At 71.2% G+C, this 115343-nt stretch carries 101 protein-coding genes and 1 pseudogene (2 of these 102 running past the window's edge); 53 read left to right on the plus strand and 49 right to left on the minus strand.

Annotated features, from left to right (window positions below):
- The 4 genes in view from ACIRHA_RS12795 to ACIRHA_RS12810 are tightly spaced (at most 5 nt apart) and all read right to left on the minus strand, a layout consistent with a single transcriptional unit that may run on beyond the window.
- Positions 1-60 carry the 5' end (the start) of a triose-phosphate isomerase gene (locus tag ACIRHA_RS12795; protein ID WP_403843726.1) on the minus strand. Its footprint begins 669 nt before the window's first position, so 60 of the gene's 729 nt are visible here — the first part of the coding sequence; its start codon is at positions 58-60; its stop codon lies beyond the left edge, outside the window.
- Entirely contained in the window at positions 57-527 is a 471-nt protein-coding gene (locus tag ACIRHA_RS12800; protein ID WP_403843729.1) for a ribose-5-phosphate isomerase, read from the minus strand. The genes ACIRHA_RS12795 and ACIRHA_RS12800 overlap by 4 nt, the downstream gene beginning before the upstream one ends.
- Positions 524-2203 carry a dihydroxyacetone kinase family protein gene (locus ACIRHA_RS12805; protein WP_403843731.1) on the minus strand — a complete coding sequence of 560 codons (1680 nt, stop codon included), beginning with the start codon at positions 2201-2203 and terminating at the stop codon, positions 524-526. Before ACIRHA_RS12805 ends, ACIRHA_RS12800 begins: the two co-directional genes overlap by 4 nt.
- Before the next feature lie 5 nt (positions 2204-2208).
- Positions 2209-3165 carry a sugar phosphate isomerase/epimerase family protein gene (locus ACIRHA_RS12810; RefSeq protein ID WP_403843734.1) on the minus strand — a complete coding sequence of 319 codons (957 nt, stop codon included), beginning with the start codon at positions 3163-3165 and terminating at the stop codon, positions 2209-2211.
- Between the two features lie 149 nt (positions 3166-3314).
- Here ACIRHA_RS12810 and ACIRHA_RS12815 point away from each other — a divergent pair, with 149 nt between their 5' ends.
- From ACIRHA_RS12815 to ACIRHA_RS12850, 8 genes are all read left to right on the plus strand, one after another.
- Positions 3315-4037 carry a GntR family transcriptional regulator gene (locus tag ACIRHA_RS12815; RefSeq protein WP_403843736.1) on the plus strand — a complete coding sequence of 241 codons (723 nt, stop codon included), beginning with the start codon at positions 3315-3317 and terminating at the stop codon, positions 4035-4037.
- Positions 4038-4181: 144 nt separating this feature from the next.
- The gene (locus ACIRHA_RS12820; protein WP_403843739.1) at positions 4182-5156 is read left to right on the plus strand and encodes a tripartite tricarboxylate transporter substrate binding protein; all 975 of its coding nucleotides are present in this window, start codon (positions 4182-4184) and stop codon (positions 5154-5156) included.
- Complete coding sequence (locus ACIRHA_RS12825; RefSeq protein ID WP_403843741.1) at positions 5153-5689, plus strand: tripartite tricarboxylate transporter TctB family protein; 537 nt, start codon at positions 5153-5155, stop codon at positions 5687-5689. Before ACIRHA_RS12820 ends, ACIRHA_RS12825 begins: the two co-directional genes overlap by 4 nt.
- A complete protein-coding gene (locus tag ACIRHA_RS12830; RefSeq protein WP_403843743.1) occupies positions 5686-7215 on the plus strand; it encodes a tripartite tricarboxylate transporter permease in 1530 nt (509 codons plus the stop codon). Before ACIRHA_RS12825 ends, ACIRHA_RS12830 begins: the two co-directional genes overlap by 4 nt.
- On the plus strand, positions 7212-8186 hold the full coding sequence (locus tag ACIRHA_RS12835) for a 4-hydroxythreonine-4-phosphate dehydrogenase PdxA (protein ID WP_403843746.1): 975 nt from the start codon (positions 7212-7214) through the stop codon (positions 8184-8186). The genes ACIRHA_RS12830 and ACIRHA_RS12835 overlap by 4 nt, the downstream gene beginning before the upstream one ends.
- A 66-nt stretch (positions 8187-8252) precedes the next feature.
- Positions 8253-8915 (plus strand): DUF1266 domain-containing protein, encoded by a 663-nt coding sequence (locus ACIRHA_RS12840; protein ID WP_403843749.1) that lies wholly within the window; start codon positions 8253-8255, stop codon positions 8913-8915.
- Between the two features lie 40 nt (positions 8916-8955).
- Positions 8956-9453 (plus strand): MarR family winged helix-turn-helix transcriptional regulator, encoded by a 498-nt coding sequence (locus ACIRHA_RS12845; RefSeq protein ID WP_403843752.1) that lies wholly within the window; start codon positions 8956-8958, stop codon positions 9451-9453.
- A gap of 135 nt (positions 9454-9588) precedes the next feature.
- Positions 9589-11679, plus strand: a complete 2091-nt coding sequence (locus ACIRHA_RS12850) for an MMPL family transporter (RefSeq protein ID WP_403843755.1) — start codon at positions 9589-9591, stop codon at positions 11677-11679.
- 25 nt (positions 11680-11704) lie between these two features.
- Here the strand turns inward: ACIRHA_RS12850 and ACIRHA_RS12855 are convergent, their stop codons facing one another.
- Positions 11705-12736: a M4 family metallopeptidase gene (locus ACIRHA_RS12855; RefSeq protein ID WP_403843758.1), complete on the minus strand. Its 1032-nt coding sequence runs from the start codon at positions 12734-12736 to the stop codon at positions 11705-11707.
- A 124-nt stretch (positions 12737-12860) separates the two neighbouring features.
- Here ACIRHA_RS12855 and ACIRHA_RS12860 point away from each other — a divergent pair, with 124 nt between their 5' ends.
- From ACIRHA_RS12860 to ACIRHA_RS12895, 8 genes are all read left to right on the plus strand, one after another.
- Entirely contained in the window at positions 12861-13448 is a 588-nt protein-coding gene (locus tag ACIRHA_RS12860) for a GNAT family N-acetyltransferase (protein WP_403843759.1), read from the plus strand.
- Positions 13449-13779: 331 nt separating this feature from the next.
- Positions 13780-15477, plus strand: coding sequence for a nitrite/sulfite reductase (locus ACIRHA_RS12865; RefSeq protein ID WP_403843762.1), 1698 nt, complete (start codon positions 13780-13782; stop codon positions 15475-15477).
- Between the two features lie 151 nt (positions 15478-15628).
- Positions 15629-15808 carry a hypothetical protein gene (locus ACIRHA_RS12870; RefSeq protein WP_351331691.1) on the plus strand — a complete coding sequence of 60 codons (180 nt, stop codon included), beginning with the start codon at positions 15629-15631 and terminating at the stop codon, positions 15806-15808.
- On the plus strand, positions 15805-16515 hold the full coding sequence (locus ACIRHA_RS12875; protein WP_403843764.1) for a phosphoadenylyl-sulfate reductase: 711 nt from the start codon (positions 15805-15807) through the stop codon (positions 16513-16515). Before ACIRHA_RS12870 ends, ACIRHA_RS12875 begins: the two co-directional genes overlap by 4 nt.
- A 5-nt stretch (positions 16516-16520) precedes the next feature.
- Complete coding sequence (cysC, locus tag ACIRHA_RS12880; RefSeq protein WP_403843767.1) at positions 16521-17087, plus strand: adenylyl-sulfate kinase; 567 nt, start codon at positions 16521-16523, stop codon at positions 17085-17087.
- Positions 17084-18019 carry a sulfate adenylyltransferase subunit CysD gene (cysD, locus tag ACIRHA_RS12885; RefSeq protein WP_403843769.1) on the plus strand — a complete coding sequence of 312 codons (936 nt, stop codon included), beginning with the start codon at positions 17084-17086 and terminating at the stop codon, positions 18017-18019. Before cysC ends, cysD begins: the two co-directional genes overlap by 4 nt.
- A gap of 2 nt (positions 18020-18021) precedes the next feature.
- Positions 18022-19377, plus strand: a complete 1356-nt coding sequence (locus ACIRHA_RS12890; RefSeq protein WP_403843771.1) for a sulfate adenylyltransferase subunit 1 — start codon at positions 18022-18024, stop codon at positions 19375-19377.
- 39 nt (positions 19378-19416) lie between these two features.
- A complete protein-coding gene (locus ACIRHA_RS12895; RefSeq protein ID WP_403843774.1) occupies positions 19417-20157 on the plus strand; it encodes a sirohydrochlorin chelatase in 741 nt (246 codons plus the stop codon).
- 7 nt (positions 20158-20164) lie between these two features.
- On the opposite strand, the gene ACIRHA_RS12900 is transcribed toward ACIRHA_RS12895, so the two are convergent.
- Positions 20165-21151, minus strand: a complete 987-nt coding sequence (locus ACIRHA_RS12900; protein ID WP_403843776.1) for a helix-turn-helix domain-containing protein — start codon at positions 21149-21151, stop codon at positions 20165-20167.
- A gap of 78 nt (positions 21152-21229) precedes the next feature.
- On the opposite strand from ACIRHA_RS12900, the gene ACIRHA_RS12905 reads away from it, so the two are divergent.
- The gene (locus tag ACIRHA_RS12905) at positions 21230-22504 is read left to right on the plus strand and encodes an MFS transporter (protein ID WP_403843778.1); all 1275 of its coding nucleotides are present in this window, start codon (positions 21230-21232) and stop codon (positions 22502-22504) included.
- A 40-nt stretch (positions 22505-22544) separates the two neighbouring features.
- Here ACIRHA_RS12905 and ACIRHA_RS12910 read toward each other — a convergent pair whose 3' ends face one another.
- The 4 genes from ACIRHA_RS12910 to ACIRHA_RS12925 form a co-directional block, all read right to left on the minus strand.
- Entirely contained in the window at positions 22545-23129 is a 585-nt protein-coding gene (locus ACIRHA_RS12910; RefSeq protein ID WP_403843781.1) for a TIGR03086 family metal-binding protein, read from the minus strand.
- A 54-nt stretch (positions 23130-23183) separates the two neighbouring features.
- Positions 23184-24197 carry a ketopantoate reductase family protein gene (locus ACIRHA_RS12915; RefSeq protein WP_403843783.1) on the minus strand — a complete coding sequence of 338 codons (1014 nt, stop codon included), beginning with the start codon at positions 24195-24197 and terminating at the stop codon, positions 23184-23186.
- A gap of 24 nt (positions 24198-24221) precedes the next feature.
- Positions 24222-24782 carry a DUF1697 domain-containing protein gene (locus ACIRHA_RS12920; protein WP_403844479.1) on the minus strand — a complete coding sequence of 187 codons (561 nt, stop codon included), beginning with the start codon at positions 24780-24782 and terminating at the stop codon, positions 24222-24224.
- An 82-nt stretch (positions 24783-24864) separates the two neighbouring features.
- Positions 24865-26070 (minus strand): S8 family serine peptidase, encoded by a 1206-nt coding sequence (locus tag ACIRHA_RS12925; RefSeq protein ID WP_403843785.1) that lies wholly within the window; start codon positions 26068-26070, stop codon positions 24865-24867.
- A gap of 359 nt (positions 26071-26429) precedes the next feature.
- Here ACIRHA_RS12925 and ACIRHA_RS12930 point away from each other — a divergent pair, with 359 nt between their 5' ends.
- Positions 26430-28709, plus strand: a complete 2280-nt coding sequence (locus tag ACIRHA_RS12930; protein WP_403843788.1) for an MMPL family transporter — start codon at positions 26430-26432, stop codon at positions 28707-28709.
- 49 nt (positions 28710-28758) lie between these two features.
- On the opposite strand, the gene ACIRHA_RS12935 is transcribed toward ACIRHA_RS12930, so the two are convergent.
- Positions 28759-29850: a CDP-alcohol phosphatidyltransferase family protein gene (locus ACIRHA_RS12935; RefSeq protein ID WP_403843791.1), complete on the minus strand. Its 1092-nt coding sequence runs from the start codon at positions 29848-29850 to the stop codon at positions 28759-28761.
- A 209-nt stretch (positions 29851-30059) separates the two neighbouring features.
- Positions 30060-31315 (minus strand): annotated as a pseudogene (gene mgt / locus ACIRHA_RS12940) (macrolide-inactivating glycosyltransferase).
- 81 nt (positions 31316-31396) lie between these two features.
- Between mgt and ACIRHA_RS12945 the strand changes: the two are divergent.
- Positions 31397-32413: a phosphotransferase enzyme family protein gene (locus tag ACIRHA_RS12945; RefSeq protein WP_403843793.1), complete on the plus strand. Its 1017-nt coding sequence runs from the start codon at positions 31397-31399 to the stop codon at positions 32411-32413.
- 50 nt (positions 32414-32463) lie between these two features.
- Here ACIRHA_RS12945 and ACIRHA_RS12950 read toward each other — a convergent pair whose 3' ends face one another.
- The 4 genes from ACIRHA_RS12950 to ACIRHA_RS12965 all read right to left on the minus strand — a co-directional run bounded on the left by ACIRHA_RS12950 (position 32464) and on the right by ACIRHA_RS12965 (position 36836).
- Positions 32464-33192 carry a 3'-5' exonuclease gene (locus ACIRHA_RS12950; protein ID WP_403843796.1) on the minus strand — a complete coding sequence of 243 codons (729 nt, stop codon included), beginning with the start codon at positions 33190-33192 and terminating at the stop codon, positions 32464-32466.
- Between the two features lie 99 nt (positions 33193-33291).
- Entirely contained in the window at positions 33292-34560 is a 1269-nt protein-coding gene (locus ACIRHA_RS12955; protein ID WP_403843798.1) for an SAV2148 family HEPN domain-containing protein, read from the minus strand.
- A gap of 130 nt (positions 34561-34690) precedes the next feature.
- Complete coding sequence (locus tag ACIRHA_RS12960; protein WP_403843800.1) at positions 34691-36010, minus strand: copper amine oxidase; 1320 nt, start codon at positions 36008-36010, stop codon at positions 34691-34693.
- A 40-nt stretch (positions 36011-36050) separates the two neighbouring features.
- A complete protein-coding gene (locus tag ACIRHA_RS12965; RefSeq protein WP_403843803.1) occupies positions 36051-36836 on the minus strand; it encodes a Tat pathway signal sequence domain protein in 786 nt (261 codons plus the stop codon).
- Positions 36837-37032: 196 nt separating this feature from the next.
- Between ACIRHA_RS12965 and glgX the strand changes: the two genes are divergently transcribed.
- Positions 37033-39150, plus strand: a complete 2118-nt coding sequence (gene glgX, locus ACIRHA_RS12970; RefSeq protein ID WP_403843805.1) for a glycogen debranching protein GlgX — start codon at positions 37033-37035, stop codon at positions 39148-39150.
- On the opposite strand, the gene ACIRHA_RS12975 is transcribed toward glgX, so the two are convergent.
- Both ACIRHA_RS12975 and ACIRHA_RS12980 read right to left on the minus strand, forming a co-directional pair.
- A complete protein-coding gene (locus tag ACIRHA_RS12975; protein ID WP_403843807.1) occupies positions 39125-40405 on the minus strand; it encodes an MFS transporter in 1281 nt (426 codons plus the stop codon). The two genes, glgX and ACIRHA_RS12975, sit on opposite strands and share 26 nt — an antisense overlap.
- A gap of 133 nt (positions 40406-40538) precedes the next feature.
- Positions 40539-41789 (minus strand): cytochrome P450, encoded by a 1251-nt coding sequence (locus ACIRHA_RS12980; protein ID WP_403843810.1) that lies wholly within the window; start codon positions 41787-41789, stop codon positions 40539-40541.
- A 188-nt stretch (positions 41790-41977) separates the two neighbouring features.
- On the opposite strand from ACIRHA_RS12980, the gene ACIRHA_RS12985 reads away from it, so the two are divergent.
- On the plus strand, positions 41978-43219 hold the full coding sequence (locus ACIRHA_RS12985; RefSeq protein ID WP_403843812.1) for a M14 family zinc carboxypeptidase: 1242 nt from the start codon (positions 41978-41980) through the stop codon (positions 43217-43219).
- 33 nt (positions 43220-43252) lie between these two features.
- Here the strand turns inward: ACIRHA_RS12985 and ACIRHA_RS12990 are convergent, their stop codons facing one another.
- A complete protein-coding gene (locus ACIRHA_RS12990; protein ID WP_403843815.1) occupies positions 43253-43804 on the minus strand; it encodes an FHA domain-containing protein in 552 nt (183 codons plus the stop codon).
- Between the two features lie 221 nt (positions 43805-44025).
- On the opposite strand from ACIRHA_RS12990, the gene treZ reads away from it, so the two are divergent.
- Entirely contained in the window at positions 44026-45792 is a 1767-nt protein-coding gene (gene treZ / locus ACIRHA_RS12995; RefSeq protein ID WP_403843817.1) for a malto-oligosyltrehalose trehalohydrolase, read from the plus strand.
- Positions 45793-45882: 90 nt separating this feature from the next.
- Here the strand turns inward: treZ and ACIRHA_RS13000 are convergent, their stop codons facing one another.
- The 5 genes from ACIRHA_RS13000 to cyc2 form a co-directional block, all read right to left on the minus strand.
- Positions 45883-46788 carry an aminoglycoside phosphotransferase family protein gene (locus tag ACIRHA_RS13000; RefSeq protein ID WP_403843820.1) on the minus strand — a complete coding sequence of 302 codons (906 nt, stop codon included), beginning with the start codon at positions 46786-46788 and terminating at the stop codon, positions 45883-45885.
- A 6-nt stretch (positions 46789-46794) separates the two neighbouring features.
- The gene (locus ACIRHA_RS13005; protein WP_403843822.1) at positions 46795-47922 is read right to left on the minus strand and encodes a M24 family metallopeptidase; all 1128 of its coding nucleotides are present in this window, start codon (positions 47920-47922) and stop codon (positions 46795-46797) included.
- A 146-nt stretch (positions 47923-48068) separates the two neighbouring features.
- Entirely contained in the window at positions 48069-48707 is a 639-nt protein-coding gene (locus ACIRHA_RS13010; RefSeq protein ID WP_403843825.1) for a PDZ domain-containing protein, read from the minus strand.
- Between the two features lie 152 nt (positions 48708-48859).
- Complete coding sequence (gene phsA / locus ACIRHA_RS13015) at positions 48860-50809, minus strand: O-aminophenol oxidase PhsA (RefSeq protein WP_403843828.1); 1950 nt, start codon at positions 50807-50809, stop codon at positions 48860-48862.
- Between the two features lie 86 nt (positions 50810-50895).
- Entirely contained in the window at positions 50896-53136 is a 2241-nt protein-coding gene (gene cyc2, locus ACIRHA_RS13020; RefSeq protein ID WP_403843831.1) for a germacradienol/geosmin synthase Cyc2, read from the minus strand.
- A gap of 135 nt (positions 53137-53271) precedes the next feature.
- Here cyc2 and ACIRHA_RS13025 point away from each other — a divergent pair, with 135 nt between their 5' ends.
- Positions 53272-53913 carry a chorismate mutase gene (locus ACIRHA_RS13025; RefSeq protein ID WP_403844482.1) on the plus strand — a complete coding sequence of 214 codons (642 nt, stop codon included), beginning with the start codon at positions 53272-53274 and terminating at the stop codon, positions 53911-53913.
- A 26-nt stretch (positions 53914-53939) separates the two neighbouring features.
- Here ACIRHA_RS13025 and ACIRHA_RS13030 read toward each other — a convergent pair whose 3' ends face one another.
- Positions 53940-54776: a pentapeptide repeat-containing protein gene (locus ACIRHA_RS13030; protein ID WP_403843833.1), complete on the minus strand. Its 837-nt coding sequence runs from the start codon at positions 54774-54776 to the stop codon at positions 53940-53942.
- Positions 54777-54913: 137 nt separating this feature from the next.
- Here ACIRHA_RS13030 and ACIRHA_RS13035 point away from each other — a divergent pair, with 137 nt between their 5' ends.
- The 9 genes from ACIRHA_RS13035 to ACIRHA_RS13075 all read left to right on the plus strand — a co-directional run bounded on the left by ACIRHA_RS13035 (position 54914) and on the right by ACIRHA_RS13075 (position 64512).
- Entirely contained in the window at positions 54914-55690 is a 777-nt protein-coding gene (locus tag ACIRHA_RS13035) for an alpha/beta fold hydrolase (protein WP_403843836.1), read from the plus strand.
- On the plus strand, positions 55687-56928 hold the full coding sequence (locus ACIRHA_RS13040) for a cytochrome P450 (protein WP_403843839.1): 1242 nt from the start codon (positions 55687-55689) through the stop codon (positions 56926-56928). The genes ACIRHA_RS13035 and ACIRHA_RS13040 overlap by 4 nt, the downstream gene beginning before the upstream one ends.
- A 146-nt stretch (positions 56929-57074) precedes the next feature.
- Entirely contained in the window at positions 57075-57470 is a 396-nt protein-coding gene (locus ACIRHA_RS13045; protein WP_403843841.1) for a hypothetical protein, read from the plus strand.
- Between the two features lie 208 nt (positions 57471-57678).
- Positions 57679-59781, plus strand: coding sequence for a hypothetical protein (locus ACIRHA_RS13050; RefSeq protein WP_403843844.1), 2103 nt, complete (start codon positions 57679-57681; stop codon positions 59779-59781).
- Between the two features lie 37 nt (positions 59782-59818).
- Positions 59819-61060, plus strand: a complete 1242-nt coding sequence (locus ACIRHA_RS13055; protein ID WP_403843846.1) for a hypothetical protein — start codon at positions 59819-59821, stop codon at positions 61058-61060.
- A complete protein-coding gene (locus tag ACIRHA_RS13060) occupies positions 61057-62226 on the plus strand; it encodes a serine/threonine protein phosphatase (protein ID WP_403843849.1) in 1170 nt (389 codons plus the stop codon). The genes ACIRHA_RS13055 and ACIRHA_RS13060 overlap by 4 nt, the downstream gene beginning before the upstream one ends.
- Complete coding sequence (locus ACIRHA_RS13065) at positions 62223-63362, plus strand: protein kinase (protein WP_403843852.1); 1140 nt, start codon at positions 62223-62225, stop codon at positions 63360-63362. The genes ACIRHA_RS13060 and ACIRHA_RS13065 overlap by 4 nt, the downstream gene beginning before the upstream one ends.
- A gap of 14 nt (positions 63363-63376) precedes the next feature.
- Positions 63377-64087, plus strand: coding sequence for a vWA domain-containing protein (locus ACIRHA_RS13070; RefSeq protein WP_403843855.1), 711 nt, complete (start codon positions 63377-63379; stop codon positions 64085-64087).
- Positions 64084-64512: a hypothetical protein gene (locus ACIRHA_RS13075; RefSeq protein ID WP_403843858.1), complete on the plus strand. Its 429-nt coding sequence runs from the start codon at positions 64084-64086 to the stop codon at positions 64510-64512. Before ACIRHA_RS13070 ends, ACIRHA_RS13075 begins: the two co-directional genes overlap by 4 nt.
- A gap of 15 nt (positions 64513-64527) precedes the next feature.
- Here the strand turns inward: ACIRHA_RS13075 and ACIRHA_RS13080 are convergent, their stop codons facing one another.
- The gene (locus tag ACIRHA_RS13080) at positions 64528-65004 is read right to left on the minus strand and encodes a hypothetical protein (protein WP_403843860.1); all 477 of its coding nucleotides are present in this window, start codon (positions 65002-65004) and stop codon (positions 64528-64530) included.
- A gap of 190 nt (positions 65005-65194) precedes the next feature.
- Here ACIRHA_RS13080 and ACIRHA_RS13085 point away from each other — a divergent pair, with 190 nt between their 5' ends.
- Both ACIRHA_RS13085 and ACIRHA_RS13090 read left to right on the plus strand, forming a co-directional pair.
- A complete protein-coding gene (locus tag ACIRHA_RS13085) occupies positions 65195-65611 on the plus strand; it encodes a hypothetical protein (protein WP_403843863.1) in 417 nt (138 codons plus the stop codon).
- An 88-nt stretch (positions 65612-65699) separates the two neighbouring features.
- Complete coding sequence (locus tag ACIRHA_RS13090; protein WP_403843865.1) at positions 65700-66356, plus strand: ADP-ribosyltransferase; 657 nt, start codon at positions 65700-65702, stop codon at positions 66354-66356.
- On the opposite strand, the gene ACIRHA_RS13095 is transcribed toward ACIRHA_RS13090, so the two are convergent.
- The 5 genes from ACIRHA_RS13095 to ACIRHA_RS13115 all read right to left on the minus strand — a co-directional run bounded on the left by ACIRHA_RS13095 (position 66353) and on the right by ACIRHA_RS13115 (position 71349).
- On the minus strand, positions 66353-67801 hold the full coding sequence (locus ACIRHA_RS13095; RefSeq protein WP_403843868.1) for an FAD-dependent oxidoreductase: 1449 nt from the start codon (positions 67799-67801) through the stop codon (positions 66353-66355). The genes ACIRHA_RS13090 and ACIRHA_RS13095 overlap by 4 nt on opposite strands.
- Positions 67802-67942: 141 nt before the next feature.
- Complete coding sequence (gene msrB / locus ACIRHA_RS13100) at positions 67943-68350, minus strand: peptide-methionine (R)-S-oxide reductase MsrB (RefSeq protein WP_403843871.1); 408 nt, start codon at positions 68348-68350, stop codon at positions 67943-67945.
- A 12-nt stretch (positions 68351-68362) separates the two neighbouring features.
- Complete coding sequence (murC, locus tag ACIRHA_RS13105) at positions 68363-69769, minus strand: UDP-N-acetylmuramate--L-alanine ligase (protein WP_403843874.1); 1407 nt, start codon at positions 69767-69769, stop codon at positions 68363-68365.
- A gap of 107 nt (positions 69770-69876) precedes the next feature.
- Positions 69877-70350, minus strand: a complete 474-nt coding sequence (locus ACIRHA_RS13110; protein WP_403843877.1) for an indole-3-glycerol phosphate synthase — start codon at positions 70348-70350, stop codon at positions 69877-69879.
- Between the two features lie 186 nt (positions 70351-70536).
- On the minus strand, positions 70537-71349 hold the full coding sequence (locus ACIRHA_RS13115; protein ID WP_403843880.1) for a pyrimidine reductase family protein: 813 nt from the start codon (positions 71347-71349) through the stop codon (positions 70537-70539).
- An 82-nt stretch (positions 71350-71431) separates the two neighbouring features.
- On the opposite strand from ACIRHA_RS13115, the gene zapE reads away from it, so the two are divergent.
- From zapE to ACIRHA_RS13130, 3 genes are all read left to right on the plus strand, one after another.
- Positions 71432-72511, plus strand: coding sequence for a cell division protein ZapE (gene zapE / locus ACIRHA_RS13120; protein ID WP_403844485.1), 1080 nt, complete (start codon positions 71432-71434; stop codon positions 72509-72511).
- Between the two features lie 138 nt (positions 72512-72649).
- Positions 72650-74032 (plus strand): alkaline phosphatase PhoX, encoded by a 1383-nt coding sequence (locus ACIRHA_RS13125; RefSeq protein WP_403843883.1) that lies wholly within the window; start codon positions 72650-72652, stop codon positions 74030-74032.
- Between the two features lie 138 nt (positions 74033-74170).
- Complete coding sequence (locus ACIRHA_RS13130; protein ID WP_403843885.1) at positions 74171-75058, plus strand: ABC transporter substrate-binding protein; 888 nt, start codon at positions 74171-74173, stop codon at positions 75056-75058.
- Between the two features lie 16 nt (positions 75059-75074).
- Here ACIRHA_RS13130 and ACIRHA_RS13135 read toward each other — a convergent pair whose 3' ends face one another.
- Both ACIRHA_RS13135 and ACIRHA_RS13140 read right to left on the minus strand, forming a co-directional pair.
- Positions 75075-75311 carry a hypothetical protein gene (locus ACIRHA_RS13135; RefSeq protein ID WP_403843888.1) on the minus strand — a complete coding sequence of 79 codons (237 nt, stop codon included), beginning with the start codon at positions 75309-75311 and terminating at the stop codon, positions 75075-75077.
- A gap of 7 nt (positions 75312-75318) precedes the next feature.
- On the minus strand, positions 75319-75642 hold the full coding sequence (locus ACIRHA_RS13140; protein WP_403843891.1) for a plasmid stabilization protein: 324 nt from the start codon (positions 75640-75642) through the stop codon (positions 75319-75321).
- Positions 75643-75869: 227 nt separating this feature from the next.
- Here ACIRHA_RS13140 and ACIRHA_RS13145 point away from each other — a divergent pair, with 227 nt between their 5' ends.
- Positions 75870-76130 carry a WhiB family transcriptional regulator gene (locus tag ACIRHA_RS13145; RefSeq protein WP_403843893.1) on the plus strand — a complete coding sequence of 87 codons (261 nt, stop codon included), beginning with the start codon at positions 75870-75872 and terminating at the stop codon, positions 76128-76130.
- A 22-nt stretch (positions 76131-76152) separates the two neighbouring features.
- Here the strand turns inward: ACIRHA_RS13145 and ACIRHA_RS13150 are convergent, their stop codons facing one another.
- Positions 76153-76512, minus strand: coding sequence for a DUF6479 family protein (locus tag ACIRHA_RS13150; RefSeq protein WP_403843896.1), 360 nt, complete (start codon positions 76510-76512; stop codon positions 76153-76155).
- An 86-nt stretch (positions 76513-76598) separates the two neighbouring features.
- Here ACIRHA_RS13150 and ACIRHA_RS13155 point away from each other — a divergent pair, with 86 nt between their 5' ends.
- On the plus strand, positions 76599-77465 hold the full coding sequence (locus ACIRHA_RS13155; protein WP_403843899.1) for a polysaccharide deacetylase family protein: 867 nt from the start codon (positions 76599-76601) through the stop codon (positions 77463-77465).
- Positions 77466-77514: 49 nt separating this feature from the next.
- On the plus strand, positions 77515-77700 hold the full coding sequence (locus ACIRHA_RS13160; protein WP_403843902.1) for a hypothetical protein: 186 nt from the start codon (positions 77515-77517) through the stop codon (positions 77698-77700).
- 17 nt (positions 77701-77717) lie between these two features.
- Here ACIRHA_RS13160 and ACIRHA_RS13165 read toward each other — a convergent pair whose 3' ends face one another.
- A complete protein-coding gene (locus tag ACIRHA_RS13165) occupies positions 77718-78386 on the minus strand; it encodes an ABC transporter (protein ID WP_403843904.1) in 669 nt (222 codons plus the stop codon).
- The gene (locus tag ACIRHA_RS13170; protein WP_403843906.1) at positions 78383-79246 is read right to left on the minus strand and encodes an ATP-binding cassette domain-containing protein; all 864 of its coding nucleotides are present in this window, start codon (positions 79244-79246) and stop codon (positions 78383-78385) included. The genes ACIRHA_RS13165 and ACIRHA_RS13170 overlap by 4 nt, the downstream gene beginning before the upstream one ends.
- A gap of 277 nt (positions 79247-79523) precedes the next feature.
- Between ACIRHA_RS13170 and ACIRHA_RS13175 the strand changes: the two genes are divergently transcribed.
- From ACIRHA_RS13175 to ACIRHA_RS13195, 5 genes are all read left to right on the plus strand, one after another.
- Positions 79524-80249, plus strand: coding sequence for a peptidyl-tRNA hydrolase (locus ACIRHA_RS13175; RefSeq protein ID WP_403843909.1), 726 nt, complete (start codon positions 79524-79526; stop codon positions 80247-80249).
- 296 nt (positions 80250-80545) lie between these two features.
- Complete coding sequence (locus tag ACIRHA_RS13180; RefSeq protein WP_403843912.1) at positions 80546-81853, plus strand: DUF692 family multinuclear iron-containing protein; 1308 nt, start codon at positions 80546-80548, stop codon at positions 81851-81853.
- A 167-nt stretch (positions 81854-82020) separates the two neighbouring features.
- The gene (locus tag ACIRHA_RS13185) at positions 82021-82869 is read left to right on the plus strand and encodes a DUF4142 domain-containing protein (protein WP_403843914.1); all 849 of its coding nucleotides are present in this window, start codon (positions 82021-82023) and stop codon (positions 82867-82869) included.
- 62 nt (positions 82870-82931) lie between these two features.
- Entirely contained in the window at positions 82932-83705 is a 774-nt protein-coding gene (locus ACIRHA_RS13190; RefSeq protein ID WP_403843915.1) for a TIGR04222 domain-containing membrane protein, read from the plus strand.
- Between the two features lie 186 nt (positions 83706-83891).
- A complete protein-coding gene (locus ACIRHA_RS13195) occupies positions 83892-85502 on the plus strand; it encodes an alpha/beta hydrolase (protein WP_403843918.1) in 1611 nt (536 codons plus the stop codon).
- A 94-nt stretch (positions 85503-85596) separates the two neighbouring features.
- On the opposite strand, the gene hemQ is transcribed toward ACIRHA_RS13195, so the two are convergent.
- Positions 85597-86328 carry a hydrogen peroxide-dependent heme synthase gene (hemQ, locus tag ACIRHA_RS13200; protein ID WP_389274701.1) on the minus strand — a complete coding sequence of 244 codons (732 nt, stop codon included), beginning with the start codon at positions 86326-86328 and terminating at the stop codon, positions 85597-85599.
- A 4-nt stretch (positions 86329-86332) separates the two neighbouring features.
- Positions 86333-87826, minus strand: coding sequence for a protoporphyrinogen oxidase (gene hemG, locus ACIRHA_RS13205; RefSeq protein WP_403843921.1), 1494 nt, complete (start codon positions 87824-87826; stop codon positions 86333-86335).
- 214 nt (positions 87827-88040) lie between these two features.
- Between hemG and ACIRHA_RS13210 the strand changes: the two genes are divergently transcribed.
- Together ACIRHA_RS13210 and ACIRHA_RS13215 are read left to right on the plus strand one after the other, a co-directional pair.
- Positions 88041-88976 carry a DUF4349 domain-containing protein gene (locus ACIRHA_RS13210; RefSeq protein ID WP_403843924.1) on the plus strand — a complete coding sequence of 312 codons (936 nt, stop codon included), beginning with the start codon at positions 88041-88043 and terminating at the stop codon, positions 88974-88976.
- Between the two features lie 110 nt (positions 88977-89086).
- Entirely contained in the window at positions 89087-90472 is a 1386-nt protein-coding gene (locus ACIRHA_RS13215; protein WP_403843926.1) for an FAD-dependent oxidoreductase, read from the plus strand.
- Between the two features lie 46 nt (positions 90473-90518).
- Here ACIRHA_RS13215 and ACIRHA_RS13220 read toward each other — a convergent pair whose 3' ends face one another.
- The 5 genes from ACIRHA_RS13220 to hemE form a co-directional block, all read right to left on the minus strand.
- On the minus strand, positions 90519-91490 hold the full coding sequence (locus ACIRHA_RS13220) for a LysR family transcriptional regulator (RefSeq protein ID WP_403843928.1): 972 nt from the start codon (positions 91488-91490) through the stop codon (positions 90519-90521).
- 18 nt (positions 91491-91508) lie between these two features.
- Positions 91509-92726: an acyl-CoA dehydrogenase family protein gene (locus tag ACIRHA_RS13225; protein ID WP_403843930.1), complete on the minus strand. Its 1218-nt coding sequence runs from the start codon at positions 92724-92726 to the stop codon at positions 91509-91511.
- Between the two features lie 152 nt (positions 92727-92878).
- The gene (locus ACIRHA_RS13230; RefSeq protein ID WP_403843932.1) at positions 92879-94057 is read right to left on the minus strand and encodes a CaiB/BaiF CoA transferase family protein; all 1179 of its coding nucleotides are present in this window, start codon (positions 94055-94057) and stop codon (positions 92879-92881) included.
- Entirely contained in the window at positions 94054-95472 is a 1419-nt protein-coding gene (locus ACIRHA_RS13235) for an MFS transporter (RefSeq protein ID WP_403843934.1), read from the minus strand. Before ACIRHA_RS13235 ends, ACIRHA_RS13230 begins: the two co-directional genes overlap by 4 nt.
- Before the next feature lie 135 nt (positions 95473-95607).
- Positions 95608-96696 carry a uroporphyrinogen decarboxylase gene (gene hemE, locus ACIRHA_RS13240; protein ID WP_403843936.1) on the minus strand — a complete coding sequence of 363 codons (1089 nt, stop codon included), beginning with the start codon at positions 96694-96696 and terminating at the stop codon, positions 95608-95610.
- Between the two features lie 214 nt (positions 96697-96910).
- Here hemE and ACIRHA_RS13245 point away from each other — a divergent pair, with 214 nt between their 5' ends.
- The 5 genes from ACIRHA_RS13245 (at position 96911) to ACIRHA_RS13265 (ending at position 103665) form a co-directional block, all read left to right on the plus strand.
- Entirely contained in the window at positions 96911-97534 is a 624-nt protein-coding gene (locus tag ACIRHA_RS13245) for a DUF3000 domain-containing protein (protein WP_403843938.1), read from the plus strand.
- 321 nt (positions 97535-97855) lie between these two features.
- Complete coding sequence (locus ACIRHA_RS13250; RefSeq protein ID WP_266602921.1) at positions 97856-98518, plus strand: response regulator transcription factor; 663 nt, start codon at positions 97856-97858, stop codon at positions 98516-98518.
- A gap of 122 nt (positions 98519-98640) precedes the next feature.
- A complete protein-coding gene (locus ACIRHA_RS13255; RefSeq protein WP_403843941.1) occupies positions 98641-99948 on the plus strand; it encodes an HRDC domain-containing protein in 1308 nt (435 codons plus the stop codon).
- 361 nt (positions 99949-100309) lie between these two features.
- Entirely contained in the window at positions 100310-101536 is a 1227-nt protein-coding gene (locus ACIRHA_RS13260; protein ID WP_403843943.1) for a thiolase family protein, read from the plus strand.
- Entirely contained in the window at positions 101533-103665 is a 2133-nt protein-coding gene (locus ACIRHA_RS13265; RefSeq protein WP_403843946.1) for a 3-hydroxyacyl-CoA dehydrogenase NAD-binding domain-containing protein, read from the plus strand. Before ACIRHA_RS13260 ends, ACIRHA_RS13265 begins: the two co-directional genes overlap by 4 nt.
- A gap of 120 nt (positions 103666-103785) precedes the next feature.
- Here the strand turns inward: ACIRHA_RS13265 and ACIRHA_RS13270 are convergent, their stop codons facing one another.
- Positions 103786-104829, minus strand: coding sequence for a hypothetical protein (locus tag ACIRHA_RS13270; protein WP_403843948.1), 1044 nt, complete (start codon positions 104827-104829; stop codon positions 103786-103788).
- A gap of 51 nt (positions 104830-104880) precedes the next feature.
- Here ACIRHA_RS13270 and ACIRHA_RS13275 point away from each other — a divergent pair, with 51 nt between their 5' ends.
- Complete coding sequence (locus tag ACIRHA_RS13275) at positions 104881-105231, plus strand: NTP pyrophosphohydrolase (RefSeq protein WP_403843950.1); 351 nt, start codon at positions 104881-104883, stop codon at positions 105229-105231.
- A gap of 21 nt (positions 105232-105252) precedes the next feature.
- On the opposite strand, the gene ACIRHA_RS13280 is transcribed toward ACIRHA_RS13275, so the two are convergent.
- The 5 genes from ACIRHA_RS13280 to ACIRHA_RS13300 form a co-directional block, all read right to left on the minus strand.
- The gene (locus ACIRHA_RS13280) at positions 105253-107994 is read right to left on the minus strand and encodes a CDP-glycerol glycerophosphotransferase family protein (RefSeq protein WP_403843953.1); all 2742 of its coding nucleotides are present in this window, start codon (positions 107992-107994) and stop codon (positions 105253-105255) included.
- A 50-nt stretch (positions 107995-108044) separates the two neighbouring features.
- A complete protein-coding gene (locus tag ACIRHA_RS13285) occupies positions 108045-109520 on the minus strand; it encodes a glycosyltransferase family 2 protein (RefSeq protein ID WP_403843956.1) in 1476 nt (491 codons plus the stop codon).
- Between the two features lie 21 nt (positions 109521-109541).
- Entirely contained in the window at positions 109542-112295 is a 2754-nt protein-coding gene (locus ACIRHA_RS13290; protein WP_403843958.1) for a CDP-glycerol glycerophosphotransferase family protein, read from the minus strand.
- Complete coding sequence (locus ACIRHA_RS13295; RefSeq protein WP_403843960.1) at positions 112292-114010, minus strand: stealth family protein; 1719 nt, start codon at positions 114008-114010, stop codon at positions 112292-112294. The genes ACIRHA_RS13290 and ACIRHA_RS13295 overlap by 4 nt, the downstream gene beginning before the upstream one ends.
- 391 nt (positions 114011-114401) lie before the next feature.
- Positions 114402-115343, minus strand: the 3' portion of a protein-coding gene (locus tag ACIRHA_RS13300; protein WP_403843962.1) for a hypothetical protein. 189 nt of this gene lie beyond the right edge of the window; 942 of the gene's 1131 nt are visible here — the last part of the coding sequence; the start codon falls outside the window, past its right edge; its stop codon occupies positions 114402-114404.

A 115343-nucleotide genomic window follows, 5' to 3' on the forward strand; every position in this document is an offset into this window, starting at 1 on the left:
ACCCGCCGCCTCGGAACGGGTCTTGGTCATCTTGAAGCTGGTCCCGATCCAGCGGCTCACGCGCTGTCCTCCTGCTCGTACGTGCTGATGGCGGCGACCTTCGCGGCCGATGCGGAGTGCGGGTCGAAAGTGTAGGTGAGCCATTCGCGGGCCAGTCGGCGGGCGAGTTCCAGGCCGATGACGCGCTGGCCGAGGCAGAGGACCTGGGCGTCGTTGGAGAGCACCGCGCGTTCCACGGAGAAGGAGTCGTGGGCGGTGACGGCGCGGATGCCGGGGACCTTGTTCGCTGCGATGGCGACGCCGAGTCCGGTGCCGCACACGAGCAGCGCCCGGTCGGCGCGGCCCTCGGCGACGAGCCGCGCCGCGTCGACGGCGACGTGCGGGTAGGCGGTGTCCTCGCCGCCGGGCGTGATGCCCACGTCGATGACCTCGGACACGGCCGCGCTGTCCTTGAGGTCGGCCTTGAGCGCTTCCTTGTAGTCGAGTCCCGCGCTGTCGCAGCCGACGACCACGCGCAAGGTGTTCATGCGTCCTCCTGAGGGGCCAGTGCCGTGACGATGAGGGCGAAGGAGACGGCTCCCGGGTCGGGGGTGCCGAGGGTGCGGTCCCCGTGGGTGCGGGCGCGGCCGAGGCGGGCCGTCATGTGCGCGGTCTCCTCGGCGGCTCGGGTCGCGGCAAGGGCGGCTGCCGCCCAGCCGTCGTGCGGGAGGCGTTCGGCGAAGGGGACGGCGGCGTCGACGAGCGTCTTGTCACCGGGCCGCGCCCCACCGATCCGTACGATCGCGTCGACCGACTCCCGTACGGCGCGCACGAGTTGGGCGTACGTCACCGGGTCCCGGTCACCGGCGACCGCGCCCGCGGCGGTGAGGGCGGCGGCCCACAGCGCACCCGATGTGCCGCCCGCGCCGTCGGACCATGCCTCGCCCGCCCGAACGAGGAGGGTGCCCGCCCCCGCGCCCGCGGCGAGTGCCCGGTCGGCGGCCGCGCAGGCGGCGTCGGCGCCGCGGCGCATGCCGATGCCGTGATCGCCGTCGCCGCCCACCGCGTCCAGGGCGCCGAGCCGTTCCTCGTGCGTGGCGATGGTGGCGCGGAGGGTGCGCAGAGCGTCGGCGACGCGGGCGGCTGAGCGGCGGGATTCGGGGGTGCCCGGCGTCGGCTCCGGCGGGCTCGCGGTCGTGGTGAGGTCGTCGGTTCGGGTGGGGCGCGGCCCGAGGTGGCCACGCCGGAACGCGGGGGCGAGGGCGGGGGCCTGCCACAGCTCCGCGAGTTCGTCGTCCTTTTCGAAGAAGGTCAGGGTGAGGGAGAGGCCCGCCATGTCGAGGCTCGTGACGTGTTCGCCGACCTCGGGGGCGACGGGCTCGATGCCGGCGGCGGCGAGCCGCTCCGCGACCCTGCGGTAGACGACGAACAGCTCCTCGTACTTGGTGGCACCGAGCCCGTTGAGGAGGACCGCGGCGCGCCGCGCGCCGTCGGGCACCTCCTTCAGTACGCCGTCCAGGAGCCGGTCGGCGATCGTGTCGGCGTCCGTCAACTCGGCTTCGTCCAGGCCGGGTTCGCCATGGATACCGAGACCGAGGGCCATCCGCCCCGAGGCGACGGAGAACAGCGGACGGGGCGCGCCGGGGAGCGTGCAGCCGTCGAAGGCGTAGCCGAGGGTGCGGGTGGCGTCGTTGGCGCGGCGGCCGATTTCCTCCACCTCGTCGAGGGTGTCGCCGCGCTCGGCGGCCGCGCACATGACTTTGAAGACCAGCAAGTCACCTGCTATGCCCCGCCGTTCGGCCGGATCGGTGTGCGAGGCGATGTCGTCGGTGACCGTGCGGATGCGGACGTCGATGCCCTCGGCGCGCAGGCGCCCCGCGGCCTCGCCGAAGTGCAGGACGTCGCCCGCGTAGTTGCCGAAGCCGAAGAGGACTCCCCCGCCGTTCTCGGCGGCCCGCGCCACGGACGCGATCTGCCCGGCCGACGGTGACGCGAAGATCTCGCCGCAGGCCGCGCCGTGGGCGAATCCGGGCCCGACCCAGCCGGCGAACGCCGGATAGTGGCCGCTGCCGCCGCCGAGGACGACGGCGACCTGCCCCGGCGGGGTCGCGGAGGCGCGGACGACGCCGCCGTGCACGGGGCGTACGAGGTCGGCGTGCGCGGCGGCGAAACCGCCGAGCGCCTGCCGGGCGAACTGCCGGGCGTCGTTGACCAGCGGTGCCATCCGAGTCACTCCCCGAGGCGGGCGCGCAGGACGCGCCGCAGGTAGTCGCGGTTGGCCGCGGAGACACCCAGGCCGTCGCCGCCGTAGTGCTCCACGCAGATCGGGCCGTCGAAGCCGCACTCCAGGGCCATCGCGAGGGCGCGCCGGTAGTCGATCACACCGCCCTCGCAGGGCGCGGGGTGGGTGAAGTAGGCGCCGGTGGCCAGGTCGTGATCGCGGTAGTAGTTCTTGATGTGCCAGTAGTTGGTGTGCGGGAGGGTCTTGCGCAGCATCGACTGCCAGTCCTCGATGGGGCGGTGCAGTCGGACGAGGTTTCCGATGTCGGGGTTGAGTCCGACGTTCGGGAGTCCGATGTCGGTGGCGAGGGACACCGCGCTGTCGGCGGTGCCGAGGTAGGTGTCCTCGTACATCTCCAGGGACAGGCGTATGCCGTGCCGGCCGGCGCGTTCGCCGAGTTCGCGCAGTCGGGTCACCGCGAGCTCCCAGGTGCGGAAGTCGCCGATCGGGTCGGTGGCGCCGGGCTCGTGCCAGAACCACAGGGCTTCCTGCTGCTGCGCCGTCAACTCCCGGTGCAGGCCCACCGATACGACTCCGATACCGAGGTCGGCCGCCGCGTCGATCGTGCGCAGGAGGTATGCGAGGTGGGTGCGGGCCGCGTCCTCGTCGGGGTCGATGACGCTGCGGCGGATCGCGGAGATCGCGGTGACGCCGAGGTCCGACTCCTTGAGCACGCGGGAGAGTTCGGCCCTGCGGTCGGCGTCGAGGTCGCCGGGGCGCACCCAGCTGTCGGTGAGGTCGACGTGGTCGAAGCCCTCGCCCGCCACCTCGCCGAGAACCGAACTCCACTGCCTCGTAGGCGCGTTGTGGGCGTCGGGGAACTGGAGGAGTGCGGCTCCGATGGGCCAGTCACGGGCGGCGGTGAACGGCGGTGCGGTTGGGGCGACTTGTGCGGGGCGGGGCATGGGCGACTCCCTCGTCGGCCGGGCGATCCACGCTGGAACTCACACTGGGAACTCACGCTGACAATCCCTTTGGATCGTAGACCCTATAGGATCTATTCAGTCTGCGACAGACTGTCCGCACCTCCCACTCGGATAACCTGGACGGCGAGATGAGCCCGAAGAGCACGCACCCGCAGAGCCCCGCCTCCCCGCTCGTGGCACGCCGCGCGCTGCGCGACGGGGTCTACGACGCGATCCTGGAGAAGCTGCTCGACGGCTCGACGCCGCCCGGCTCCTCGCTCGGCATCGACTCGCTCGCCCGCGAGCTCGGCGTCTCGCCGACTCCCGTGCGCGAGGCCCTCGTTCAGATGGAGCACACGGGCCTGGTCAACCGGGTCGCGCTCAAGGGGTACAAGGTGGCGCCGCCACTCTCCCCCGAGCAGGTCACCGAACTCTTCGACGCCCGCATCATGTTGGAGCTCGGCGCGGTGGAGCGGGCCCTCGCACACACCGACGATCTGGTGCCGGAGCTCCGGGCGGCGCACGCCCGGCACGTGCTCGCGGCGCACCGCGTACGCAAGCTCCGCGGCGGTGACGAGACCGCGACCGACAACTCCGACCTGCGCGAATACTTCGCCGCCGACTGGGCGTTCCACCTTCTGATCATCCAGGCGGCGCAGAACCGGTTCATGGCGGCGATGGCCGAGTCGCTGAGCGCGCACGTGCACCGGATGCGGCAGACCGTCGACCACGGCACGTTCGACATCGACCAGGCCATCGCCGAGCACACCGCGATCCTCGCCGCGTTCGAGTCCGGCGATCCCGAGGCGCCGGCCCGCGCGATGCGCACGCACCTGGAGGGCGTCGAGCGCCGCTCGCTCGACGACGCGTAGCGGTTCCGCACCCGGCGACACCCGGCGACATCAACTTGCCCTCGTGCGGTGGCAATTCACGCACACCTCTTGTCATGACTCCTTCGGCGCACCTACGGTCACCGCCATATCCCATAGGATCTCGGATCCGCAGGAAGGTCGACGATGACGTCACCACTGCGTGCGGTACGCCGTCTCGCCGGAGCCACGGCATTGGTCACCGCACTCACCTCGTGCACCTTGCTCAACGCCACCCCCGAGGTGCCGAAGGACTGGCACCCGCGCGGTTCGGTCTCCGCCCTCGTCGCGTTCGCGCCGGGCGGCGGCAGCGACCGCTCGGCGCGCGTGATGGCCCAGGGGCTCAATGAGCTCGACGGCGGCTACCACGTCAACGTCGAGAACAAAGAAGGCGGTTCGGGCGCCGTCGGCTGGGCCGGCTTCCTCGCGGAGAAGGGCAACGGCAACGCGCTGCTCGTCGCGGAGGGCGCCCTCAACACGCTGCCGCTCGTCTACGACGTGCCGTTCACGTACAAGTCGTTCACGCCGCTGATGATGTTCGCGGAGGACTCCCGGATCGTCGTGGCCCGCAAGGACTCGCCGTACAAGACGTGTCCGGACGTGGTGCGGGCCGCGCGCGAGAAGCGTGTCGTCACCGGGTCCAGCGGCAAGACGGGCGCGGACGCGCTGGTGATCGGCAAGTTCAAGAAGCAGGGCGGGAAATTCGGCGTCGTGCCCTACGGCTCGACGGGCGAGGTGCTGACCGGGCTGCTCGGCAAGCAGATCGACATCGCGCCCTCCAGCGCCTCCTCGGCGAAGCCGTATCTGCAGAGCGGCGACATGAAGGCGCTGTGCACCATGACCGCGAAGCGCTACGACGACCCGGTCCTCGGCAAGGTCCCGACCGCCGAGGAGCAGGGCCTCGATGCCGAAGTCACGCTGTGGCGCGGGGTGTTCGCGCCCGCCGGGATCGACGACGTACAGCGCAGGTACTGGATCAGGTCGCTGGAGAAGGCCATGAAGTCGAAGGCGTACCACGAGTACCTGAAGGCCGACATGCTCACGCCGGCCCAGCGCAGCGGCCCTGAGTTCGCCGCGTATCTCAAGCAGTACGACGCCCAGGTGAAGGAGGACCTCAAGTGACGACGCCTTCTGCCCCACCGCGGGCGCGCCGCCCCGTCCTCCTCGCGTACGGCGCTCTGACCGCGCTCGGCACCCTGTTCTTCGCCGGCTCCTTCGCCTACCCGTGGACCCAGCCGGAGGACGGCACCATCGGCGCCGCCGTGATGCCGAGGACGGCGGGCCTGCTGCTCGCCGTCCTCGGTCTGCTGCTGGTGCGTCAGGAACTGCGTACGGGCTCGGTGTTGGAGGGAGACGGACACGTCGAGGAGGCGGCCGAGGTCGATGCCGATGAGGCGCGGCGGGTCCGCACGAAGCTGATCGTGGTCGTGGTGACGATGGTGGTCACCGCGCTGCTCGTGCCGTTCCTCGGGCTGCTGCCCGCGCTGACGCTGATGACCCTGTTCCTCACGGCGGTCGTGGAGCGTCAGCCGCTCGCGCGCAGCGTACTCGTGGCGGTGCTCGTGTTCGCGCTCTCCTACCTGCTGTTCATCACGATCCTCAGCATTCCGCTGCCGTTCGGTCTCTTCGACCCCGCCGTCTGGAGCCAGCTGTGATCGACCATCTCGTCACCGGATTCGGTGCCGCGCTCAGCCCGGAGAACGTGCTGTGGTGCTTCGTCGGCGTGCTGCTGGGCACCGTCATCGGCATTCTTCCGGGCCTCGGTTCGGCGACGGGCGTCGCCATCCTGATCCCGGTCACACTCACGTTCTCGCCGCTCACCGCGCTGATCATGCTCGCGGGGATCTACCACGGCGCCCAGTTCGGGGCGACGATCACCGCGATCCTCATCGCGACGCCCGGCGAGGCGTCGTCGGTGGTCAGCACGCTCGACGGATACAGAATGGCGCGGGCGGGAAGAGCCGGGCCCGCGCTCGCGATCTCGGCGCTCGGCGCGTTCGTGTCGGCGATGGTGTCGCTGGTCGCGCTGATGGCGGTGGCCCCGTTCTTCGCGAACCTGGCGCTGGACTTCGGGCCGCCGGAGATGCTCGCCGTGATGATCCTCGGCCTGTGCACGATCGTCGTCTTCTCGGGCCGAAATCTACTTCTGGGCATGGCACTTGGTCTCACCGGCGTACTCATCGGCTGCGTCGGCGTGGACGGCGGCAGCGGTACGCCCCGCTACACGTTCGGGCAGATCGACCTGTTCGGCGGCATCCCGTTCGTCGAGGTGATGATCGGTCTGTTCGCGATCGGCGAGCTGCTCAACCAGCTGCACATCGGCATGGCCGAGCCGATCCGTGCCCGCTTCCGCGATCTCCTCCTCACCAAGGAGGACCTCAAGCGGGCCGCCGCGCCCACCGCACGAGGCACCGTCCTCGGCTTCCTCCTCGGGTGCCTGCCGGGCGCGGGCACGACGCTCGCCTCGTTCATGGCGTACGGGGCGGAGAAGCGGTTCTCCCGCAACCGCAAGCAGCTCGGCACGGGCGCCATCGAGGGCGTCGTCGCCCCCGACGCGGCCACCAACTCCGCCTCCAACGCCAACTTCGTGCCGACCCTCGTCCTCGGTGTCCCCGGCGGCGCGACGACGGCGGTCCTGCTCGGCGCGTTCCTCGTGTACGGAATCCAGCCGGGCCCGCTGCTCTTCGAGAACCAGCCGGAGCTGGTGTGGGGCCTGTTGGTCTCCTTCTTCATCGGCAACCTTCTGCTGCTGATCCTCAACCTGCCGCTCGCACCGGTCTTCGCCCAACTCCTGCGCGTGCGCTACGCGTTCCTGTACCCGCTGATCATCGTGACCTCGCTGATCGGCGCGTACTCGGTGAAGAACAGCATGTTCAGCATCTGGATCGTGCTGTTCTTCGGGCTCGTCGGCTACGCGATGAAACGGCTGAACTTCCCCGTGGCCCCGCTCGTCCTCGGCCTGGTCATCGGCCCGCTGTTCGAGAAGTCGCTGGTGCAGACGTCGGCGCTTTCGGGCGACGACTCGCTGCTCATCCTGCACAGCCCGGCCGCCGTGACGATCCTGCTGCTCGCCGTGGTGCTGGTGGCAGGGCCGCCGGTGACCCGCAGGCTGCGCCGCACCCGTACCGTCCCCGAGGCCGCAGAGGCCCCCGCACCCAAGACCCCGGAGAAGACACCATGAGCACCCGCACCTCTGAACTGCCGCGCGTAGCCGTCACGTTCGGCGACCCGGCCGGGATCGGACCCGAGCTGGTCGCCCGCCTCCTCGCCGACCCGAAGACCCGCGAATCCGCCGACCTCGTACTCCTCGCCGACGAGGAGGAGCTGCGCTCGGCGGGCGAGGACGCGGGCGTGGACCTGGACTGGGCACGGGAGTTGCTGCACCCGGGCCCCGCACCCGAGCGCCCGGACGGCGGCTTCCAGCGCAAGGCGGCGACGGCGGAGGGCGGGCGCTGGGCGCTCGGCCACCTCAAGACCGGGCTCGATCTGGCGCGGGCGGGTGACGTCGACGCCATGCTGTTCGCGCCGCTCAACAAGTCCTCGCTGCATCTGGCCGGGATGACGACGAGTGACGAACTCCGCTGGTTCGAGGAGGAGTTGGGCGTCGACGCCTTCACCTCGGAGCTGAACGTGGTGCCCGGCCTGTGGACCGCGCGCGTCACCTCGCACGTCTCCATCGCGGACGTCGCCGCCGGGATCACGCCCGAGCGGGTGACGGCGGCGGGCCGGCTCCTGGACCGGGTGCTGCGCGGCGCGGGCGTCGAGGCCCCCCGTATCGGGGTGTGCGCGCTCAATCCGCACGCGGGCGAGAACGGCCACTTCGGCCGCCACGAACTCGACATCATCTCCCCCGCGATCGCCGTCCTGCGCGAGGAGGGGCTCGACCTCAGCGGCCCCTACCCCTCCGACACGATCTTCCTGAAGGCGCGTGCCGGGGAGTTCGACGGGGTGCTGACGATGTACCACGACCAGGGGCAGATCGCGATGAAGCTGATGGGGTTCGACGGGGGTGTGACCATCGCGGGCGGCCTGCCGATCCCGATCTGCACGCCGGCGCACGGCACCGCGTTCGACCTGGTCGGTCGGGGGGCCGCGAACACGGGGTCCATCCGGAACGCGTTCGACCTGGCGGTGCGGCTGTCGCGGCGCTGAACCCATACCAGCCCCCGCGCCTCAATCGCCGCAGGGGCTTGAATCGGTTCGGTACGCTCCGGCGGCATGTCCATGTTCGAACGCATCCCGCGCATCAAGCCCAGGACGGCGCGCCGGTACCGCACGCCCCTCACGGCGCACCAGCTCTGGATGGTGTCCCTGAGCGCACCCGTGCGCCCGGACAAGGACGCCTCCCGCACCACGCTGTACCCGTTCACCCGCATCGACGACGACAAGGCGCGGCGCCGTCTCGCCGGGCAGTGGGAGTCCGGCACGCGGGACGAGTTGCTCGCGCGGCTCGGCGCGCTGGCGCGGTCGGGCTTTCGGGAGCAGGCCCGCGCCCGGCTCGGCGTGGCGCCGCTGGCCTGGGACATCGCCCTGTACGCGGACATCGCGCGCTGTGGCTTCGCCGCCGGGCTGCTCTCCGAGGCGGACGCGTGGAACCTGCTGAAGAACGTGGTGCCGCGGGTCGCGGGCACGTACAACACGTGGCAGGAGTACGGCGACCACTACCTCCTCGGCCTCTCGGTCTGGCGCGAAGCCGCGCAGGGGACGCCCTCCGAGTCGCTGCTCGCCGCACAGGACGTCGCGGACGCGCACCTGAAGTCGCTGCTCGACCCGGCGAACCGCAAGAGCCCGTGGCACCGGGCGCCGCTGGACGTCATCCGCCGCCCCGACCGTCCCGCCGACAGAAGCCGCACGTCAGGCACGCCCGGACGGCCCGAGTAAGCTGACGCACCCTCGTACAGGATCAGGTGGAAGGGACGTCGTGGTGGGCGTGGGTGGAGAGGTCGGGCAGAGCGACAAAGGGGCCGCGTCCGCGCCGTCGGACCTGCGGCGTCTCGCGGTGGAGCTGCGCCGCCTCAACGGGGAGTTGACCCGCGTCGTGCACGGCTTCGCCTCGGGCCAGGACCTGCACCCCACGGACGTACAGGCGCTCGCCGTCGTCCTGGACTCCACGGAACCCGTCACCCCGAGCGTGCTGCGCCGCCGCCTCGGCCTGACGTCCGGCGCGGTGAGCGCCTGCGTGGACCGGCTCGAACGCGCAGGGCATCTGCGGCGGGTGCGGGAGAGCGCGGACCGGCGGGTGGTGCATCTTCAGTACGTGCCGGGGGCACAGGCGCGGGCACGCAAGTATTTCGGGCCGCTCGCCGAGGCTGCCGACAGGGTGCGCGGTGACTTCGACGCGACGGAACTGGACGTCGTCGTGAGGTTCCTCGGTTCGCTCAATCACGAGCTCGCCGCCGTGGAGAGCCCCCGCACATAGCGTTCCGGCCCGTGGCCGGCCGCATCCGCCGGGGCGGGTGCGGCCGAAGGTACGACGTATGCCACCATCCCATTTAACTCAATCATCGAGATACTTTCTGATTGAGATTGTCCGGCTGCCTTCCTTGGGAGAACCATGCCCCGCACCCACCGACGCGCCCGCTGGCTCGTGCCGATCGTCCTGCTCTTCGGCTGGCTCGCCATCGGCGGCACGCTCGGTCCGTACGCCGGAAAGCTCGGCGAGGTCGCCACGAACGACCAGGCGGCCTTCCTGCCGCAGGGCGCGGAGTCCACCCGCGTGATCGACGCGCAGCGCGCCTTCAGCGAGGACGAGACGCTCCCCGCGGTGGTCGTGTGGACCGCCGACGGCGGGGGCCGGATAGACGACGGCCAACAGGCCGCCGCCACCCGCGCGTTGGCCACGCTGAAGGGCGAGCCCGGCATCGTGGGCCAGGTGTCGCCCGCCCTGCCGTCGGACGACCGCGAGGCCCTGCAGGGGGTCGTGCAACTCCGCCCCGACCTGGGGGACCAACTCGCACCCACGCTCGACAAGATCGAGTCCGCGACATCGAAGGTGCCGGGTGCGACGGCCGCCGTGGCGGGCCCCGCGGCGAGCCAGGCCGATCTGTCCGACGCCTTCGCCGGGATCGACGGGCTGCTCCTGTCGGTCGCCCTGGTGGCGGTCCTGGTGATCCTGATCCTGGTCTACCGCAGCGTGCTGCTCCCCTTCGTGATCATCATCAGCGCGGTGCTCGCGCTGGGCGCCGCCTGCGCCGTCGTCTACGCGCTCGCCGACCACGACGTCGTACGCGTCGACGGACAGGTGCAGGGCATCCTGTCGATCCTGGTCATCGGCGCCGCGACCGACTACGCGCTGTTGCTCACCGCCCGCTACCGCGAGGAACTCGCCTCGGGCGCCGAGCGGTTCACCGCGATGCGGGCCGCGCTGCGCCGCTCCTCCGGGGCGATCGTGGCCAGCGCCGCCACCGTCGCCCTCGGCCTGCTCGCCCTGCTGCTCAGCGACCTCACCAACAACCGGGCGCTCGGCCCGGTCGGCGCCATCGGCATCGTCTGCGCCGTCCTGAGCACCCTCACGTTCCTGCCCGCCGCCCTGGTGCTGCTCGGCGGCGCCGCGTACTGGCCCGCGAAGGTGCGCGCCGACGACGGCTCGGGCGCGGGGCACGGTGTGTGGCGGCGCGTCGCGCGGGCGGTGGAGCGGGCGCCGCGCAAGATCTGGGCGATCGCCCTCGTCGGCCTGCTGGCGTGCGCGGCCTTCGCTCCCACCCTCGACTCCAAGGGCGTGCCGCTCGACGAGATCTTCGTCAACGACGCGCCCTCGGTCGCCGCGCAGGAGACGCTGGCCGAGCACTTCCCCGGCGGCTCCGGCAACCCGGCCGTGGTGATCGCGGACGCCGGACACCGGGCCGCGGTCGTCTCGCGGGCCGAGAAGGTCGACGGCGTCGCGAGCGCGGCCGTCCTGGGCGAGCAGGGGCGGCCCGGCGGCGGTTCGCCCCGCATCGTGGACGGCAAGGTGCGCCTCGACGTCACGCTGAAGGACCCGGCCGACAGCGACGCGGCCAAGGGGACGGTTGTCGCACTCCGTACGGCGCTGCACTCCATCGACGGCGCCGACGCCGTCGTCGGCGGCTACACCGCGCAACAGTACGACACCCAGCACACCGCCGAACGCGACCGCATGCTGATCGTTCCCGTGGTCCTCGCCATCATCCTGGTGATCCTCATCGGCCTGCTGCGCTCGGTGCTGATGCCACTGCTCCTGGTGGCGACGGTGGCCCTCAACTTCGTTGCCACGCTGGGCATTTCCTCGCTCGTCTTCGAGCACGTCCTCGGCTTCAGCGGCACCGACGCGTCCGTGCCGCTGTACGGCTTCGTTTTCCTGGTCGCGCTCGGCGTGGACTACAACATCTTCCTGATGTCGAGGGCCCGCGAGGAGTCCCTGCGGCACGGGGTGCGGGACGGAATCCTGCGGGCGCTCGTCGCGACGGGCGGCGTGATCACGTCGGCCGGTGTCGTGCTGGCCGCGACGTTCGCCGCGCTCGGCGTGATCCCACTCGCCTTCCTGGTGCAGATCGCCTTCATCGTGGCCTTCGGCGTGCTGCTCGACACCCTGGTCGTGCGCTCGCTCCTGGTCCCCGCGCTGGTCAGGGACATCGGCCCGAAGTCGTGGTGGCCCGGACGCCTCGGCCGCGACCGCGACACGGACTGAGACGCCCGAACCAGGTGCGCAGGGCCTAGATTCCGGGGATCCCCCGGTCAGCGAAGGCCTTGCGCACCGCCGTCTCCGCCCCGGCGCCGTACATTTCCCGCGCCGTCGCGACCGTCGACTTCGCCGCCGCCGAGAAGCTGGTGTCGGGGGCGAAGTCGAACTGGGCGTTCACGATGATCCGGTCGGCCGTGCGGGCTCCGAGGGCGCGGCGGATGTCGTAGAGCGCGCGCGACCAGATCTCGCCGTCGGCGTGCACCTCCCCCACCCGGTCCGCGTACGTCTTGTCGGTGTCGACGCGGCGCAGACAGTGGGGAGTGGACGAGGTGTACGAGACGGAGTCCCAGTCGGCGACGCACGCCAGGTCCGCCCGCATCGGCCAGCCGTACTTGGCGTCGGCGGCGGCCCCGACCTCCACGGCGAGATAGTCGCCGAACGCCTCACCGATCGATCCGGCCTCCAACGAGGTGCCGAATCCCGGGACTTGGGCGTTGTGCACGGCGTGGCCGTACTCGTGGACGACGACCTCCGCGTCCTCGGCGTCGTCGACGCCGCCCTTGCCGAAGCGGATCTCGGCCTTCTTATCGGTGAAGTACGAATTGTCGGCGCCCCACTGGTTGATGCGGACGGGCTGGGCGCGGTCGTTGGCACCGGGGAGTTCGGTGCCGAAGCCGAGGGACTGGAGGTACTCCTGCGCCTCGTTGACCCAGAAGTAGGCCATCACCTGCTCGAACTGGTCGTCGTGGCGGGTGTACGTCCCGGCGTCCGCGACCTTGGCGGCGGCGCCGGTCTCGGATCTCACGTAGGCCCACTTGCCGGACAGGCCGCCGCTGCCGTCGAGGTTGCGCAGCGCGGCGGTGGCGTACTGGGCGCTCGGGACCGCCGTCGCGGAGTCCTTGGCGTCGGTGAGGGACTGGTCGCCCGAGGACTGGACCGGGTTGACCATGAAGACCCGGGCCTGCGCCGATCCGGGCGCGGCGAGGGCGGGTGCGGCGAGCGTGGCGAGGGCGACGGTGAGGGTGGCCGCGGCGAGCGCACCACGGGAGAAGCGACGTGACATCGGTACAACCTCCGGTTGGGCTGGTACGGATGGCGCGGGGGGTGGCGCTGTTGCGCGCTGCGGGATCTTCCCGCATTGCGGGCAGCCTTGGCCATAGCCCGTCGGGCGTGATCCGATGAGCCGCATGAGCAGCAGCAACACCCTCACCGTCACCACGTGGTCGCTGGAGCAGACCGCTCCCGGCGACCTGCGCCCCGCCGTCCCACCGGAGGGCGACGACGTACGCGTCGTGCGCTCCGAGGTCCCCTCCCCCGAGTTCAGCCGCTTCCTGTACGCGTCCGTGGGCAGCGACATCCGCTGGCTCGACCGGCTCGGCTGGACCTACGCGCAGTGGCAGGAGCAGCTGTCGCGGCCGGGTGCCGAGACCTGGGTCGCGTACGAGAAGGGCACGCCCGCCGGGTACGTGGAGCTGGACGCGCAGGACGACGGTGTCGTGGAGGTCGTCTACTTCGGCCTGATCCCGGCGTTCCGCGGGCGGCGGATCGGCGGCCACCTCTTGTCGTACGCGGTCGCGCGCGCGTGGGACCTGGCCGAGCGGTGGCCGGACCGGGCGCCCACGAAGCGGGTGTGGCTGCACACCTGCAGCAAGGACGGCGAGCACGCGATGGCCAACTACGAGCGGCGCGGGTTCAAGCTGTTCCGTACGGCGACCGAGGAGGAGCCGGACCTGCCGACCGCGGGGCCGTGGCCGGGGGCCTTTCCCGCCGCCTGAACCCGTCCCGCCGGCCGTTGAGCCACTTCGCACCGCTGTGACCGGCGCCACTATTGTCCGCCATTCGAGACGATCTCGTCCAGATTGCGGACGATGGTGGACCGGGCCCAAAGTCCCGTGACACGCTTTCGTCATGTCTACAGCTGGAACCGCCTTGGTGAGTCGACGTCACGTCGACTTCGGCCGCATGTCCAGCGCCATCTGTCCGGCGCGCTGATCTCTCCAGCACCGCCGACCTCTCGCCACATCTGACCTCCTGCGCACCGCCGCGCCTCCTGCGCGAAGTGTGCAGGTCAGAGCCGCCTTAAGCCTGTCTGAAGGACGATTCTCCATGGCTGCTACCCCAGAAACACCTGTCTCCGCCGCGCCCCGCCGCAAGGTGAGCCGTCACCGTGGCGAGGGCCAGTGGGCCGTGGGCCACTTCACTCCGCTCAACGGCAACGAGCAGTTCAAGAAGGACGACGACGGTCTCAATGTACGGACACGTATTGAGACGGTCTACTCCAAGCGCGGTTTCGACTCCATCGACCCCCAGGACCTGCGCGGACGCATGCGCTGGTGGGGTCTCTACACCCAGCGCAAGCCCGGCATCGACGGCGGCAAGACGGCCGTCCTGGAGCCGGAGGAGCTTGACGACGAGTACTTCATGCTGCGGGTGCGCGTGGACGGCGGCCGGCTGACCGTTGCGCAGCTGCGCGCGATCGGCGAGGTCTCCGAGCAGTACGCGCGCGGCACCGCCGACATCACCGACCGGCAGAACATCCAGCTGCACTGGATCCGCATCGAGGACGTTCCTGCGATCTGGGAGAAGCTGGAGGCCGTGGGCCTGTCCACGACCGAGGCGTGCGGCGACTGCCCGCGAGTGATCATCGGCTCCCCGGTGGCCGGCATCGCCGCCGACGAGATCATCGACGGCACGCCCGCCGTGGACGAGATCCACGAGCGCTACATCGGCAACAAGGAATTCTCCAACCTGCCGCGCAAGTTCAAGACCGCGATCTCGGGCTCCCCTGTCCAGGATGTGGTCCACGAGATCAACGACATCGCCTTCGTCGGCGTCAACCACCCCGAGCACGGTCCGGGCTTCGACCTGTGGGTCGGCGGCGGGCTGTCCACCAACCCCAAGCTCGCGCAGCGTCTGGGTGCTTGGGTGCCGCTCGACGAGGCCCCCGACGTGTGGGCCGGTGTCGTCGGCATCTTCCGCGACTACGGCTACCGCCGCCTGCGGACCCGCGCCCGCCTGAAGTTCCTGATGGCCGACTGGGGTCCGGAGAAGTTCCGCCAGATCCTCGAGGACGAGTACCTGAAGCGGAAGCTCGTCGACGGCCCCGCGCCGGAGGAGCCCTCGCAGAAGTGGCGTGACCACATCGGCGTCCACCAGCAGAAGGACGGCCGCTTCTACGTCGGGTTCGCGCCGCGCGTCGGCCGGGTCGACGGCACCACGCTCGCGAAGATCGCCGAACTGGCCGGCGCGCACGGCTCGGACCGGCTGCGCACCACCGTCGAGCAGAAGATGATCATCCTCGACGTCACCGAGGACCAGGTCGAGTCGCTCGTCTCGGGCCTTGAGGCGCTGGACTTCCAGGTGAAGCCCTCGCCGTTCAGGCGCGGCACGATGGCCTGCACCGGCATCGAGTTCTGCAAGCTCGCGATCGTCGAGACGAAGCAGCGCGGCTCGCAGCTGATCGACGAGCTGGAGCGCCGCCTCCCGGAGTTCGACGAGCCGCTGACCATCAACCTCAACGGCTGCCCGAACGCCTGCGCCCGTATCCAGGTCGCGGACATCGGTCTCAAGGGGCAGCTCATGCTCGACGGCAACGGCGAGCAGGTCGAGGGCTACCAGGTGCACCTCGGCGGCGCGCTCGGCCTGGAGGCCGGGTTCGGCCGCAAGGTGCGCGGCCTGAAGGTCACCTCGGCCGACCTGCCGGACTACATCGAGCGCGTCCTCAAGAACTACGAGGCCGAGCGCGAGGACGGCGAGCGCTTCGCGACCTGGGCGGCCCGCGCATCCGCGGAGGCACTGTCATGAGGTTGGCGAGTGAGCCGAAGGGGCGCGCCGGTGTCGAGACGGCGAGCGCGCGGAGGCCCGACGAAGGAGGGTCGAGCACGGTCGTCGGCTCGACGCCGGCACCAGGCGCCCCGGAGGCGAACCGAGCCTCGGAAAAAGGGGAGGCCCTGTCATGAGCGAGCGTGCCGCGCCGTTCTTCTGCCCGTACTGCGGGGACGAGGACCTGCGGCCCGGCGAGGAAGGTCACGGCGCCTGGGAATGCGCGGCCTGCAACCGAGCCTTCACGTTGAAGTTCCGCGGGCTGCTCGCCCGCGGGGTTCAGCGCAACGACGGTGGAGGGGAACAGATATGACGACGGCTCAAGCCCCCACGGATACTGATGAGTTGAAGGCGCTCGCCGAGCAGGCCGGGCGCGACCTGGAGGACGCCTCCCCGCTGGAGATCCTCCAGTGGGCGACGGACACCTTCGGCAAGAAGTTCTGCGTGACCTCGTCCATGGAGGACGCGGTCGTCGCCCACCTCGCCTCCCGCGCGATGCCCGGTGTGGACGTCGTGTTCCTCGACACCGGCTACCACTTCGAGGAGACGATCGGCACCCGGGACGCCGTCGAGGCCGTGATGGACGTCAACGTCATCACGCTCACCCCGCGGCAGACGGTCGCCGAGCAGGACGCCGAGTTCGGCCCGAAGCTGCACGACCGCAACCCCGACCTGTGCTGCGCGATGCGCAAGGTGAAGCCCCTCGAAGAGGGCCTCGCCGGATACGCCGCGTGGGCCACCGGCCTGCGCCGCGACGAGTCCCCGACCCGCGCGAACACCCCGGTCGTCGGCTGGGACGAGAAGCGGCAGAAGGTCAAGGTCTCGCCGATCGCCCGCTGGACGCAGGACGACGTCGACGCCTACGTCACCGAGCACGGCGTGCTCACCAACCCGCTCCTGATGGACGGCTACGGGTCCGTGGGCTGCGCCCCGTGCACCCGCCGCCTCCTGGAGGGCGAGGACGCGCGCGCCGGACGGTGGGCGGGCCAGGCCAAGACCGAGTGCGGACTGCACGGCTGACCGCCATGAACGACACCCAGACTTTGGAGAACCAAGTGACCGGAGCCACGATCTGGCTCACGGGTCTGCCGTCCGCCGGCAAGACCACCATCGCGTACGAGCTGGCGAACACGCTGCGCGCCGAGGGCCGCAAGGTCGAGGTGCTGGACGGCGACGAGATCCGCGAATACCTCACGGCGGGCCTCGGCTTCAGCCGGGAGGACCGGCACACGAACGTCCAGCGCATCGGCTACCTCGCCGAACTCCTCGCCCGCAACGGCGTGTTGGCGATCGTCCCGGTCATCGCGCCGTACGCGGACAGCCGCGAGGCCGTCCGCAAGCGCCACCAGGTGGGCGGCACCGGCTACCTGGAGGTGCACGTCGCCACGCCCGTGGAGGTCTGCTCCGACCGCGACGTAAAGGGCCTGTACGCCAAGCAGGCCGCCGGTGAGCTGTCCGGCCTCACCGGGGTCGACGACCCGTACGAGGCACCCGAATCGCCCGACCTGCGCATCGAGTCGCAGAACCAGACCGTGCAGGAGTCCGCGGCAGCGCTCCGTGCGCTGCTCACCGAGAGGGGTCTCGCCGCATGACGACCGTAGCCACAGTGACCGAGGACACTGATTCCCCCTACGCGCTCAGCCACTTGGACTCCCTGGAGTCCGAGGCGGTGCACATCTTCCGCGAGGTGGCGGGCGAGTTCGAGCGGCCGGTGATTCTCTTCTCCGGCGGCAAGGACTCCATCGTCATGCTGCACCTGGCGCTGAAGGCGTTCGCCCCCGCGTCGATTCCCTTCTCCCTGCTGCACGTCGACACCGGGCACAACTTCCCCGAGGTCCTCGAGTACCGCGACCGCACCGTCGAGAAGCACGGCCTTCGCCTGCACGTCGCGTCGGTGCAGGAGTACATCGACGCCGGCAAGCTGCGCGAGCGTCCGGACGGGACCCGTAACCCGCTCCAGACCGTGCCGCTGACCGAGAAGATCCAGCAGGAGAAGTTCGACGCCGTCTTCGGCGGCGGGCGCCGCGACGAGGAGAAGGCCCGCGCCAAGGAGCGGGTGTTCTCCCTGCGCGACGAGTTCTCCCAGTGGGACCCGCGCCGCCAGCGCCCCGAGCTGTGGCAGCTCTACAACGGCCGCCACGCGCCGGGCGAGCACGTCCGCGTCTTCCCGCTCTCCAACTGGACCGAGCTGGACGTGTGGCAGTACATCGCCCGCGAGAACATCGAACTGCCGCAGATCTACTACGCGCACGAGCGCCCGGTCTTCAAGCGCAGCGGCATGTGGCTGACGGCCGGCGAGTGGGGCGGCCCGAAGGACGACGAGACGGTCGAGACGCGCCAGGTGCGCTACCGCACCGTCGGCGACATGTCCTGCACCGGCGCCGTCGACTCGGACGCCACGACCATCGACAAGGTCATCGCCGAGATCGCCGTGTCCCGGCTCACCGAGCGGGGCGCCACCCGCGCCGACGACAAGATGTCCGAGGCCGCGATGGAAGACCGCAAGCGCGAAGGGTACTTCTAGACATGAGCTCCACCACCTCCTCCGCCGCCGTCGAAGAGCTGGCCGATCTCTCGGCGACGACCCTGCTGCGGTTCGCCACGGCCGGTTCGGTCGACGACGGCAAGTCCACGCTGGTCGGCCGCCTGCTGCACGACTCCAAGTCGGTCCTGACCGACCAGCTGGAGGCCGTCGAGCTCGCCTCGCGTTCGCGCGGCGCGGCCGAGCCGGACCTCGCGCTGCTCACGGACGGCCTGCGCGCCGAGCGCGAGCAGGGCATCACGATCGACGTCGCGTACCGCTACTTCGCGACCCCGCGCCGCCGCTTCATCCTCGCGGACACGCCGGGCCACGTGCAGTACACGCGGAACATGGTGACCGGCGCGTCCACGGCCGACCTCGCCGTGGTCCTCGTCGACGCCCGCAACGGCGTCATCGAGCAGACCCGCAGGCACGCCGCCGTGGCCGCGCTCCTGCGTGTCCCGCACGTCGTCCTCGCCGTGAACAAGATGGACCTCGTTGACTACGAGGAGACCGTCTTCGCGAAGATCGCCGAGGAATTCACCGCGTACGCCGGGCAGTTGGGCGTCCCGGAGATCACCGCCATCCCGATCTCGGCGCTCGCGGGCGACAACGTCGTGGAGCCGTCCGCCAACATGGACTGGTACGGCGGCCCCACCGTCCTTGAGCACCTGGAGACGGTGCCGGTCAGCCACGACCTCACCAGCTGCCACGCGCGCCTTCCCGTCCAGTACGTGATCCGTCCGCAGACCGCGGAGCACCCGGACTACCGGGGCTACGCGGGGCAGATCGCGGCCGGTACCTTCCGCGTCGGCGAGTCCGTGACCGTACTGCCCTCGGGCCGTACGTCGAAGGTCACCGGAATCGACCTGCTGGGCACGGCCGTCGACGTCGCCTGGACGCCGCAGTCGGTCACCCTCCTCCTGGAGGACGACATCGACATCTCGCGCGGCGACCTGATCGTGCCGAGCCATGACGCGCCCGCCACCTCGCAGGACATCGAGGCGACGGTGTGCCACGTGGCGGACACCCCGCTCGTCGTAGGCCAGCGGGTGCTGCTCAAGCACACCACCCGTACGGTCAAGGCGATCGTCAAGGAGATCCCGTCGCGGCTCACGCTCGACGACCTCTCCCAGCACCCCGAGCCCGGGCAGCTCGTCGCCAACGACATCGGCCGCGTGAAGGTGCGGATCGCCGAGGCGCTCGCCATCGACTCGTACGCGGACTCGCGCCGCACGGGCTCGTTCCTGCTGGTCGACCCGGCGGACGGCACGACGCTCGCGGCGGGCATGGCCGGCGAGTCCTTCGCCTCCGCCGAGGACCCCAAGGCGCTGGTGGACGAGGAGGGTTGGGACTTCTGAGACCGTCTCCCGGATCCCTGGTCAGGAACTGAGCGCACGATGAGCCACTCCCCCGTCCTCCTCGTCATAGCCCACGGCAGCCGCGACCCGCGCCATGCCGCGACCGTGCACGCCCTCGTGGGCGAGGTGCGGGCGCAGCACCCCGGTGTCCGGGTGGAGACGGCGTTCCTCGACTTCAACGTCCCTTCCGTTCAAGGGGTGTTGAAGTCGCTGGCGGCCGAGGGCGTACGGGACGTGGTGGCGCTCCCCCTGCTCCTCACCCGCGCCTTCCACGCGAAGGCGGACATCCCGGCGGTGCTGCGCGAGGCGCCGCGCGGGATGCGGATCCGTCAGGCGGAGGTCCTGGGCCCCGACCCGCTGCTGGTCTCGGCCCTCGAACGGCGCCTGTACGAAGCGGGGTTGGCCCCCGCCGACAAGCCCATGACCGGGGTCGTCCTGGCCTCGGCGGGCTCCTCCGACCCGGAGGCGATCGCAGTGATCGCTGAAATCGCGCGGGAGTGGCGGCACACCGGTTGGTGCGCCGTGCGGCCTGCGTTCGCCTCCGCATCCCTTCCGCGCACGGAGGACGCCGTGCGCGAACTGCGGGCCCTTGGCTGCGAGCGCGTGGCGGTCGCCCCGTACGTCCTCGCACCGGGCCGGCTGCCCGACCGGATCGCGGCGGGGGCGGCCGGGGCTGATGTCCTCGCGGACGTGCTGGGGCCCGCACCCGAGGTGGCGCGGGTGCTGATCGAGCGTTACAAGACCGCTCTCGTACGGGAGTTGCTGGCGGTCGGAGCCTGACGCCGGCTCACCCGCACAGCCGCTCCCCCAACTCGCTGCGCACATACCGCACGCTCCGCCCGCTGCGCGCCCGCGCCAACAGCCCCGCGTCGTACAGGATCGACAGGTGCTGGCTGATCGCGCCCGGGGTCACGGCGAGGCGGTGGGCGAGTTCCGTCGTCGACGCCGGCTCCGAGAGCAGCCGCAGGATGCGGGCGCGGGGCGCGCCGAGCAGCCGGATCAGCGCCTCGCCTGTCGCCGGGGGCGGGGTCTCGGAGATGGTGGCGCGGCCACGGGCCGGATAGGCGAGCAGCGGCGGCAGTTCGGGGTCGAGCATGGTGTGGGCGCCGTGGCAGAAGAGGGTGGGGACGAGGACGAGCCCGCGGCCCTCGATCGGGATGTCGGCCTCCGGCCAGGTGTGGAGGCTGTCGCGCTGTACGAGGGTGAGCACGTCGCCGTCCCAGGACAGCCGCCGGTCGAGGCTGGTGAACAGGCCGCCCACTCCGGCGTCAGCGAGCACCTTGCCGCGGTACGTGAGGTCGGCTTCCAGGACGGACTGCACGCGGGGCCACCAGTCGGGGGCGAGGCATGTGTGCCAGTAGGCCTCCAGCTCGTCGGCGATGCGGTGGCGGAAGGCGGCCGGGTCCGCGAGCCCCGCGCACAGCACGGGCGGCAGTCGCTCCGCCACCGTGTCGTAGGCGGTGGTGAAGTCGGGTTCGACGGTCTCGGGCGGCACGTCGCGGATCTCGGCGAGCTGCTCCGCGAACGCCGGGCGCGGGCGGCTCGGGCGCGGGGTGAGGAAGTCCGGGAGCCACAGGTGGGGTGCGACGAGCGCGACGAGCAGTTCGGTGTCGAGGCGCCGGAAGGCCGGGGCCAGGCGGCGCAGCCAGGGCCGCTGGTGCGGATAGCGGGCGGGGTCGCGCCAGCAGCGCAGCGAGTACACGGCCTCCTGGAGGGGCGAGTACGCGAAGGACGTACGGGCGAGGTCGCCCACGACGAAGCGGAACTCGATCACGGCGCCCCCCTCTTCCGACTGTTTAGCGTGACGCTAAAGGAATGTCGCGGCGGGCCGGTACCCGGTTTCGCTATGGCCATGACCACATCACCGCCTGCGCGGCGCCCCACCGCGCCCACGCCCGCCGCCACGCGTTTCGGCGGCATGCTGCCCACCGTCCCGGTGCTGCGCCGCCTGTCCCTGCTCACGCTCCTCAACGCGTTCGGGCGCGGGCTGTTCTTCCCGGTCAGCGTCCTGTACTTCACCCGGTTCGTGGGCCTGAGCGCCACCTCGGTGGGTGTCGGCCTCACGGTGGCCGGGGTGTTCGGCCTCGCGGCGGGAGTGCCGGCCGGGCGGGCCTCGGACCGGTGGGGGCGGCGTCCCGTGCTGACCGGGCTGTGGGTCGGGTGCGGCGTGGGGCTGGTGGCGTACACGCTCATCGACTCGTACGTCTCGTTCCTGATCACGGCGATCTGTTACGCCACGCTGAGCCAGGGCAGCATGGGCGTGCGCAACGCGCTGTACGCGGACGTGCTGCCCGCCGGTGAGCGCGTCGAGGGCCGGGCGCATCTGCGGATGGTCACGAACGTGGGCATGGGCGTGGGCGGCGCGTTCGGGGCGCTCGCGCTGCAACTCGACAGCCGGTTCGGCTACACGGCGCTGATCCTCGTCGACGCGGCGGCGTTCGTGGCCTCGGCTCTGATGGTGCACCGGCTGCCGGGCGGTGCGGGGCGGCGGCCCGTCGCGGACACCCCGGCCGAGAGCCGATGGCGGGCCGTGCGCGATCTGCCGTTCCTGGCGGTGACCTTCCTCAACGCCGTACTCGCCCTGCAATACGCCCTGTTGGAGGTGGGGCTGCCACTGTGGATCGCGCAGCACACCGAGGCGCCGCGGTGGACGGCGGCGCTCGTCATGGTGCTCAACTGTGTGCTGGTGGCGCTGCTCCAGGTGCGCGCGACGCGGGGTGTCGAGGACCTTCCCGGCGCGGTGAAGGCGATGCGCCGCTCGGGGGTGCTCCTCGCGCTGTCCTGCGCGATCTTCGCCTGCTCCGCCGGAATGTCACCGCTGGGCGCGCTGACGTTCCTGGTCGTCGGGGCGGTGGTGCAGGTCCTCGCCGAGGTGTTGCAGGCCGCGGGCGGCTGGACCGTCGGCTACGGCCTTGCGGACTCCCGCGCGCAGGGCGTCTACCAGGGCGTCTTCAACTCGGGCCAGGCCGCGGCCTCGATGGCGGCACCGGCCCTGGTGACGGTCACCGCGATCCGGTACGGGACGGCGGGCTGGGCCGCGCTCGGGGCGCTGTTCGTGGTGGCGGGGCTCGGGGTGGGCCCCGCCGTGCGGTGGGCGCGGCGGGGCGGCGAGTGGCGCGGCGAGTGAGCCGTTGCCGTCGACGTGGACATGCGGAAGAGCCGTGCCGTCAGCGTGGGTCGCGGCCGCTGAGGGCCAGGGCCCGCGCGTAGACCGGCGCGTCGTCCGCCACGTCGACGGGGGCGGCGAAGCCCTCGTACTGGCGGTACAACTCGGCGTTCGCCTCAACGACTTGGAGCAGCAGCGCCGCCGCGCCGTCCGAGACGCGGAACTCCTGGCCAGTGGCGCGGGCCACGTCCCAGCCGTGCAGGACGAGTTCGGCCCACAGGAGGGCGGCGACCTCGGGGGCGGGCTGCTGGGCGAAGCCGAGGTCGACCTCGCCCTCCCAGACGGCCGGTTCGGCCCAGGCGGCGACCGCCCGGTCGAGGTCGGCGGTGTACGTCGCGGCCCAGTCCTCTTCGGCCGTGAGGTCGCGCGCGGTCGCCTCCTCGGGCAACTGGGTGCGCAGCGCCCGGTGTTCCATGCCGTGCGAGGTGTACACGGTCCAGTGGTTCACGAGCGTCCGCACGTCCCAGTCGCCGCAGCCCGAGGCCGCGTCGAGCCGGTCGGGCTTGACGCCGGCCGCTACGCGCGCGGCTTCGGCGGCGCTTTCGGTGAGGTACGGGTACACGGTGTCCATGCGGAGTTCGTTCATGCCGCTGACGCTACGGCGACCGGTACCCGCCCCTCTTGAACAAACGCGACAGGGTTACTGAGCGCTGCGCGCGTCCACCGCCGCGACCAGGTCCGCCACGCTCGTCTCCCCGGCCGAACGGCCCTCCCGCGCCGCCTCGTCCGCGAGCTCCTGGAGGACGTCGTTGACCGGTGTCGACACACCGTGCAGGCGTCCGAGGAGGGCGATCTCGCCGTTGAGGTAGTCGGCCTCGATGCTGCCCGCGCCGCGCTGGAGGGACTGCCAGGAGGAGCCGCCGCCGCGCGGGGAGCTGTCGAAGGGCTCGAAGGTGATCTTGTCGGCGCGGGCGGCCTTCTCCTCGTCCTGCGACGCGTACGCGATCCCCGCGGCGTCGAGCACCGCCTCGCCCTCGGCGCGCGCCCGGCGCAAAAGGGCGATGCCCTCCTCGCTGGTGAGCACGCCGGAGACCGCCTCGATCGAATTGGCGAGGTTGGAGAGGAGCTTGGCGTACTTCCAGCGCATGACGTCGTCGACCACCGGCGCCTCCAACAGGCCCTTCTCCAGGTCCTCGGAGATCGCGTGAGCCGTCTCGTCGCGGCCCGACGGGTAGCGGCCGAGGTGCAGCATGCCGGAGAGCGGGGCGCCCTGGGCGCGGACGACGCCCGGCTCGACGAACGTGGCGGGCAGCCACACGCACATCCCGTAGACGCGCTGGAAGGTGCGCAGGGCGAGCCGTTCGCTCTCCACCCCGTTCTGCGCGCAGACCAGCGGCAGGCGGAGCGCCGCGGTGCCGCCGCCCTCGACGGGGCGCGGTCCCCACGCGGCGAGCGCCGCCGCGCTGTCCTGGGTCTTCACGGCGAGGATCAGCACGTCGTCGGCGCGCAGCGTGCCGAGCGCCTCCGGGCTGTCCACGACCGGGAGTTGATGGGTGTGCGGCCCGTCGGGCGTCTCGACGCGCAGCCCCTTGTCGCGCAGCGCCGCGTACTGCGTGCCGCGCGCGACGAGCACGACGTCACCGTGCCCGGACTGCGCGAGCCGTCCGCCGATGACGCCGCCGACCGCTCCTGCTCCGATGATGATGTAGCGCATGTGCCGACCCTTTCACGGACGCGCTCACTGTGGGGCGGTGAGTTCCACCAGCTTCGTCACGGTGTTCCAGTTGCGGCTCGTCGCGATCAGGCCCTTGTTGAGCGCCGGGCGGGAGAGCTGGGCCCCCAGCTTCGAGACGCCGAGGCCCTGGGGCGCGTAGAGGTAGAGGGCGCGGTCGCCGAGGCGGAAGTCCTCGGGCGCGTACGCGGCCGGGTCCACTGCGGCGAATCGCTCGGCGGTCACCGGCTCCGAGAAGTACGTGACGTGCAGCTGCTTGGCCTCCAGTTCGGCGGCCGGGAACGGGCAGTCCGCCATGACCGCCTTCAGATAGGCGTGGCCGCGCACGAGGACGTCGACGGTGAAGCCGAATTCGGCCTCGATCGCCTTGGTGATCGCGGACGCGAGCGAGTCCTTTGAGGCCTCGCCGCCGGACGGCACCGTGAAGGCGACGTTGCCGCTCTGGAGGTATGTGCGTACGTCGGTCATGCCCAGGCCCTCGATCACCGTCCGCAGCCCGGCCATCGGCACCTTCTTGTTGCCGCCCACGTTGATGCCGCGCAGCAGCGCCGCGCACCCCTCGGTCACCTGAGTCATGCGCACACGATAAGGCGGCCGCCGTTCCCCGTGGGGGTGGGCACGGCGGCCGCCGGTCATCGAGCCGAAACGTTTACTCGACGACCTTCAGGAGCTTGTTCGCGGTGCCGTCCGACGCGTTCTTGATGGCGTCGGGGGTGGCCCCGTCGGTGAGCGCCTTGGCGACGTCGGCCGGGGCCGCGTCCTTGTGTCCTGCCAGGTAGACGGCCGCCGCGCCGACGACGTGCGGCGTCGCCATCGACGTACCGGAGATGGTGTTGGTGGCGTCGTCGCCGGTGTTCCAGTCGGACGTGATGTCCGATCCAGGCGCGTAGATGTCGACGACGGAGCCGTAGTTGGAGAAGTCCGACTGCTCGTCGTCCTTCGTGGAGGAGGCGACCGTGATGGCCTCCGGGACGCGGGCGGGCGAGCTCGTCTTGGCGTCCGCCGACTCGTTGCCCGCCGCCACCGCGTACGTGACACCGGAGTCGATGGACTTCTTGACCGCCGCGTCGAGCGCCTCGTCCACGCCGCCGCCGAGCGACATGTTGGCGACGGAGGGGCCCTGGTGGTTCTCGGTCACCCAGTCGATACCCGCGACGACCTGCTCGGTGGTGCCTGAGCCCTGGTCGTCGAGGACGCGGACGGCGACGATCTTCGCCTTCTTGGCGACACCGTGCGCCTCACCGGCGATGGTGCCGGCGACGTGCGTGCCGTGCCCGTTGCCGTCGTCGGCGTTGTCGTCGTTGTCGATCGCGTCGAAGCCGGAGGAGGCGCGGCCACCGAAGTCCTTGTGGCTGATCCGGACCCCGGTGTCGATGACGTACGCGGTCGCGCCCTCGCCGGCGCTGTCCGGGTACGTGTACTTGCTGTCGCCCGCGGTGTCCGCCTGGTCGATGCGGTCCAGGCCCCACGACGGCGGGTTGTCCTGGGTGGCGTCGATGTGGAACTTCTTGTTCTGGACGACCTTCGACACGGAGCCGTCGGCCGCGAGCCGCTTCGCCTCGGTGTCCGAGAGGCCTCTGGCCGAGAAGCCGTTGACGGCGGAGCCGTAGTTGCGCTTGAGCGTGCCGCCGTACTCCTTGGCCAGGTCCTTCTTCGCGGAGGCGTTCGCCTTCTGGTCGAGCAGCACGATGTAGCTGCCGGCCACGGCGCCCTTGGCGTCCTGCCCGTAGACCTTGCCCTCGGCGGGGGCCGCGGTGGCGGAGAAGCCGCCGAACATGGTGACGCCCACTGCTGTCGCCGCCGTGGCTATCGCCGCGGTGAGCTTCATCGTGCGCGCATGCTGGTGTGTTGCCATGAAGAGGGGTCTCCTCAGTGGTGTGGGGGGAATTCCAGCGCCCCAGGACGAACCCTCGCGAAGGCTGTCAAACTCCGGAAGATGTCCGGGGGTTGAGACGAAACCCTGACCGATTGACGCGATCAGATCAAGACCTACATGAACCTGTGACGTGCTCAACAAGGTTTCGTAATAACAAATCGGGCGGTTCCCGGAGGTTCGGATCAAGGTCGCCCGGTTCATACCTCGGCGTCTCAACCCCCGATAGATGTAGGGGACTCGGGTCATCCTCCGCGCGGACCCCCGCCCGCCGCGCCTCACCGAACAGCACGACGAACCGGCCTTACCCCGCCCATACCTTCGATTACGGAGGTGACCTGATGGCAGGGAACGGGGAACGGCCGGAGCGCCGGGTGCGCGGGTTCGCGGCCCGGGCGGGCGGATGGAGCGCCCGGCACAGGTGGGCGGCGGTGGGGATCTGGGTGCTCTTCGTCGTGGTGGCGATGGGCCTCGGGTCCGTCGCGGGGCGGGTGGACGTCTCGGAGGACGACCAGCTCAAGGGCGAAACGAGTCAGGCCGCACAGATCATCGACGACGCGGGCGTCGACGAACCGGCGGGCGAGACCGTGCTCGTACAGAGCAAAAACGGTGCGCTGCGGGCCACCGCGCCGGAGTTCAGGGCCGCGGTGGCCGACGTGGTGAGGGCCGTCGAGGGCACGGGTGAGGTGACCGCCGTGCGCTCGCCGTACGCCGCCGACACCCGGACCGTCTCGAAGGACGGCCGCACCGCGCTCGTCCAGTTCGACATGCGGGGCGACCCCGACACCGCGGCCGACCGGGTCGAGCCGGTCCAGAAGGCCGTCGCGGGGGTCGCGGGCGACCATGACGCGCTGCGGATCGAGGAGATCGGCGCCGCGAGCATGAACAAGACCTTCGACGACGCGTTCGGCGACGACTTCCAGAAGGCCGAGTACTCGGCGGTGCCGGTGGCGCTCGGCATCCTGCTGATCGCGTTCGGCGCGCTCGTCGCGGCGCTGCTCCCGGTGGCGCTCGCCGTCACGGCGATCATGGCGACGATGGGCCTGATGGGCCTCGTCAGCCATCTGCAGCCGATGAGCGAGACCGCCAACTCGGTGATGCTGCTCGTCGGCCTCGCGGTCGGCGTCGACTACTGCCTGTTCTATCTGCGGCGCGAGCGCGAGGAGCGGATGAAGGGGCACGACCCGCAGACGGCACTGCGCGTCGCGGCGGCCACCAGCGGCCGGGCGATCATCGTCTCCGGGGTCACGGTGTGCGTGGCGATGGCGGGCATGCTGTTCACCGGGCTCGCCGAGTTCCAGGCGATGGGGCTCGCCTCGCTGATGGTGGTCGCGGTCGCGATGGTGGGGTCCGTGACCGTACTCCCGGCGCTGCTCTCGCTGCTCGGGCACCGGGTGGAGAAGGGGCGGATCCCGTTCCTGCATCCGGCGAAGCGGCGTAACGGCGGTAACGGGGAGGCCGGTTCGGGCAGTCGGCTCTGGAGCCGGGTGCTGACCGTCGTCCTCGCGCGGCCCGCCGTCTCCGTCGCCGTCGCGGTCGTCGCACTGCTCGCGATCGCCGCGCCCGCGCTCGGCATGAAGACCCAGAACCTCACCCTGGACCAGGAGTTCGGCGACTCGCTGCCGATCGTGGCAACGTACGACCAGGTCAACGCGGCGTTCCCCGGCGGCTCGGACCCGGCCGAGGTGGTCGTGAAGGCCGACGACATCAACGCCGCGGACGTACGGTCCGCTCTCGCCGACTTCCGTGCACAGGCCGTGAGTTCGGGCGCCTCGCGCGGCCCGGTCGAGGTCACCGTGCACCGGGACGAGAACGTGGCGATCGTCGACGTACCGCTCGTGGGCGGGTCCGATCAGGACAAGGCAGAGAAGAGCCTGGCGCTGCTGCGCGACGAGGTGCGGCCCGACACCTTCGGCCGCGTCGGCGGCGTCGAGGCTCCGATCACCGGGCAGGTCGCGGGGTCGAAGGACTTCAACGACCAGATCGTCGGTTCCGTCGTCCCGGTCTTCGCGTTCGTCATCGCGTTCGCGTTCCTGCTGATGCTGCTCTCGTTCCGCTCACTGACGGTCGCGATCACCTCGATCGTGCTCAACCTGCTGTCGGTGGGCGCCGCCTACGGAATCCTCGTCGCCGTCTTCCAGCACGGCTGGGGAGCCTCCCTGGTCGGCGCGGAGGGAGTGGGCGCCATCATCACGTGGCTGCCGCTGTTCCTGTTCGTGATCCTGTTCGGCCTGTCGATGGACTACCACGTGTTCGTGGTGTCCCGGATCAAGGAGGCGCGCGTTCAGGGGCGTACGAACCTCGATGCCATCCGGCACGGCGTCGTCACCACGGCGGGTGTGGTCACCAGCGCGGCCGTCATCATGGTCGCCGTGTTCGGCATCTTCGGGACGCTGTCCATGCAGTCCATGAAGCAGATGGGCGTGGGCCTCGCGGCCGCCATCCTGATCGACGCGACCGTCATCCGCGGTGTGCTGCTCCCGGCCGTGATGGCGCTGCTCGGGGAGCGCAACTGGTATCTGCCGAAGTGGCTGCGCCGGATGCCTGACCTGACGCACGACGAGGCGGGCATCGAGCCCGCCCCGGTCCCGCGCGAGGGCGGCGAGGAGGTGCGCGTCTGACGCCGCGCGATCCGGCCCCCGCCGGTCCGAGGGGCTGTCCACCGTCGCGTCACGCGACGGTGGACAGGCCCTCCTCCCTGAGACCGCCGTCCTGCTCAAGGCCGTTCGCCGCCGCCAGGGCGTCGCGCTCGCGGCCGTCCTTCTCGAAGGCCTCCAGCGTGCGGCCGAAGTCGCGCGTGGACAGCAACAGCTTGTAGACGATGGCGAGTTCGAAGACGAGCAGCAGCACACCGGCCACGACCGTCGCCCCGATGACCTGGTCGATCAGCGGCCCGACGATGAAGACGGCCATCTGGAACTCGATGCCGCTGATCAGGTGCGTACGGATGCGGTGGCGCAGCAGGAAGGACCGGAAACGCAGATAGACCGGGAAGCGGCTGCGGAACTCCTGGTTCAGGTCCACGACCTTGGGCCGCGAGGCCGGCGCGACGGTCTCCGTCTGCTCGGTCTGCTCGACGGCCTCCGACTGCACGGTCGCCCCGACGGTCTCCGACTGCTGGGCCGTACCGTCCTCCGCGGCGGCCGCCCCGCGCAGGTCCTGCTCGATGTCGGCGGACGGGTTGGCCCGCAGCAGGTCCTCCATGAAGGCGACGTCGTCCGCGTTCTGCGCGCGACGGGCCGCGCGCATGCGGGTCTTGATCTGCTTGCGCATCGTGTGCCGGGTCTTGAAGATCTCCAGCGAGTTGATGTAACGCAGCCCGTCGAGGAAGACGACGACCACGGCGAGCCAGACGTAGATCAGGTCGCCCGTGCGGTGGAACTGGCCGCCCATCAGCGCCACGGCACAGGCCATGACGCGGACGCGGTCGAAGATGTAGTCGAGCCAGGCGCCGAACACGGAGCCCTGCCCGGTCAGCCGGGCGACCTTGCCGTCCATGCAGTCGAGCACGAAGCTCAGGTGGTAGATGAGGGCGCCGGCGATCAGCCAGCGCCAGTCCCCCATCGCGAAACAGCCGGCCGCGCCCAGCCCGAGGATCAGGGCTCCCCAGGTGATCTGGTTCGGCGTGATGCGCGTCCAGCGCGCCGTGACCCGGACGAGAGGTGTGGCCATCGGGTCGACGAGCAACACGGTCCACCACGCGTCGCGCTTCTTCTGGGTGAGACGCCGCACTTCGGGCAACGACGGTATGTCTCGGGGCATGAGGCGCGCCAGCTTTCTCTGTTCAAAAGTAGGTTCACCCAACAGTAAGAATCAGTTCTCACCAAGTTCAAGAACGTACGGACACAACCTTTACCGAGGGGTATTAGTCGTACATCGCAGGCGAGTCAATTTCGTTATCTGTTCGGCACAGGCTTTTCACGGAATGATGGAACCGTTCCGTGAAAAATCGCGTCTACCCCACCCCGACTTCAGGGGCGCAGTTCCGCCTCGATGAGATCGGCGGCCTGCCGCGTTCCGCCCTCCTTGGCCATGTCCCGCTGAACGGCGGCGAGTCGGCGTGCCACCTCCGGGTCGTCGACCAGCGCGAGGACGGCCTCGCGGAGCGTCTCGGCGTTCGCCTCCTCCATGGGTACGTGCCGGGCGACGCCGAGGCCCTGGAGCATGTCGGCGTTGCCGAACTGGTCGACGGCCTGCGGCACGGCGACCATCGGCGTGGCGGTGGCCAGGCCTTCTTGACTGCCACCCGCACCGGCGTGCGTGATGAAGGCGTCGGCCTGCTTGAGGATCGCCAGCTGCGGCACCCACTGCCGCACCTCCACGTTGCCGGGTACCGGCCCGAGATCCTCGGCGGTGACGTGCTTGCCGACCTGGAGCACGACGTGCCAGCCCGGCAGATCACCGAATGCCTTCACGCACTCCCGGTAGAAATCGGGCTGCTTGGTGAACGACGAGCCGAGCGACACGAGCAGCACGCGCTCGGCGTCGGCGGGACGCCCCCAGTCGCCCTGCGCGGAGCGGTCTCCCTGGCAGGCGCCGACGAAGGTGTTCTTCTTCTCGTCGACCCGGTCGGCATTCGGCTGGAGGGCCTTAGGAATGAGGACGAGGGTGCGATCGTAGACGCCCCAGAATTCATCGGCGGTCTTCGGGACGCCGGACTCCTTGAGCCATGCATCGAACTTTTCGTAGTAGGCCTTGCCGCGCGGCGTCTTGCGGGGCTCCTCCCACATCGGCTGTGCGACCTCCTCCTGGTGTCCCTCCCAGGCGACGAGGTTCGGCGAGAGCGTCACCGCGGGCACGCCCCAGCGGTGGGCGAGGACGCCCGCCGGGTACGAGGTGATGTCGTGGATGACGAGGTCGGGGACGCCGACCCCGCCCTCACCCTCGTAGGCCTCGATGAGCTGCGGGAGGGTCCGGATCGCGTCGTTCAGGAACGGCTCGACGTTGTCGAGCAGTGTCGTCCCCCACGCCGCCGGGTCGTCGTCCGGGCCGGGGAGCGTGGTGCGGTAGAGGACCGGCTCGGCGCCGGTCTCGGCGATCTTCTCCTCGAACAGGTGCGGGATCGCGTACGTGACGCGGTGCCCACGGGCGACGAGCTCCCGGATCACTTCGAGGCTCGGGTTCACGTGCCCGTGGGCGGCGATGGAGAACATGGCGATGTGGGCGCGTTTGCCGTGGTTCGGGTTCGTCATGATCCCACCGTAGCGAGACGATACGTCTCGTGCAACTGCTTATCGGGCGCGGCCGGGTGCGAGACTGGCCCCGTACCAGGTGAGACGCGGGGCCGCGGGGCCGCAGGAGGCACAACATGGACGAGGCACGGGCACGGGAAGTGCTGGCGCAGACGGATGTCGTGAACGGCACCGCGGGTGCGGTGGGGGCCACGGCTGCGGAGGGGCCCGGGGGTGCGCCGGGGTTCGCGGGAGCCGCGGGGCCCGGGGGTGCGCCAGGGGCCGCGGGAGCCGCGGGGCCCGGAGGTGCGCCGGGGTTCGCGGGAGCCGCGGGTGCGGTGGAGTTGCTCGCGCTCGGGGAGAACGCGGTGTTCGGCGTCGGCGACCTCGTCGTCAAGATCGGGCGCAGTATCGAGCACGGCGGCGCCGAACTGCTCGACCGCGCCCGCCGCGAACTCGCCATCGCCTCCTACCTCGCAGCGCACAACGTCCCCGCGGTGCGCGCCGCGAAGGACGAGGCGCTCGTCGTGGACGGGCACCCGGTGACCGTGTGGCACCGGATCCCGGCGGCCGTCCGCCCCGCCGAGCCGCGCGATCTGGCGGAGTTGCTCAAGCTCGTGCATGCGCTGCCGGCGCCGGCCGGTTTCGAGCTGCCGCGGCGAGAGTTGCTCGGCGGGGTCGAGCGCTGGCTGCGGCTCGCGGGCGACGCGATCGACCCGGCCGACGCGGACTATCTGCGCGAGCGGCGGGACGGGTTCGCTGCCGCCGCCGCGGCGCTGACCCCGCGGTTGCCTGCCGGGCCGATCCACGGTGACGCCCTGCCGCGCAATGTGCACATCGGGCCCGAGGGGCCCGTGCTCGTCGATCTCGAGACGTTCTCCTCCGATCTGCGGGAGCACGATCTGGTCGTGATGGCCCTGTCGCGGGACCGGTACGGGTTGCCTGCGGCGGCGTATGACGGGTTCGTTTCCGCGTACGGGTGGGATGTGCGCGAGTGGGAGGGGTGTGCGGTGCTGCGGGGGGCGCGGGAGACGGCGTCCTGTGCGTGGGTTGCGCAGCATGCGCCGAGCAATCCGAAGGCGTTGGTGGAGTTTCGGCGGCGGGTGGCGTCGCTGCGGGATGGGGACGCCGAGGTGCGGTGGTACCCCTTCTGAGGGTGGGCACATCAAGCCCGTCCGGCGATTGAGGACTGGGGGTCCGGGGGCTAAGCCCCCGAATCGACCGCAACCACGTCGCGGATAGGCCACACCGTGTCGATGACCGCGTCCGGATTGCCCTTGCGGCGCAGGAAGTTCTGGAAGTCGGCCGCCGATTCGGCGAACCACTCCACCTGTCTGCGATGCAGCTCGGCCACGTCGAGCTGCGCGACCTTCGCGTGCCGCTCGCCTATCGCGCGGGCGAGCAACGCCGCGGCCAGCGCGTCCGCCGAGGCGTCGTGCGCGGCGTCGAGCGGGACGCCGTACTCGGTGCAGACCGCTTCGAGGTTGCGCTTGCCCCTTCGGTAGCGGTCGACGGTGCGGTCGATCGTGTACGGGTCGACGACCGGGCCCGGCTCCGCTCCGTCGAGGCGCTCCCGCAGGGACGGCAGCCCGTGCCTGGCGAGCTCGGCGGAGAGCAGGGTGAGGTCGAACGTCGCGTTGTACGCGACCACGGGGACGCCCGTGCGCCAATGGTCCACCAGTATTCCGGCGAGGGCGTCGACGACCCGGTCGGCGGGCTCGCCCTCGGCGGCCACCCGCTCGTTGGTGACACCGTGCACCGCGATCGCTTCCTCGGGGATCGGCACTCCGGGGTCGGCCAGCCATTGCCGGTGGCCGAGGACCGCGCCGTCCTTCACCTCTATGACGGCGGCGGTGACGATGCGCGCCTCGCCCGGATCGGTCCCGGTCGTCTCCAGGTCGAAGCCGATCAGCAGCTCGCGGTGCCAGCCCATGGCAGCCCCCTTCTCGTGGTGCGTTCCCCCAGTGACCACCACCATCGCACGCACCACTGACAATCCCGCCGGACACCCGGCGGGGCCCGGCCGGGGCCGCTACGACACCGGCCGCGCGTCCGCCCAGGCCTGCTCGAATTCATCGCGGTACGTCACGAAAAGGCCGTTCTCACCCGTATCCGCCGACGCACTCGCCTTGACGATGCGCCCGCCCCCGCGCAGCACGAGGACCGGCGCCTCCATCCCCCGCGTCCTGCGCAGATAGGACTGGACGACCGCGATGCCGTCCGAGCCGTCTCCGTCGACGAGGTAGGCGTTGAAGCGCGGCGTCTCGTCGAAGACGCAGATCTCGAAGGCACCGGGGTCCTTGAGGCGGGCCCGCACCCGGCGCATGTGCAGGATGTTCATCTCGACGGAGCGACTCAACTCGCCCCGTTTGAGCCCGAGTTCCCTTTCGCGCCGTTTGACCGCGCTGGACGCCGGGTTGAGGAAGAGGAGCCGTATCCGGCAGCCCGACTCGGCGAGGCGGACCAGGCGGCGGCCCGAGAAGTTCTGCGCGAGCAGGTTGAGCCCTATCCCGATGGCGTCCAGGCGCCGCGCCCCGCCGAAGAGATCCTCCGCCGGGAACTGACGCAGCAGCCTGACCCGGTCCGGGTGCACCCCCACCACGTCCGCGTACCGGTCGCCGACCAGGTCCTCGACGGCGTCGACGGGCAGCCGGCGGGCCGAGGGCACGTCGGAACCGGCGCCGAGTATGTCCAGGAGGCGGGAGGAGGCGCGCTCGGCCTGGGCGAGGACCGTCTCCGAGAGCGCGCGGTTGCGGGAGACCACGTTGCGCGTGACCTCCAGCTCGTCCAGGGCGAGCTCGACGTCGCGGCGGTCGTCGAAGTACGGCTCGAAGCACGGCCAGTGCTGCACCATCAGCTCGCGCAGCTGCGGCAGGGTCAGGAACGACAGCACGTTGTCGTCCGCCGGGTCGAGGAGATACCCCTTGCGGCGGCTGACCTCGCGGACGGCGACGGCCCGCTGCACCCACTCCTGCCCGGCGGGCCCCGCCGCGGCCACCACCCAGTCCTCACCGTGCACGGGCACGTAGATGGGCCGGAGCACGGCGGCGACGACGGCGCGCAGCCGCTGCTCCACCAGGTTCAGCCAGATATAGGCCCGCCCCGCGCGTTGCGCGCGCGTACGGACCTCGCTCCAGGCGTCGGCGCCCCAGTCCAGCTCCGGGCCGATCTGGGACGCGACGTCCATGGGCCTGGCCAGCGACACCGCTCCGGGCGGGATCTCCGTGGAGGCTGCCTCCTGGCTGTCCTGGCCCTCGTGACCGTCGCCACCAGGGGGCAGCTCCAGCCCTCCCGAGCTCACCCGCTCCGCACCGCCTTCCGCTCCCCCGCGTTTGTCGTGCCCGAACGTGTAGAGCACAGCTCCCAGCAACGATCAAGGAAGGGTACTCCGCGAGCGGGTGGCGGTGCAGCCGGATGAAGCCGCCGGTTTCTCAACTGCCGTTTCGGGGAACCCCGTTCTGCCCCGCGAGGTCGGCCGGAGTGAGCGGATTCATAGCGGTCACGTCCCTGGGGGCCAGCGAAAAGCCCTGCCAGTGCACCGGCATGGGTTGCTGGTCCTCGTCACGGGCGATGTGGTGGAACCCGATGTTGACCCAGGTGATCGGGTGCTTGAGCGTCTGGCCGTTCACCCACTTGTTGACGCTGGTGCCCCCGCAGTTCGCGGCCGGGTTGTCGCTCGCGTACTGCTCGCACTTCTTGTACTCGGTGAAGTAGACGTCGTGCTTGGTGAAGGCACGTCCGGGGAACCGGTTGGAGCGGCCGGGCACGAACTCGTACGACCTGGGGTGGTTGTCCTTGTTCTTGCCGGCGGTGGAGACCACGCGCCACCACCGCATGTCCTTTATGTCGCCCGCGAGTTCCTTGGTGACGGGGGTGCGGGTCGTCTTCGTCTTGGGTGATCCGTCCCCCTGCGGCGGGGTCACCTTGGAGTCGTACTGCTCGACCTTGGCCTTGGGCGAGCCGTCGAGGCCGAAGTTGAGCCTCCAGAAGACGTTGTGGCTGTGGCTCTCGGCGTAGGCGCTCGCACCCTTGCCGATGGGCCAGCCCTTGCCGTCGGTGCCGTCGTAGTCGTACGGGGAGAGGCTGCCGGTGGCGCCGATATTGGACGTGATGGTGCCGTCGGAGGCGAAGCGCCATTCGGTGATGTACTCGTACCAGGACGCCTTGTTGACCGTGTAGACGAGCAGGTCCTTACCCTGGGCGCTGTAGACCTTGCCGCTGCCTCCGGTCGAGTAGTCGTCGCTCAGCCGGTACGCGTGCCCGCGCGCACGCGTGGTGGTGCAGAGCCCCTTCACGTTGCCCATGTCGGGGACCTTGACGGTCTTGATGGTGCCGCCGGGGCACTCGGCGGGCTTCAGGTTCTGCAGGGCCTGCCCGAAGTCGGTGCCGGTGACGTCGTCGTACTCGGCCTCGCCGTCGTCGTAGGGGACGTGGACCTGTGCGAGGCGGGCGCTGGTCAGGACCTTGATCGGCGCGGCCTCGCCCTTGGGCTGGTAGCTGACGTCGTCCAGGACGAGACCTGCCAGCGTGTTGTAGTGCCAGCACATGCGCCAGGTGGTGCCGCCGTCGAGGGTCTGCTCGATGCGGTACGCGTCCGAGCAGGCGGGCGCTGCGGCTTGGGGCGCCTGTGGCGGGGCCGCCGTGGCGGCCGGTGCGGTGGCGAAGAGGCCGGCGAGCAGCGCGGTGACCGCGAGACCCGTGACCGCGAGTGCGGGCCTTTTACGGGCGCGCGGAACTCTGTTGACGTGCATACGGAAGCGCTCCTTCATGGAGGAGAAGTCGGCGAAGTCCTCAGCCGAGGCGGGAGACGGTGCGGGCGCTCAGGTCGACGATGAGGTCACGGGTGTCGATCCACGGCCCGTTGACGACCTTGGTGATGACACGCAGGCAGCGGTGCTCGCCGCACTCCTTGAGTCCTGCGGGGACGTTCGCGACGGTCTTCTTGCGGAACACCATGCCGCTCAGCTGCAGTTGGTCCGGCTTGGCGAGCTGCTTGCCGGTGGCGTCCTTGTAGTCGCCCTTCAGGTCGACTCCCAGCGGATCCGCGATCAACAGCTGGGCCGCCTCGGCCAGTTCGGCCTGGCTGGGCGGCGGCTGCACGCCCTGGTCGGTCCTGCTGTCCTCGACCTTCCCCGTGTCGAGGTTCACCGTCTTCGTGACGACGGAGTCGCTCTTGTAGTCGTAGTAGACGACATCGGCGCGGCGTTCGCCGGCGGCGGCGTCACTGAGGCCCGGGTCGACCTCTGTCAGGTTCGTGGACAGGTGCTGGGGGCCTCGGTCGCCCTCCACGTCCCGCGCGTCCAGCCGCAGAGCGGCCGGCGCCGTCGCCAGCTTCTCGGCGCGCTCCGTCTCCGCGTCCGTGAGCGGATCGCGCCCCACCCCCTTCGCGTCCTGGGCGGGCGCGGGCTCCACGGTGCCCTCCGGGGCCACCGCGTCCTGCCGTGCGGCCCCCGCCCTGGTCAAGTCGCTCCCGCCGTCATCCGGCAGTGTCACGCCGACCGCGACGGCGGCGCCCGCGATCGCGAGCGCCCCCACCGCCATCAGCTTCCCGAGATGGCGTCTTACAGTTGTGCGCACATCTTCCCCCAACTTCCCCGGCAGCCCCGGTCGAGGGCATGCCGGACCGACGTGGTCGTCAGGTAAGAGCGTTCCAACTCCCGTGTGGTTGCCTCACATTCGGGCAGAGAGTGTCCGATGCCGCCCGGACCGCCGGGTCAATGGGGTATCCCCTGCTCTTATGTAGTCGAGAGCTCGGGAAGGAAGAGTCGTCAGCATGCAGGTCTGGCCTGGACAGGCACATCCACTGGGCGCCGCGTACGACGGTGCCGGGACGAACTTCGCGGTCTTCTCGGAGGCCGCCGACCGTGTCGAGCTGTGCCTGTTGCACGACGACGGCTCGGAGACCGCGGTGGAGCTGCGGGAGGCCGACGCCTTCGTGCGGCACGCGTATCTGCCGGGGGTCATGCCGGGGCAGCGCTACGGGTACCGGGCGCACGGCCCGTACGAGCCCGCGCGCGGGCTGCGCTGCAACTCGGCGAAGCTGCTCCTCGACCCGTACGCGCGCGCCATCAGCGGGCGGATCGACTGGAACGAGTCGGTGTACGGCTATCCGTTCGACGCGCCGGACGAGCGCAACGACCTGGACTCGGCGCCGCACACGATGGCGTCGGTGGTGGTCAATCCGTACTTCGACTGGGGCGACGACCGGCTGCCGCGCACGGAGTACCACCAGACGGTGCTCTACGAGGCGCACGTGAAGGGCCTGACGATGCTGCACCCTTCGCTGCCGGAGGAGCTGCGCGGCACCTACGCGGCGCTCGCGCATCCGGCGGTCATCGATCACCTCACGGAACTGGGGGTCACCGCACTGGAGTTGATGCCGGTGCACCAGTTCGTCAACGACGACCGCCTGGCCAAGATGGGGCTGAACAACTACTGGGGCTACAACACGATCGGCTTCTTCGCTCCGCACAACATGTACGCGTCGTGGGGCGACCGGGGCGAGCAGGTCCTTGAGTTCAAGTCCGCGGTGCGGGCACTGCACCAGGCGGGCATCGAGGTCATCCTGGACGTGGTCTACAACCACACGGCGGAAGGCAATCATCTGGGCCCGACGCTGTCCTTCAAGGGCCTCGACAATCCGTCCTACTACAGGCTGACCGACGACCCGCGTTACTACATGGACACCACGGGGACGGGGAACTCGCTCCTGATGCGGTCCCCGCACGTACTGCAGATGATCATGGATTCGCTGCGTTACTGGGTCGAGGAGATGCACGTCGACGGGTTCCGCTTCGACCTGGCCGCCACCCTGGCCCGGCAGTTCCACGAAGTGGACCGCCTGTCGTCGTTCTTCGACCTCGTACAGCAGGACCCGGTGGTCTCCCGCGTGAAGCTGATCGCGGAGCCCTGGGACGTCGGCGAGGGTGGCTACCAGGTGGGGAATTTCCCGCCCTTGTGGACCGAGTGGAACGGCAAGTACCGCGACACCGTGAGGGACTTGTGGCGCGGCGAACCGCGCACGCTCGCCGAGTTCGCCGGCCGGCTGACCGGCTCGTCGGACCTCTACCAGGACGACGGACGCCGCCCGCTCGCCTCCATAAACTTCGTGACCTGCCACGACGGTTTCACCCTGCGCGACCTGGTCTCGTACAACGACAAGCACAACGACGCCAACGGGGAGGGCAATCGCGACGGCGAGAGCCACAACCGGTCGTGGAACTGCGGCGCCGAGGGCGAGACCGACGACGCGGCGGTGCTCGACCTACGGGCCCGCCAAATGCGCAACTTCATCGCTACGTTGATGCTGTCGCAGGGCGTCCCGATGCTCAGCCACGGCGACGAGTTCGGGCGCACCCAGGGCGGCAACAACAACGCCTACTGCCAGGACAACGACGTGGCGTGGGTGCGCTGGGCCGAGCCCGGCGCCGCGCCCGACCCGTTCCTGGAGTTCACGCGCGCGATGGTGCGGCTGCGCGGCGACCATCCGGTGTTCCGCAGGCGGCGCTTCTTCCACGGCCGTCCGGTCGAGGGCACGCACGACGACCTGTCGGACATCGCGTGGTTCACCCCGGAGGGCGAGGAGATGACGCAGCGGGACTGGGGCGCGGCGCAGGCCCGCGCCCTGTCCGTGTTCCTCAACGGCAACGCGATCTCGGAGCCCGGCGCACGCGGCGAGCGCATCCAGGACGACTCGTTCCTGCTGCTGTTCAACGCCTCGCCGCAGCCACAGGAGTTCGTGGTCCCGGTCGACCACGGGCGCCAGTGGCATGCCGTCGTCGACACGGCGCTTCCCGAGGGTCTTTCGGCGGGCGAGGGCCCGAAGGTGCAGGCCGGCGACCGGGTCACCCTGCAGGGCCGCAGCCTCACGGTGTTGCAACGGCCGGCGTAGTCGTCTCGCCGGGCGCCTGGAGGGGCCGTAGGCGCAGCGCGACGAGGAAGGCGGCCCCGGCGGCCAGGCTGCCCACCGCGAAGGCGGCAGCGGCCCCGTGGGTCTGCGCGAGACGGCCCGCCACGGCGAGCGTGACGGCCTGTCCGCCGACGAACGCGCTCACGGCGACCGTCATGCCCTCGCCGAGCCGTTCGCGCGGTACGGCGTGTTCGGTGAGCCCGAACCCGGTGATCAGGTTCGGGGCGAACAGGGCACCGAAGGCGGTCACCACGACGTACAGGAGCGCCATGGAGTGCGTGACGAGGAGCGGGAGCGACAGGAGGGCGGCGGCAGCGGTGGCGACGCGCCAGCGGGCCCGCAGCGTGAACCGGGCGGGCACCGCCGCCATGGACAGGCCGACGACGGCGCTCATGACGCCCATGGCGGCGTAGACGAGCCCCGCCTGGTCGCCGTGCCCCAACTCCTCGGTGAGCGCGGTGATTCCGGCCCCGCAACCGCCGAGGAGGATGCCGAGGAGGACGAGCCCGGCGCGCACCTCGTGGACCTGGCGCGGCAGCCGTGGGCGGTCGGCACGCGCGCGTGGCCGCGTGTCCGCCGGGGCGGGCGGCACCGCCGTGGCGGTCGGATGCAGCGCGAACGCGGTTCCGCAGGCGGCGACGAGGAGCGCCGCCGCGCCGAACGCGTAGGCGGGGTGCGCCACTACGGAGGCGATACCGATGAGCGCGGGGCCGAGGACGAAGCTGAGCTCGTCCATGGTGGACTCCAGGGACAGCACGGCGTTCACCACCCGCTCGTCGCCGCCCTCACGGCGCACGAGCGCGATGCCACGCGCACGCGCGAGTGGACCGATACCGGGGACGGTGGCGCCCGCGAGGACGCCGAGCGCGATCAGCGCCGCCGTGGGCAGACCGGCGAGGGCGCCCAGCGTGTAGGCGGCGATCGCGAGCCCGTTGAGCAGCGCGAGGACGAGGACGACGGGGCGCTGGCCGCGCCGGTCCGCGAGCCGCCCGACGAACGGCCCCACGGCCACCTGGCCGAGCGCGAGGGCGCAGGCGACGACGCCTCCGGTGGCGAGGGAACCACTGGTGCGGGTCACCAGGAGGACGCTGCCGAACTGGATCACCGCGACCGGCAGCCGCCCGAGGAACGACACGACGGGCAGCGGGCGCCCCGTCGCCGCGAGCACCTTGCGGTACGCGTCGAGCGTGCCACCGGTCTTGGGGGTGCCACCGGTCTTCTTGGATGTACCAGGCATCGTCCGACGCTAACGAGGCACGCGTGCGTGCATGCATGCGGTGATGCCACGAAAGGCGGCGCCGCGGATCCGTAGGTTCGCATGACGCCCGAGCACTTGATGCCGCCCGCACCCCCTGCGGACCTGCGAGCCCTTACCGCAGTCGTACGAGGAGAGCCCTGGGAGATCGGGTGAGCAGGCCCTCGTGGGCGGGCCTGAACCCCGGCGCCCACGCCATCGACGGCAGCGCCGTCAGTAGGGCGCGCAGCCCCGCGTCGGCGGTGAGGCGGGCGAGTTGGACGCCCGGGCAGCGGTGCCGCCCGGTGCCGTGGGCCAGCTGCCCGGGAGCCGCGCGGAACAGGTCGTAGCGGTCCGGGTCGGCGAACCGGGTCGCGTCCCTGCCCGCCGCTCCCACCAGGCACGCGACCGTGGCGCCCGCCGGTATCGTGCCGCCGCTCATCTGGACCGGGGCGAGGGCCCGGCGCAGGACGACGTGGGCGGCGGGGTCACGGCGCAGCGACTCGGCCCAGGCGGCGTCGACGAGTTCGGGGCGGGCCCGCACCAGCGCCAACTGCTCGGGGTGGTCGAGGAGGTTGGCGAGGAGCGCGGCGAGGGCCCGGTCGGTGGCGTCCCCGCCCGCGCCGATGAGTGTCCCGGCGAGCCCGCAGACCGTGTCGTCGGAAAGGGGCCGCCCGTCGGCCCGCGCGGCGCACAGAGCGCTCAGGAGGTCGTCCGTGGGGTGCGCGCGGCGGCGGGCGATCTGCGGGCGCAGAAAGGCGTCCAGGGCCGCGGGGGTGCCGCCCAGGTGGGTGAGCCCCGCGCGGCACAGGGCGGCGACGTGGGCGGTGCCTTCGAAGGGCAGGCCCAGCGCACGGACGACGGCCACGGCGGGCAGCCAGTGGCAGAACTCCTCGACGAGATCGGCCTCGTGGCGCCGGGCGAGGCGGCGCGCGAGTACGTAGGCGGTGCGTTCGACGCTCGCCTTCACGGTGGCCAGCGCGCGCCCTTGGAGGGCGGAGGCGAGGAGTGCGCGCTGGGCGGTGTGCGTGTCCGCTTCCAGGTGGGCGAAGGTGCGGCCGGGAGGTGGCGCGACCAGGCGGGGGTCGGCGAGCGCCGTGCGCACGTCCACGTAGCGGCTGAGGAGCCACGCGCCGAAGGGCTCGTCGTGGTGCAGCGGGTAGGTGGCCCGCAGAGTGCGGTACAGCGGGAACGGATCGTGGGCGGTGCTCGGCGAGGCGAGGCTCGGGAGCCGCGTCGCGGCCCCCGCGCGCGGGTAGGAGCCCGGTGCGTCGGGATACGAGACCGGTCCGGAAGGGCACAGCACCGCGGGACTCCACTCTGTACCGGGGCGCGCACCGGTCGCTGCGCGCGGCTCTTCCCAGCGCACCACCGAGGCCTTCGTCACGCAGCCTCCGTTCCACCGTACGAGTGACAGCGGTGACTCAGGGTGACGCACGGGTCTGACCTGCGCGGGGCCTCGGTGGCGTGAACTCTCCCCTGCCGAGCGGCCCGGGGCCGCTGTATAGGCCTTCTTGACACATGGAGCGGAGCATGGGGTACTGCGGATTGCTGACGCCGGGAGCACCAACGGGGGTGAGTCACCTGACGGAGCAGCGGTACCCCACCTCGGCCGAGTTGGTCCAGTCAGCGCGGGAGCTGGCGTCCCAGCGACCCGACCTGTGTCACCTACGCCAGGTCGGCACGTCGCGCGGGGGGCGCCCCCTGCATCTGCTGTCCGTCGGGCACGACCGGCGCGCCGTCCTCATCGTGGCGGGGGCGCACGCCAACGAGCCCACGGGTGGGCCCACGGCGCTGCACCTGGCCGAAAAGGCGCTCTTCGACCGGGAGTTGCGGACCGACCGGTCGTGGCACTTCCTGTTGTGCGCGGACCCGGACGGCGCGGCCCTGCACAACGCTCCGGAGCCGCACTCGCTGCTCGACTACCACCGGGGCTTCTTCAGGCCCACGGGCGCGGAGCAGCCGGAGTGGTCGCCGTCCGTGCTGCCCCCGGACCGGCTGCCTCCGGAGACGACGACCCTGGTCGGTGTGATCGACGAGGTGCGGCCCTACCTCCAGGTGTCCCTGCACGGCACCGAACTGGGCGGCAGCTGGGTGCAGTTGACGCGGGACATCCCGGGGCTCGCCGAGCCCTTCGCCAAGTCGGCCGCCGAGCTGCACATACCGGTGGAGACCGGGGCGTCGGACGCGGCGGGCTGGCCGACGTCGGGGCGCGGCGTCCATGTGATGCCGGACCTGGACGCGCAGGCCGCGTTCCCGAGCCTGCCCGACGACGCCCGCCTGTCGACGTGGCACCACGCGCACCGCTACGGCGGCTCCACGGCGATCGTGGAGGTCCCGATGTGGGCCAGCGACCTGGTGGACGACCCGGCCCCGCATCCCGCGCCCGAGCGGGCGCTGCGGCGCCTGTCGGCCCGGCTCAGCCGCGACACGCGGCTCGTGGAGGAGATCCTCGCGGAGGCCATGCCCCGGCTCCCGGACACCGGCGGGCCGCTCCTCGGCGCGGCCTGCTGGGCCCTGGGCCTGGTGCCGGGGCTCGCGGACGACTGGGTCCAACCGCCGCCGCCGGACGCCACGATGGCGTACATCGGCAGCATCGACGCGTTCGCCCGGCGGCTTCCGCTGCGGGCCGCGGCGATGCTCCTGCGGGTCCTGGAGGAGGCCGACGACCTGGCGGCGCCCCGCCTCGACGCCCTTGTCACGCGGTGGTGCGAGGCGTACGCCGAGCGGTTCGGGGCGCGGTGGGTGCCGGTGGCCCACCAGATAGAGCATCAGGCGCGGACGACGGTGGCGGCGGTGCGGCACGCGCGCGGGTGAGCACACGCCCCGGGGTGAGTGCGCGCGCCCTGGTCAGTCGACGGACAGCCGGAACGACATGCGCCCGAAGGCGACCTGATCGCCGCCCTTGACGACCGCGGCGCCGATCACCCTGCGCCCGTTCACCGACGTGCCGTTGGTCGAGCCGAGGTCGCGCAGCACCCACATGCCGGCCTGCCGGCTCAGCTCGGCGTGCACCCGCGAGACGGTGTCGTGGCTCAGCCGCAGCCCGTTGGCCGGGTCGCGGCCGATGCGCAGCGGGTACGGGGAGGTGGCCGACGGCAGGAGCAGCTTCGGCAGCCGCTCCACGGTCCACGCCCTGCGCAGCCGCACGGTGAACCCGGAGACCGCCCCCACGGTGCCGAACAGCGCCCGCGACCAGCGGCCCTCCTGGTTCAGATCGGCGGTGAGCCGGTCGAGGTCCTCGGTCCGCCGGGCGGTGAACACCAGCTCCATGCGGCGCACGAACGTGTCGTGCGAGAGCCTGCCGAGTGCGACGCCGTCCCTGAGCACCTTCAGCGCACGGTCCCGCTCGGCGTCGGAGAGCCGAGCCGGGTGCGTGTGGTGTTCAAAAGAGGACGTCACAAAGGGAATTGTCGGGCAGCGAAGGTCGAGGTGTCCAGAAAACCGGGCGTCCCCGCTGGTACCCGTGCCGCACAAGCGCATCAACTTCGTTTGTCGAAGCCCCGACTTCGTGTGACGCGCGCCCCAGCGAGGCAAAATGGCCCCACGTCGATCACAACTGACGCACCATGGAACTCAGCCGTCACTGTCGGCAGGCATCCGGTCACGAGGGGGAACGGTCCGTGCAGTTCGAGGTGTGGGCACCACAGGCCGAGCAGGTGACGCTCCACATTCGGGGCGCCGAGAACGAACAGGGCACCACGCGCGCGTTGGCGCGTGACCCGTACCGCGGGGACGGGTGGTGGTCCGGCGAGGCGGAAGCAGTGGACGGCACGCGGTACGGCTTCGCGGTCGACGGCGGGCCCGTGCTGCCCGACCCGCGCTCGCGGCGGCAGCCCGAGGGCCCGGACGGACTGAGCGCCGTCGTCGACCACAGGCGGTACGAGTGGCGCTCCGGTCCGTCCGGGCGCGGGTTGCCCGGAGCGGTCCTGTACGAGCTCCATGTGGGCACGTACACGAAGGAGGGCACGCTCGACGGCGCCGCGGCACGGCTCGGCCACCTCGCCGACCTGGGTGTCACGCACGTGGAGTTGATGCCGCTGTGCCCCATGCCGGGGCGGCACGGCTGGGGCTACGACGGGGTCGGCCCGTGGGCCGTGCACGAGCCGTACGGCGGGCCCGAGGCGCTGAAGCGTTTTGTCGACAGCGCGCACGACCACGGCCTCGGTGTCGTGCTCGACGTCGTGCACAACCACCTGGGCCCTTCCGGCAACCATCTGCCGGCGTTCGGCCCGTACTTCACCGATACCCACCACACGCCGTGGGGCAGCGCGATGAACCTGGACGCGCCCGGCTCCGACGAGGTACGCGCGTACCTGATCGGCAGCGCGCTCGCCTGGCTGCGCGACTACCGGATCGACGGGCTGCGGCTCGACGCGATCCACGAACTCCACGACCGGCGCGCCCTGCCGTTCCTTGAGGAGCTCTCGGCGGCCGTGGACGCGCTCGCCGAGGACCTCGGCCGACCGCTGTTCCTGGTCGGCGAGTCCGACCTCGGCGACCCGCGCGTCATCACCGCGCGCTCCGAGGGCGGGCTCGGCCTCCACGCGCAGTGGAACGACGACGTGCACCACGCCGTGCACGCGGCCGTCACCGGGGAACGGCGGGGCTACTACGGGGACTTCGCGCGGCAGCCGATGGCCGCGCTCGCCAAGACGCTCACGCAGGGCTTCTTCCACGACGGCACGTACTCGACGTTCCGCGGCCGCCACCACGGTCGCCCGCTGGACCGCGCCACCGTCCCCGCGCACCGGCTGCTCGCCTACACGCAGAGCCACGACCAGGTCGGCAACCGGGCGCAGGGCGAGCGCCTCGGCGCGCTCGTCCGCCCCGGACTGCTGGCGTGCGCGGCGACACTCGTGCTCACCGGGCCCTTCACGCCGATGCTGTTCATGGGCGAGGAATGGGCCGCGAGCACGCCCTGGCAGTACTTCACCGACCACACCGACGCCGCTCTCGCCGATGCCGTGCGCAAGGGCAGGCGGCGGGAGTTCGCGGCGCACGGCTGGGCCGAGGGAGACATTCCCGATCCGCAGGACCCGGCCACCCGTGAGCGCTCCTGCCTGGACTGGGAAGAGCGCGAAACGGGCCACCACGCGCGCGTACTCGCCTGGTACCGCGAACTCCTCGCCCTGCGCCGCGCCCGCCCGGACCTCCGGGAGCCGGATCTGGCCGCGGTCAAGGTCGCGTACGACGAGCGGGCGCGATGGATCGCCTACCGGCGCGGCGATCTTCGGGTGGCGGTGAACCTGTCCGACGTCCCGGTGTCGATTCCGCTGGGGCGTCCTGTGGCGCGGCTGCTCGCCGCGTGGGAGCCGGTGGAACTGCCGGGCAGGGACGGCGTGCTGACGGTCCCGGCGGAGTCCTGCGTGGTCGCCGTGGCACCGTAGGGGCGGCCGGCCGGCAGCGGGCCGGAGGGAGGACTCATCCCCTCCGGCTCATCCCCTCCGGCTCATCCCCTCCGGCTCATCCCCTCCGGCTCAGCCCTCCGACACCAGCTCCAGCAGGATCGCCTCCCACGCCCGCTCCGCCTGCACCCGCAGCAGACCCACGGGGCTGTCGTCGGCGCCGTACAGCCGGTCCCCGAGCCGCACCAGGACATCGCAGCGGGCCAGCCACAGCCCCCGCAGGCATGACCGCGGCCCGTACCCCGCCAGCGTCGCGGAGCGGACCGCGGCACGCGCACCGACCGCGATGGTGAGCCCGGCGATGTCCTCCGCCGCGTCACCGACGACCGCGTCGGCCCAGTCCAGGACGCCGCGCACCCGGCCGTCCGCCGACACGGTCAGATGCTCGCCCTTCAGGTCGTGGTGGACGAGCACGGTGCCGGACTGCGGGGCGAGCTGCGCGACGGCCCGCGCGGAGAGCTGATCGAGCCGCTCGGCCTCGAACTCGCCGTCCGCGTGCAGCTTCAGGGCCGCGGCGCCTGCCTCGCGGCGCAGGCTCTCCAGCGAGCGCGGCGGCACGTTCGGCACACCGACAGGACCGGTCCGCGCGACCGGCACCGCCCGCAGCCCCGCGAGCAGCCCGGCGAGATCCTCCTCGCCTGCCGCGGTGACGTCCCTGACCTCCGCGGACTCCCCGGGCAGCCGCTTGTCGAGCGTGCAGGCGAGGCCGGGCGCCCACTCCCCCGCGGCGACGGAGGCGGGCACGGCGACCGGGACGTGGTGGCGTACGAGATCGCGCAGGCGCACCTCGCGTCGCAGCCGCGCGGACATCTCCGGGTCGGTGGCGAGGCGCAGCACGTGCTCCTCACCGACCCACCACGTGGAGTGCTCGCCGCCTTCGGTGACGGGGCGCGCCCGCGGGGCGCCGCCGCCCGGAAGCATCGCCTCCAGGACGCGGCGCACAGCGTCGGCAGTGGGCTGCCGCGGTGTCGACGGCATGGCCGCTCAGCCCACGATCGCCAGCTCGCGCGCCGTCGCGTTGAGACGCCGGCCGCCGTCCTCGGTGACGGTCACGATGTCCTCGACGCGGACGCCGAACCGGCCCGGCAGATAGATGCCGGGTTCGACGGAGAAGCACATGCCGGGCACCAGCTCCTGCTCCTCGCCCTCGATCATGTAGGGCGGTTCGTGGGTGGTGACGCCGATGCCGTGCCCGGTGCGGTGGATGAAGTACTCGCCGTACCCGGCGTCGGTGATGACCTTGCGGGCGACCCGGTCGACGTCCTGGCAGGCGATCCCCGGCCGCACCGCGTCACAGGCCGCGGTCTGCGCCTCCCGGACGATGTCGTGGACCTTGCGCTCCTCGTCGGTCGGCTCTCCGACGTGCACGGTACGGGTGGTGTCGGAGCCGTAGCCGTGCTTGAGGCCGCCGAAGTCGAGCACCACCATGTCGCCATCCTGGATGACGCGGTCGCTCGCCTCGTGGTGCGGGTTGGCGCCGTTCGGGCCCGAGCCGACGACGGTGAAGTCGACCTGCGAGTGCCCGAACCGCTTCAGCAGGTCGGACAGTTCACCGGCGATGTCGTTCTCGCGGCGGCCCGCGAAGGCGACCTTCTTGATCTCCTCGTACGTGGCGTCCGCCGCGGCGCCCGCGGCGGCGAGGCGCTCCAGTTCGGCGGCGTCCTTCACGCCGCGCAGCATCGGCAGGGCCTCCGTGAGCGAGACGTACGAGGTCTCGGGCAAGGTCTTCTGCAGGCCGAGCAGATGCATCGCCCAGGCGTTGTCGCTCACCCCGAAGCGGCCCGTCACGTCGAGCAGCGGGGCGGTGACGTCGTACGGGTCCTTGCCGTCGGTCCAGTCGCGCAGCGTCATCGCGTCGGCTCCCGCTGCCTTGGCGGCGTCGGGCGCCTCCAGGGTCGGCACGACGAGCGTGGGCTCCTGGTCGGCCGCGAGCACGAGGAGGGTGAGCCGCTCGGTGTCGGCCGGCACGTGGTAGCCGGTGAGCCATACGAGGTCGGGGCCCGGCGCGACCAGCACCCCTGCGAGCCCCGCGGCCGCGGCGGACTGCGCGGCACGGTCCATGCGGGCCTTGTAGTCGGCTGCGGTGAAGGGCACGGGTGTACCGGTCGTCATGTCCTGGCCTCTCGTACGGGTAGGCGCTCATGGAGGTGCGGGCGTCGTACGGACAGCCATCCTGCCCGGCGGCGCGGGGCGGCGCGAGACCGACCTCTGCCCATGATTTCAGGCGCCGTGGGCGGGGCGCGCGCCGAATACGGCCGTCACGTGACCACCCCCGGTGTGACCACCAGCTTCTGCAGCTCCCCGTTCGCGTGCCGGACCATGACCACCACCGGCCGGCCCGGCCGGGCATCCGCCACGTCGGCCACGTGCGCCGCCAGGCCGAGCGCGGAGCCGACGCGCCGCGCGCCCAGGCCCACCAGGACGTCGCCGCGGACCAGGCCGCCGGTGTAGCCGGGGCCCGGGATGTGCACGGCCACGACGAGCGCGCCCGACGTCTTGGGGGCGTCGACGACCTCCACGCCGAGCCCGCCCCTCGAGAGCGGTGACGCGGGCGGCGTGGGCGCCGTGCTGGGCCTTGGCGTGGGGGCGGGGCTGCTCGGCGGCGGGGCCGCGGGCCTCGCCTCGGGCGGGGCCTGCCGTTTCAGTTCGGCGAGCTTGCTCATCCCGATGACGGTGGCTCCCACGGTGCCGAGGCCGATGCCCGCGAGGACGAGCACGACCGCGCACAGCAGCCCGCACAGCACGCTGCACAGGCGCCTGCCGCGCCGCCGGGCGGCGCCCGGCCTCAAGCGCGAGGCCGAGGCCGAGGTCGGCGTTGAGGCCGACGTTGAGGCCGACGTCGAGGTCCGGCCCCCGGACCCCGGCATCGACTTGGGACGCAACGCAGTCTGTTCCATGGGTCGCCCGCCTCCGGTCCCTGGCCCACTCGGCCACGGCCAGAGCCCTACCCTCCGCGCACGCCCCCGACGATCCACGAACGAGTGAGAGTGCCGGGGCCGGCTCGAACGCCGGCGCCCGGCACCCCCTCCCGAATCGGCCGATCAACCGGTCAGCCGGTGTGGCCCCCGTGGCCACCGCCGTGCCCGGCCCCGTGGTCGAACTTCAGGGCTTCCGGCGGGAGCACCACGAAGGGCCGCATCATGCCCATGTCCTCGTGCTCCAGGAGGTGGCAGTGGTACATGAACCGGCCGTACGCCCCGTCGAACCTGCCCATGACGCGCAGCATCTGGCCGGGCAGGGCACGGAACACGTCCTTGTGCCCCTGCTCGTTGAGCGGCAGCGGGACCACCTTGGTCGGGTCGAACGCGACCGGCTTGACCGTGCCGCCCACCTTCACGTCGAACCCGGAGGCGTCGTACACGTCCCGGCCGAGTATCTGGAAGTCGGCGAGGTGGATGTGCATCGGGTGCACGACCGGCGGGTTCACCGCGAGGTTGAGGAAGCTCCACTGCTCGTGGGTGCCCTCGCCGATGGTGAAGCCGAGCCCGTCGTTGAAGGTCCGGGCGATGCGCCGGTAGGTCTTCAACGCGCCCTTGTCGTCGACGAGCTGGATGACGCCGTCGCTGGGCACCTGGACGTCCTCGGCGCCCGACGCACCCTCGTGGCCCCCGGTGACCTCCGCCATCTCCCAGATCTCCGGGTGTCCGCCGCCGCCCTTGGTGGCGGGCGGCGTCAGGACGATCAGCCGGTGCCCGTGCTCGATGTCGTGCGTGAGCCTCCGGAAGGACCCGGACAGCACCTCGGGCAGCACGAACGGCTCCGGGTCACCGCACTCGCCCACCCGGAACTCCATGACGTGCGGGTAGCGCACATCGCCGGGTACGTCCGGCTCGCCCGGTGCCTGGTTGCGCCCCTTGTCGACCAGGCGCACCCGCTTGCCCGCGAGGGACGCGAAGTCGATGAGCAGGTCCATGCGCTCGGCGGGCGCGACGGGCAGCGTCGGCATCTCCGACGGGTCGCTGCCGAAGTCGATCGGGACGGGCCGCGGCAGCAGTCCGCCGTCACTGCCGATCTGGTGCACGACGCCGGGCAGCGGGTCGCCGTCCTCGTCGATGAGCACCAGGTTGTAGATCCGCGCGTTCGACGCGTTCACCAGGCGGAAGCGGTACCAGCCCGCGTCCACCTCCGCGTAGGGCCAGATCCGCCCGTTGACCGTCGTGTACGGGCCGCTGAACGGGATGGTGACGGGCTTGCCCGTCTCCTCGTTCGCCGGGTCGACGATCACGGTCTTGTGCAACAGCCTGCCGTTCAGCCTGCCGTCCTCGTCCGTGTCCAGGTTCCGGTCGGCGAGCAGCAGCGGTATCTCCCGCTCCCCGGAGGGGAGCCCCAGGGCGTCCTCCTCGTCGTCCCGGACCAGGTACGTCCCGTACAGGCCCGCGTACACGTTCCACCGGGTGATGTTCATGGCGTGGTCGTGGTACCACCACTGCACCGCCTGGTGGTCGTTCGGGTACTCGGAGAGCTGGGCGTCGCCGAAGCCCACCGCGTTGTCCGCCCAGCCGTCGTTGCCGCCGCCGGTCTGCGCGCCGTGCAGGTGCGTGACGGTCCAGGCGGGCAGCGCGGCCACGTCCGCGTTCGCAGGGACGCCGCCGCGGCCGGGCAGCGTGGTCGGCGGGGGCGGCGGGTCCTGCCCCGGCTCGGTCGGCGGATTGGGCACCTCCACCGACGTCACCGGGTACTCGCCGCCCTTGGGAATGCGGTTCGTCCAGGCGATGCGGACGCGCTGCCCGCGCCGTACCTCGATCGTCGGGCCCGGCACCGCGCCCTCGTAGCCCCACATCAGTGTCGGCGGGAGCTGCGGGTGCAGCCGCTGCCACGTGGGCCGCAGCGCGATCTCTGTTTCCTGACGGACATCACCGGAGTCGGGCCGCAGCACCGGCGGCACCGTCAACGGCGCTACATACGGCGCCAGTTCCCCCACGGCGGCCGCGGCGATCTCGCTCGCGGCCTCCTCGACTCCGGTCAATTTGTCCGTGATGCGGTCAAAGATTTCGGTCATGAAAAGAACACCCCCGTGTGTTCTCACATCGTCCCCGTTACGGCCGCGAACGGCCGTCTTGTCCGGCCATGAACGGCCGTCTCACCTCACAAGACGGCTGACGTCCCAGCGAAGTTCCCTGAACCACCCAATCCGGACGTGCGGTTGTTGAAACCAATCGGAACCGGCGGCGCCGGAACGCGGCCGGGGACGAATCCGTGGGCCCGGCGCGCGAGCCAGCCGTCGCGGTATCGGTCGACGTTTCGATGCCAGTTGAGGATGCCCGCCATCCAGTTCCGCAGGTCCTCGACATAGCCGTCGAGAGCCGTGCGCGCGTCGCGGTGGAGCCCGAAGTCCTCGTACAGGGCCGGTAGTTCGTGCTCGACGATGTGCTCGAACTGGCGCATGCGCTGCGTCATGAGGTCGTTCACGATGCCGACGGCCGTCGGGTAGTCCGCGCCGAAGAAGTTCTGCACGACCAGGATCGCGTTGTGGATCTCGCCCTCGTACTCGATCTCCTTCTGGTACGAGAACACGTCGTTGAGCAGCATCGTGTAGTCGATCGCCGAGTTCTCCAGGGCGCGCACCGTGCCCGTGCGGTAGATCTCGGGCGGTACGGCGGGCCCGTGGCCCATGCGGCACAGGCTCGTGGTGAGGTCGGAGCCGAAGGTGGCGCGGCGCATCTCCAGGTAGTCGACCGGGTCGGGGATGCGGTGCTGGAGCTGGTTGGCGACCTCCCACACCCAGCTCTCCGTCATGACCTCCACGGCGGCCTTCAGGGTGCGCCGTTGCTCCGGGGCCATGTCCGCCGTGGTGCGCCGCCACAGGTCGTCGAGGCCGCGCTCCATGGCGTTGGCGGGCGGCGGGATGTCCTCGCCGGTCACGGGCATGCGGTCGGAGAGGCGCGCGGTGCACAGCTTGGCGGCGGCCAGGTCCCGCCGGTGGCCGAAGACCAGCGGGTAGTAGTCGTCCCCGTAGGTGCCCCAGGCGAGCCACTGGGAGCTGAGGTCGAGCGCCTCGGCCGAACCGTCCGGGTCGAGTCCCGCCGCGCACAACGGCAGGTCGTAGGCGCGGACTTTGTCCTCGTCCCAGACGCCCTCCCCCAGGATGCCCATGCGGTGCGTCCACGGGAGCAGCCGCGCGCGGGCCCCGTCGAGCTCAGGGTTGAGGCTCAGGGCGAACGGCATGTGGATGTCGGGGATCAGGGACGGGCCGACCTTCTGGAACGGCACGTGCGTGTACGCGCGCAGGCGCTCGGCTCCGACCCCGTCGAGCAGCGCCCGTACGTCCGTGGCGCCCGTGCCGAGTCCGCTCGGCCCACCCAGGGGCGCTTCGGGTTGCGCGGTGGCCTCCTTGTTCATGTAGCGGCTCGATCGCATGTGCCACTCGTGGCCGCCGGACTGCCAGTCCTGCAGCCCGCGCGTGTACGCGGCGACCGCGGCGACCTGGTCCGGCGTGAGCCCCTTCTCCACGGAGAGGGCGGGCACTTCGGTCAGCGCTGTGTGTTCGAACTGGTGCAGCCGCGAAGTCAGCACGTCGTTGACGGCCTCCGCCGCCTCCTGTGTCGTACAGCCGAAGAAGGTCTCCAACACCAGGACGCCGTTGGAGAGTTCGCCCTCGTCCATGACCTCTCGTTCGTAGGAGAAGAGGTCGTTGCGCAGGTGCACCGCGTCGGCGAACGTCTCCATGAGGACGCGCAGCGGCCTCGACTGCGCGACGGATGCCGGGACTTCGGCGGTCGCGTACTCCACCAGGCCCGCCGACCAGGGGGCGCCGCCCACCTTGCGGCGCATCTCGATGTACTCGACGGGGTTGGAGATCCGCCCCTCGTTGATGTTGGACAGCTCCCACATCGACTCGTACAGGAGGTGCTCGGTCGACTCCGCGAAGCGGCGCCGCCAGTCCATCGACATGGCGGGCACGGTGCGCCGCCACAGGTCGATGAGGCCCGCCTCGACCGGGTTCCGCGGCTCGGGCACGGGGGTGTCGAGCTCCATCGGCATGAACAGCGGCAGCCGGTCCAGGTGCGCCTTGCCGGCCGCGCGGTCGTTCGTGCGCTTGTACATGTCCAGGAAGTGGTCGTCGAAGAAGAAGACCCACACGTACCAGTCGGTGATCAAGGAGAGCGCAGGACCGTCGCAGTCGGGGTGCGTGTACGCGCACAACAGGCCGTAGTCGTGCGCGTCGAGGTCGCCCTGGTCCCAGACGCCGCTGCCCTCCAGCATGCCCATCTCGCGGGCCCACACCGTGGAATGGGCCCGCGCCCCGTCCAGATGCGGGTTGAGCCGGGCCTGGTACGGCATGTAGAAGCGCGGCAGGTGGAAGGGCTGCGTGGACTCGTGTGTCATGAGCGCCGCCCTACCCGTGGCCGTCAACCGGCATCCACGGAGCGGATCATGATCGCACTATCGCGTGAACCTGATACACAACAGGGGCACGCCGTGCACCCGTTGCCTGTACGAAGCGAAGGACCCACGTTGCGCATCCGGACCACGTCAACCGCCGCCCGCTGCCTGGTCGCCCTGGGCGCCGCCACCGCGCTCACCCTCGGCGGGGCGGCCCTCCCGGCCTCCGCCGCCCCGGCCGCGCCCGCCACCACTGCCACCGCCACCGCCTCCTCCACCGCTTCCCACGCGAACCCGGGCGCCCTCGCCGCGATCACCTCGCTCGCCACGGAACGGCTCGCCCTCGCGGACAAGGTCGCGGCGGCGAAGTACGGCACGGACGCGCCGATCGACGACCCGGCGCGCGAGAAGGTGATCCTCGACGACGTGGCGAAGCGCTCGGCGGATCTCGGCATCGACCCGGAGTTCGCGGGGGCCGTCTTCCGGGACCAGATCGAGGCCAACAAGGTGGTGCAGCGCGGCCTTTACGCCCGCTGGGACGCCCACCCGGAGCAGCGCCCGACCGAGCGCCCCGATCTGGCGACGGAGGTGCGGCCGCAGCTCGACCGGATCACGACGCAGCTGCTTGACGCCCTGCGGGAGGTGGCGCCCACGCGTACCTCTCCGGCCTGCGGGCCGCTGCTGACGGCGGTGGCGCTGCGCGACGCCCACGCGCGCGGGTTCGACGCGCTGCACCTCAAGGGCCTCGCACGGGCGCTGCCTTCGGTGTGCGCCTCCTGAGGGCTTCGGTGTGCGCTTCCTAGCTGCTACGCGGCCCAGTGCGCGGGCCGCTGAAGGCCCGCCGGGATGCGGGTGGCGGCGTCGCCGCGCGCCGCGTTCACCTGCGCCTGGGTGAGGAACAGCGCCCCGGTGAGGTCGGCGCCCGCGAGCCGGGCGTCGCGCAGGTCCGCGCCGATCAGGTCGGCCGAGCGGAGGTCGGCGCCGGTCAGATCCGCGGCGACGAGCAGGGCGCCGCGCAGATTGGCGCCCCGTAGGTCGGCCTTTTTGAAACGGGCTCCTACAAGGTCGGCGCCGCGGTGGTTCTTCTTGCGGCCCAGGGCGCCCGGCACGTCGGCGCGCGCCAGTTCGCTCGCCTTCAGTAGAAGGGCGTTCACGTCGCCCCGGACGGCCGGCACGTCGGCGGCGACCAGTTCGTCGCTGCGCGCGCGGGTCAGCCGCTCGATGTCCTCGCGGGCCCGCCGGGCGTCGCCGTGCACGGCGACGGCGGCGTCCAGCTCCAGTACGTCACTCAAGTACCAGAGGAGCTCGTGCAGTTGACGCATGACGGGGAAGACCTCGTACATGGCCCTGGAGCTCTCGGGCCGCTCGCGCCAGCTGACGCCCTCGAAGGTGACCTGGGAGACCTTCTGGCCCGCACCGAAGCAGTCGAAGACGGTGCAGCCGGGGTACCCCTCGTCGCGCAGCCTGGTGTGGATGCCGCAGCGGAAGTCGTCCTGAAGGTTGCGGCAGGGCGTGCCCGCGTTCTTGTCGTGCGCGAAGTCCTGCGACTTCGCGAAGGGGAGGGCGACGCAGCACAGGCCGAAGCAGTTTGCGCAATCGGCGCGCAGGTCGGGGCGGTCAGGAGGGGCTTCCGGGGAGGTCACCTGCCCATTCTCGCCGATGGGCCACGGTGCGGTGCGCGCGGCCACGCGTGCGTGCGCCCTCTTGTGGCCGGGCCCGGCCCCGCGCCACCTTGGAGGCGTCCGGCACCGCCTGAAGTTCCACACCCTGGGGAGTCGACGTGGCCTCGTCCTTCGTCCTGCCGTACGAACTGCACGGTGACGGCACGCACAAGGTGATCGCGGTGCACGGCTGGTTCGCCGACCGCGCCGCCTACGCGCCGATCGTGCCCGACCTCGACCGCACCACCTTCCAGTACGCGCTCGTGGATCTGCGCGGCTACGGGGAGGCGAAACAGACGCCGGGCGCGTACACGACGACCGAGGCCGCCGCGGACGTGCTCGACCTCGCGGACCGGCTCGGCTGGGAGCGGTTCTCGCTGATCGGGCACTCCATGGGCGGCAGTGTCGCGCAGCGCGTGGTGGCGAACGCGCCGCGGCGGGTGCGCCGCATCGTGGGGGTGTCCCCGGTTCCGGCGTCCGGGCTGCCCATGCCGCCCGAGCAGTGGGAGCTGTTCGCGACGGCCGACACCTCGCCCGCCAACCGCCGCGCGATCATCGACGTCACGACGGGCGGCGTACGCCCCGGCGCATGGCTGGACCGCATGGTGGAGCGCTCGCTCGCGTGCAGCGACGCCAAGGCGTTCCGGGCCTGGCTCGACTCGTGGACCGGCGACGACTTCCACACCGACCTGGAGCCCTGTACGGTCCCCGCGCTCGCGGTCACGGGGCAGCTCGATCCGGCCCTGGCCGCGCCCCTGATGCGCTCGACATGGCTGACCTGGTTCACCCGCGGCGAGCTCGTCGACCTCCCCGTATGCGGCCACTACGCGATGGACGAGGCGCCACTCGCGCTGATCCGCGTCATGGAGGACTTCCTGCGGGCGGACGGCTCGTGACGCCTGCCGTCCCCGACGTCTTCGACCCGCGCCTGTACGCGCGCGGTGTCCCGCACGACCGGTACCGGACGCTGCGCGACCACCACCCGGTGGCCTGGCAGCCGGAGCCCGCGGTCCTCGGCTGGCCGGAGGGCCCCGGCTTCTGGGCGGTCACCCGGCACGCGGACGTGGTCCGGGTCCTCAAGGACACGTCCGCGTACTCCTCGCACCTGGGCGCGACCCAGATCCGCGATCCGGACCCGGCGGACCTCCCGTTCATCCGCGGCATGATGCTCAACCAGGACCCGCCGGCCCACGGCAGACTGCGCCGCCTGGTGAGCCGGGCGTTCACGCCGCGCCGCGTGGCAGCGTTCGAGGACTCGGTACGGAACCGGGCAAGAACCCTGCTGCACACCGCCCTTCAAGAGGCGGCGGACGCGGACACGGTGGACCTGGTCGCCACGGTCACCGACGACTACGCCCTCTTGAACCTCGCCGACCTCCTGGGCGTCCCGGAGTCCGACCGCGCGCTGCTCCTGCACTGGACCCGCCGCGTCATCGGCTACCAGGATCCGGACGAGACGTCCCCGGCTGCCACCACCGGCCCACCGGTGAACCCCCGCTCCCCCTCCGCGCTGGCCGACATGTTCGCGTACGCCGACGAGCTGACGGCCCACAAGCGGGCCCACCCGGCCGACGACATCATGACGACGCTCGCGGCGGACCCCGAACTCACCCCGCCCGAACGCCAGATGTTCTTCTTCCTCCTCACCATCGCGGGCAACGACACGGTCCGCAGCGCGGCCCCGGGCAGCCTGGCACTGCTCGCCGAGACCCCGTCCGCGTACGAGCAACTCCGCATGGGGAAGGCCGACTTGACGCTCGCGCTCGACGAACTGCTGCGCCGCCACCCGCCGGTCCTCACCTTCCGCCGCACGGCCACCGAGGACACGGCTCTGGCGGGCACCCCCATCAAGCGGGGCGACAAGGTGGTCGTCCTGCACGCCTCCGCCAACCACGACGAACGCGTCTTCCCCGCACCGTCCACCCTGGACCTGACCCGCACCCCCAACCCCCACGTCTCCTTCGGAGACGGCCCGCACGTCTGCCTGGGCGCCCACTTCGCCCGCCTCCAACTACGGGCGCTGTACGAGGAGGTGACCAATACCCTTCCCACTCTGACGCTCGCGGAGCCACCGGAACGACTCGTCTCGAACTTCATCAACGGCATCAAGTGCCTGGTTCTGCGGCGAAGTTGATGCGCGTTGATTGATGCAACGGTCAAGTTTCGGCCAACCTGGATCGGCAATGTGCAAGGCCCAGGTCAGATGTCAGTGCTGTGGCCTAGATTGGCTGTTCGGGCCACGTGTACCACTGGTCCGCAAGCGAAATCGGGGGATGCACGATGGATCCAGTGACGGCTGTCGCAGCCGCGGGCGTCGCGCTCGTGGCCAAGGGAGCGTTGGAAAGCGCGGCCCAGGAAGCGGGACGCGCGGGGTGGACGAGCGGGGCCCGGCTGATCGAGCGGATCCGTGCGCGGTTCCGTGGCGACTCCTCCGCCGAAACCGCCCTTGACCAGGTCACCCGGGCACCAGACGACGAGGGCGCCCAGCAGGAGCTCGAGCGGCTGCTCGCCGCCCACATGCTGCTCGACCGTGCCTTCGAGGACGAGATGCGCACGATGGTGGCCGAGGCGGCCGCGGCCGGCGGCAAAGGCGCGCAGGTCAACGCCGCGCTGATCAAGAACGCCCAGGTGTTCAACGACAAGGTCGAAGTCAAGGGCGACTGGAACGTCTCCTAGCCGCCTTCCCATCGCCCGCGCGGCACACGCCGCGGCACCGTCACATCCGGAAGACCGAACTCTCATGAGCAGCGAGGAAGAACCACCCGAACCCCGTTCGGCAGCCGACGACAGCGTCGATGAAGACTCATCCGCGAAGTCTGCCCCGCCCAAAAAAGAACCCTCGAAACCGGATCCGCGCCCCTTCGAAGAGGAGCGGGACGGCCCCGTGGACGCCTCGGACGCCCTGGCCTCGCTCGCATCGGACGCGGGCCCCGACGCGGCCGAGCGAACCGAGGCGCGGCGGGCATCCGCCATCGCCGACCTCATTGCCGCCCGGTTGAACGCGGACGCATCGGGCACCAGCATCGGCACGCTCGCGCTGTTCAACGACAGCGTCAGCTTCGGCGGCGGGTTCCACACCTCGGGTTCCCGCGCCCCCGGGGCCGGTCGGCGCGCGGGCCTGGTGGCTGCTCTCGACAGCACCGAACTGGCCGAGTACACCGAGCTGTTCGTGCACCCCGAGGAGTACGACACAGCCCTTGAGGACCTCCGTGAGCAGGGCCTGCTCGTGCTGACCGGGCCACCGGGCAGTGGCCGCACGGCAACGGCCGTCAATCTGCTGTCCGAGGCCACCGCCCTCAGCGGCACCCACGACGGCGGCTGTCACCGGCTGCTCGACCCGTCGTCGCTGACCGAGTCCGACTGGGAACCGCCCGTGAAGAACTGCGGGTATCTCGTCGAGGTCGAGGACGGCCCGGCAGACGCGCAGGGCTTTGGGGCCCGCCGACTGGCCTCGGTCGCCGCCACCCTCCGTACGGCCGACTGCCTGCTCGTCCTCACCGGCGGCCACGAACTCACGCTCGCCACCGGCGGCGAGACCGGTGCGGAAGGTTTCGCACGCCACGCCATCGCGCCGCCCGACCCACTGGGGGTCCTTGAGCGGCGGGTGCTCGGCCTCGCGCCGGAGCCCGAGGCGCGGGCCCGGTTGCACACGCTCCTCACCTCCACCCACGCGGTCACCGCGCTGCGCGAACAGCCCGCCGCGCGGCACGCCGTGCGGCTCGCCTCGGTGATCAGCGCGGACGGCGATCTGGCCAGGGCCGTCACGGTCCTGCGCGACCCGAGCGGCCAAGTCCGCTCCTGGTTCAGGCAGCACCGCGCCCCCGAGGCCATCGCCTTCGCGCTCGCCTCGGCCGTACTGGAAGAGAGCAGCTACCTCACCGTGGCCGAGGCAGCCGTGAAGCTGCACACCGCCCTCGCCCCGCCCGAACCGGCCCCACCCGACCTGAGGTTCGTCGACCGGCTCGACCACGAACAGCAGTGGATCCGTCTCGACTCCACCAGCGCCGATCCGCTTTCCGCGGGTGGCCCGCCCCGGGTCAGATTCCGTTCGGCCCTGCTCGGGCAGGCGGTCCTGGTCCACGCGTGGAGCACGCTCGATGGACGCAGGGAAGCCGTACTGGAATGGCTGCGCCGGCTGCTCGGCCATCGCGATCTCGAGGTCCGGGCCCGCGCCTCCGTCGCTGCAGGCATCCTCGCCTGGGCGGACCACCACTACGCGGTGCACCGATTCCTCACCACCTGGGCGGGCAGCACATCCTGGCCGCAGCGGCAGGCCGCTGCCACGGCGCTCGGTGTGGCCGGCAGCAGGCCTGAATCCGGCGAGCTCGTCTGGGAGCTCCTCGACTCTTGGGCGCGCGGCGGAAATTCGGCGTACCAACGGCGACTTGCGGGCACCGCGGCCAACGCGGTGGGCGGCATCCTCGGCCGTGGCTCCCCCGAGCGCGCCGTCGCCGTGCTGCGCGCCGCGCTCGACCGCGGAGACGACTGGGGCACCCTGCCGGCGGTGGCCTGGGGCGGCGTCCATCTGATCCACCAGGGGCAGGCGGGCCCGCTGCTGGACGCCTACCTGGACTGGTCGGCGCCGCAGGACCTGTCGCCGATGGTCAAGAAGACGCTCTCCGCGTTCGTCTTCGCGGTCTCCCAGCCGTACGAGCGTCCAGCCGCGGGCACAGAAGCGACCGGGGTGACTGGGGTCCCGCTACTTCTGAGCGCCCTGCCGCAGAACCACGACCGGCTCGTCGAGTTGTGGGCGCGCGCCCTGGCCAGACGTCCGGTACAGGACACGGCACTTGAAGCGCTGCGGAAGTGGATCGACACATACGCCGAGCGGTGCCCCGGCGGTCTCGACCGCATCGCGGAGCTCCTCGCGGACGTCGCCCGCAGACCCGGGAAACACCGCGAGCGCGTTGCGTGGTGGCTCGACAAGTGGGCGGCCGATCGTAGCCGTCCGTCGGTCGGCGCGGCCTCTTTGCGCCGCCGCATATGACCGCACGACACGAGAGAGCGAGGTGGCAGGGGAGACCATGCAGGAACAGACCTACGATCCGGTCGTCGACGTCGCCGAACTGCCGAAATGGCGGCTCACCAGCCCGCTGCGCCCGCCGGACCCGGGGCGTGCCCTGGTCCTGGTCCGGGACAGCGGCCCATCGCTGACCATCCGTAGCGGCGAGGAGATCCCCTCGGCGCGGTACGGCAATTACCGCTCGGTGTTCACGGTGGATCTCACCGAGCACCGGCTCGTCCTGGACATCGACCTGCTCAGCCGCGACCCTACGTTCTCCTTTCGTAGCCGCGTGGACCTGATCTGCAAGATCACGGACCCGACAAAGGTCGTCGCCCGTGGTATCCGGGACATGAGCGGTGCCCTGTACGGGCATCTGCGCAGGACGCTGCGCGACGTGGCACGCGACTACGACATCGCCGAGTTCCACGAGGCGGAACAGGCACTGAACAACGCGCTCGCCGGGTTCCCCGGTGACGATGCGATCCGGCTGCGCAACATCCACGTAGAGCTGCTCGTCGACGAGGACGAGATCGCCGCCAGCGGGCGGGAGTTCAGGGACGTGGTGCGCGAGACCCGGCTGTCGCGGATGCGCCGCACCCGTCACGTCGACATGATCCGCGAGGAAGGCATCGACGGCCTCATCGCCGAGATCATGGAGAAGGAGGGGCCGCGGGCCGCGCTCACCTGGATCGAGAAGGGCGAGGCCGAGAAGCGCGAGATCAAGCGCGAGGTCATGCGGATGGTCCTGGACCGCGGAGACGCCGACCGGGAGCCGTTCGAGCAGACCGAGCTGGAACGCGCGGTCCTGGCAGAGGTGCTGCGCGACGAGGGCGGCCTGTTCGAGTCGTCGACGCGGCACGGGCGGCTGCGCGGCTCGTTGTCCCGCTCCATCGAACCGGCCGCTGCGGAATCCGACGACGAGACCTCCGCTGTCGCGCCTCTCAAGGGTGAGGTGATGCGCGACGCCCCTGAGCCGCGTGGCTCAGACCGGGGCTCCCCGGCCCGCGGAGCGGGCCGCCTGCGCCGCTCCGGCACTCCCGACGCCCCGAGCTCCGGCCGCGACGCGTCCTCTCGGCGCCCCGCCGCCGCGGCCGCACCGCCCGATGACGAACCATTGCCGTCCACCGGTGGCACCCCGCCGCCCGCGCCCCCTGCCAACCCGGAGCCGCCTGCCGACCCCGAGCCACCGAGGCCGAAGGTGAGCCGGGTGCGCGGCACCGCCAAACGCCGGCCGACCGACCCCGGCAAGGAGCCACGATGACCACTCCGCGCCAGGACAGCACGCGCCCGGACGTCCAGGATGCCTGCCCCGCACAGGCCGCAGCCGGGGCGCGGGTCCTCGATCCGGGGCAACCCGCCGACGGCCCGCCGGAGCCCCGGCCGACCCCGCCCCGACTCGCCCGGGGCGAGAGCCACGGGGCAGTACAGACGGTGTCCGTATGGACCGAGCGGGTCCCGGGCCGCGGAGAGGACGCCGAGCCGCTCGTCGCCCACCACTGGAATTCGGTGCAGGGCCTCCTCGCCGTCTTCGACGGTTCGGGCGGTGCGGGCGCGGCCCCCGCCTGGCAGTCGGCCGACGGTACATCCCGCACCGGTGCCTGGGTGGGCGCGCGCACAGCCCGGCTCGCCACCGAGTGCTGGCTGCACGCCATGACCAACGGGTATCAGGACGCCGAGCCGGAATCGTTGCGCGCCTTCCTGGCGTACTACCTCGACGTGGCGCCGAAGCGGCAGAGCAAGATCGGCGGCACCATGCGCCGCCAACTGCCCACCACCCTCGCGGGCGTGCACTATCAGGTCGCCGCCTCGGACACGGAGGTCGAGCTGCGTGCGCTGTGGGCCGGTGACTCCCGGGCTTACGCGCTGCTGCCGCAAGACGGGCTGCACGTGCTCACCCGCGATCACACCCGGGAAAGCGACGCGCTGGAACTTCTGCGCAGCGACCCGCCGATGACCAATCTGATCTGCGCCGACCGCGACTTCGCCATCGGCTCCCACCAGTTGTCCCTGCCGCTGCCGTGCGTGCTCCTCGCGGCCACCGACGGGTTCTTCGGGTACGTTCACACGCCCGCCGACTTCGAGCAGCTCCTGCTACGCACCCTGCAGCAGGCCGCCGGCGTCGCCGAATGGGCCGACTTGATCCGGCGCGAAGTGGAGTCCTTCACGGCCGATGACGCCTCGCTCGCGCTGGTGTCGCTCGGCTACCCCGACTTCGACGATCTGCAGCACCAATTCGCACCCCGTTTACGCATGTTGGCCGAGCAGCAGGCCCGGGGCAGGCCGAGCGCACTCACTCGGCCGCCCGACCCCGCCGCCGACCCGGGCGAGGCCGCAGCCCGGATCAAGGCGTGGCAGGACCAGTCCTGGCAGGCGTACCGCCATGGCTACGAGTCGTATCTGCCACCCGCACCCGAGGAGCTCGCGTGAAGCAAGGAGATGTGATCGCGGGCTACCGCATCACCACCCCGCCCACCAACGCCAACGGCGGGAAATGCATCTGGGCCTTCGCCGAGAAGTCCGGCACCACCTACTTCATCAAGCAGTTCCTGGAGCCCAAGCGGCCCAAGGACGATGCCCCCGACTCGCGGAGTGTGCGGATCAGGCGGGAGGTGGCCCAGGAGTTCGAGGAGCGGCACCGCACGATCATGAAGCGGCTGCGGCCCGACGCCCGCGGCGGCGGCAACCTCGTGCTCGCCACGGACTTCTTCCCCGAGGGCAGCACGTACTACAAGGTCACCGAGCGCATCGACACCTCCAGCCTGGAGAAGCCACAGGCACTGGAGGCGCGCGAGAAGATGGTTCTGCTGAAGACGCTCGCCAACAGCCTCAAACAGCTGCACGACATCGACGTGGTGCACGGAGACCTCAAACCGCTCAACGTACTGGTTCAAAAGCGCGACCATGCTGCCTTCTACGCCTCGAAGTTGATCGACTTCGACGATTCGTACGTGTCAGGGAAGCCGCCCGCCCCCGAGGACATCTCCGGGGACTCCGCCTACGGGGCTCCGGAGTGGCGCCGCTATGTGCAGCAGGACGGTTCCGTCGAGCCCGGGCAACTCACGTGCGCCGTGGATGTGTTCGCGCTCGGCCTGATCACACACCTCTATCTGACGGGCGAACTTCCGGGCCACGACGAGCGGTTCGGCTCTCCTGCGGACGCCGTCAACGCCGGTGAGCGACTGCGCCTGGACCCACGGCTGTCGGGCGAGATCCAGGGGCTGTTGCGGGCGATGGTCCAGGCCGACCCACACCAGCGTCCCCGCATGGCCACGTACCTCAAGGCCCTGTCCGACCCGAAGGTGTGCGCGCTGCAGCACCGCCGGCCCGGCACGGGCACACCCGAGAAGCCGCCCACGGCGCCGAAGGAGCGGCCCGCGGAGGGGACTTCGACTCCGCGCGCGAGCCGGGTCCGCACCAACCTCACGCCGCGTACGGACACCCCCGCACCGCGCCCCGCACCGGCCGAGCCCACACCTGCGGAGCCCGAAAGCACCCCGGCCCCCCGGCCCTCCCGCGTCCGCATCAACCTGGGCGACAGCGGCCGGGGCCGCAAAACACCGTGAAACAGGAGTCACACATGAGCGCAAGCAACGAGCAGTACCAGGGCAATCTGCAGTACGCCGTCGACATCGTGCTGTGCATCGACGCAACCCTCAGCATGTATCCCGTACTCGACAACGTGAAGGCCAGCGCGCTGCAGTTCCACGACCGGCTCAACGACGTGATGGCGAAGAAGGGCAAGGCAATCAGCCAACTACGCCTGAAGACCATCGCGTTCCGCGACTTTGGCGACGATCCGGTGTCGGCCATCGAGCAGACCGAGTTCCTGAGACTGCCGGAACAGGCCAAGGAGTTCCAGGAGTTCGTGCGCGGCATCGCCGCGGAGGGCGGCGGTGACATCCCGGAGTCCGGCCTCGAGGCACTCGCTCTCGCCATCAACTCCCCCTGGGAGAAGGGCCTCGACCGGCGGCGGCACGTCATCGTGATGTTCACGGACGCACCGGCGCACCCCTTGGGCACCGTCGGCGCCTCCGCGCAGACGTACCCGAAGAACATCCCACACAGCATCGACGACCTCTTCGAGCAGTGGGGCTATGCGCGCAGCCAGACCTCCGTCATGGAGCAGTCGGCCAAGCGGCTCGTCCTGTTCGCGCCGGACCAGCAGCCGTGGAAGGACCCGATCTCCGAGGACTGGGATCTCACCCTGCACTTCGAGTCCAAGGCGGGCGAGGGTCTTGAGGAGTTCGAGATGGACGAGATCATCGAGACGATCGCCAACAGCCTGTGATCGAGCACCTGGAGTGGCGTGGCTTTCAACTCGTCTACTACGAAGGGGTTCTGCAGCTCATCTGGTCCGGATCCCCGAATCTGGAGGTCAAGGCGGAGCACTGCATCGAGGCGTCGCTGCGGCTCGATCCCGGCGCCGGGCCGAGCGAGTTGGTATTCCGCTTCAGGAGCACGGCACGGGAGGCGAGCGACGTGATCGTGGTACGAGTCTCGGTCCCACCCATCCATGTCCAGGAAGCCGCCGCGCTCGTCCGGCGCCTGCGGACCGAGCACTCAGTGCCCGACCGGCAGCCTGACGAGGACGAGGCCGCCGAGCTGACCCGTATCCCGGCGGACTCGCCGGGATGGATCGTGATGCCGGCGGGCACCGCATCCGAGGAACTCTTCGACGAGGTCATGGAGCGGATCGGCAACGATCCCGGTTGAGTCGGGGCCCGGCCCTCACACCACCACGGAACGAGGAAAGGCAGTACAGGGAGTGGCGGCAACGGCCAACTGGCGCTGCGGGAGCTGCGACACGTACAACACCCCCGCGGCAAAGGCCTGCACAATCTGCGAAACCCCACGCCCTGCACCGAAGCGGCCGGCACCAGCCAGGCCGTCCGGGGACTGGCGCTGCACCGAGTGCGACACCAACAACGGCAAGACGGACACGTCCTGCCTTGGATGCGGCACGCGGTGGAAGGCGGCGCCGAAGACCGCCGCCAAATCCGCGCCCAAACCCGCCGCGAAGAAGTCGCCGCCCAAGCCGGCCGCGAAGAAGGCGGCACCGAAGAAGACAACAGAGGCAAGGGCGGCAGGGGCGACAAAGGCAGCGCCGAAGAAGGCGCCTCCCCGGAAGACAACGCCGTCCTCGTCCGGATCGCCGCGCCCCTCGGCCAAGAAGACCGCACCCAAGCGCCCGTCTTCCACCGGCACCAGCCGTCCTGCGCCCGGCCCGCGCGCCGAAAGCCTCTTCCACCCGCCGCCCATCACCACCGGGACCGGCTACACCCCCACCGCGCCGCCACCTCCTCCGGCTCCGGCACCCCGCTGGTCACCCACACCGCCTCCGAGGCCCCCAAAGGCGAAGAGCAACGCCGGTAAGAGTTGTCTCATCTCCCTCGTCGTGGGCATCGTGCTGTTCTTCGGCGCCCAGAGCTGCATCAATACGTTCAAGTCCGCCTTCAACGGCCTGGGCGAACCCGACACGAGTCCGTCGAGTTCCGCGAGTACCGCCGCCTGCCCCGGCCGGATCGCCGACGAACTGCCGTCCGGTGACGGCGCAGAGCTCGTCAAGGCGTTTCACACGGACAACAAGCAGATCACTCTGTGCCGCACCGAAGCCGGGAAGCTGTACTACTTCGGCGAGTGGAGCGATCACCGGGAGGCGGGAATCAGCATGCCGGCCAAGCGGACGGACGACGGCTACGAGGCAAGCAACCCGCCCTACCGGTACGAGATCCACGACGGCGTTGTGACGATCTACAAGTCGGGCACACGGATCGGGCAGGAGAGAGTGACACCGGGCCCGTCCCCCGAGTAACGCACCCCGCCCGGCGAGGCTCCTTCGCACACGCCCACGATCCGGTGAGTTGCGGGGATCTTGATCGCGGCACCGCGAAAGTCTGCTCATGCTGATCAACAAGCTCCCCCGCGCCGCGCGCCGCCTCGCCACCCTGCCCGCCGCCGTCGTGTCCGTGCTGGCGCTCGCCTCGGCGCCGTCGGCGACGGCGGACACGACGGCCGACTCCGCGGCCAAGGCGCCGGTCGCGAAGGCCGCGGCCTCCTCCTGTCCCGTCGTCCCTGACCGCCTCTACGCGGCCATCGACCGCGTCCCCCTCGACAAGATCTCCCCGGATCCGGAGTACCGGAACGACTGCCAGACGCTGTACCGGGCGGACGGGCGCGCCCCGGCGGTCATCTTCAAGGAGGGCTTCGCGCCGAAGGACAGTGTGAACGGCCAGTACGACCTGGAGCAGTACGTCCTCAGGAACCAGCCGTCGCCGTTCGTCTCCACCACGCGTGACCACGACCTGTTCAAGAAGTGGACGAAGTGGATGAAGGGCGGCGCGTACAACTACTACATCGACGCCCCGAACGGCATCGACGTCAACGAGACGATCGGCGACACCCACAAGTACGCCGACCAGTTCGAGGTCGCCTTCCCCGGCGGCGTCGCATCCCGCTTCGTCATCGGCGCGTGCCCGATCAACAAGGAGACCAACACCGAGATCATGTCGGACTGCGTGAGCAACCCGGAGTTCCAGCCGGCGCCGGCCGCGAACTAGGACAGGCCCGCGAGACCCTCACCACCGATCGCCGCGAGCAGCCCCGCCCTGTCGGGCCCCGGCGCGGGGTACTGCGGGGCGTCGGCGCCGAGTTCGATGACCCTGTCCATGACGCCGGGGCGGGCGAGGGCCGCATCCGGCGTCTCCAGGAGGGACCCGATCAAGGACCTCGCCCGCAGCGCGTCCGGGTCCCGCAGGGCGGCGGCCTGCAGTGCCTTGGTGAAGGCCCAGCCGGGGTCGTCGGTCTCGTAACGGACGCCGTTCATATCGGCGTTCAGCTCGGCGAGCCGGTGCCGGTCGAAGGCGAGCGTGGCGCGGAAGAAGCTGCCGGCCGCGCCCGTCTCTGTGGCCTCGTCGAAGCGCAGGACGAGGTCGTCCGGCTTCGCCGGGTCGGTCTCGCGCAGCAGGTCGCGCAGCGCGCACGCGTGCAGGACTCCGATCGACGAGCCGCGCCCGAGCGAGGGGTTCGTGCAGGCCCAGGAGTCCCCCACGGCGACCAGACCGGTCGCCGTGGGTGCGCCGTCGACGACGTAACGGCGGTGCCGGTCCTCGATGCCCGCGATCGCCTGCACCGGGGTGATCGGCTCGGCCTCACCCCAGTGCGCGGCGGTGGGGTACGAGGCCAGGGCCCTGCCCCATGCCCCCGCCTCGCGCAGCGCACGCAGCCGCCGGTCGCGGGAGGACACGATGAGGCCCACGCCCCAGGTGTCGTTGTCGCAGGCGAGGGTGAGGACGGACAGGCTGTCGAAGCTCTGGAGCAGCACGTCCTGGGACGCGGGCACGCCACCGCCCGTGCCGCGCGAGCTGAAGTGCCGCGTGTAGTACACGAATCCGGAGTCCTCGCGCTCCTCGGCGGGCCGCCGTCCACCCGCGGTGGCGACCATGTCCGCCACCGTCGAGCGCCGCCCGCCCGCGTCGACGACGAGCTCGGCGAGCAGCGTCTGCCCGCCCTCGACGGTGACGCCGCTGACGTGCGGCACGCCGGGAGCGGAGGCCTCCGCGGCCACCAGGCCGGTGACCTTGACGCCCCTGTGGACGGTGACACCGGGGGTGCGGGCGGCCACCGCGGCAAGCGCGGCCTCGACGACGGGGCGCCGCCCGGTCACCGTCTCGAACCGTTCGTCTCCCTCGCGCACCCCGCCGGTCAGCGCGTCCGGCAGCTCCCGGACAAGGTTCACCCGCAGCCCGCCGAGCGCCTCCAGCTCGGCGATCGTCTCGGGCAGTTCCCTCTCCATCTCGGCCCGCCAGCGCGGCAGCATCAGGTGGACCAGCCTGAACTGATTGACCCCCGACCGCTCCCAGTCCCGCCACAGCTCCTCGGCCCCGCCCGCGCCGGGCTCCGCCGGGTCCCGCTCGAGGACCGTGACTCGGTGCCCGTCGCGTGCGAGCAGCAGCGCGGTCGTCAGGCCGTTCAGGCCGGCTCCGAGTACGAGTATGTCGGGCATCGGCAACTCCCCCTGCCCCGCGGCGCGTTGCGCGCTCGACGGATATCCGACTATCCGTCGCCAGGGCGTCCACGCACCATACGGCTGCGGGACGAGACCGCTTGCCGCACTCGGAAAAGGCCCCCGGAAGGGGGCCCGGGATCACTCCCCTTCCGGCTCCAGCCGCAGCGAGATCGAGTTGATGCAGTACCGCTGATCCGTGGGCGTCGGATATCCCTCGCCCTCGAAGACGTGGCCGAGGTGCGAGCCGCAGCGCGCGCAGCGCACCTCGGTGCGGACCATGCCGTGGGAGCGGTCCTCGACGATTTCCACGGCGTCGGTGTTCTTCGGGTCGTAGAAGGACGGCCAGCCGCAGTGCGACTCGAACTTCTCGGTGGACGTGAAGAGCTCGGCGCCGCAGGCCCGGCAGGCGTAGACACCCTTCGTCTTCGTGTCGGTGTACTCACCGCGGAACGCGGGCTCCGTGCCGGCCTGGCGCAGCACCGCGTACTCCGCCGGGGTCAGCTCCGTGCGCCACTGCTCGTCCGGCTTCTCGACGTCGTACGACATGTGCTCGTCCCTTCAGAGGCCCTGCAGCTGGTCAAGGATGCGCGGGCCCAGTTCCGTGACGTCGCCCGCGCCCATGGTGATAACGAGATCGCCGGGCTTGGCCATTCCCGCGACCGCCGCGACCGCCGCGTCCTTGCCGGCGGCCGCCTGTACGTCGGCGCCCGCCTCGCGCGCGGCATCGATGATCAGCGCGCTGGTGATGCCGGGGATCGGGTCCTCGCGGGCCGGGTAGATGTCGAGGACGACCGAGGCGTCCGTGAGGGCGAGGGCGTCGCCCATCTCCTTGCCCAGTTCCTGGGTGCGGGAGAAGAGGTGGGGCTGGAAGAGCGTGAGGATGCGGGCGTCGCCCGCCGCCGCGCGCATGGCCTCCAGGTCCGCCGTCATCTCCGTGGGGTGGTGGGCGTAGGAGTCGATGACCTGCACGCCGTTCACCTCGCCCTTGAGCTGCAGGCGGCGCTTGACGCCCGTGTACGACTTGAGCGCCGAGGCCAGGTTCCGGGCCGGGATGCCCATCGCGACGCCCGCGGCGAGCGCCGCCACCGCGTTCTGCGCGTAGTGGCGGCCGGGGACGGAGACCGTGAAGGTCAGCAGCTTGCCGTCCAGGAGGACGGTCACCTCGCTGGCCAGGCCGCGCGGGGTGATCTTGTGGATGCGGATGTCCGCGCCCTCGGACTCGCCGTAGGTGACCACGTTCAACGACGTCGTGTCGCGCACCCGGCGGGTCAGCTCCGCCGCGCCCGCCTGGTCCGCGGCGATGACGAGGGTGCCGCCGGGGGTGATCCGCCGCGTGAACGTCTCGAAGGACTCGTAGATCTCGTCCATGGACGCGTAGTTCGCGTGGTGGTCGAGTTCGACGTTGAGGATGATCGCGACTTCCGGCGCGTACTTGTGGAAGCTGCGGTCCGATTCGTCGGCCTCGGCGACGAAGATCTCGCCCTCGCCGTGATCGGCGTTGGAGCCGGGGACGTCCAGGTCGCCGCCGATGGCGTAGGACGGGTTCAGGCCGAGCGACTTCAGGGACACCGCGAGCATCGACGTCGTGGTCGTCTTGCCGTGCGTGCCGGCCACCGCGATCGGGCGCAGGCCGTCCATGAGGGAGGCGAGGGCGTCCGAGCGGTGGACCGTCGGGATGCCCAGTTCGGCCGCGCGGGCCAGCTCCGGGTTGTCCTCGCGGATGGCCGAGGAGACGACCACGCAGGTGGCGTCGGAGGCGAGGTGCCCGGCGTCGTGGCCGATGTGAACCGTCACGCCGAGCTCGCGCAGCGCCTGCGCCGTCGCTGACTCACGGGCGTCGCTGCCCGCCACCCGCGCGCCGCGCTGGGCGAGGATCTTGGCGATGCCCGACATGCCGGCGCCGCCGATGCCGATGAAGTGCGGTCGGTCCATGTCGGCAACGGAATGCGGCAGGCCGGGTGCCATGCGTGGTCTCCCCTGGGGTTCTCGGATGTCCTGGCCCGTGGTCACGACGACCACGGCACGGGCCCCAGCCTATTGCCTCGGCCCGTGCCGCCTTGAACCTCTCCCCGTTACGCCTTGCTGTGCGAGAACAGCTTCAGGACCGGTACGCCGACCTGGTGGCGGGCGCGGGAGGCCCAGTCGCGGTGGAAGAACTCCTCGACGTAGTGCGGATCGGTCAGCACGATGACCTCGTCCGCCTTCACCTCGTCGACGAGCGCCTTGAGGGCGTCCAGCGGGTGGTCCTCGATGAGCCGGCCCACCGCCTCGCTGTCCGCCTGGTGCAGCGCGGCGAGGGAGACGGCGAGGGCCTTCTCCGCCGGGCCCTTGGCCTCGTCGCCCTCGGGCACCTCGCTTTCCCTGCCCGCCTCGTCGAACTCCCCCATCGCGACGTCGTCGATGGCCCGCAGCAGGCGGTCGGCCTGGTCTCCGCGGGGCTGGAGCAGCACGTGGAAGGAGACTTCCTCCTCTCCGTGCAACGTGGTGACGAACTCCACGTCGGCGGAGGTCAGAGCCTTCTCGATCATCAATACGCTCGTGAACACGACGGGCGCCCTTCTTCTCCTACCGTGGGCCGACTGTCGACGACCCTCCGGGTGGACCTGCGGACCTGCGGAAACCATCCTGCCCCGCATTCGCACGGGGGCTGCGAGATTTAGTGTGCCCAGCCAACGCTAAACGGAACGACTCATTCCGCCGAATGTCGACGTCCTTCCTGTCCACGCCGGCGGCTACCGTCCGCCCCGCGGCCGGGCGTAACGGCTGAAGAGGAATCCGTCCTCCTCCAGTAGGGACGTCAGTTCGAACCGCTCCGGCACGGCCAGGGTCGAGCCGCCCGCGATCCGCTGGGCGTCGCCCGCTGTGAGCATCGGGGACACGGTCAGGCACAGCTCGTCGAGTACCCCGCCCGCCACGAACTGACCGAGCATCCTCGGCCCGCCCTCGGTGAGCAGCCGGTTGAGACCCCGCCCGCCGAGCGCCGCCACCGCGCGGTCCGGCTCGACCGCGGCGCCCGCACCGGCGATCAGCACCTCCACGCCGGCCGCACGTGCCGCCTCGACCCGGTCGGCCGCGGCGCCCGCGCCGGTGAGCAGCAGCGTCGGCACCAGCGGATCGGTGAACAGGGGCAGGTCGAAGTCGAGGTCGAGGCTCGCGCTGATCACGGCGATCTGCGGGGCGGGGCCCTGACCGGCCGCCTTCCTCCGCGCGGCGAACGCCTCGCGCGCGCGGGCGGGGCGATAGCCCTCCAGGCGGACCGTCTCCGCGCCGACCACGACTACGTCGGCGAGCCCGCGCAGCGTGCCGAAGACCCGCATGTCGGTGGCGCTGGAGATGGGCTGGGAGCGGCCGTCGTGCTGGGCCGCGCCGTCGAGCGTGGAGACCATGTTGGCCCGCAGCCACGGTGTGTGCCCGGCTTCGGACGGATACGCGTAGGCGTCGGCGAGCTCGTCGAGGCTCCACTCGTGCCCCTCCGGGCTCGCCTCCCTCCCCTCGTACCCCTTGCCATCTGCTGTTTCGTACGTCACAGGGAACAGGCGTCGCATGTCGTGCAGTGTGGCACGGAGACTAAGCTGGGTGGCTGTGTCGTCATCCCTCGAAGCCGCCGACTCCCGGGAGTCCAGCCAGATGGGCATCAGCCCCATACCCGACCCGTCGCCGCTGTCCCTGTGCGCCCGCGAGCCGCACGTCCCCGCGGAGCGCCTGGTCGCCGAGATGGTGCCGCCGCCCCGTTTCGACTCCGTACGCTTCGACACGTACATACCGGACCCGAAGCAGCCCAGCCAGACCGAGGCCGTCCAGGTCCTGAGCTCCTTCGCGGCAGGTCTCGGCGGGGCGCACGCGTCCGGCGCGGGCAAGAAGCGCGGCTTCCTCGGCTTCGGGAAGAAGCCCGCCGCCCCGGCAGGGCCGCGCGGCGTCTACCTCGACGGCGGGTACGGCGTCGGCAAGACGCACCTCCTCGCCTCCCTCTGGCACGCGACCCCCGCCGAGCCCCAGTACAAGGCCTTCGGCACGTTCGTCGAGCTGACGAACCTGGTGGGTGCGCTCGGCTTCCAGCAGACCGTCAAGACGCTCGGCGGGCACCGGCTGCTGTGCATCGACGAGTTCGAGCTCGACGACCCGGGGGACACGGTGCTCGTGTCGTCCCTCCTCGGGAAGCTGGTCGAGGCGGGTGTCGCGCTCGCCGCGACGTCGAACACGCTGCCGGGCAAGCTCGGTGAGGGCCGGTTCGCCGCCGTCGACTTCCTGCGCGAGATCCAGGGCCTGTCGGCGCACTTCAGGCCGCTGCGCATCGACGGTGAGGACTACCGGCACCGCGGCCTTCCCGAGGCCCCCGCGCCGTTCACCGACGAGCAGGTCACCAAGGCGGCGTACGCCACCGAGGGCGCCTCGCTCGACGACTTCCCGCACCTCCTTGAGCACCTCGCGCGCGTGCACCCCAGCCGGTACGGGGCGCTGACGGACGATCTGAAGGCCGTCTGCCTCACCGATGTGGCGGCCGTGCCCGACCAGTCGACCGCGCTGCGCCTCGTCGTCCTGGCGGACCGGCTCTACGACCGGGAGATACCCGTGCTCACGTCGGGGCTTCCGTTCGACCGGCTGTTCAGCGAGGAGATGCTGAACGGCGGGTACAAGAAGAAGTACTTCCGGGCGATCTCCCGGCTGACCGCGCTCGCGCGCGACGCGAAGGGGCTCGTACACGAGTAAGCGGCTCCGAAACGCCGGTACGGCGTTACGTGGCTGGTGCACGAATCGTGTGCGCTACGCGCGTGGTTCCCGCGGCCAAAAGCACGTGATAAACACAGCCGGGTCACAGTTCCTGTCCGCCAGCAGGAGGTTGCACCCATGTCACGCACCGCTGACGCACGACAGTCCGCGACTCGCCGCCAAGTCCTCGCCCGCTCCGGCGCCCTGGGAGTGGGCATCGCCTTCGCGGGGAACCTCTCCGAGCTGTTCGCCGGCTCGGCCGCCGCCCAAGGACGCGCCGGATACGGCCCGTTGGTGCCCGACCCGGCCGGGCTGCTCGATCTCCCGAAGGGATTCCGCTACAAGGTCCTGTCGCGGGAGGGGGAACAGCTCCGCTCCGGTGAGGGCAAGGTGCCCTCCAACCACGACGGGATGGCCGCCTTCGCCGGCAGACAGGGCCGCGTACACCTCGTACGCAACCATGAGAACCGGGTCACCGGGAAGATCGCCGTGCCGACCGTCGAGGGTCTGACGTACGACCCGATGGGCAAGGGCGGCTGTACCGTGCTCTCCGTCGACCGGAAGAACGATGTCGTGTCCGAGCGGGTCGGCATCGCCGGTACGGCGGTCAACTGCGCGGGCGGGCCCACGCCTTGGGGCACCTGGCTCACCTGCGAGGAGACCGAGGACAAGGCCGGTACGAACGGGTACACCAAGGACCACGGCTTCATCTTCGAGGTCGACCCGGTCGACCCGCACCGATCCGGCGCCGTGCCGCTCACCGCGATGGGCCGCTTCCAGCACGAGGCGATCGCCGTCGACCCGCGGGGCGGGATCGTGTACGAGACCGAGGACGCCTTCGACAAGCCCTTCGGCCTCTTCTACCGCTTCCTGCCCAAGAACGCGAAGGGCGGCCTCGGTTCGCTGCGCGCGGGCGGGAAGCTCCAGGCGATGCGGGTGCCCGGCGTGCCGGACCTGTCGGCGGTCCAGGAGACGGGGGCGACGTTCAGCGGCATCGAGTGGGTCGACGTACCGGACCCGCTGGCCGCTCAAACGCCCATCCGCAACCAGGACTTCGGCCCGAAGGGCATCACCCACGCGCAGAAGCTGGAGGGCTGCTACTGGGGTGGGTCGAGCGTCTACTTCGTCTCGTCCTACGCGCGCAGCCGCGAGGGCTCGGCCGCCGACCACTTCGGGCAGATCTGGCGCTACGACCCGTCGTCGCGCCGCCTGACGCTGGTCATCGTGTTCGGCCCCGACACGGACGTCCAGCTGCCGGGCGAGGAGCCCGACAACATCTGCCTCGCGCCCAGCGGGGGCCTGATGGTGTGCGAGGACGGCGAGGGCGCGCAGCACGTGTTCGGCGTGACGCGCAAGGGCGAGGTGTACGCCATGGCGCGCGGCCGGCAGAACATCGGGACGGCCGACAAGCCCGAGTGGGGCGAGTTCGCCGGGGTCACGTTCTCGCCGGACGGCGACACGATGTTCGTGAACTGCTATACGCCGGGGACGACGTTCGCGGTGACGGGACCTTGGCACTAGGCACTAGGCACTAGGCACTAGGCACCTGACGCGCGACCGGGCGGCCGTTCCCTCGTTCGAGGGGGCGGCCGTTCGCATGGCCGGTTCTCGCGGGTGGTGCACCGCGTGCCGTGCGAGTGCCCTGGGCAAGGTCCTCCCATGGAAGAACGGTCAACCACAGCCTGGGAGTTCACCGACGACCGCGGACACCTCACGTCCGCGAGCGAGACGCCGCAGCGCGTCGTCGCCTATATACAGGCCGGGGCGAGCCTGTGGGATCTGGGCATACGCCCGGTGGGGATCTTCGGCTCGTTCCACGACGGCGACGGGCCCGACCACGCGAAATCCGGCGCACTGCCGCCGGCCGACCTCGCCTATCTGGGCTCCGGGGCGGGGCTCGGCCTGGACGACGTACTCGCCGCGCGCCCCGACCTGGTCGTGGCGCTCACGTACGGCGGCGGGCAGGTGTACGGCATCGAACCCGATACGGCGAAACATCTGGAGGAGCACGTCCCCGTCGTCGTGATCGACGTGGGGCAGGGCCGCACGCTGGGCGGGGTGCGGGAGCGCTTCGCGGAGCTCGGGCGCTCGCTCGGGACGTCAGAACCGGCGGAGGCACGCGAGGAACTCGCGCGCGCCGAGCGGCAGTTGGGGATCGCGGCCCGTGGGGCGCGGACCGTGAGGGTGCTGGCGCTGTCGGCCGCCGGAGCGGACGCGGTACACCTGGCCCGGCCCACCAAGTGGCCCGACCTGAGCGCGCTCGGCGGGCTCGGTGTGGGCATGGCGGCACCGCCCGAGGGCCCCGGCGCCAACTGGTACACCGGGACCTGGCGGGACGTCGCCGAACTCGCGCCGGACGTCATCCTGTCGGACGCCCGCGCCAACGCCGCGCCGCGCGAACTCTACGCGGCCGACCCGCACTGGGCGTCCGTCGCCGAGCGGGCGGCGGTGCTGCCGTGGAACCCGGAGGTCCCCGCGAGCGCCCGCGCCCACGCCGCGCTCTTCGACCAGGTGGCGGGGGCGCTGCGGGGGCGCCAAGGGCTCTAAGGGCTACGGATGGGGGCTAGTCGGCGGGCTCGTCCGGGACGGGCTGGTCCGGGTGGACGCCCGGGGCGTGGGGTGCGCCGGTGCGGCCGGTGCCCGCCACGTCCGAGTCGGGGACGGTGACGTCGGGTCCGGTCTCGTCCTCGGACCCGGTCCGTTCGTCGGGAGCCGCACCGGGCTCGGTGGTCTCGGTTGCGTCGGCGTCCGCCTGCTGGTCGGGGGGATCCCGCGGGACGGCGTCCTGTTCCCTGCTCATGAGGCGGTCAGCGCCCCAGTGCCTTGGCGAGCTGGGACTTGTTCATCTGCGAGCGACCCTCGACGCCGCGGTCCTTGGCCTCCGCGTAGAGCTGGTCCTTTGTCGGACCGCCGGCGCCCTGGTGGGAGCGCAGACCGCCACGCCTGCCGGAGGAGATGTCCTTCGTCGACGTACGGCTCGCCTGCTTCGACTCGCCGCTCCTCGCACGCTCCTTGTTCACCGTGCGGGCGGCGATCTCCTCGGCGCGCGACGTGCTCTCGCCGCGGTCCTGGGCACTCTGCTTGATCTTCTCGTACTGGCGCTCACGCTTGGCATTCGATCCGCTCGGCATGGCGACTCACTCCCTTCCCTTCCGTTGTAGCCCCTCCCGCCCCTTGTCGCAGAACGACGCCGGGGCCGGGAGGCGCGTACCCCCCTCCCGGCCCCGGCTTCCCTTCGCTCCCCTGGCCTCTCGGCCGCGACCCGGGTCCCCGCGCCCGCACCGCTCAAACTCGGCGTTTCCGCACCGGTGTCGGGGGCACCCGCCGTCGCATGCCGTTGCCAGTGAGGAACACGGAGATGGAGTGGCTGGACAGCGCGGCGTGTGTCGATGAGGACCCTGATCTCTTCTTCCCTGTCGGCACCACCGGGCCCGCCATGGACGACGTGGAGGAGGCCAAGGAGGTCTGCCGACGCTGCCCGGTGATCACGGAGTGTCTGCGATGGGCCGTCTCCACGGGGCAGACGACGGGAGTCTGGGGCGGCACGTCCGAGGGCGAACGCGCCGGACTCCTGCGAGCCGAGCGCCGCCGCGCCCGGGCCAGGGCCGCCGCACGCTGAGGGCGTGACACCCCAGGCGGCGTCATGTGCGCCCGGGGCCGCCGCCGAACGCGCCGCTGTTGCCGCGGCTCCAGCGCCGCGGCCGCTGGTCCTTGCTGCGCCTGCTGTCCGCGTTGCCGTAGCCGTGCAGCTCGTGCGGGGTCAGGCGGTGACCGCCGTCCGTGTGCGGCATCTCGTCGGGCTCCCGCATCTCGCGGACCTCGTGGACCGGGCCCGTACGCGGGAGTTTCGGCTGGTCGGCCGGGTCGGGAGGACCCGGTTCCCGGCGGCGGAACCTGATGCCCATCCAGACCGCCCAGATCAGGGCCAGCGCGACCACCAGGCCGACGACGAACGGGACGACCGAGGTCGAGAGGTCGGGGAAAGCCATTGGTGTCGTCATGGGCGCCGAGTACCCCACACCACGAGATCACGCCCCAACGGTCCGATTTGCACTATTTACGGTGAATCCGACGATATCTTCGATGCGTGATCAGACATGTACGCCGCGTCACGGCGGCTTGTGCGCTGGGCGCGCTCGCTCTCGGCCTCGCCGGATGCGGCGAACCCGCCTCGTCCAATGGCCCGCCGAAGGCCTCCCCGACGGTCCCGCCGAAGCCGAAGGCGACCCCCAAGCCCACCCCCAAGCCCACCCTCGCGCCCGGTCCTGGCGGCACCACCCCCGTCTTCGAGCGCGGCACGGCGACGAAGGAGCGCACCGTCGCGCTCACCTTCGACGCCGACATGACGGCCGACCAGGGAGCGCGGGCGCGGGCGGGTGAGCGCTTCGACAACCCTCAACTGGTGCGCACCCTCCGTACGTTGAAGGTCCCGGCCACCGTCTTCATGACCGGGCGCTGGGCGGAGGAGTACCCCGCCGAGGCCAAGGACATCGGCCGAGACCGGCTGTTCGAGGTCGCCAACCACTCGTACAGCCATTACGCCTTCACCGGGGACTGCTACGGCCTGCCGAGGGTGCCGACGCGGGGCATGCGGGCTGATGTCGACCGCGCGTTCGGGGCGTTCCGGAAGGCGGGGGTCGAGCACGTCGTGCCGTACTTCCGGTTCCCCGGCGGCTGCTACGACCGGGCGGCGCTGCGGGCACTGACGCCGACCGGGGTGACGGCGGTGCAGTGGGACGTGGTGAGCGGCGACGCGTTCGCCACGGACACCGACGCCGTGACCCGGCAGGTGCTCGACGGGGTGCGGCCCGGCTCGGTCGTCGTCATGCACTGCACGCGCAGCGCGGCGCCGACGACGGAGCGGGTGGTGCGGGAGGTGGTGCCGAGGCTGCGGGCGAAGGGCTACCGGTTCGTACGGGTCTCGGACCTGGTGGGGGCGGCGCGCGGGGCGTGAGTGCGCTCGGCCCTGCTTGGCCGTACGCCCGTGTACGTACGCTGGACGCATGAGCGACTACTGCGCCGACGGCCGCGAGGACCGCCCGACACCCGCCGCCGCGACCGCGGACGAGCCGTTCGCCGAGTGCGTGCTGTGCCGGGAGCCGACCGAGTACCCGGAGTCGACGAAGGGCATCACCCTGTGCCCGGTCTGCGAGTGGCAGGAGGCGCAGCGCGGGGCCTGCTCCGGATAACGCGGGAGATCCGGGGTTCAGCGGCGGGACGCGAGCGCGCAGGCCGCCGCCGCGCACGCCCCGGCCACGGCCACCGCCCCCACGAGCGGCAGCAGCAGGACCGGCACCGCCCCGTCCTGCGACCCGGTCACCAGGGCGCTCACCACCGACTTCGCCGGTGACCCGGGGGCGATCAGCGCGACGAGCGCGCACAGCACCAGGCCGGCCACGCCGAGGCCGGTGCCGCGCACCACGGGCCACGTGGTGACGGCCCCGACGGCGACGCCGACGAGGCCGCACACCAGCACGGCGAGCAGCCCGGCCCCGGCGGCCGGCCACCTGGCCACGCGCACCAGGCGGTCGGTGCTGACCCCGTCGCTGATCAGCGCCACGACCACGGTGGCCACGACACCGACGGCCGCTGTGGCGAGGAACGCGGCGGCCAGGCTCGCCAGGTGGGCCCGCCACGGCGCCGTCGCCGCAGCGGTGCAACTGCGGGCGGCGGGCGGCTCGTTGGTGACGCAGATCCGGGCCAGCCAGGCCCCCACGGGAAGCAGGGCCGCGGCGGTGTACGCGAGGGAGTCGAGCACCGGCTGCCCCGCCTGGATGCCGACGGCGGCGAACGCGGCGTAGAGCACGACCGGCGCCAGCCAGCGCTGCGAGCGCAGCAGCAGGGCCGACTGGTAGGCGAGCAGGGCCGTGGTCATCCGTTGTTCTCCGGAGGTTCGGGGGTGCGGATGTGCTCCGTGGGGTCGGGCGTGCGGACGGCGACGATGTGCCAGGGCGGGTCGGCGGCGAGCAGCGTGCGCAGCACGGTGTCGGAGTGCGCGGCGTCCGTGGTGATCCTTACGGTGCGGGGGTCGAGGCGGATGCGGGTGTGCGGGTGCGGCAGGGCGGGCTCGTGACCGGCGGGCCCGGCGGCGTCGACGACCACGGTCGCGCCGCCGACTCCCGTACTCCGTCGGACAGTTGACGCCTCCACCTCGTACGTCGCGTCGGCGGTGGCGGCGAGGCGGCGCGGGTCGTGGTCGACGAAGAGCACGGCGGCGCCGGCCGCGGCGCGTTCGGCGACGGCGCCGTCGAGCGTGTCGCGGGCCGCGGTGTCGAGCCCGGTCCAGGCCTCGTCGAGGACGAGCAGCTCCGGTTCGGCGAGCAGGGCCGCCGCGACCGCCACCTTCTGGCTGCTGCCCTTCGACAGCTCGGCGAGGGGCGCGCCCGTGTACTCCTCGGCGCCGAACCGCTCCAGCCACTCCCCCGCGCGCCGCGCTGCCGTCGGGCGGGGGAGGCCGTGGATGCGGCCCATGTGCGTGAGGTAGGCGCGGGCGGTGAACGGCAGGGCGGGCGGGAAACGTTCGGGGACGTAGGCCGTGCGCGGGCGGCCGATGACCCGGCCCTCGGTGGGCGCGTCGATCCCGGCGGCCAGCCGCAGCAGCGTGGACTTCCCGGCGCCGTTGGGCCCCCGCACCCGGAACACGGCCCCCTCGGGCACGTCCAGATCGACCCCGCGCAGCACCCAGGGCCCGCCGAGTCCGTAGCGGCGACCCGCGCCGCGGAGCGTGACGTGCATGCGGTCATGTTCCCCTACACACGCTCGGGTCCCTGCGCTCAGGGCCCAGAACAGCAGGACCTTCAGCCCCGGCGGCGGCTGATCCATTCGAGCCCTTGCGACGGCTGAGCCATTCGAGCCTCTGCGCCGCTTGAACGGCAGAGCCCGATCTTTCAGCCCCTGCGCCACTTGAACAGCAGAGCCCCGATCTTTCAGCCCCTGCGGCGATTGAGCAGCGGGGTCCGGGGCGGAGCCCCGTGACGTCGGGGGACGCCCGACCACCTGGCAGACTGGCCCCGTGACCAGCGACGCCCCCCGTACCGACACCCCCACCCACCCCGAGCCCAGCGCACGCGAGTTCGTTCTGCCGCTCGTCGTGCGCATCGAGCGGGCCGCGCCGCCGACGCGTACGGACGCCCTGGAGACCGCGGCGCGCGCTGTGTTGGTGATCCTCTCGGACGAGCGCTCGGTCGGCGAGGGACCATGGGCGCAGGCGATGCGCGACTGGCAGGACGCCCGGATCCGCAAGGTGGTGCGGCGGGCTCGGGGCGCGGAGTGGCGGCGCGCGGAGGCCCTCGACGGGATCACCGTCAGCACCGGTTCCGCCGAGGTACGGGTCTTCCCGCCGGTCCCCCTCGACGGCTGGCCGAAGGACCTGGCCCGCCTCCAGGTCTCCGGCACGGACCTCGACGACCCGGAAGCGCCGCCCGCCCCCGCCTCCTCGGCCCCGGTCCTCTGGCTCAACCCCGATCTCGGGATGACGGCGGGCAAGACCATGGCGCAGGCCGGTCACGGGGCCCAACTCGCCTGGTGGGAGCTGTCCGACGCGGAGCGCAAGGAGTGGCGGGAGGCGGGCTTCCCGCTGTCGGTGCGGACCGCCGACCCGGAGCGCTGGCCGGCGCTGACAGCGAGCGGGCTGCCCGTCGTACGGGATGCCGGGTTCACGGAGATCCCGCCCAGCGACACCGTCGTGTCCGAGGGGCCCCTGACCGGCGATTTCCTGTCCGGCCTCGGCCACCTCTGAGCCCCGGGCCCCGAGCTCCGGGAACGAAGAAGACCCCGCCCGTCCGCACGGGGGATGACGGACGGCCGGGGCCACTCGAAGGCTACCCCACTCCGTAGGGGGACGGGCCGGTTCCCCCGGGCGACGGGCATCGGCTTCCTGGGGTTCGGCGGCCACCTGATCCTCGCGCGCCGCCCCTGAGGGCCAGGACCCATGGGTGAAACCTCAAATGTTGCTCTGAACGTCCCCGCTCAGGGGTTCGGGCCGCGCCGGCGCGGTCAGGAATCCAGGAAGCCGGGCGGAGGAGGGGGAATTCCATGGAGCTGGGTACGGGGATCGGCTGGCGGCCGGAGATCGCGGAGACGGTGGAGGCCATGCCGGGCATCGACTGGGTCGAGGCCGTCGCCGAGAATCTGTGTCCGGGGCACCTGCCGGACTCCCTGCGGCGGCTGCGCGAGCGCGGCGTCACCGTCGTCCCGCACGGCGTCGCCCTCGGGCTCGGCGGGGCCGACCGGCCCGACGAGGGGCGGCTCGCCGACCTCGCCGCGTGCGCGGAGGCGCTCGGCTCGCCGCTGGTCAGCGAGCACATCGCGTTCGTAAGGGCCGGGGGCGAGCGCACCGCTTCGCAGCCGCTGGAGGCGGGTCACCTGCTGCCCGTGCCGCGCACCCGCGACGCCCTCGACGTACTGTGCGAGAACGTACGGATCGCCCAGGACGCGCTGCCGGTGCCGCTCGCGGTGGAGAACATCGCGGCACTGTTCGGCTGGCCGGGCGAGGAACTGACGGAAGGCCAGTTCCTGTACGAGCTGGTGGACCGCACCGGCGTCCGCCTCCTCATCGACGTGGCGAACCTCCACACCAATCACGTCAACCGCGGCGAGGACCCGGCGAAGGCGCTGGCCGAGCTGCCGGTGGAGGCCATCGCGTACGTGCACGTCGCGGGCGGCTTCGAGCGGGACGGCGTCTGGCACGACAGCCACGCCCACCCGGTGCCGGCGGCCGTCCTCGACGTCCTGGCCGAACTGGTCTCCCGGGTGACCCCGCCGGGAGTCCTCCTCGAACGCGACGAGAACTTTCCCGAGGATCTCGGGGAGTTGGAGCGCGAGGTGGAAGTCATCCGGGAGACGGTCGCGGCGGGTTCCGGACCCCGCGCGCAGGCCCCGGACCACCGGGCACCCGCGCCCGCCGCCGCGCCGGTCGACGACCCCACACGCCGGCGACTCGCCCTCGACCAGACCGCCCTGCTCTCCGCACTCGTCGCCGGCACCCCCACCCCCGAGGGCTTCGACCGCACACGGCTCGCCGTACAGAGCCGGGCACTCGCGGCCAAGCGGGCCGACGTCGTCGCGAAGGTGGCCCCCGAACTCCCCCTCATCCTGGGCGAATCCACGTACCGCTCGCTCTTCCTCGGCTACGCGCGAAGCCACCCCATGACAACCGGCTACCGCCGCGACGCCCTCGACTTCGCCGAGAACCTGCTCCTCACACAACGCATCCAGGCCCCGACCCCACGCCGCGAGCTGACCCACTGGTGGCTCAACCGCTCCGGCCCCAGGCCACTGACAGGCCGCCCACTGGCCCGGGCCCTGCGAACAGCAACATTCGCACTAAGGCGAGCCACTTAGAGCCCCTGCGGCGATTGAGCAGCGGGGTCCGGGGCAGAGCCCCGCGTCCGCAACCCCGGTACGGGCCAAGGGAAGCCGCATGCGTACCGCAGGAGACGTACTCCCACCCGATGCCCACCCCACCCCCCAAGCCGGAGGCTAGCGTGCGTGCCGCACCTGGAGGCACCATGCGACTCTTCACCGGCACCACCCTCATCGTCACAGGCCTCGTGGCAACACTGGCCGCGCTCGTCTTCCCCCTCTGGTCGTACGCGGACCGCTCCGGCACCGGACTCGGCGAGCTCAACGCCCAGACCGTGTCCACCAGATTCGGGCCGCTGTCCGCCACCGACCGCCTCTTCATCACGAAGGTGCGGCTCGCCGGGCTGTGGGAGCTGCCCGCCGGCCAGCAGGCCGAGGAGCGGGCCCCCAGCAAGGCGGTGGAGACGGCGGGCGGGCACCTCGTCGAGGGGCACACCTTCCTGGACGCCCGGGTGCGCGAGGTCGCGGCGCGGCTGAACCTGGAACTTCCCAGTCAGCCGAACGCGCAACAACAGGGCTGGCTAAGGGAGTTGACCGCCGCACGGGGCGAGGACTACGAGCGGAAGTTCGCCAACATCCTGCGCCGCGCCCACGGCCAGGTCTTCTCGCTGGTCGCCCAGGTGCGCGCCTCGACCCGCAACGCACTCGTGCGGCAACTCGCGGACGACGCCAACACCACCGTCCTCGACCACATCAAGGTGCTGGAGGCCACCGGCCTCGTCGACTTCGACGCGCTCGCCCGCGACGGCGCCACCGCGAGCCCGCCGCCCGCCACCCGCTCCCCCGCCCCACCGGGCCCCACCTCCGTACCGGGCTCGGCGACCCCGGTCTCGCCGTCGCCCACCCCTTCGTTCTCCCTGCCGCCCGCCGCGTCCCGCCCGAAGCCGGCGCCCGACGCGCACAAGGAGGACACCAACAAGAGGGACGACAAGAAGGACGACAAGAAGCCGCCGAAGCCGAAACCGAAACCAAAGCCCAGCGTCACAACGCGATAACAGACCGTCCACATCGTGAACGGGGCATGGCGGCGGCCGCGCAACTGTCGTAGAAACTGCGCATGTTGTGGGTCCTGTTCCTCCTCGTCGCCTGTGCCGTCGCGGGTGTCTCCTGTGGGCGGCTGTGTCTCGCGGCCGTACGCGCCGCCGAGAGCGAACGCGCGGACCGTGCCCCGGGGGATACGCACCCGGGGCACGAACTCTCCCTGTACGAGACCGCCTTCCTGTCCGGCGGCCCCGAACGGGTCGCCGAAGTGGCGCTCGTGTCGATGGCCCGCAGCCGGCGCCTGCTGCTCGCGCACACCGGCTGGGCGACCGTCGTCGACCCGGTCGGCGAGGATCCGATGGAGCGTTCGGTGCTCCGCGCGATCGGGCCCGAGGGGCAGGCGCGGATCGCGCCGCTGCGGGCGGCGGCCGCGGCCGGTGACGCGGTGCGGGTGCTCGCCGAGCGGCTCGTCGCGGCCGGGCTCGCGGTGCCGGACCGTGAGCGCACGACGCTCGCGGGCGCGGTGCGGCAGGTGCGGCAGGCGGCGGCCGCCGTGCTGCTGCTCGGCGCGCTCGCGGTCCTGCTGCCGGGCGAGAGCGCGCGGCAAGGAGGACCGGTGGCCCTGTGGTTCGGGCTCCCGCTGCTGCTCACACTGAGCTGTCTGACACTCGCCCGCGTCGAGATCCACCCGTACACGCGCTGGGCCTCGCCGACCGGGCAGCGGCTGCTCGCGGGCCGCCCGCTCGGCGCCGGGAGCCTGCTCGCCGTCGCGGTGCGCGGGGTGCGGGCGGTCGACGACCCGCAGCTGCGCGCGGCGCTGACCGGAACGCGGCGGCATACCACCGAGTGAGCCGCCCCGCACGCCGATGACGGCAGTTACCACGCATCAGGGTCATGGTTCCGACACCCACGACCTGGTCCTTTACTTCGTCAACTGCCGCCCCAAGGATCCCTTTCGTGCGCGCGAGCCGCACGGCCTCGCGAACCGCTTCGCCGCACGGGTTCGCGGGCCCCGACGAAGGGATACGTCCAAGCGATGCGAGCAGCCCCCGTCCTCTGCGCCACCGCGGGATCCTTGATCCTCTCGGCCCTGGTCACCGCCCCCGCGGGCGCCGCCGCGCCGACACCTCCGCCCGCCGCCGAGACGGCCGGCAGCACGATCGCCGCGCTGCGCGCCGCGGACGCGGGGATCCGCTGGGGCGCCTGCGCCAAGGCGGAGGAGCTGCCGGAGCCGATCCGGTGCGGCACCGTCACCGTCCCGCTCGACTACGCGCATCCGATGGGCGAGCAGATCAAGCTGACCGTCAGCCGGGCGAAGGCGACCGGCAAGGTCAAGGGCCAGAAGGACAAGGCGAAGAAGGTCACCCGCCAGGGCTCCCTCGTCTTCAACCCCGGCGGCCCCGGCGGCAACGGCATGTACTTCCCGATGGCCGGGACGCAGCCGGAGTGGCGGCCCATCGGCGCCGCTTACGACCTGATCGGCTACGCGCCGCGGGGCGTCGGCCGGTCGGCGCCGCTGTCCTGCGAGGACCCGAAGAAGCACGTGCAGGGGCCGACGCAGTCGCCGACCCACCCCTCTGCCGCGTACAAGAAGAAGCGGATCGCGCAGGCGAAGACGTACGCGCGCGGGTGCGCCGAGCGGAACCCGGACATCGAGCACTTCACGACGCTCAACAACGCCCGCGACCTGGACGTGCTGCGGGCCGCGCTCGGCGAGAAGAAGCTGACGTTCATGGGCGCCTCGTACGGGACGTACATCGGGGCCGTGTACGCGGAGCTGTTCCCCTCGCATGTGCGGCGGATGGTCTTCGACTCGGCGGTCGACCCGTCCCCGGAGGGGATCTGGTACGCCAACAACCTCGAACAGTCGGCCGCGTTCGAGCGCCGCTGGGCCGACTTCAGGGCGTGGGTCGCCCGCCACGACAAGACGTACCACCTGGGCGACACACCCGAGAAGGTGCTGGCCGCGTACGAGAAGGTGCGCGCGGAGGTGTCCCGCAAACCGGCCGGCGGGAAGGTCGGTCCTGCCCAGTTGCAGTCCGCGTTCCTGCAGACCGGGTACTACGACGACTACTGGCCGCTGCGGGCCTACGCGCTCTCCGCCTACGTGAAGGGCGACCCGAAGCCGCTCGTCGACCAGGCCGCGCCCATCAAGGAGTCCGCCAAGGAGGACGAGAACAGCAACGCCGTCTACACGGCCGTCCAGTGCAACGACGCGTCCTGGCCGACGGACTTCCACACGTGGGACCGCGACAACACGGCCCTCGCGAAGCGCGCCCCGTTCGAGACCTGGGACAACGCGTGGATGAACCTGCCGTGCGCCTACTGGTCCACTCCCCGGCAGCAGCCGGTCGACGTACGCACCGCACCGGGCGAACTCCCGCCGACCCTCATCCTCGCGGCCGAACGCGACGCGGCGACGCCGTACAAGGGCGCCCAGGAGCTCAACCGTCGTCTGGCCGGTTCGTCCCTGGTGACCGAACGCAAGGCGGGCACGCACGGGATCGGCGCGGGCCCCAACAAGTGCGTAAACGGCCGCCTGGACGCGTACCTGTTGGACGGCGAGCTGCCCGACAACGGTGCGGCGTCGTGCGCCCCGCACAAGGAACCGGCGCCGCTGGGCAAATCAAGCCCGGCCGGCGATTGAGGCCGACGGCTCCCGGGGGCGGGGTCGCGGGGCTCTGCCCCGGACCCCGCTGGCTCTCGTCCGACGGCGGGGCTTGATGTGGTGCTGGATGAGGTCAGGCCAGGCCCGCGACCAGGTCCGCAACGCTCTTACGGCGCCCCGTGAAGAACGGGACCTCCTCACGGACGTGCCGCCGCGCCTCGGACGCGCGGAGCAGACGCATCAGGTCCACGATCCGATGCAGCTCATCCGCCTCGAACGCGAGAATCCACTCGTAGTCGCCGAGCGAGAAGGACGCGACCGTGTTGGCCCGCACATCCGGGTAGCCGCGCGCCATCTTGCCGTGATCGGCGAGCATCTTGCGGCGCTCGTCGTCGGGCAGCAGGTACCAGTCGTAGGAGCGCACGAACGGGTACACCGAGATGTAGTCGCGCGCGTTCTCGTCGGCGAGGAACGCCGGGATGTGCGAGCGGTTGAACTCGGCGGGGCGGTGCAGCGCCATGTTCGACCACACCGGCTCCAGGGCGCGGCCCAGCTTCGTGCGGCGGAAGAGGTTGTACGCCTCCTGGAGCTGGTCGGCCGTCTCGGCGTGCCACCAGATCATGAGGTCGGCGTCGGCGCGCAGGCCCGACACGTCGTACGTGCCGCGGATCGTGACGTCCTTCGCGGCGAGCTGGTCGAACAGCTCCTGGACCTCGTCCGCGTACCCGGAACGGTCCTCCGGCAGCACGTCCTTCAGCTTGAAGACGGACCAGAGGGTGTAGCGGATGACCTCGTTGAGGTCCTTCGCCAGCTTGCCCTTGTTCGGTACGCGCGCGGCGTCGGTGTTGGGGGTGTCGTCGCTCATGTCCTCATTCTCCTGCTCCGCCGTGCATGCTCTGCACCGGGTCGGCCTTCAGCTCGTCGAGCGCGGCGGTGTCGCCGCCGAGCAGGTCCACGGCGGCGTACGCACCGGCGATGCAGGCCGGGATGCCGACGCCGTCGTATGCGGCTCCGCACACGGCGAGGCCGGGCACGGCGGCGATGTGCTCGCGGATCCGCTCGACGCGGGCGGCGTGCCCGACGGGGTACTGGGGCAGTCCGTCCTTCCAGCGCGTGACGTGCGCGGCGACCGGGGCGGCGTCGAGGCCGGTGGCCTCGCGCAGGTCCTGCCGTGACAGGTCGACGAGGTCGTTGTCCTCGCGGGCGAGGTCCTTCTCGTCGCCGTAGCGGCCGACCGAGGTGCGGACGACCATCAGGTCCGGGTTCTGTTCGGCGATCCAGCCCCACTTGCGGGAGGCGAAGGTGGCGGCCTTGATCGTGTGGCCGTCGACCGGCGGGACGAGGAAGCCGCTGCCCTCGGGAAGGTCCGCCTCCGCCTTGCGGAACGCCATCGTGATCAGCGCCATCGACGCGTACTCGATGCGGCGCAGCTCCTGGGAGGCCATCGGGGACGCCGTGCGCAGCAGGCTCGCGGCGGCGCGGGCCGGCAGCGCGACGATCACCTGGTCGGCCTCGAAAACGCGGCCGGACTCGGTGCCGAGCCGCCAGACCGCGTCACGCGTGGTGAGCGAGGTGGCGCGCTCGCCGAGCAGGATCTCGCCGCCCTTGGCGCGCACCGCGTCGGCCACTGCCCCGGGCAACGTACCGATGCCGCCCTCGATGCCCATGAACACGGGCCCGGTCTGCTGATTGGCCGCCGCCCGCTCCTGGATGGCACGCACCGCTTCCGTCAGCGACACATGACGCCCCGCCTCCTCGAACAGCTGCGGCACCGCGCTGCGCATCGAGATCAGGTCGGCGTCGCCCGCGTAGACGCCGCCGAGCAGCGGTTCCACGAGCCGGTCGACGACCTCGCGGCCCAGGCGCGCGGCGACGTACCTGCCGACGGCCGTGTCCTCGCCGAGGTGGGTGGGCGGCAGGTGGTCGTCCCGGCGGATGCGGCGCAGTCCCTCGTCGGAGAGGACACCCTCAAGCGCTTCGGCGGTGCCGGGCACGCCCATGACGTGGCCCTTGGGCATGGGGCGCAGGGCGCCGCGGGTCCAGATGGACGCGGTCGCCGTGGACGGTGGCTGAAGGCGGTCGCCGAGGCCCACCTCGCGGGCGAGGCCGACCGCTTCGGGGCGGCGGGCCAGCATCGACTCGGCGCCGAGGTCGACGCGCGCGCCGGCGATCTCGCCCGTGCGCAGCTTGCCGCCGAGCCGTTCGTCGGCCTCCAGGACGGTCACGTGTACCGGCCCGCCCCGCTCGCTCCCGGCGAGCAGTCGATGGGCGGCCGCGAGGCCGGCGATCCCGCCGCCGATGACGAGGACTCTCCTGCCCCGCCTGCCCCGACCCGTCTTCGTCACAGTGTCCGCTTCACGCATGCCCCCACTTTGTCAGAACGTCAGCCCAGGATTGACGCGTGGCGGGCGCGCGCCGGGCACGTTCCGGGCACGCGCTCGACGTGTCCCGACCGTGACCGGTTCGGGACCGGCCGGCAACCACCGTTCGGGACGCCCGCGCGTCGAAGGAACGTCCGACGACCGTCACGTCCACATTCCTTCGGGGGTTACGTCCATGCACCGTTCCCGTTCCCGCTTGCGTACGAAGACCCGCACCGGGCCACGCCGCCCGCTGGCACTGCTCGTCGCGGCACTGTTCGCGGTGGCGCTCGCGCTGACCGGCTGCTCGGGCGCGGGAGGCGACTCGGGCGACAAGAGCGCCGCCGACGCCGACGACAAGGGGGCCGCCAAGAGCGACCTCGGAGCGGGCGGCGGCAAGTCCGACGCCGGCCGGCAACAGGCCCAGAAGCCGCCGAAGCTCACCGGAGTCCACGTCATCCGCACCGCGCACCTCTCCGTGCGCGTCAAGGACGTCCCGGACGCGCTCGACAAGGCCCGGACCGCCGCCGAGGACGCGGGCGGCATGGTGGGCGACGAGACGACCGACCGCGACGGCCACGGCCACGAGCGCTCCCGGGTGACCCTGCGCGTACCGCAGGAGTCGTACGAGGACGTACTCGATCAACTCGCGGGCAGCGGGCGACTGTTGGAGCGGAACGTGACGGCGAAGGACGTCACGGACCAGGTCGTGGACGTCGACAGCCGGATCAAGTCGCAGCGGGCGAGCGTCGCACGCGTGCGGGAACTCATGGACCGGGCCGAGAAGTTGAGCGACGTGGTGACCCTGGAGGGCGAACTGGGCACGCGCCAGTCGGAGCTGGAGGCACTCCTCGCGCAACAGGACTCCCTCAAGGACCGCACGTCCCTCGCAACCATCACCCTCCGCCTGACCGAGACGTCCACACCCCCGGCAGACGACGACCCGGGCTTCCTCGACGCCCTGTCGGCCGGCTGGAACGCCTTCGTCACGGCACTGAAGTGGATCGCCATCGCCCTGGCAGCGGTCCTGCCTTTCGCAGCACTACTGGGGGCGGCAACATTCGTGTACCTACGCTTCATCCGCCGCAATTCAAGCCCCGCCGACGCCCCTTCAAGCCCCGCCGGGGACCTATCAAGCCCCGCCGGCGATTGAGGCGCGGGGTCCGGGGCAGAGCCCCGATCTTTCAAGCCCGCACTTTGGACGAGAGCCAGCGGGGCCCGGGGCAGCGCCCCGCGGCGTCAACCCCGGGTTAGCGTAAACAGATGAGCACCGAACCCGCGCGCGAGCGCCTCGTGGTCATCGGCGGCGACGCCACAGGCATGTCCGCCGCCTCCCAGGCCCGCCGCCTCAAGGGCCCGGCCGAACTCGAGATCGTCGCCTTCGAACGCGGCCACTTCACGTCGTACTCCGCATGCGGCATCCCGTACTGGGTGGGCGGCCAGGTCGCCGCACGGGACGAGTTGATCGCCCGGTCCCCCGAGGAGCACCGCAAGCGGCACATCGACCTCCGCACCCGCACGGAGGTCATGGAGATCGACGTGCCGGGGCGCCGCGTACGTTCCCGGGAACTCGACGGCGGGACCGAGTCCTGGACCTCGTACGACAAGCTCGTGATCGCCACCGGCGCCCGGCCGGTCCGCCCCGACCTGCCCGGCATCGACGCGCCCGGCGTGCACGGCGTGCAGACGCTCGACGACGGTCAGGCACTGCTCGACACGTTGCGGGCGACCGAGGGCCGGCACGCCGTGGTCGTGGGCGCCGGGTACATCGGCGTGGAGATGGCGGAGGCGCTGATCCACCGCGGGTACGAGGTGACGGTCGTGAACCGCGGCGCCGAGCCGATGTCGACGCTCGACGCGGACATGGGCCGGCTCGTGCACGAAGCGATGACCGGCATGGGCATCACCATGGTCGACGACGCCGAGGTGACGAAGATCCTCGCCGGGGACGACGGACGGGCCCGCGCGGTGGCCACGGACGACGCCGAGTATCCGGCGGACGTGGTGGTGCTGGGGATCGGCGTGCGCCCGGAGACGAGCCTCGCGCGGGATGCCGGGCTGCCGCTCGGGGCGTCCGGCGGGCTGCTCACGGACCGGTCGATGCGGGTGCGCGGCCACGAGAACATCTGGTCGGGCGGCGACTGCGTCGAGGTGCTCGACCTGGTGTCGGGCAGCGAACGGCACATCGCGCTCGGCACCCACGCCAATAAGCACGGCCAGATCATCGGCGCCAACGTCGGCGGGGACTACGCGACGTTCCCCGGCGTCGTCGGCACGGCCGTCAGCAAGGTGTGCGACCTGGAGATCGCCCGCACGGGCCTGCGGGAGAAGGACGCACACCGTGCGGGCCTGCAGTACGTGAGCGTCACCATCGAGTCGACCAGCAGGGCGGGTTACTACCCCGGCGCGGCGCTGATGACGGTGAAGATGCTGGCCGAGCGGCGCACGGGCCGGCTGCTCGGCGTGCAGATCGTGGGCCGCGAGGGCGCGGCGAAGCGGGTCGACGTGGCGGCGGTCGCGCTGACCGCGGGCATGACGGTGGAGCAGATGACGGCGCTCGACCTGGGTTACGCGCCGCCGTTCTCACCGGTGTGGGATCCGGTGCTGGTGGCGGCGCGCAAGGCGGTGGCGGCGGTCCGGGCGGGCTAACACCGGCTCGGTGTGCGGCCCCGGTGCTGCGACTCGAAGCGCCGGCTCAGAGCGCCGCCTCCCGCGCCGCGGCGACCGCGTCCACCAGGCCGAGCCCTGCCTCGCTCCCCGCCGCGATGGCATCGAACCAGGCCCGCAGCGCCGTGCGGACATCGGCCACGAACTGCTGGGCGGCGGGGGCGAGTTCACCGGCGCGGTGCACGACGCCGAACGGCGACTCGATGAGCGGGTCGGTCTCGACGACCTCGGCCCCGGCGTCGAGCGCCGCCGCGCACATCCGCAGCGGCAGGAACGCCTGGAACCCGGACCGGAGCACGAACGTCAGCTGGGCGTTCCTGCTGGGCACGGTCGCACCGGTCGTCGGGGCGACGCCGTGCGCGGCCAGCGCCGCCTGCACGGCGTCCTCCTCGTTGCGGGTGACCTGGCGGCGGGCGAGCGGCAGGTCACCGATGGCGGCGAGAGGGACGCGCCGCGCACCCGCTCCGGGGCCGCCGTGCCCCGGCGGGCGCACCAACAGCAGCCGCTGCACGCCCAGTTCGATGAAGTCGAGATCACCGCGGAGTTCGTCCGGGGCGAGTGTGAAGCCCAGTTCGGCGCGCCCGTCGGCGACCGCCGCCACGAGTTCGTGCCGGGAGCCGACCTCGCTGATGTCGAGCCGGACCGCCGGGTACGCGCGCGTGAACCCGCCGGCCCAGGACGCCACCGCCTCCCCGGACATGTCGGGCGTGCACACCACCGTGAGCACACCCCCGCCGACCTCGCGGGCGCCGCGCATCGCGTCCTGGACGGCGACCACGTCGTCGAGCACCCGCCGGGCCAGCGGCACCAGCTGGTGGCCCGCGGAGGTCGGCACGAGGCGGCGCGCGGTGCGGTGGAACAGCTCGACCTTCAGCTCGCGCTCCAGGGCCCTGATGGATCCGGAGACGGTGGGCTGCGACAGGTACAGGTGCTCGGCGGCGCGCCCGAGCCCTCCGTGGTCCACCACGGCCAGAAACTGCTCCAGCTGCCTCAGCTCCACCGGGTCTCCCTTGAAGTGCTACACCTCCACGGCCGCTCCGCGGGTCACACGGTAAGTGTCCGGAAGCGTCCCGTCCACGCCGACCTGCCTGGTCACGGCCCGGCCGAGGTTGCGCTCGTGGACCGGCGACGACCCCTCGTAGATCCGCAGCGCCCGTACGTCGCGCCACATGCGCGGTACGGGGTGGTCGCCGACGATGCCCTCGCCGCCGAGGAGCTGGACGCAGCGGTCCGCGACGCGGCTCGCCATTTCGGAGGCGAACAGCTTGGCGGCGGCGATGCGGTGGCGCGGCACGGTGCCGGAGTCGAAGGCGCGGGCGGCCTCCATGGTCAGCGCGCGGGCCGCCTCGAGATCGGCGAAGCAGCGGCCGAGGTCGGCCTGGACGGCGCCGAGTTCGGCGAGCGGCGCGCCGAACTGCTCCCGCCCCGACAGGTGCCGTGAGGTCTCCTCCAGCATCCGGGTGGCCTGGCCGACGCAGGTGGCGGCGACGTGCAGCCGGGCGTGGTTGATGCCGCGCAGCGCGGCCTTGAACCCGGCGCCGAGTTCGCCGCCGAGCAGCGCGGAGTCGGGGACGCGCACCCCGGCCAGTTCGATCTCGGCGACGGGCGCCTCTGCGTGCCCGTTCATGCGGGTGGGCAGCCGCGTCGTGACGCCCTCGGTGTCGCGCGGCACGAGGAACGCTGAGACGCCCGCGGCCCCCTCGCCGGGTTCTCCGGTGCGGGCGAACACCACGAGTTCGTCCGCCCAGTGGGCGTTGGTGATGTACCGCTTGTGCCCGTCGATGACCCAGCCGCCGTCGGACCGGCGCGCGGTGGTGCTCAGCGATCCGGCGTCCGAGCCCGCGCCCGGCTCGGTCAGCGCGAACGCCGTGACGTGCTCGCCCGCCGCCATCTTCGGCAGCATGCTCTCGCGCTGCGCTTCGGTGCCGTGGTCGAGGATCGCCTGCGAGCACAGTCCGATGACGGTGGAGAACCGCGACCGGTACACGCATGAGGCGCGGGTGAACTCCATGGTCAGCCGCACCTGTTGGCTCATGGTCCATTCGAGCCCGCCGAGCCGCCGCGGTATCGACACACCGAAGAGACCGTTCCGGGCGAGCGCGTCCACCACGCGCTCGGGGACCTCTCCTGCTTCCACCATCTCTTGCTCGGCGGGGATGAGGACGTCGTCGGTGAGGGCGGCCACGCGGGCGAGGTACTCCTCGAATCCGAGCGCGAACACGTCGGGGTCGATCATGCGGGTTCCTCCTGTGGGGTGTTCCGAATTGTTGAAGGTGGGCGGGGGCCCGCCCGTTGCGCTCGCCCGCCCCCACGCCACGGGGCTCCGCCCCGGACCCCGCTGCTCAATCGCCGCAGGGGCTTGAATGGCCGGTCCGGCCCCGGCGTGGCTCACGGCCGCGCAGCGACCGCTCCGCCGTCGACCAGCGCGCGGATCTCCGCCTCGCCCCGGCCGAGTTCCGCGAGGATCCGCCGCGTGTGCTCACCGACCTCCGGCGCCGGGGGCGTACTCGTGGGACGCCGCCCGCCCACCGAGAAAGCGGTGGTCGGCGCCGTGCCCCCACCACCGCAGTCCGCGATCAGCCCGGAGGCCCGCACATCGGCATCGTCGGCGAGCTCGTCGAACCTCCGCACCGCCCCGCACACGATGCCCGCACCCCGCAACCGCTCCAGGGCCTCGTCCCGGTCGAGCCGGCCGAGGGTGTCGTGCAGCAGACCGAGGAGTTCCGGCCGGTGTTCGACCCGCGCGGGGTTGGCCGCGAACCGCGGATCACCGGCCAGCTCCGGCCGCCCGATCACCTCGCACAGCACCGCGAACTTCTCCCGCGTGTACGCGGAGAGGACCAGCGCCCCGCCGTCCCGGGTCCGTACAAGGTCCGCGGCGGGCGCCGCCAGCGCCTGCCCATTGCCGCGCCGCCTCGGGGCGCTGCCGCTCAGCTCGTGCTCGGCCCAGGTGGACGCCTGGGCGTGCACGACGGCCTCCATGAGCGAGGTCTCCACGACGTCCCCACGCCCGGTGCCCGTCCGCTGCAACAGCGCGGCGAGGACACCCGACGTAAGCGCCTGCGCCGCCAGCACGTCCGCCACCGCGAAGCCCACCCGCTGCGGATCCCCGTCCGCCTCCCCGGTGAGATCCATGACGGCGAACTCCGCCTGCGCCGCGATGTCGAGGCCGACCCGGTACGCCGAGGGGCCCCGCGTGCCGAACCCGGTGACGAATCCGTAGACGAGCCGCGGATGACGGGCGAGCAGGGCGTCCGGGCCGAGGCCGAGCCGTTCGCTGACGCCGTGCCGGAAGTTGTGCAGCAGCACGTCCGCGGTGCCGAGCAGCTCGCGGACCACGTCCGCGCCCCCGGGCGCGCGCAGGTCGACGGCGATGCTGCGCTTGCCGCGGTTGTTGGCGCGGACCATGGCGGCGCCGAAGGGGCCGATGCCGCGCGCCTGGTCGCCGGAGAGGGGTTCCACCTTGATGACGTCGGCGCCGAGGTCGGCGAGGTTCTGCCCGGCTCCGGGCGCGGCGATGTACTGCCCGAAGTCGAGCACGCGCAGTCCGTCGAGTGGGCGGCTCATCGGGCCTCACCCGCCGCGGCCCTGCGCCGCGCCGTCTCGGCGAGCAGCACCTCGCGCGAGCGTGCCGGGTCCAGCAGCAGCCCGCCCGCGACGGCGAAGACGCAGATGGTGATGCCGACGACGAGGAACCCGTCGGCGTACCCCTGCGAGACGGTGTCCGCGGCGTCCACGATGACGCCGAGCAGCCACGGAGCGACGATCCCCGCGACGCTGTACGCGGCGATGATGCAGCCGAAGAAGCCGGGCCTGTGCCTGCGGGGCAGGAAGTCGGCGGCGCCCGCGAAGGCGACCGAGAACGCGACGCTGTTGATGGAGAACGCGGCGACCACCAGGGCCAGTTGGAGCCCGCCCGGCGGCACCTGTGTGAAGGCGATCATGGCGACGCCCGCGAAGCACAGATACCCCATGGTCAGGAACCCGCGCGCGGCCCGCGCCGAGCGCCCGGCCTTCAGCATCCGCCCCGAGATCAGCCCGGCGGTGAGCAGCACGACGATCGCGAGCCCGTACGGGAGGGTGGCCAGAAGGCCGACGGTGCCGCGCGAGTAGCCCATCCCGTCGTGCAGGAACGACGGCAGCCAGGACACCTTGAGCGAGGAAATGAGGTACCCGGCGAAGGAGAGCAGCGCGAGCCCCCAGAAGCTCCCGGTGCGCAGAAGCGAGGTCAACGGTACGTCGATGTCACCACCCTCAAGCCCGTCTGTCGGACGTGAGCCCGCGGGGTCCCTTTCAAGCCCCGCCGGCGATTGAGGCGCGGGGTCCGGGGCAGAGCCCCGCGGCCTCATCCCCGGCTCCCGCCGCGTCACGACCAGCCACACGACCACCCACACCGCCCCGACGGCGACGAGCACCACGAACGCCGCATGCCAGGTCCACGTAACGATGACCCACGTGAGCAGCGGCGTAGCCACCAACGGACCGACGGAGGAACCCGCGTTGACGACCGCCCCCGCGAACGCCCGCCGCTCGGCCGGGAAACGGTCCGCGACGACCGACTGGCACAGGGCATGCGCCGGCCCCTCGAAGAATCCGAGCACCATCCGCGACGCGATCACCACGCCCACCGTGGTGGGCACGGTCAGCGGCGCCATGCTCGCCACCCACGCGATCATCAGCCCGGCCGCCGACCAGCGCCAGCCGATCCGCCGGAAGAACAGCGCGAGGACGACCGCGCCCGCCGCGAACAGCCAGAAGAAGGCGCTCGACATCAGGCCGTACTGGGCGGCGGTGAGCCCGAGGTCCTTCTCCAGGTCGGGCGCGGCGAGCCCGATGGCCGCCTTGTCGGCGAAGTTGAGGGTGAAGAAGGCCAGCAACAGGCCGATGATCCACCAGTCCGTCGACGACACCCCACGACGGAATCCGGGCACCTTGGCTGCCCCGGCCCCAGCCGCCGCCTGCGACGCTGCATGCGCGGTCACGTCCACCTCCACGGTCCCGCGCCACCGGATGGGGTGGCGCACCGCACAGGCAATCGGAGGTGGCGGGCGCGAACAATGGCCGATTTCCGCAGGGGCCCTTCGGCAATTCCGAAGAGACCCCCGCGGCGGCGCGAACTACTTGGCGGTCTGCGTGTGCACGTACTCCACGAGCCGGGTCAGCGCGTCCGGGTCGGTATTCGGCGGCACGCCGTGGCCGAGGTTGAAGATGTGGCCCTCAAGGCCCGCGGCGGCGTCGAGGACCTCGCTGGCCTTGGTCTCGACGGCCTCGGGGGTGGAGAACAGGATGGCCGGGTCGAAGTTGCCCTGGAGCGTCTTGCCGGGGCCGACACGGCGCGCGGCCTCGTCGAGCGGGACGCGCCAGTCGACGCCGACGACGTCCGCGCCGGCCTCGCCCATGAGCCCGAGCAGCTCGCCCGTGCCCACACCGAAGTGGATCCGCGGCACCCCGTAGTCCGCGACGGCCTGGAAGACCTTCGCCGACGCGGGCATCACGGAGCGCCGGTAGTCGGCGGGCGCGAGCGCCCCCACCCACGAGTCGAACAGCTGGACGGCGCTGGCGCCCGCCTCGATCTGCACCTTCAGGAACGCGGAGGTGATCTCGGCGAGGCGGTCGAGCAGGTCGGCCCAGAGCTGCGGGTCGCCGTACATGAGCGCCTTGGTGTGCTCGTGGTTGCGGGACGGGCCGCCCTCCACGAGGTAGCTGGCGAGCGTGAAGGGAGCGCCGGCGAAGCCGATCAGCGGCTTCTCGCCGAGCTCGGCGGTGAGCAGCCCCATGGCCTCGGTGACGTACCAGACGTCCTCGGGGGTGAGGTCCCGCAGCTGGGCCAGGTCGGCGCGCGTACGGATCGGGTTGGCGATGACCGGGCCGACACCGGGCTTGATGTCGAGGTCGATGCCGATGGCCTTGAGTGGCACGACGATGTCGCTGAAGTAGATCGCCGCGTCCACGTCGTGGCGGCGCACCGGCTGCATCGTGATCTCGGCGACCAGGTCGGGGCGCATGCAGGAGTCCAGCATCGCGATGCCCTCGCGCACCTTGTGGTACTCGGGCAGCGAGCGGCCGGCCTGGCGCATGAACCACACCGGCGTGTGCGGCACGGGCTCGCGCCTGCACGCCTTGAGGAAGGCAGATTCCTGCGTGGCCTTCGTGGGTTCGTACGTCGCTGACGGCTGCTGGCCCGTGGCCTCGGTGTTGGCACTCACACCCGAAAGTTTCGCACGCCCGCGACGCCGCCTGTGAAGGACATGGGGAAGGGGGCTCCGAGAGGGGTGTCCCTCCCCACGGGAGGGGCTCGCTCCCCTTAACCTTCCCGGCATGGCTTCGGCTCAGGGACGACGGTCGGACGACGGGCGCGACGACCACGACGACACAGGCGGGATGAGTGAATCGGTGCGGGAGGGGCAGAACGCTCGGGACATGAACGCTGCACAGGAGCACGACCCCACCCCGCCCGCCTTCCGTACGGCGGTCGACGCCCTGCGGTCCGCGCGGCTCCGCCCGGAGATCGAGATCGACCCGACGCGGCCGCCGCAGCGCCTGGCTCCCTATTCGTACGCGCTGGAGGCCGCGGTCGTCGACGGTGACGAGGATCTGGCCGACGGCCGGCTCGTCCTGCTGCACGATCCGGCGGGGCACGACGCCTGGCACGGCACCTTCCGGCTCGTGACCCTGGTCCGGGCCGAACTCGAACCGGAGATGGCGGCCGACCCGCTGCTCCCGGACGTCTCCTGGTCCTGGCTGACGGGCGCGCTGGAGGCCCGCGGCCTCTCCTACGGGGAGCCTTCGGGCACGGTCACCCGTGCGAGTTCGCACTACTTCGGGGGGCTCGGCGACCGGGCGCCCGCCTCGCAGATCGAGATCCGGGCGTCGTGGACGCCGCGCGAGGGCCTCGGCGGCGTACCGGACACGTCGGCGCATCTCGCGGCGTGGTGCGAGGTGCTGTGCCAGATCGCGGGCCTTCCGCCGGTGGCGGCCGGACCGCAGGGTCCGGACGGCGCGGTGGTGACGCTGCCGCAGCGGCGGGGGCCGCGTCCTTCCTGACCACGGATTCGCAGGGGTCTTTTTCGGCCGCGTCGGAGCAGCTCCGGCGCGGCCTTCTCATGTCTCGGGCTCAGGTTTCGGGTCCTTTCGGAATGGCCCCGGTCGGTCGGATTTGGTTCGATTGGATGCGACTCGTGACAATTCGGCACCCTTTCGAATGATCGCTTGCGTGTCCGAATTGCTCGCATTGTTACTCACCAAATCGTGATCATTCTCTAAAGGCGGACGGGTTTGGTGCCGAAGGACCCAGTGACCTTGAAAGCACGGTTCATCCCGGCTTCATCCCCGAGCCGGCTCCCGTCCCGCACCCCAGGAGGCCTGGTGTCCGTTCTCCTCGAGCAGCCCTCAAGCCTGGTCGCCTACCGCCCGAACAAGCCGACCGCGATGGTGGTCGTGGCCGACCCCCGCGTCCGTTCCACCGTGACCCGCCACCTGTGGGCGCTCGGTGTTCGTGACGTGATCGAGGCCTCGTCCGTCGCGGAGGCTCGTCCCCGCATCGGCAACCCCCGCGACATCTGCGTCGCCGACGTCCACCTCCCCGATGGATCCGGTCTGACGCTCCTCTCCGAAACCCGAGCCGCAGGCTGGCCCAACGGGCTCGCCCTCTCCGCCGCCGACGACATCGGCGCCGTGCGCAACGCCCTCGCGGGCGGCGTCAAGGGCTATGTCGTCACCGGCACCCGTACCAACATCGGCCTGCCCACCCGGCCAGGCGCCGCCCCGATCGGTGCCGCGGCCGCCCGTATGCACCGTCGCCCCCCGGGTGCCCCGAGCCACCCGGGCGGCTACCGCGAACTCTCAGGACGCGAAGTGGAGGTGCTCCGGCTCGTCGCCGAGGGCCAGTCGAACAAGGCCATCGGCGTCTCCATGGGCCTGTCCGCCCTGACCGTCAAGAGCCACCTCGCCCGCATCGCGCGCAAGCTCGGCACGGGTGACCGGGCCGGCATGGTGGCGGTCGCGCTGCGCACCGGAATCATCCACTGATCACCGTTTCCCCGACCCACTGATCGCCCAGTGGCCGGATTCGTCCGGTTTACTTCGGCACGGCGCCCGTCGACGTAACGTTCCGTCGACGGGCGCCGTGCGTTCACAGATACTCTTGACAGGTGACCGACGCCCAAGAAACCGCAGCAGACAGTTCACTGCGCACCACCGGAGGCGCCCCTCTGGACGACGGCGGATCTTCTGCTGAAGGATCTGTTGGTTCAGTCAACGGTGCGCCGACCCCCCTTCTCGAACCCCGTGAGGGCATTCCGCCGGTGATCGCCGACGAAGCCTCGCTCGCCGATGTCGTCGCGGCCTTCGCCGCGGGCACGGGCCCCGTCGCCGTCGACGCCGAGCGCGCCTCCGGCTACCGCTACGGGCAGCGCGCCTACCTGGTGCAGCTGCGCCGGGAGGGCGCGGGCACCGCGCTCATCGACCCGGTGGCCTGCCCCGACCTCTCCTCGCTCGGCGAAGCCATCGGCGACGCCGAATGGGACCTGCACGCCGCCACCCAGGACCTGCCGTGCCTGCGCGACATAGGCATGCGGCCCGCGCGGCTCTTCGACACCGAGCTGGCCGGACGGCTCGCCGGCTTCCCGCGGGTGGGCCTCGGCGCGATGGTCGAGAACGTGCTCGGCTACGTACTGGAGAAGGGCCACTCCGCCGTCGACTGGTCGACGCGCCCGCTGCCCGAGCCCTGGCTGCGCTACGCCGCCCTCGACGTCGAACTCCTCGTCGACCTGCGTGACGCGCTGGAGAAGGAGCTCGACCGGCAGGGCAAGCTGGAGTGGGCCCGAGAGGAGTTCGACTCCATCGCCTCCGCCCCGCCCGCCCCGCCGCGCAAGGACCCCTGGCGGCGCACGTCCGGCATGCACAAGGTGCGGCGCCGGCGTCAGATGGCGGTCGTCCGCGAGCTGTGGACGGCGCGCGATCAGGTCGCGCAGCGGCGGGACGTGTCGCCGGGCAAGGTGCTAGGCGACTCGGCGATCGTCGAGGCCGCGCTCGCGCTGCCGCCCAATGTGCACGCGCTGTCCGCCCTGTCCGGCTTCGGCCACCGCATGGGCCGGCGTCAGCTGGAGCAGTGGCAGGCGGCGGTCGACCGGGCGCGGGCCCTGCCGGACGCCGAGCTGCCGCAGCCGGGCCAGGCCACGACGGGGCCGCCCCCGCCGCGCGCCTGGGCCGACAAGGACCCCGCCGCGGCGGCCCGCCTCTCGGCGGCGCGGGCGGCGGTCTCGGCGCTGGCCGAGACGCTCTCGATGCCGCAGGAGAACCTGATCACGCCGGACACCGTGCGGCGGGTGTGCTGGGAGCCTCCGGCGGAGATCGAGGCGGCATCCGTCGCGGAGGCGCTGCGCTCCCACGGTGCCCGCAACTGGCAGATCAACCAGGTCACCCCCATCCTCCTGCCGGCGCTGGCGTCCCACGCCTGACCCGCACCCTCCGCTCAACGCGCCCCTCGGCCCAGGCCGGGGGGCGCGTTGGCGTACGCAACCGTGCCCTGACGCCACGGGGCTCCAAATGAAGCCCCTGCGGCGATTGAGCAGGCCCGTCCGGCAGGACTTTCGGGAAGGGGTGGGGTGGGGACTCCGCCCCAGACCCCGCTGCTCAATCGCCGCAGGGGCTTAAAGGAATGTGACCTTCGCCGCTCCGGCCGGGGGGACTTCAAGACTTGGTTACTCGCAAGTAGCATGGCGGTATTCGCAGCGCGCCGTCCGCGTACCCGGAAACGGATCCCGTACCGGACGCCCGCGCCGCGCGGCAGCGCATTCCCGCACCTGGAGGAGAGCCATCGTGCCTCGTACCGTCAGGGACGTCGTCTTCGTCGACGGCGTCCGCACCCCGTTCGGCAAGGCGGGCCCGAAGGGCATCTACCACGAGACCCGCGCCGACGACCTGGTCGTCAAGTCCATCCGGGAGCTGCTGCGCCGCAACCCGAACCTGGACCCCGCGCAGATCGACGAGGTCGCCGTCGCCGCGACCACGCAGATCGGTGACCAGGGCCTGACCATCGGCCGCACCGCGGGCATCCTCGCGGGCCTGCCGCAGTCGGTCCCCGGCTACTCCATCGACCGCATGTGCGCGGGCGCCCTCACGGCCGTCACCACCACCGCGGGCTCCATCGCCTTCGGCGCGTACGACGCCGTCATCGCGGGCGGCGTCGAGCACATGGGCCGCCACCCCATGGGCGAGGGCGTGGACCCGAACCCCCGCTTCGTATCGGAGAAGCTGGTCGACGAGTCGGCCCTCTTCATGGGTATGACGGCGGAGAACCTGCACGACCGCTACCCGCACATCACCAAGCAGCGCGCCGACGAATACGCCGTGCGCTCGCAGGAGAAGGCGGCGAAGGCGTACGCGAACGGGAAGATCCAGCAGGACCTCGTCCCGATCTCCGTCCGCAACACCAACGCCGAGGTCGGCGAGACCGGCTGGGGCCTGGTGACGGCCGACGAGCCGATGCGCCCGGGAACCACCCTTGAGAGCCTCGCCGGCCTCAAGACCCCGTTCCGCACCCACGGCCGCGTGACCGCCGGAAACGCCGCCGGTCTCAACGACGGCGCGACGGCCTCGATCATCGCGTCCGAGGACTTCGCCCGCGAGAACAACCTCCCGGTCAGGATGCGTCTCGTCTCCTACGCCTTCGCGGGCGTGGAGCCGGAGGTCATGGGCTACGGCCCGATCCCGGCCACGGAGAAGGCGCTCGCCAAGGCGGACCTGTCGATCGAGGACATCAACCTCTTCGAGATCAACGAGGCGTTCGCCATCCAGGTCCTGGCCTTCCTCGACCACTACGGCATCGCCGACGACGACGCGCGCGTCAACCAGTACGGCGGCGCCATCGCGTACGGCCACCCCCTCGCATCCTCCGGCGTCCGTCTGATGACGCAGCTGGCTCGCCAGTTCGAGGAGCAGCCGGAGGTCCGCTACGGCCTCACGACCATGTGCGTCGGCTTCGGCATGGGCGCCACGGTCATCTGGGAGAACCCGCACCACAAGGACGCCGGAGGCGACAAGTGAGCACCACCACCGCTGAGCTCCTGAAGGGCGCATCCGCCCTCTTCGAGGACGAGGTCGTCACGTCCGCGCACGTACGCCACCTCGATCTCCCCTATGGTGCGGGCAAGTTCGCCCTCATCACGCTGGACAACGGCCTGGACCACACCAAGCCGACCACCTTCGGCCCGGCCTCGCTCGCCAACCTGAACACGGCGATCGACCAGGTGGAGAAGGAGGCCGCCGAGGGCGACATCGTCGGCGTCGGTGTCACCGGCAAGCCGTTCATCTTCGCGGTCGGCGCCGACCTCAAGGGCGTCGAGCTGCTGAAGAAGCACGACGACGCGCTCGCCATCGGCAAGGGCGGCCATGAGGTCTTCAAGCGCCTCTCCGCCCTCGCGGTCCCCACCTTCGCGTACTACAACGGCGCGGCGATGGGCGGCGGCGTCGAGGTCGGTCTGCACTGCGCCTACCGCACCGTCTCGAAGGCCCTCCCGGCCTTCTCGCTCCCCGAGGTCTTCCTCGGCCTGGTTCCCGGCTGGGGTGGCTGCGCCCTGCTGCCGAACCTGATCGGCGCCGACAACGCCGTCTCGGTCATCATCGAGAACAGCCTCAACCAGAACAAGCAGCTCAAGGGCAAGCAGGTCTACGAACTCGGCATCGCGGACGCGCTGTTCGAGGGCGCGGACTTCCTGGAGCAGTCCCTCATCTGGACCGCTCAGGTCCTCAAGGGCGACGTCAAGGTCGAGCGCCCGGACGTCGACCGCGGGGAGGCCTGGGACCAGGCCGTGGCGCGCGGCAAGTTCATCGCCGACTCCAAGGTGCACGGCGCCGCCCCGGCCGCGTACCGCGCGCTGGACATCATCGCGAACGCCAAGTCCGGTGACCTGCAGGCCGGCTTCGACGCCGAGGATCAGGCCCTCGCGGACCTGATCATGGGCGGCGAACTGCGCGCGGGCATCTACGCGTTCAACCTCGTCCAGAAGCGCGCCAAGCGCCCGGCGGGCGCGCCCGACAAGAACCTGGCGCGCCCGGTGACGAAGGTCGGCGTGGTGGGTGCGGGCCTGATGGCCTCGCAGCTCGCCCTGCTGTTCTTGAGGAGGTTGGAGGTCCCGGTCGTCCTCACGGACATCGACCAGGAGCGCGTCGACAAGGGTGTGGGCTACGTCCACGCGGAGATCGAGAAGCTGCTCGGCAAGGGCCGCATCAACCAGGACAAGGCGAACCGCCTGAAGGCGCTCGTCTCCGGTGTGCTGGACAAGGCCGAGGGCTTCGCGGACGCCGACTTCATCATCGAGGCGGTCTTCGAGGAGATCGGCGTCAAGCAGCAGGTGTTCGCGGAGGTCGAGGCGGTCGCCCCGGCGCACGCGATCCTGGCGACGAACACCTCGTCGCTGTCGGTGTCGGAGATGGCTGCCAAGCTGAAGCACCCCGAGCGCGTGGTCGGCTTCCACTTCTTCAACCCGGTCGCGATCCTCCCGCTCCTGGAGATCGTCCGCGGCGAGCAGACGGACGACGCGGCGCTCGCCACGGCGTTCGGTGTGGCCAAGAAGCTGAAGAAGACCGCGGTCCTGGTCAAGGACGCCCCGGCGTTCGTGGTCAACCGCATCCTGACCCGCTTCATGGGCGAGATCCAGAACGTCATCGACGAGGGCACGCCGGTCGCGGTCGCGGAGAAGGCCGTCGAGCCGCTCGGCCTCCCGATGTCCCCGCTGGTCCTCCTGGAGCTGGTCGGCCCGGCCATCGGCCTGCACGTCTCGGAGACCCTGAACCGCGCCTTCCCGGAGCGTTTCACGGTGTCCCCGAACCTGGCGGCCGTGGTGAAGGCCGGCAAGCGCGGCTTCTACGTCTACGACTCCGGCAAGCCGGAGCTGGACCCGGAGGTCGCGGCGCTGCTGAAGCAGGGCGACTCCGTCCTGTCCGAGGAGCAGGTCCGCGACCGCGTCCTCGACGCGGTGGCCCAGGAGATCGGCCTGATGCTCGACGAGAACGTCGTCGCCGAGGCCCAGGACATCGACCTCTGCCTGATCACCGGCGCCGGCTGGCCCTTCCACCTGGGTGGAATCACTCCGTACCTGGACCGGGCGGGCGTCTCCGAGCGGGTCACCGGGAAGAAGTTCCTGGAGGCGGGGGTGGCTTCGGTTCCCGCGTAACCCGCGTAACGCGTAAGGGTGCGCTGCTGATGTGACGGTGACTGTGACGGCTGACTACGAATGGTTCGTAGTCAGCCGTCACAGTTCTCCACGTTCGCGGGAGGCCTCAGCCCACTTGCCTCAGCCCACTTCCCGCCACGCTTCGAACGCGAGCCCGGCCTCGCCGAGCTTCCTCCGCGACAGGTGAAGCCGCCCCGGTTCCCCCGGCGCCCAACTCGCCGCCACAACACGCCCGTTACCGTCCTCCGCGAACGCGACCCACGCGTCCGCCGGTAGCTCCGGACCGGACTCCGACTCCGCCCACCAGGCCCCCGCGGACTCCGTCTCGGTGGGATACGCGGCGAAGGCGACCCGACCGCCGGCCGACCGCTGAGCGAGCAACGTGCAGTCCACGCCGTCCAGTTGACACCGAACAGCCACAACGGGCCCCGGCCCGGCCGCATCCAGCACCCGCACAGGCCCGCCCTCCCCTCGCCAGGCGCACACGCCACCGTCCTCATCGGTGAAGAAAAGGGTGGTGTACTCGGCGGACGTGGCGAGGGCACACAGGGTGCCCGGCCGGGCGGCAGCGGGCTCCGGCTTCTCGTCCCGTACGAGGGTCCGCCCCGCCTCCTCCTGCCGCCACCGCAGAACGCCCCCGTCAGCCGTGACGGCGTAGAGGGTGATCAGCCCCGACTCCCCTGCCACAGCGGCGAGTTCCCCGTGCACGTCCTCCCCCTTGAGGTCCCGCCACGGCCCCCACCCGCCCTTCTCCTCCTGCATCCGCAGGCTCACCCCGCCGCCCTTGTTGCGTACGAAGACGTGGGCGCGGCCCTGCGCGTCGACGGCGATGGCGGGCGGTCCTGTGCGGTCGCCCTTCTTGTTCGGGTGACCGATGGGGAGCCAGTCGAGGGCGGCGAGGTGCGGCTGGAAGTGCGTCGAGTGCACGAGTCCGGCCTCGCCGGAAACGGTGGGCCGCCAGGCGACGAGGTGCGCGTACCCCTCGCCGCTGCGGGCGACGGCCCCGCCCGGATGCACGCGCTGCTCGCCACCGACGGTGCGGGGTGGTGACCAGGGGCCTTCGGGGTACTCCTCTGCGCGGCAGACGACCGCGTCGCCGTCGGGGGCGTACGCGTAGGCGCAGAGGACGCCGTCCCGAGAACGCATGAGCCAGTCGCCGTTCACGCCCTCCACCTTAAGCCGAGCCGCCGGCGCGCCCCGTGCGACCCTGGACCCATGAACGAACTGCTGGTGGTCGACGGTGCCAACGTCGTGGGTTCCGTCCCCGACGGCTGGTGGCGGGACCGGCGGGGCGCGGCCGAACGGCTGCGGGACCGCTTGGCGGAACGCGCCCGGCACACCGGCGAGGAGATCATCCTCGTCGTCGAGGGCGCCGCGCGAGGGGTGGAGTCGGCGCCGGGTGTGCGGGTGGAGTCGGCGCCGGGGAGCGGGGACGACCGCATCGTCGAGCTGGTGGCGGAGTTGGGGCGCGGGTGTGTAGTGGTGACGGCGGATCGTGAGCTGCGCGGCAGGGTGGGCGCGTTCGGAGCGACATGCGTGGGACCGCGCACGGTGTGGCCTGGCTGAGGCCCCCGCATCCCGATCGCATCACGCCTCAGACGCCGCCAGTTGCGCGATCGCCTTCGTGGCGCGGGCACAGTTGTCTCGGTCTTCGAAGGCGAAGAACGCGCGCGCCCTCCGGTCGTACTCCGGTTCCCTCCGGCAACCGGTGCTCAGGTAGCGGATCACCTCGTTCACCACTTCGTCGACGGTGCCGCACACCGGCCCGAAGCCGTCACGTTCCGCCTCGAAGTACCCCTTCCTCGCATGTTTGGCCCAGTACTCGTCCGGGTCGAACCGTGCATAGAGCAGCGGCGTTCCGAGGTACGCCATGTCGAAGTGGACCGAGGACCAGTCGGTGATGAACAGATCGCACTGCCGCAGCGCGGTCTGCACGCTGACCTTCGTCTGGTCCAGGCGGTGGACGCGCGGGTGGTCCGGCACCACGCCGTCGATCATGTTCCGCATCTCGTAGTGCGGAAGGAAGTCGAGCACGAAGTCGTAGTACTCGAGGGCCTTCATGAGCCGAGGGTCGCGGAGCAGCCGCACCATGAAGTCGCGGTAGGTGGACTCCTGGAAGATTTCCTTGACGGCGTCCTGGTCGGCCCCGTCCCCCTGGAGGTACGAGGGGACCGTCAGGTACTTGCGCCACGTGGGCATCAACAGGACACGGCGTCCGCCCCGGTCGGGCTGGAGAGCGTCGAAGCGCGGGAACCCCAGGGCCTGCGCCTGGTCCCCGTAGTGCATGTGCTCCGAGAAGTACGCGGCCTCCCTGGCGCTTGTCGCGAACACCAGGTCCACACCGGTCCGGTTGCGGTGCAGGGCCTTGCTGCCGTCCTCATCGGTCACGCCATGCTGGAGGAATACGCGCCGGGCACCCACCCGCCAGTTGAGGTGCTTGAGGTAGTTCGTGCGGTTCCACTCCTCGGGGAGCATGTACGAGTCGATGTCGTAGGCGTTGATGAGCAACGACGCGTGCAGCAGGAGCAGTTTGTGCCTCCAGGATCCGTGGGCGACCACGTGTCCCAGGCGCTTCAGCTTGGCCCGGTCGGCGCTCGCCTTGTCGATGATGTAGTAGGCCTTGCGACGTCGTTCGTGCTTTCGCAGGTACGTGAACAGGTGCAGGCTGTTGTCCTGGGCGGTGTCCGTGCGCTCGCCGATCAGCCAGATCTCCTTGCGCCGGAAGAATCCGAGGGTCATGCGCCGAATGGCACGCGCCCGCCAGAACGGGGCCTTGCGCTTCTTCTGCTCCGCGTCGAGTCCCTGGAGGAATTCCTCCCAGTCCTTGGCGCCCTTCTTGGCCCGCGCCTCCCGGACTACCAGTACTGCGTTGTCCTTGCCCTTCGAGAGCGGCAGCACCCAACGGTTGCCGACCCGCATCCCGCGGGCGCCGCGGAGCATCGCCGTCGTCGTCGTGCAGGGGCGCGAGACGTCACGGCCGGACGTGCAGAAGACCAGCTTCAGCGGGAACTCACCGTCCTTGACGGAGCCCATCGGGACCAGCGCCTCGAACCCGCCCCACTCGAGATCGTCCCGGGTGGCCTTGAGGTCGCTGCGCCACACCTGCCGTGCGGGCACCATTTGACCGCTCTTCTCCGCCCACAACTGCATCGGGTTGCGCATCGGCCGGCTCATCGGCAGACCATTGAGGACGAAGCGGCCGGCCACCAGGACCCCGCCCTCCGCGGGCGCCGCCTGGACGCGTTCCACATGCACGCTGGTGGAGGAGACCTTCGTCAGGGGCAGCAGGGCGCTGGGCACCGAGAGGTCCAGATACAGGTCGCCACCCCGTCCGTAAACTGCGCTGATCTGCTGCCCAGGCCGGGCGAACAACTCGAACCAGTTCATGAACATCGCCAGGAACGGCACGCGGTGGCGGGTGTCGTGGGTGGAGGACAGGATCGCGTCGGGGGTCAGCTGGGTGTACACCGCGCGGGCGCGCTGGAAGAGCTGGAACAGCTCAGCCTCGGGCAGCACCTCCGGTGCGCGCAGGGCGAAGCCCTGGTAGCTGCGCACCAGGAATCGGTTGAGGACCTCCACGCGGTGCCCGGAGAGCCGAGGGCGGAGCGTCAGCAGGTATTCCTCAAGCAGGAGGTGGTCCCAGTAGTTCGCCGTGCGTTCCCAGAGTTTGTCCATCGTGGAGTCCTCGGCGGCCCGCTTGCGGTACTGATAGACCGTGTGCGGCACCATCGCGATCCGGTCCGCGAGCAGCATCGCGGGGACCGAGAAGAACGCGTCCTCGAAGTGCACGCCCTCGCGGAAGCGAATGTTGTTGGCACGGATGAACTCGAGGTCGAACAGTTTGTGGCAGGCACTCCCGCCGTGGATCATCTCCGGAATGTTGTCGATGCCGGGGTGCACCTGGGTGTTCGTTCCGAAATAGCGGAGCCAGGGCCAGCTGGTCTCCTCCGGGAACGTCTCCATGCGTCCGATGATGAGCGGCACATCTTCCTTGACCGCCGTGCGCCACATGGTTTCGAGGGCGTCGTGGGGCAGTACGTCGTCCGAGTCGCAGAACGTGATGTAGCGGGCGCTGGCCAGATCCATCCCCACGTTCCGCGCACCGCCGGCCTTTCCCTGCGGATGCACAAACGCCCACACGTTCTGGTATTGCGCGGCGAAGGAGGCAGCAATGCCTGGAGAGCTGTCGCTGCTGCCGTTGTCGACCAGAATCACCTGGCAGCGGTCGAATATCGTCTGACGGGCCAGCGAGTCCAGGCACTCCTGGAGATATCTCTCCACATTGAAGATGGGGACGACGACGGCGACGTCGTAGACGGGATCGAACACGTGTGACTCCTGTTTTCTACCGAACGCTCCATTTCTGGAGGGAATACCGATCAGTGCTGCGGGGACTCGACGACGAGCTGGGCGTTGCCGCCGTCGGCCGCGATGCGGATCAGCCCGTGGAAGCCGCCCACCGGAGGCTGTTGAAGCAGCGCCGGGGAGACGGTGCAGGGGCGGGAGACGTCCCTGCCTCGGGTACACACCACGAGCCGCACCGGGAAGTGACCCGCCGGGAACTCCCGCGGGTCGAGAGTGACGCTGAAGACGGCGCCCGACTCGCCTGACCTGTCGGGTGCCTGCCCGTGGTTGACCGCGGGAAGTGTCTTTCCGCTGCGCTCGAACCAGACCTGCAGTTCGAGCTTGGCCAACAGCTCGTCGGGTAGCCCATTGACCGAGAACCGGCCGTGGACCACCGCAGTTCCGGCCTCGCCCGCGGCGATCCCCTCGATCCGGGCGGGGACGGACGTGACCTTGGTGAGCGGCAGCCCCCAGGAGGTCCCCGGGTAGTCGACGTACAGGTCTCCCTCCCGGCCGAAGACCGAGCCGAGGGCCGAGGTCGGTCGGTAGAAGAGGTCGAAGTCCCCGAAGTGGAGCGCGAGGTACAGGATGCGGTGACGCGTATCGTGCGTGCTCCGGGCGAACTGCTCCGCGGTGATCCCCCAGTACAGCTGCCGGCAGCGCTCGAAGAGCTGCCGGCAGTCGGACTCGGACAGCACGCGAGGGGCCCGCAGCAGGAAGCCCTGGACGCTGCGGATGAGGAACCGCTCCAGCGTCTCCTGCTGGTAGGGCGAGAGTCTCTGCCGCATGGCCGCGAGGTACTCCAGCATCACCAACTGGTCGACGTAGTTCTGCGGAAGGTCCCAGATGGTGTCCATGACGGAGGTGCCGTCGCCGCGCCTGCGGTACTCGTAGACGGGGGCGTCGACCATCGCGATGCGCTCGGACAGCAACAGGGCGGGAAGCGAGACATAGGCGTCCTCGAAGGCGGTGCCGGTGCCGAACCGGATCCCCTGCGCGCGCAGCAGGTCGAGGTCGAAGATCTTGTTCCAGCACGATGCCGAGTGGATCAGGTCGGGGACGTCGACGACGCTGCCGACCGTTTTCACGTTCTTCCCGAAGTATTTGTGCCACGGCGACTTGACCGGCTTCGGGAGGTGCTTCTCCCGTCCCACGACAACCGTGGCCCGCGTCTTGACGATGGTGTCGCGGAGCACCTGGAGGGCCCGCTCGGGGACGATGTCGTCCGCGTCCCAGAAGACGACGTAGGGCGTGGTCGCCATGTCCATGCCCATGTTGCGCGCATCGCCGGCCCGGCCCTGAGGCTGTGTCACCAGGTCGACATTGTCGTACCGCGCGGCGAACTCGCGTGCCATGGTGACCGACTGGTCACTGCTGCCGTTGTCGACGAGGATCACATGGGCGCGCGCGAAAGCCGTCTGCGCGGCCACCGATGCCAGGAACTCCGCGAAGAAGTTCTGGACGTCGCGGAACGCAACGACCACGGTCACGTCACGGTTGGCTTGGGACATGTTTCCTCCTGGCACACCGCATCACTGGTCCATCCCCCGGACGAGTCGGTCGATCGCTTCGAGCGCCCTCGCGCTGTTCCGCTGATCCCGGTACTCAAAGAACTTCTCCACCCGGCGCAGATATTCGGGCTCCCTTTCGCATCCGCGCCGCACGTAGCGGATCACTTGGTCCACCACCTCGTCGGCCGTCTCCCCCACGGGGCCGAAGCCGTCCCGACGGGCATCGAAATACCCCTTCTGGTAATGCCCGTCCCAATACTCCGCCGCGTCGAACTGCGCATACACCAAAGGAGTGCCGAGATGGGCGACGTCGAAGGCGGTGGAGGACCAGTCGGTGACGAACACGTCGCAGCGCCGCATGGCGTCCTGCACGCTGATCCTGTCCTGGTCGAGAACCCGGACACGGCCGTGGTCCGGCACCATGTCCCCGACCATGGCGCGCATTTCGTAGTGCGGCAGGAACTCCAGGGTGAAGTCGTGACGGTCCAGCGCCTCCAGGAGACGCGGGTGGTTCAGGAAGCGGGTCATGAACTCCCGGTAGGTAGAGGTGAGAAAGCGGTCGCGGGCCGCCCTTCTCGCCTCTCGCCCGCCACCGTCGCGGGCGTAGGACGCCACCGCCAGATATGCCCTCCACGTCGGCATGAAGAGAATGCGGCGGCTGCCCCGGTCGGGGACGAGCGCGTCGAAGCGGGGGAAACCGATCGCCTCCACCTGTCCCTCGTAACCGAGTTCCTCCGAGAGGAACCAGCCCTCGTGCCGGCTCACCGCGAGGATGAGGTCGACGCCCGTGCGATTACGGTGCAGACCCTTGCTGACGTCCTTGTCCGTCACCCCGTGCTGGAGGAACACCCGGCGGGCCCCCACTCTCCAGTTCAGGTGCTTGAGGAAGCGGGTCCGGTCCCAGCCGTCCGGCAGCATGTAGGTGTCGATGTCGTAGGCGTTGATCAGCGTGGTGGCGTGCAGCATCAGCAGCTTGTGCTTCCAGGAGCTGTGCGCGACGACGTGGCCCAGCCCTTTGAGCCGGGACCGGTCGGCGGCGCCCGCTCTGATGACGTAGTACGCGCCCCGCCGTTTCTCGACGGTGCGCACATGCCGGAACAGGTGCCAGCTGTTGTCCTGCGCCGTGTCGCCCCGCTCGCCGAACAGCCAGATGTCCCGGCCGAAGAAGAGCGGCTTCAGCGGCATGGTGAGCAGCCGGAGGAGACGCTGCTTCCAGAAGGGCCGGCGCCGCAGTACGTGCTTGGCATCCTTGGCGATCAGCCCTCCGAGGATCGCTCTTCGGCCAGGGCGTCGTGCCGCGCCGAGGACCATGAGGATCGCGCGGTTCTTCCCCTTCCAATGCGGCACGACACGTTTCCCCCGGTGCCGTACGACACGTGCCCCGCGCAGATAGCCGGCCGCGACCAGGCACGGAGTGACCGCCTGCCCACTGTCGGTGTCGAGAACGAATTCGAGGGCGTGCACACCCCGACGCAGGGAATCGAGGGGAAGGTCCGCGGTGAATCCTCCCCACTCCGTGTCCGGGCGGGTGTTGCGCAGGTCGCGGCGGCGGACCTGCGTGGCGGCGACGCTGAGCCGGCTCCCCCGCACCCGCAGCCCGAGGCGCGCGGGAAGCGGACGGACCAGCGGCATGCCGCCCACCTCGAACCGACCGGCGATCCGGAGCGTCGAGGTCCCCGGCACCCGTCGGACATGCTCCAGCTGGGCCGTGAAGGGCGCTGCCTGCGCCAACACCGCCAGCCTGTCCGGGAGTTCACCCGTGTAGCACGGGCGCCCCTCCCGCACCGACACCTCGTGCAGCCGTGCCGCACGGTCGGCGAACAGCCCGAAGTCGTCGGTGAGGAAGGCCAGGTAGGCCACCCGGTGCCGTGCGTCGGCCGTGGCGCGGACGATCACGTCGGGCGCGATGTTCCAGTAGGCGGCCCGGCATCGCGCGTAGATCTCCGCCAGTTCCGTCCCTTGGAAGAGGTCCGGAGCCCGGAGCGCGAAGCCCTGATAGCTGCGAACGAGGAAGAGGTCGAGCACGGCTCGCGAGGACTCCGGGAGCCGTGCGCCCAGCTGCCGCAGGTACTCCACCAGCTGAAGGTGGTCCCAGTAGTTCTGCCGACGGGTCCAGATCGCGTCCATGGTCGAGTCGCCCGCAGCACGCTTTCGGTACCGGTAGACGCAGGCGTCGACCAGGGCGAGGCGGGTGGCGAGGACGAGCGCAGACACACCTACATAGGCGTCCTCGAAGTGCACGCCTTCCGCGAAACGGATTCCGTGGGAGCGCAGGTAGGAGAGGTCGAAGAGCTTGTTGCACGCGCTCGCGCTATGCACCAGCTCGGGCACCTCGGCCACGCCGGCACACGTACGGTCCCCCTTGCCGAAGTGCTCCTTCCAGGCCCAGTTGGTCGCTTTGGGGAAGGTCTCCATCGCACCCACCACGACCTGCGCCCCGGTCGCCAGGGAAGCGTTCAGCATCCGCTCGAGTGCGGTCGGCGGCAGGACGTCGTCGGAGTCGCAGAACGTGATGCGGGCGCTGCTCGCCCGGTCCATGCCGAAGTTCCGCGCTGCGCCGGCCCCGCCGCCGTGGCGGACGAGGACCGTCACATTGGGGTGTCTGCGCGCGAAGTCCTCGCAGATCCGGTACGAGTCGTCGGTGCTGCCGTTGTCGACGAGCATCACCTCGCAGCGGTCGAACACCGTCTGCGTCTCGATGGAGTCGAGGCACTCCTGGAGGTATGCCCGCACGTTGTACACCGGCACGACGAGCGTGACGTCATAAGGGTTCATGCGTGCCGGGACTCACTCGCGAGGATCTGCTCCGGCTCGGTCCGCCCCAGGACATGGGCGTGCTCGGTGGCCTCGTAGGGGCTCGGGACCGGGAAGTAGGCGTCGAGGAAACGCGCCAGCATGTCCCGCTGCGCCGGCGGGTCGGCGGCTTCCACCGTGTCGTTGAGGCAGAAGGTATCCATGTTCCGATGGGCCAGGAGCGTGTTCAGGCGCCTTTCGGCGAGCTCGGCCGAGAGGTCGATGTAGCGGTACTGGATCTCCCCCACGGTCGCCCGGGCCGAGTGGTAGGCGAAGTAGTGGTGCAGCGAGGAGGCGATCGGGACGTCTCCGGGCGAGCGGAAGCGGGAGTGCTGGGTGGTCGCGTGCTCCTGCGGGAAGGTGTCCTCGATGTCCTGGAGCACGCTTCTGCGCAGCGCGTGCGGCGTGTGCTTCATCTTCTGCGAGATGGCGACACCGAACTTCTGCGCGATGAGCCAGCGACTGTTCTTCCCCGCGGCGTCCACGGGGAGGTCGGCCGGGGACACACCGCCGCCCGGTATCAGGGCGGGCGAGGAGAAGAACTTGCTGATGCCGTTCGGGTGGAAGAACTGTCCAGGTGTCACCGCCCGCCCGAAGAACACGTCGTCGTTGAGGTAGAGAAAGCACTCGGACAAGCCGGGCACGTGGTGCAACTGGCTCTCGATGGCGTGCGAGTTGAACGTGGGCAGGGCCGCCGGGTCCGAGAAGACCTCCCGGTGGTCCACCACTCTCAGGTTCGGGTGCTGCACGTTGAGCCAGGCCGGGACCTGTCCCGCGGTGACGAGGTGGACATTCCGCACCCAGGGCGCGTTCTGGTGCAGCGAGCGCAACGAGTAGCGCAGTTCGTCGCGGCTGGTGAACCGCGAGTCGTTGGCCGCCTGCTCGTGCAGCGCGGAACGGCCGAGGCCACCTCGGGCACGATCCCGCGAGGCCCGCCAGACGGGGTCCGAGTCGTCGACCCAGGTGTAGACGACGTCGATGGGGAACTGATGGTCCTCGGGAAGCGGGACCGCGAACTCGGCCAGGGTCCGCGCGTCACCCGTGTGGTACGCGGGGGGTATGGCGCTGAAGAGGCTCTGCGGCGCGGATTTGCGCACCGCGTCGGCCGGGACCGAGTCGATGACCCGATTGGGACGCGGCGCCCGCAGCTCCCCGTCCCGCCCCGCCCACACTTCGAGGTCGCAGCCCGTCGCCGCGCCGAACACCAGCTGTTCCGTGGGGTCGCAGACGTACCAGGCCAGGCGCAGCACCTTGTGCTTACGCAGCTGGCGCCAGGACCGCTCGTCGTCGCCCGGTTCCATGCCGGCCTCGCCGCCGCCGGCGGGACCGACGTACCCGGGAGCCTGTTCGAAGGCGAGCTGCAGCAACGACTCGACGCGGCGGCGGTCGGCGGCGGGGATGGCCACCGCGGGCAGGCCGCTGGTCGTACCTCGTACGCAGAAGTAGTCGACGCCGGCCGCCTCAAGGACGGAGACGGCGATGCTCAGGTTCCGGGCCCGCGCCGCCCAGTCCGTCGCGCCTTCGACCATCAACGCGTGCATGTGACGACGGCCCACCCGAACGACCCGGCGCCCGTGGGCGGCACTGTGCCGCGGCGCCTTGCGTTTGCCGCCCATCGCCCAGACCACCGTTGCGGATCGCATGGAACCGGCGGCGGTGAGCGAGGACTTCACGGCCTTGCGGACAGGGACGGGCACCCCGCGGACTATGCGTTGTCGTGCACCGACCGGGACCGTCGACCGGTACGCGGAAACCAGCGCGCCGGATTCAGGGTTGTTCGAGCCCCCCACGAACCATCCACCCCCGAGCGGCCCTCGCGCCCCGAGGAGCGCACACCGCATCGTGTGCCCCCTGAACCGCGTGAATCCGCTTCTACTCGTGCAAAGGCCCATTGCCCGCACATCACGGCGATCACCCGCACAACGGGGATCCACAGAACTTTCACATAAGCGTTTCGTTGAAGTCCATACCTGCACACCTGGCGATCACTTGCGGCCGGGTGACAATCGCCACCTGACACGCGTACAACCTTTTCCAACTCTGGATTTCCAGGCGAAGTTGAGGTAAAGGAGGGCCTGCGGACCCAGGTCAGCTGTTCGGCAGGCGGTCCCAGTCGGACAGCACGAGTCCGGGGCCGGCGCCCTGTCGGCTCACCAGGACCTCACCGTTCGCGGCGACCGCCGCCATGACCACCCTGCCGCGCCCGTCCAACGCGAGCACCGGCGCTCCGGCACAGGACACCCCCGTGTCGGTCCACCACAGACCGGCGGACTCGCCGCCGGTGCCACAAATTCCGTACACCGCCGTGCCCGTACGCCCTCGATGGGCCACGACGGTGCAGTCGTAGCCGTCGGCACCAGCACGCAGCACGGCGTGCGCCCCCTCCCCGGGAGCCCCGCCGAGCGGGAACGCCCATTCACCGGGGCGCTGCGCGTACATGCCCGTGCCCGTCTGCTCGGACCAGTACGCGGTGAAGATCCCCGGGGTCGTCTCGAGGAGCGCGGCCGACCCCGGCACGGGGGCGGGCCCGAGATCCTGCGCGCGGCGCAGGTCCGCCCCCGGCTCGGGTTGCACCCAGTGCATGACCGACCGACGCCCGGGCGCCAGAAGCTGGACGAGTCCGGCGGAGTTCGCCGCCGCGGCCATCCCGCCGGCAACCTCCCCACCACGCAGGTCCTTCCACGCCTCCCAGGCTCCACTCCTGGCCTCCCGGCGCAGCAGCACTCCGCCCCGCCCCCCGGACACGAAGACGTGGACCGCGCCCTGCCCGTCGACGGCGACGGTCGGCACACCCAGCGTCGCCGCGCTCTTCGGGTCGCGGTACGGATTGCCCAGGGATCGCCAGTCCCCCAGCGTGCGGCCGGTCTGGTACTGCACGGCGTAGAGCAGGTCGACCTTGGGGTCGCCTGCGCCCTGGGGCCTTTCCCTGCGCCCGACGAAGTGCACGTAGCGGTTGGCGCCCTGCCCGATGGCGAGCGCGGTGAGGCCCTCGACACTGAAGAAGTCCGTCGGGCTCCATCGCCCGCTGCC

It is taken from the genome of Streptomyces sp. NPDC102360 (assembly GCF_044766085.1).
GTDB lineage: Bacteria > Actinomycetota > Actinomycetes > Streptomycetales > Streptomycetaceae > Streptomyces.

Excerpts from the sequence above, each read along its gene's own strand:
- ACIRHA_RS12800 (WP_403843729.1), bottom strand. The coding sequence starts at position 527 with ATGAACACCTTGCGCGTGGTCGTCGGCTGCGACAGCGCGGGACTCGAC.
- ACIRHA_RS12805 (WP_403843731.1), bottom strand. The coding sequence starts at position 2,203 with ATGGCACCGCTGGTCAACGACGCCCGGCAGTTCGCCCGGCAGGCGCTC.
- ACIRHA_RS12810 (WP_403843734.1), bottom strand. The coding sequence starts at position 3,165 with ATGCCCCGCCCCGCACAAGTCGCCCCAACCGCACCGCCGTTCACCGCC.
- ACIRHA_RS12815 (WP_403843736.1), top strand. The coding sequence starts at position 3,315 with ATGAGCCCGAAGAGCACGCACCCGCAGAGCCCCGCCTCCCCGCTCGTG.
- ACIRHA_RS12820 (WP_403843739.1), top strand. The coding sequence starts at position 4,182 with ATGACGTCACCACTGCGTGCGGTACGCCGTCTCGCCGGAGCCACGGCA.
- ACIRHA_RS12835 (WP_403843746.1), top strand. The coding sequence starts at position 7,212 with ATGAGCACCCGCACCTCTGAACTGCCGCGCGTAGCCGTCACGTTCGGC.
- ACIRHA_RS12840 (WP_403843749.1), top strand. The coding sequence starts at position 8,253 with ATGTCCATGTTCGAACGCATCCCGCGCATCAAGCCCAGGACGGCGCGC.
- ACIRHA_RS12850 (WP_403843755.1), top strand. The coding sequence starts at position 9,589 with ATGCCCCGCACCCACCGACGCGCCCGCTGGCTCGTGCCGATCGTCCTG.
- ACIRHA_RS12855 (WP_403843758.1), bottom strand. The coding sequence starts at position 12,736 with ATGTCACGTCGCTTCTCCCGTGGTGCGCTCGCCGCGGCCACCCTCACC.
- ACIRHA_RS12860 (WP_403843759.1), top strand. The coding sequence starts at position 12,861 with ATGAGCAGCAGCAACACCCTCACCGTCACCACGTGGTCGCTGGAGCAG.
- ACIRHA_RS12865 (WP_403843762.1), top strand. The coding sequence starts at position 13,780 with ATGGCTGCTACCCCAGAAACACCTGTCTCCGCCGCGCCCCGCCGCAAG.
- ACIRHA_RS12870 (WP_351331691.1), top strand. The coding sequence starts at position 15,629 with ATGAGCGAGCGTGCCGCGCCGTTCTTCTGCCCGTACTGCGGGGACGAG.
- ACIRHA_RS12875 (WP_403843764.1), top strand. The coding sequence starts at position 15,805 with ATGACGACGGCTCAAGCCCCCACGGATACTGATGAGTTGAAGGCGCTC.
- cysC (WP_403843767.1), top strand. The coding sequence starts at position 16,521 with ATGAACGACACCCAGACTTTGGAGAACCAAGTGACCGGAGCCACGATC.
- cysD (WP_403843769.1), top strand. The coding sequence starts at position 17,084 with ATGACGACCGTAGCCACAGTGACCGAGGACACTGATTCCCCCTACGCG.
- ACIRHA_RS12890 (WP_403843771.1), top strand. The coding sequence starts at position 18,022 with ATGAGCTCCACCACCTCCTCCGCCGCCGTCGAAGAGCTGGCCGATCTC.
- ACIRHA_RS12895 (WP_403843774.1), top strand. The coding sequence starts at position 19,417 with ATGAGCCACTCCCCCGTCCTCCTCGTCATAGCCCACGGCAGCCGCGAC.
- ACIRHA_RS12905 (WP_403843778.1), top strand. The coding sequence starts at position 21,230 with ATGACCACATCACCGCCTGCGCGGCGCCCCACCGCGCCCACGCCCGCC.
- ACIRHA_RS12910 (WP_403843781.1), bottom strand. The coding sequence starts at position 23,129 with ATGAACGAACTCCGCATGGACACCGTGTACCCGTACCTCACCGAAAGC.
- ACIRHA_RS12915 (WP_403843783.1), bottom strand. The coding sequence starts at position 24,197 with ATGCGCTACATCATCATCGGAGCAGGAGCGGTCGGCGGCGTCATCGGC.
- ACIRHA_RS12925 (WP_403843785.1), bottom strand. The coding sequence starts at position 26,070 with ATGGCAACACACCAGCATGCGCGCACGATGAAGCTCACCGCGGCGATA.
- ACIRHA_RS12930 (WP_403843788.1), top strand. The coding sequence starts at position 26,430 with ATGGCAGGGAACGGGGAACGGCCGGAGCGCCGGGTGCGCGGGTTCGCG.
- ACIRHA_RS12935 (WP_403843791.1), bottom strand. The coding sequence starts at position 29,850 with ATGCCCCGAGACATACCGTCGTTGCCCGAAGTGCGGCGTCTCACCCAG.
- ACIRHA_RS12945 (WP_403843793.1), top strand. The coding sequence starts at position 31,397 with ATGGACGAGGCACGGGCACGGGAAGTGCTGGCGCAGACGGATGTCGTG.
- ACIRHA_RS12950 (WP_403843796.1), bottom strand. The coding sequence starts at position 33,192 with ATGGGCTGGCACCGCGAGCTGCTGATCGGCTTCGACCTGGAGACGACC.
- ACIRHA_RS12960 (WP_403843800.1), bottom strand. The coding sequence starts at position 36,010 with ATGCACGTCAACAGAGTTCCGCGCGCCCGTAAAAGGCCCGCACTCGCG.
- glgX (WP_403843805.1), top strand. The coding sequence starts at position 37,033 with ATGCAGGTCTGGCCTGGACAGGCACATCCACTGGGCGCCGCGTACGAC.
- ACIRHA_RS12975 (WP_403843807.1), bottom strand. The coding sequence starts at position 40,405 with ATGCCTGGTACATCCAAGAAGACCGGTGGCACCCCCAAGACCGGTGGC.
- ACIRHA_RS13000 (WP_403843820.1), bottom strand. The coding sequence starts at position 46,788 with ATGCCGTCGACACCGCGGCAGCCCACTGCCGACGCTGTGCGCCGCGTC.
- ACIRHA_RS13005 (WP_403843822.1), bottom strand. The coding sequence starts at position 47,922 with ATGACGACCGGTACACCCGTGCCCTTCACCGCAGCCGACTACAAGGCC.
- ACIRHA_RS13010 (WP_403843825.1), bottom strand. The coding sequence starts at position 48,707 with ATGGAACAGACTGCGTTGCGTCCCAAGTCGATGCCGGGGTCCGGGGGC.
- phsA (WP_403843828.1), bottom strand. The coding sequence starts at position 50,809 with ATGACCGAAATCTTTGACCGCATCACGGACAAATTGACCGGAGTCGAG.
- cyc2 (WP_403843831.1), bottom strand. The coding sequence starts at position 53,136 with ATGACACACGAGTCCACGCAGCCCTTCCACCTGCCGCGCTTCTACATG.
- ACIRHA_RS13045 (WP_403843841.1), top strand. The coding sequence starts at position 57,075 with ATGGATCCAGTGACGGCTGTCGCAGCCGCGGGCGTCGCGCTCGTGGCC.
- ACIRHA_RS13055 (WP_403843846.1), top strand. The coding sequence starts at position 59,819 with ATGCAGGAACAGACCTACGATCCGGTCGTCGACGTCGCCGAACTGCCG.
- ACIRHA_RS13060 (WP_403843849.1), top strand. The coding sequence starts at position 61,057 with ATGACCACTCCGCGCCAGGACAGCACGCGCCCGGACGTCCAGGATGCC.
- ACIRHA_RS13070 (WP_403843855.1), top strand. The coding sequence starts at position 63,377 with ATGAGCGCAAGCAACGAGCAGTACCAGGGCAATCTGCAGTACGCCGTC.
- ACIRHA_RS13090 (WP_403843865.1), top strand. The coding sequence starts at position 65,700 with ATGCTGATCAACAAGCTCCCCCGCGCCGCGCGCCGCCTCGCCACCCTG.
- ACIRHA_RS13095 (WP_403843868.1), bottom strand. The coding sequence starts at position 67,801 with ATGCCCGACATACTCGTACTCGGAGCCGGCCTGAACGGCCTGACGACC.
- msrB (WP_403843871.1), bottom strand. The coding sequence starts at position 68,350 with ATGTCGTACGACGTCGAGAAGCCGGACGAGCAGTGGCGCACGGAGCTG.
- murC (WP_403843874.1), bottom strand. The coding sequence starts at position 69,769 with ATGGCACCCGGCCTGCCGCATTCCGTTGCCGACATGGACCGACCGCAC.
- ACIRHA_RS13115 (WP_403843880.1), bottom strand. The coding sequence starts at position 71,349 with ATGCGACGCCTGTTCCCTGTGACGTACGAAACAGCAGATGGCAAGGGG.
- zapE (WP_403844485.1), top strand. The coding sequence starts at position 71,432 with ATGGGCATCAGCCCCATACCCGACCCGTCGCCGCTGTCCCTGTGCGCC.
- ACIRHA_RS13125 (WP_403843883.1), top strand. The coding sequence starts at position 72,650 with ATGTCACGCACCGCTGACGCACGACAGTCCGCGACTCGCCGCCAAGTC.
- ACIRHA_RS13130 (WP_403843885.1), top strand. The coding sequence starts at position 74,171 with ATGGAAGAACGGTCAACCACAGCCTGGGAGTTCACCGACGACCGCGGA.
- ACIRHA_RS13135 (WP_403843888.1), bottom strand. The coding sequence starts at position 75,311 with ATGAGCAGGGAACAGGACGCCGTCCCGCGGGATCCCCCCGACCAGCAG.
- ACIRHA_RS13140 (WP_403843891.1), bottom strand. The coding sequence starts at position 75,642 with ATGCCGAGCGGATCGAATGCCAAGCGTGAGCGCCAGTACGAGAAGATC.
- ACIRHA_RS13145 (WP_403843893.1), top strand. The coding sequence starts at position 75,870 with ATGGAGTGGCTGGACAGCGCGGCGTGTGTCGATGAGGACCCTGATCTC.
- ACIRHA_RS13150 (WP_403843896.1), bottom strand. The coding sequence starts at position 76,512 with ATGACGACACCAATGGCTTTCCCCGACCTCTCGACCTCGGTCGTCCCG.
- ACIRHA_RS13160 (WP_403843902.1), top strand. The coding sequence starts at position 77,515 with ATGAGCGACTACTGCGCCGACGGCCGCGAGGACCGCCCGACACCCGCC.
- ACIRHA_RS13165 (WP_403843904.1), bottom strand. The coding sequence starts at position 78,386 with ATGACCACGGCCCTGCTCGCCTACCAGTCGGCCCTGCTGCTGCGCTCG.
- ACIRHA_RS13170 (WP_403843906.1), bottom strand. The coding sequence starts at position 79,246 with ATGCACGTCACGCTCCGCGGCGCGGGTCGCCGCTACGGACTCGGCGGG.
- ACIRHA_RS13180 (WP_403843912.1), top strand. The coding sequence starts at position 80,546 with ATGGAGCTGGGTACGGGGATCGGCTGGCGGCCGGAGATCGCGGAGACG.
- ACIRHA_RS13185 (WP_403843914.1), top strand. The coding sequence starts at position 82,021 with ATGCGACTCTTCACCGGCACCACCCTCATCGTCACAGGCCTCGTGGCA.
- ACIRHA_RS13190 (WP_403843915.1), top strand. The coding sequence starts at position 82,932 with ATGTTGTGGGTCCTGTTCCTCCTCGTCGCCTGTGCCGTCGCGGGTGTC.
- ACIRHA_RS13195 (WP_403843918.1), top strand. The coding sequence starts at position 83,892 with ATGCGAGCAGCCCCCGTCCTCTGCGCCACCGCGGGATCCTTGATCCTC.
- hemQ (WP_389274701.1), bottom strand. The coding sequence starts at position 86,328 with ATGAGCGACGACACCCCCAACACCGACGCCGCGCGCGTACCGAACAAG.
- hemG (WP_403843921.1), bottom strand. The coding sequence starts at position 87,826 with ATGCGTGAAGCGGACACTGTGACGAAGACGGGTCGGGGCAGGCGGGGC.
- ACIRHA_RS13215 (WP_403843926.1), top strand. The coding sequence starts at position 89,087 with ATGAGCACCGAACCCGCGCGCGAGCGCCTCGTGGTCATCGGCGGCGAC.
- ACIRHA_RS13225 (WP_403843930.1), bottom strand. The coding sequence starts at position 92,726 with ATGATCGACCCCGACGTGTTCGCGCTCGGATTCGAGGAGTACCTCGCC.
- ACIRHA_RS13230 (WP_403843932.1), bottom strand. The coding sequence starts at position 94,057 with ATGAGCCGCCCACTCGACGGACTGCGCGTGCTCGACTTCGGGCAGTAC.
- ACIRHA_RS13245 (WP_403843938.1), top strand. The coding sequence starts at position 96,911 with ATGAACGCTGCACAGGAGCACGACCCCACCCCGCCCGCCTTCCGTACG.
- ACIRHA_RS13275 (WP_403843950.1), top strand. The coding sequence starts at position 104,881 with ATGAACGAACTGCTGGTGGTCGACGGTGCCAACGTCGTGGGTTCCGTC.
- ACIRHA_RS13285 (WP_403843956.1), bottom strand. The coding sequence starts at position 109,520 with ATGTCCCAAGCCAACCGTGACGTGACCGTGGTCGTTGCGTTCCGCGAC.
- ACIRHA_RS13290 (WP_403843958.1), bottom strand. The coding sequence starts at position 112,295 with ATGAACCCTTATGACGTCACGCTCGTCGTGCCGGTGTACAACGTGCGG.